Annotated in this window: 101 protein-coding genes, 5 tRNA genes, 3 rRNA genes and 6 pseudogenes (1 of these 115 running past the window's edge); 80 read left to right on the top strand and 35 right to left on the bottom strand. The window is 52.0% G+C overall.

All coding sequences use genetic code 11. The features are described from left to right. The 21 genes from rpsB to tilS all read left to right on the top strand — a co-directional run. Positions 1–149: the 3' portion of a 30S ribosomal protein S2 gene (gene rpsB / locus K7B04_RS00580; protein ID WP_064547569.1), read on the top strand. 577 nt of this gene lie to the left of the window's left edge; only the last 149 of its 726 coding nucleotides appear in the window; its start codon lies off the left edge, out of view; its stop codon occupies positions 147–149. Between the two features lie 135 nt (positions 150–284). Further along, the gene (gene tsf / locus K7B04_RS00575) at positions 285–1,136 is read left to right on the top strand and encodes a translation elongation factor Ts (RefSeq protein ID WP_064547572.1); all 852 of its coding nucleotides are present in this window, start codon (positions 285–287) and stop codon (positions 1,134–1,136) included. A 169-nt stretch (positions 1,137–1,305) separates the two neighbouring features. Then, positions 1,306–2,031, top strand: a complete 726-nt coding sequence (gene pyrH, locus K7B04_RS00570) for a UMP kinase (RefSeq protein WP_000224567.1) — start codon at positions 1,306–1,308, stop codon at positions 2,029–2,031. Positions 2,032–2,182: 151 nt separating this feature from the next. Continuing rightward, on the top strand, positions 2,183–2,740 hold the full coding sequence (gene frr, locus K7B04_RS00565; RefSeq protein WP_163447270.1) for a ribosome recycling factor: 558 nt from the start codon (positions 2,183–2,185) through the stop codon (positions 2,738–2,740). Between the two features lie 88 nt (positions 2,741–2,828). Further along, complete coding sequence (gene ispC / locus K7B04_RS00560) at positions 2,829–4,025, top strand: 1-deoxy-D-xylulose-5-phosphate reductoisomerase (protein WP_223803279.1); 1,197 nt, start codon at positions 2,829–2,831, stop codon at positions 4,023–4,025. A gap of 237 nt (positions 4,026–4,262) precedes the next feature. Next, entirely contained in the window at positions 4,263–5,021 is a 759-nt protein-coding gene (gene ispU / locus K7B04_RS00555) for a (2E,6E)-farnesyl-diphosphate-specific ditrans,polycis-undecaprenyl-diphosphate synthase (protein WP_223803278.1), read from the top strand. Positions 5,022–5,033: 12 nt separating this feature from the next. Then, positions 5,034–5,891: a phosphatidate cytidylyltransferase gene (cdsA, locus tag K7B04_RS00550; RefSeq protein WP_163447276.1), complete on the top strand. Its 858-nt coding sequence runs from the start codon at positions 5,034–5,036 to the stop codon at positions 5,889–5,891. An 11-nt stretch (positions 5,892–5,902) separates the two neighbouring features. Beyond that, positions 5,903–7,255, top strand: coding sequence for a sigma E protease regulator RseP (rseP, locus tag K7B04_RS00545; RefSeq protein ID WP_163447278.1), 1,353 nt, complete (start codon positions 5,903–5,905; stop codon positions 7,253–7,255). 31 nt (positions 7,256–7,286) lie between these two features. After that, on the top strand, positions 7,287–9,698 hold the full coding sequence (bamA, locus tag K7B04_RS00540) for an outer membrane protein assembly factor BamA (RefSeq protein WP_065356563.1): 2,412 nt from the start codon (positions 7,287–7,289) through the stop codon (positions 9,696–9,698). A gap of 124 nt (positions 9,699–9,822) precedes the next feature. Further along, positions 9,823–10,308 (top strand): molecular chaperone Skp, encoded by a 486-nt coding sequence (gene skp, locus K7B04_RS00535; protein WP_065356564.1) that lies wholly within the window; start codon positions 9,823–9,825, stop codon positions 10,306–10,308. 3 nt (positions 10,309–10,311) lie between these two features. Continuing rightward, entirely contained in the window at positions 10,312–11,337 is a 1,026-nt protein-coding gene (gene lpxD, locus K7B04_RS00530; RefSeq protein ID WP_064547586.1) for a UDP-3-O-(3-hydroxymyristoyl)glucosamine N-acyltransferase, read from the top strand. Positions 11,338–11,440: 103 nt separating this feature from the next. Further along, positions 11,441–11,896: a 3-hydroxyacyl-ACP dehydratase FabZ gene (fabZ, locus tag K7B04_RS00525; RefSeq protein WP_052285413.1), complete on the top strand. Its 456-nt coding sequence runs from the start codon at positions 11,441–11,443 to the stop codon at positions 11,894–11,896. A 3-nt stretch (positions 11,897–11,899) separates the two neighbouring features. Then, a complete protein-coding gene (lpxA, locus tag K7B04_RS00520; RefSeq protein ID WP_064547588.1) occupies positions 11,900–12,688 on the top strand; it encodes an acyl-ACP--UDP-N-acetylglucosamine O-acyltransferase in 789 nt (262 codons plus the stop codon). Beyond that, positions 12,688–13,836, top strand: coding sequence for a lipid-A-disaccharide synthase (gene lpxB / locus K7B04_RS00515; protein WP_223803277.1), 1,149 nt, complete (start codon positions 12,688–12,690; stop codon positions 13,834–13,836). The genes lpxA and lpxB overlap by 1 nt, the downstream gene beginning before the upstream one ends. Then, positions 13,833–14,429, top strand: coding sequence for a ribonuclease HII (gene rnhB, locus K7B04_RS00510; protein ID WP_163447282.1), 597 nt, complete (start codon positions 13,833–13,835; stop codon positions 14,427–14,429). The genes lpxB and rnhB overlap by 4 nt, the downstream gene beginning before the upstream one ends. A 36-nt stretch (positions 14,430–14,465) precedes the next feature. Next, positions 14,466–17,948, top strand: coding sequence for a DNA polymerase III subunit alpha (gene dnaE, locus K7B04_RS00505; protein WP_163447284.1), 3,483 nt, complete (start codon positions 14,466–14,468; stop codon positions 17,946–17,948). Positions 17,949–17,960: 12 nt separating this feature from the next. After that, positions 17,961–18,920: an acetyl-CoA carboxylase carboxyl transferase subunit alpha gene (gene accA / locus K7B04_RS00500; RefSeq protein ID WP_163447286.1), complete on the top strand. Its 960-nt coding sequence runs from the start codon at positions 17,961–17,963 to the stop codon at positions 18,918–18,920. Between the two features lie 180 nt (positions 18,921–19,100). Beyond that, positions 19,101–20,870, top strand: coding sequence for a chitinase (locus K7B04_RS00495; protein WP_223803276.1), 1,770 nt, complete (start codon positions 19,101–19,103; stop codon positions 20,868–20,870). A gap of 77 nt (positions 20,871–20,947) precedes the next feature. Continuing rightward, the gene (gene ldcC / locus K7B04_RS00490; RefSeq protein ID WP_223803275.1) at positions 20,948–23,086 is read left to right on the top strand and encodes a lysine decarboxylase LdcC; all 2,139 of its coding nucleotides are present in this window, start codon (positions 20,948–20,950) and stop codon (positions 23,084–23,086) included. A gap of 62 nt (positions 23,087–23,148) precedes the next feature. Beyond that, positions 23,149–23,538: a VOC family protein gene (locus K7B04_RS00485; protein ID WP_163447292.1), complete on the top strand. Its 390-nt coding sequence runs from the start codon at positions 23,149–23,151 to the stop codon at positions 23,536–23,538. Positions 23,539–23,595: 57 nt separating this feature from the next. Continuing rightward, positions 23,596–24,903: a tRNA lysidine(34) synthetase TilS gene (gene tilS / locus K7B04_RS00480; protein WP_223803274.1), complete on the top strand. Its 1,308-nt coding sequence runs from the start codon at positions 23,596–23,598 to the stop codon at positions 24,901–24,903. A 16-nt stretch (positions 24,904–24,919) separates the two neighbouring features. Here tilS and rof read toward each other — a convergent pair whose 3' ends face one another. Both rof and K7B04_RS00470 read right to left on the bottom strand, forming a co-directional pair. Beyond that, positions 24,920–25,180 (bottom strand): Rho-binding antiterminator, encoded by a 261-nt coding sequence (gene rof / locus K7B04_RS00475; RefSeq protein WP_163447294.1) that lies wholly within the window; start codon positions 25,178–25,180, stop codon positions 24,920–24,922. Continuing rightward, on the bottom strand, positions 25,167–25,367 hold the full coding sequence (locus K7B04_RS00470) for a YaeP family protein (RefSeq protein ID WP_064547602.1): 201 nt from the start codon (positions 25,365–25,367) through the stop codon (positions 25,167–25,169). Before K7B04_RS00470 ends, rof begins: the two co-directional genes overlap by 14 nt. 166 nt (positions 25,368–25,533) lie before the next feature. Here K7B04_RS00470 and K7B04_RS00465 point away from each other — a divergent pair, with 166 nt between their 5' ends. Genes K7B04_RS00465 through nlpE form a run of 3 tightly spaced genes read left to right on the top strand, consistent with a single transcriptional unit; the run spans position 25,534 to position 27,221 of the window. Then, positions 25,534–26,079: a YaeQ family protein gene (locus K7B04_RS00465; protein WP_163447296.1), complete on the top strand. Its 546-nt coding sequence runs from the start codon at positions 25,534–25,536 to the stop codon at positions 26,077–26,079. Further along, positions 26,076–26,489 carry an alternative ribosome rescue aminoacyl-tRNA hydrolase ArfB gene (arfB, locus tag K7B04_RS00460; protein ID WP_223803273.1) on the top strand — a complete coding sequence of 138 codons (414 nt, stop codon included), beginning with the start codon at positions 26,076–26,078 and terminating at the stop codon, positions 26,487–26,489. The genes K7B04_RS00465 and arfB overlap by 4 nt, the downstream gene beginning before the upstream one ends. 36 nt (positions 26,490–26,525) lie before the next feature. Next, positions 26,526–27,221, top strand: a complete 696-nt coding sequence (gene nlpE, locus K7B04_RS00455) for an envelope stress response activation lipoprotein NlpE (RefSeq protein ID WP_167576697.1) — start codon at positions 26,526–26,528, stop codon at positions 27,219–27,221. A 104-nt stretch (positions 27,222–27,325) separates the two neighbouring features. Here the strand turns inward: nlpE and proS are convergent, their stop codons facing one another. The 6 genes from proS to metN all read right to left on the bottom strand — a co-directional run bounded on the left by proS (position 27,326) and on the right by metN (position 32,913). Beyond that, positions 27,326–29,044: a proline--tRNA ligase gene (proS, locus tag K7B04_RS00450; RefSeq protein ID WP_167576695.1), complete on the bottom strand. Its 1,719-nt coding sequence runs from the start codon at positions 29,042–29,044 to the stop codon at positions 27,326–27,328. A gap of 113 nt (positions 29,045–29,157) precedes the next feature. Beyond that, positions 29,158–29,865 (bottom strand): tRNA (N6-threonylcarbamoyladenosine(37)-N6)-methyltransferase TrmO, encoded by a 708-nt coding sequence (gene tsaA / locus K7B04_RS00445; RefSeq protein WP_163447302.1) that lies wholly within the window; start codon positions 29,863–29,865, stop codon positions 29,158–29,160. After that, positions 29,865–30,269, bottom strand: coding sequence for an Rcs stress response system protein RcsF (gene rcsF, locus K7B04_RS00440; protein ID WP_064547614.1), 405 nt, complete (start codon positions 30,267–30,269; stop codon positions 29,865–29,867). The genes tsaA and rcsF overlap by 1 nt, the downstream gene beginning before the upstream one ends. Before the next feature lie 110 nt (positions 30,270–30,379). Continuing rightward, entirely contained in the window at positions 30,380–31,195 is an 816-nt protein-coding gene (metQ, locus tag K7B04_RS00435) for a methionine ABC transporter substrate-binding lipoprotein MetQ (RefSeq protein ID WP_163447304.1), read from the bottom strand. A gap of 40 nt (positions 31,196–31,235) precedes the next feature. Next, on the bottom strand, positions 31,236–31,889 hold the full coding sequence (locus K7B04_RS00430) for a methionine ABC transporter permease MetI (RefSeq protein WP_064547618.1): 654 nt from the start codon (positions 31,887–31,889) through the stop codon (positions 31,236–31,238). Beyond that, the gene (metN, locus tag K7B04_RS00425; RefSeq protein ID WP_163447306.1) at positions 31,882–32,913 is read right to left on the bottom strand and encodes a methionine ABC transporter ATP-binding protein MetN; all 1,032 of its coding nucleotides are present in this window, start codon (positions 32,911–32,913) and stop codon (positions 31,882–31,884) included. Before metN ends, K7B04_RS00430 begins: the two co-directional genes overlap by 8 nt. Positions 32,914–33,101: 188 nt before the next feature. On the opposite strand from metN, the gene gmhB reads away from it, so the two are divergent. The 8 genes from gmhB (at position 33,102) to dkgB (ending at position 40,343) form a co-directional block, all read left to right on the top strand. After that, positions 33,102–33,665, top strand: coding sequence for a D-glycero-beta-D-manno-heptose 1,7-bisphosphate 7-phosphatase (gmhB, locus tag K7B04_RS00420; protein WP_163447308.1), 564 nt, complete (start codon positions 33,102–33,104; stop codon positions 33,663–33,665). Between the two features lie 378 nt (positions 33,666–34,043). Further along, positions 34,044–35,583 (top strand): 16S ribosomal RNA (locus K7B04_RS00415). Positions 35,584–35,653: 70 nt separating this feature from the next. After that, positions 35,654–35,730: transfer RNA gene (locus K7B04_RS00410), tRNA-Ile, on the top strand. Positions 35,731–35,840: 110 nt separating this feature from the next. Beyond that, a tRNA-Ala gene (locus K7B04_RS00405) sits at positions 35,841–35,916 on the top strand. A gap of 208 nt (positions 35,917–36,124) precedes the next feature. Further along, positions 36,125–39,032 (top strand): 23S ribosomal RNA (locus K7B04_RS00400). A 93-nt stretch (positions 39,033–39,125) separates the two neighbouring features. Continuing rightward, positions 39,126–39,241: ribosomal RNA gene (gene rrf, locus K7B04_RS00395) — 5S ribosomal RNA — on the top strand. Together the 16S, 23S and 5S rRNA genes with 3 tRNA genes alongside form the textbook arrangement of a ribosomal RNA operon. A 55-nt stretch (positions 39,242–39,296) precedes the next feature. After that, positions 39,297–39,373 (top strand) — tRNA-Asp (locus K7B04_RS00390). Positions 39,374–39,539: 166 nt separating this feature from the next. Next, on the top strand, positions 39,540–40,343 hold the full coding sequence (gene dkgB, locus K7B04_RS00385; protein ID WP_223803272.1) for a 2,5-didehydrogluconate reductase DkgB: 804 nt from the start codon (positions 39,540–39,542) through the stop codon (positions 40,341–40,343). Positions 40,344–40,429: 86 nt separating this feature from the next. Here the strand turns inward: dkgB and yafC are convergent, their stop codons facing one another. Then, positions 40,430–41,323 carry a DNA-binding transcriptional regulator YafC gene (yafC, locus tag K7B04_RS00380; RefSeq protein ID WP_223803271.1) on the bottom strand — a complete coding sequence of 298 codons (894 nt, stop codon included), beginning with the start codon at positions 41,321–41,323 and terminating at the stop codon, positions 40,430–40,432. A 104-nt stretch (positions 41,324–41,427) separates the two neighbouring features. Here yafC and K7B04_RS00375 point away from each other — a divergent pair, with 104 nt between their 5' ends. Both K7B04_RS00375 and K7B04_RS00370 read left to right on the top strand, forming a co-directional pair. Next, positions 41,428–42,603 (top strand): MFS transporter, encoded by a 1,176-nt coding sequence (locus tag K7B04_RS00375; RefSeq protein ID WP_223803270.1) that lies wholly within the window; start codon positions 41,428–41,430, stop codon positions 42,601–42,603. Positions 42,604–42,744: 141 nt separating this feature from the next. Beyond that, a complete protein-coding gene (locus K7B04_RS00370) occupies positions 42,745–43,539 on the top strand; it encodes an endonuclease/exonuclease/phosphatase family protein (RefSeq protein ID WP_167576685.1) in 795 nt (264 codons plus the stop codon). Positions 43,540–43,597: 58 nt separating this feature from the next. On the opposite strand, the gene mltD is transcribed toward K7B04_RS00370, so the two are convergent. Further along, entirely contained in the window at positions 43,598–44,959 is a 1,362-nt protein-coding gene (mltD, locus tag K7B04_RS00365) for a murein transglycosylase D (protein WP_167576683.1), read from the bottom strand. Between the two features lie 71 nt (positions 44,960–45,030). Next, a complete protein-coding gene (gene gloB, locus K7B04_RS00360) occupies positions 45,031–45,786 on the bottom strand; it encodes a hydroxyacylglutathione hydrolase (RefSeq protein ID WP_223803269.1) in 756 nt (251 codons plus the stop codon). 30 nt (positions 45,787–45,816) lie between these two features. Between gloB and K7B04_RS00355 the strand changes: the two genes are divergently transcribed. Beyond that, complete coding sequence (locus K7B04_RS00355) at positions 45,817–46,542, top strand: class I SAM-dependent methyltransferase (protein ID WP_167576680.1); 726 nt, start codon at positions 45,817–45,819, stop codon at positions 46,540–46,542. Here K7B04_RS00355 and rnhA read toward each other — a convergent pair. Beyond that, positions 46,539–47,117: a ribonuclease HI gene (gene rnhA, locus K7B04_RS00350; protein ID WP_167576678.1), complete on the bottom strand. Its 579-nt coding sequence runs from the start codon at positions 47,115–47,117 to the stop codon at positions 46,539–46,541. The two genes, K7B04_RS00355 and rnhA, sit on opposite strands and share 4 nt — an antisense overlap. Here rnhA and dnaQ point away from each other — a divergent pair. Together dnaQ and K7B04_RS00340 are read left to right on the top strand one after the other, a co-directional pair. Next, positions 47,071–47,802 (top strand): DNA polymerase III subunit epsilon, encoded by a 732-nt coding sequence (gene dnaQ / locus K7B04_RS00345; RefSeq protein ID WP_167576676.1) that lies wholly within the window; start codon positions 47,071–47,073, stop codon positions 47,800–47,802. The genes rnhA and dnaQ overlap by 47 nt on opposite strands. Before the next feature lie 129 nt (positions 47,803–47,931). After that, positions 47,932–48,008: transfer RNA gene (locus tag K7B04_RS00340), tRNA-Asp, on the top strand. Positions 48,009–48,084: 76 nt separating this feature from the next. On the opposite strand, the gene K7B04_RS00335 is transcribed toward K7B04_RS00340, so the two are convergent. The 6 genes from K7B04_RS00335 to K7B04_RS00310 are packed head-to-tail and all read right to left on the bottom strand — an operon-like array spanning position 48,085 to position 54,126. Then, the gene (locus K7B04_RS00335; RefSeq protein WP_163449454.1) at positions 48,085–49,095 is read right to left on the bottom strand and encodes a fimbrial protein; all 1,011 of its coding nucleotides are present in this window, start codon (positions 49,093–49,095) and stop codon (positions 48,085–48,087) included. Next, positions 49,095–49,613 (bottom strand): fimbrial protein, encoded by a 519-nt coding sequence (locus tag K7B04_RS00330; RefSeq protein WP_163449455.1) that lies wholly within the window; start codon positions 49,611–49,613, stop codon positions 49,095–49,097. Before K7B04_RS00330 ends, K7B04_RS00335 begins: the two co-directional genes overlap by 1 nt. Continuing rightward, positions 49,604–52,135 (bottom strand): fimbria/pilus outer membrane usher protein, encoded by a 2,532-nt coding sequence (locus K7B04_RS00325; protein WP_163449456.1) that lies wholly within the window; start codon positions 52,133–52,135, stop codon positions 49,604–49,606. The genes K7B04_RS00330 and K7B04_RS00325 overlap by 10 nt, the downstream gene beginning before the upstream one ends. A 19-nt stretch (positions 52,136–52,154) precedes the next feature. Beyond that, positions 52,155–52,835: a fimbria/pilus periplasmic chaperone gene (locus K7B04_RS00320; protein ID WP_163449457.1), complete on the bottom strand. Its 681-nt coding sequence runs from the start codon at positions 52,833–52,835 to the stop codon at positions 52,155–52,157. Between the two features lie 51 nt (positions 52,836–52,886). Further along, positions 52,887–53,471, bottom strand: coding sequence for a fimbrial protein (locus K7B04_RS00315; RefSeq protein ID WP_163449458.1), 585 nt, complete (start codon positions 53,469–53,471; stop codon positions 52,887–52,889). A gap of 52 nt (positions 53,472–53,523) precedes the next feature. Further along, positions 53,524–54,126: a LuxR C-terminal-related transcriptional regulator gene (locus K7B04_RS00310; RefSeq protein WP_163449459.1), complete on the bottom strand. Its 603-nt coding sequence runs from the start codon at positions 54,124–54,126 to the stop codon at positions 53,524–53,526. A gap of 879 nt (positions 54,127–55,005) precedes the next feature. On the opposite strand from K7B04_RS00310, the gene K7B04_RS00305 reads away from it, so the two are divergent. The 3 genes from K7B04_RS00305 to K7B04_RS00295 all read left to right on the top strand — a co-directional run bounded on the left by K7B04_RS00305 (position 55,006) and on the right by K7B04_RS00295 (position 57,426). Then, positions 55,006–55,824 (top strand): winged helix-turn-helix domain-containing protein, encoded by an 819-nt coding sequence (locus K7B04_RS00305; RefSeq protein ID WP_163449460.1) that lies wholly within the window; start codon positions 55,006–55,008, stop codon positions 55,822–55,824. A 1-nt stretch (position 55,825) separates the two neighbouring features. Beyond that, positions 55,826–56,302 (top strand): hypothetical protein, encoded by a 477-nt coding sequence (locus K7B04_RS00300; protein WP_163449461.1) that lies wholly within the window; start codon positions 55,826–55,828, stop codon positions 56,300–56,302. Positions 56,303–56,430: 128 nt separating this feature from the next. Then, positions 56,431–57,426: a helix-turn-helix domain-containing protein gene (locus K7B04_RS00295; RefSeq protein ID WP_163449462.1), complete on the top strand. Its 996-nt coding sequence runs from the start codon at positions 56,431–56,433 to the stop codon at positions 57,424–57,426. Positions 57,427–57,430: 4 nt separating this feature from the next. Here K7B04_RS00295 and K7B04_RS00290 read toward each other — a convergent pair whose 3' ends face one another. Both K7B04_RS00290 and fadE read right to left on the bottom strand, forming a co-directional pair. After that, entirely contained in the window at positions 57,431–58,201 is a 771-nt protein-coding gene (locus K7B04_RS00290) for an amidohydrolase (RefSeq protein WP_163449463.1), read from the bottom strand. Positions 58,202–58,331: 130 nt separating this feature from the next. Then, positions 58,332–60,776 carry an acyl-CoA dehydrogenase FadE gene (gene fadE, locus K7B04_RS00285; RefSeq protein ID WP_167576666.1) on the bottom strand — a complete coding sequence of 815 codons (2,445 nt, stop codon included), beginning with the start codon at positions 60,774–60,776 and terminating at the stop codon, positions 58,332–58,334. A gap of 238 nt (positions 60,777–61,014) precedes the next feature. On the opposite strand from fadE, the gene lpcA reads away from it, so the two are divergent. Both lpcA and K7B04_RS00275 read left to right on the top strand, forming a co-directional pair. Next, positions 61,015–61,596, top strand: a complete 582-nt coding sequence (gene lpcA, locus K7B04_RS00280) for a D-sedoheptulose 7-phosphate isomerase (RefSeq protein WP_065357896.1) — start codon at positions 61,015–61,017, stop codon at positions 61,594–61,596. A 41-nt stretch (positions 61,597–61,637) separates the two neighbouring features. Further along, the gene (locus K7B04_RS00275; protein WP_064547651.1) at positions 61,638–62,405 is read left to right on the top strand and encodes a class II glutamine amidotransferase; all 768 of its coding nucleotides are present in this window, start codon (positions 61,638–61,640) and stop codon (positions 62,403–62,405) included. Here K7B04_RS00275 and dpaA read toward each other — a convergent pair. Beyond that, on the bottom strand, positions 62,376–63,116 hold the full coding sequence (gene dpaA / locus K7B04_RS00270) for a peptidoglycan meso-diaminopimelic acid protein amidase (protein WP_064547653.1): 741 nt from the start codon (positions 63,114–63,116) through the stop codon (positions 62,376–62,378). The genes K7B04_RS00275 and dpaA overlap by 30 nt on opposite strands. Before the next feature lie 561 nt (positions 63,117–63,677). Here dpaA and K7B04_RS00265 point away from each other — a divergent pair. The 9 genes from K7B04_RS00265 (at position 63,678) to K7B04_RS00225 (ending at position 71,335) form a co-directional block, all read left to right on the top strand. Continuing rightward, entirely contained in the window at positions 63,678–65,021 is a 1,344-nt protein-coding gene (locus tag K7B04_RS00265) for a Na(+)-translocating NADH-quinone reductase subunit A (RefSeq protein WP_223803268.1), read from the top strand. Between the two features lie 3 nt (positions 65,022–65,024). Next, entirely contained in the window at positions 65,025–66,263 is a 1,239-nt protein-coding gene (locus K7B04_RS00260) for an NADH:ubiquinone reductase (Na(+)-transporting) subunit B (protein ID WP_223804222.1), read from the top strand. Beyond that, a complete protein-coding gene (locus K7B04_RS00255) occupies positions 66,256–67,050 on the top strand; it encodes a Na(+)-translocating NADH-quinone reductase subunit C (RefSeq protein WP_223803267.1) in 795 nt (264 codons plus the stop codon). Before K7B04_RS00260 ends, K7B04_RS00255 begins: the two co-directional genes overlap by 8 nt. After that, positions 67,043–67,681 carry an NADH:ubiquinone reductase (Na(+)-transporting) subunit D gene (locus K7B04_RS00250; protein ID WP_163449467.1) on the top strand — a complete coding sequence of 213 codons (639 nt, stop codon included), beginning with the start codon at positions 67,043–67,045 and terminating at the stop codon, positions 67,679–67,681. Before K7B04_RS00255 ends, K7B04_RS00250 begins: the two co-directional genes overlap by 8 nt. Before the next feature lie 6 nt (positions 67,682–67,687). Beyond that, positions 67,688–68,284, top strand: a complete 597-nt coding sequence (gene nqrE / locus K7B04_RS00245) for an NADH:ubiquinone reductase (Na(+)-transporting) subunit E (protein ID WP_064547661.1) — start codon at positions 67,688–67,690, stop codon at positions 68,282–68,284. 12 nt (positions 68,285–68,296) lie between these two features. Next, a complete protein-coding gene (gene nqrF, locus K7B04_RS00240) occupies positions 68,297–69,520 on the top strand; it encodes an NADH:ubiquinone reductase (Na(+)-transporting) subunit F (protein WP_064547662.1) in 1,224 nt (407 codons plus the stop codon). A 2-nt stretch (positions 69,521–69,522) separates the two neighbouring features. Next, on the top strand, positions 69,523–69,738 hold the full coding sequence (gene nqrM, locus K7B04_RS00235) for a (Na+)-NQR maturation NqrM (RefSeq protein ID WP_064547684.1): 216 nt from the start codon (positions 69,523–69,525) through the stop codon (positions 69,736–69,738). Positions 69,739–69,833: 95 nt separating this feature from the next. Further along, on the top strand, positions 69,834–70,889 hold the full coding sequence (dinB, locus tag K7B04_RS00230) for a DNA polymerase IV (protein ID WP_163449469.1): 1,056 nt from the start codon (positions 69,834–69,836) through the stop codon (positions 70,887–70,889). Positions 70,890–70,891: 2 nt separating this feature from the next. Then, the gene (locus K7B04_RS00225) at positions 70,892–71,335 is read left to right on the top strand and encodes a GNAT family N-acetyltransferase (protein ID WP_223803266.1); all 444 of its coding nucleotides are present in this window, start codon (positions 70,892–70,894) and stop codon (positions 71,333–71,335) included. A gap of 68 nt (positions 71,336–71,403) precedes the next feature. On the opposite strand, the gene pepD is transcribed toward K7B04_RS00225, so the two are convergent. Then, the gene (pepD, locus tag K7B04_RS00220) at positions 71,404–72,861 is read right to left on the bottom strand and encodes a cytosol nonspecific dipeptidase (protein ID WP_223803265.1); all 1,458 of its coding nucleotides are present in this window, start codon (positions 72,859–72,861) and stop codon (positions 71,404–71,406) included. 256 nt (positions 72,862–73,117) lie between these two features. Here pepD and gpt point away from each other — a divergent pair, with 256 nt between their 5' ends. The 3 genes from gpt (at position 73,118) to crl (ending at position 75,386) form a co-directional block, all read left to right on the top strand. Further along, on the top strand, positions 73,118–73,576 hold the full coding sequence (gpt, locus tag K7B04_RS00215; protein WP_064547670.1) for a xanthine phosphoribosyltransferase: 459 nt from the start codon (positions 73,118–73,120) through the stop codon (positions 73,574–73,576). 106 nt (positions 73,577–73,682) lie between these two features. Next, positions 73,683–74,927: an esterase FrsA gene (frsA, locus tag K7B04_RS00210; RefSeq protein ID WP_167576656.1), complete on the top strand. Its 1,245-nt coding sequence runs from the start codon at positions 73,683–73,685 to the stop codon at positions 74,925–74,927. A 57-nt stretch (positions 74,928–74,984) separates the two neighbouring features. After that, complete coding sequence (crl, locus tag K7B04_RS00205; protein ID WP_065357890.1) at positions 74,985–75,386, top strand: sigma factor-binding protein Crl; 402 nt, start codon at positions 74,985–74,987, stop codon at positions 75,384–75,386. 79 nt (positions 75,387–75,465) lie between these two features. Here the strand turns inward: crl and phoE are convergent, their stop codons facing one another. Continuing rightward, a complete protein-coding gene (gene phoE / locus K7B04_RS00200; protein ID WP_223803264.1) occupies positions 75,466–76,557 on the bottom strand; it encodes a phosphoporin PhoE in 1,092 nt (363 codons plus the stop codon). 287 nt (positions 76,558–76,844) lie between these two features. On the opposite strand from phoE, the gene proB reads away from it, so the two are divergent. The 5 genes and pseudogenes from proB to K7B04_RS00170 form a co-directional block, all read left to right on the top strand. Further along, positions 76,845–77,948: a glutamate 5-kinase gene (proB, locus tag K7B04_RS00195; RefSeq protein WP_163449475.1), complete on the top strand. Its 1,104-nt coding sequence runs from the start codon at positions 76,845–76,847 to the stop codon at positions 77,946–77,948. A 10-nt stretch (positions 77,949–77,958) separates the two neighbouring features. Further along, the gene (proA, locus tag K7B04_RS00190; RefSeq protein ID WP_223803263.1) at positions 77,959–79,209 is read left to right on the top strand and encodes a glutamate-5-semialdehyde dehydrogenase; all 1,251 of its coding nucleotides are present in this window, start codon (positions 77,959–77,961) and stop codon (positions 79,207–79,209) included. 113 nt (positions 79,210–79,322) lie between these two features. Then, positions 79,323–79,398, top strand: a tRNA-Thr gene (locus K7B04_RS00185). A 987-nt stretch (positions 79,399–80,385) separates the two neighbouring features. After that, positions 80,386–80,736: an IS66 family insertion sequence element accessory protein TnpB gene (tnpB, locus tag K7B04_RS00175; protein WP_223803261.1), complete on the top strand. Its 351-nt coding sequence runs from the start codon at positions 80,386–80,388 to the stop codon at positions 80,734–80,736. Positions 80,737–80,766: 30 nt separating this feature from the next. Then, positions 80,767–81,171, top strand: a pseudogene (locus K7B04_RS00170) (transposase); the annotation flags it as partial. A 257-nt stretch (positions 81,172–81,428) separates the two neighbouring features. Here K7B04_RS00170 and K7B04_RS00165 read toward each other — a convergent pair. Then, positions 81,429–82,100 (bottom strand): EAL domain-containing protein, encoded by a 672-nt coding sequence (locus tag K7B04_RS00165; RefSeq protein ID WP_223803260.1) that lies wholly within the window; start codon positions 82,098–82,100, stop codon positions 81,429–81,431. 651 nt (positions 82,101–82,751) lie between these two features. Here K7B04_RS00165 and K7B04_RS00160 point away from each other — a divergent pair. The 4 genes from K7B04_RS00160 to istB all read left to right on the top strand — a co-directional run bounded on the left by K7B04_RS00160 (position 82,752) and on the right by istB (position 86,359). Further along, positions 82,752–83,045 (top strand): hypothetical protein, encoded by a 294-nt coding sequence (locus K7B04_RS00160; protein ID WP_223803259.1) that lies wholly within the window; start codon positions 82,752–82,754, stop codon positions 83,043–83,045. Positions 83,046–83,276: 231 nt separating this feature from the next. Continuing rightward, positions 83,277–83,759 carry a hypothetical protein gene (locus K7B04_RS00155; protein ID WP_223803258.1) on the top strand — a complete coding sequence of 161 codons (483 nt, stop codon included), beginning with the start codon at positions 83,277–83,279 and terminating at the stop codon, positions 83,757–83,759. 348 nt (positions 83,760–84,107) lie between these two features. Further along, positions 84,108–85,607, top strand: coding sequence for an IS21 family transposase (gene istA / locus K7B04_RS00150; RefSeq protein WP_223803257.1), 1,500 nt, complete (start codon positions 84,108–84,110; stop codon positions 85,605–85,607). Next, positions 85,604–86,359: an IS21-like element ISEc10 family helper ATPase IstB gene (istB, locus tag K7B04_RS00145; RefSeq protein WP_223803256.1), complete on the top strand. Its 756-nt coding sequence runs from the start codon at positions 85,604–85,606 to the stop codon at positions 86,357–86,359. Before istA ends, istB begins: the two co-directional genes overlap by 4 nt. Before the next feature lie 386 nt (positions 86,360–86,745). On the opposite strand, the gene K7B04_RS00140 is transcribed toward istB, so the two are convergent. Then, on the bottom strand, positions 86,746–86,970 hold the full coding sequence (locus K7B04_RS00140) for a hypothetical protein (protein WP_223803255.1): 225 nt from the start codon (positions 86,968–86,970) through the stop codon (positions 86,746–86,748). 173 nt (positions 86,971–87,143) lie between these two features. Between K7B04_RS00140 and K7B04_RS00135 the strand changes: the two are divergent. Next, positions 87,144–88,186: pseudogene (locus K7B04_RS00135) on the top strand (IS481 family transposase). A gap of 433 nt (positions 88,187–88,619) precedes the next feature. Here the strand turns inward: K7B04_RS00135 and bioB are convergent. The 3 genes and pseudogenes from bioB to K7B04_RS00120 all read right to left on the bottom strand — a co-directional run. Then, positions 88,620–89,654 carry a biotin synthase BioB gene (gene bioB / locus K7B04_RS00130; RefSeq protein ID WP_196551410.1) on the bottom strand — a complete coding sequence of 345 codons (1,035 nt, stop codon included), beginning with the start codon at positions 89,652–89,654 and terminating at the stop codon, positions 88,620–88,622. Positions 89,655–89,702: 48 nt separating this feature from the next. Continuing rightward, entirely contained in the window at positions 89,703–90,974 is a 1,272-nt protein-coding gene (gene bioA, locus K7B04_RS00125) for an adenosylmethionine--8-amino-7-oxononanoate transaminase (protein ID WP_223803254.1), read from the bottom strand. An 800-nt stretch (positions 90,975–91,774) separates the two neighbouring features. Then, positions 91,775–92,209 (bottom strand): annotated as a pseudogene (locus K7B04_RS00120) (transposase); the annotation flags it as partial. A gap of 316 nt (positions 92,210–92,525) precedes the next feature. On the opposite strand from K7B04_RS00120, the pseudogene K7B04_RS00115 reads away from it, so the two are divergent. The 6 genes and pseudogenes from K7B04_RS00115 to K7B04_RS00090 form a co-directional block, all read left to right on the top strand. Then, positions 92,526–92,781 (top strand): annotated as a pseudogene (locus K7B04_RS00115) (Arm DNA-binding domain-containing protein); the annotation flags it as partial. 522 nt (positions 92,782–93,303) lie between these two features. Next, on the top strand, positions 93,304–95,613 hold the full coding sequence (locus K7B04_RS00110; protein WP_223803253.1) for a TerB N-terminal domain-containing protein: 2,310 nt from the start codon (positions 93,304–93,306) through the stop codon (positions 95,611–95,613). 3 nt (positions 95,614–95,616) lie between these two features. Continuing rightward, the gene (locus tag K7B04_RS00105; RefSeq protein WP_103009577.1) at positions 95,617–96,933 is read left to right on the top strand and encodes an ATP-binding protein; all 1,317 of its coding nucleotides are present in this window, start codon (positions 95,617–95,619) and stop codon (positions 96,931–96,933) included. Next, positions 96,930–99,128 carry a DEAD/DEAH box helicase gene (locus tag K7B04_RS00100; RefSeq protein ID WP_223803252.1) on the top strand — a complete coding sequence of 733 codons (2,199 nt, stop codon included), beginning with the start codon at positions 96,930–96,932 and terminating at the stop codon, positions 99,126–99,128. Before K7B04_RS00105 ends, K7B04_RS00100 begins: the two co-directional genes overlap by 4 nt. A 294-nt stretch (positions 99,129–99,422) precedes the next feature. Continuing rightward, positions 99,423–99,620, top strand: coding sequence for a hypothetical protein (locus K7B04_RS00095; protein WP_014226449.1), 198 nt, complete (start codon positions 99,423–99,425; stop codon positions 99,618–99,620). A gap of 251 nt (positions 99,621–99,871) precedes the next feature. After that, on the top strand, positions 99,872–100,537 hold the full coding sequence (locus K7B04_RS00090; protein ID WP_223803251.1) for a GIY-YIG nuclease family protein: 666 nt from the start codon (positions 99,872–99,874) through the stop codon (positions 100,535–100,537). A 398-nt stretch (positions 100,538–100,935) separates the two neighbouring features. Here K7B04_RS00090 and K7B04_RS00085 read toward each other — a convergent pair whose 3' ends face one another. Continuing rightward, complete coding sequence (locus K7B04_RS00085; RefSeq protein WP_223803250.1) at positions 100,936–101,574, bottom strand: hypothetical protein; 639 nt, start codon at positions 101,572–101,574, stop codon at positions 100,936–100,938. 432 nt (positions 101,575–102,006) lie between these two features. Further along, entirely contained in the window at positions 102,007–105,636 is a 3,630-nt protein-coding gene (locus K7B04_RS00080; protein ID WP_223803249.1) for an AAA domain-containing protein, read from the bottom strand. 97 nt (positions 105,637–105,733) lie between these two features. Between K7B04_RS00080 and K7B04_RS00075 the strand changes: the two are divergent. The 3 genes and pseudogenes from K7B04_RS00075 to K7B04_RS00065 form a co-directional block, all read left to right on the top strand. Next, a pseudogene (locus tag K7B04_RS00075) lies at positions 105,734–105,830 on the top strand (IS3 family transposase); the annotation flags it as partial. Beyond that, a pseudogene (locus K7B04_RS00070) lies at positions 105,829–106,200 on the top strand (tyrosine-type recombinase/integrase); the annotation flags it as partial. The pseudogenes K7B04_RS00075 and K7B04_RS00070, both read left to right, overlap by 2 nt. A 42-nt stretch (positions 106,201–106,242) precedes the next feature. Beyond that, the gene (locus K7B04_RS00065; protein WP_223803248.1) at positions 106,243–107,322 is read left to right on the top strand and encodes a DUF4238 domain-containing protein; all 1,080 of its coding nucleotides are present in this window, start codon (positions 106,243–106,245) and stop codon (positions 107,320–107,322) included. A gap of 220 nt (positions 107,323–107,542) precedes the next feature. On the opposite strand, the gene K7B04_RS00060 is transcribed toward K7B04_RS00065, so the two are convergent. From K7B04_RS00060 to K7B04_RS00045, 4 genes are read right to left on the bottom strand one after another with little or no spacing between them, the layout of a single operon-like run. Next, on the bottom strand, positions 107,543–107,878 hold the full coding sequence (locus K7B04_RS00060) for a hypothetical protein (RefSeq protein WP_160873310.1): 336 nt from the start codon (positions 107,876–107,878) through the stop codon (positions 107,543–107,545). A 30-nt stretch (positions 107,879–107,908) separates the two neighbouring features. Beyond that, entirely contained in the window at positions 107,909–108,268 is a 360-nt protein-coding gene (locus K7B04_RS00055) for an acyl-CoA dehydrogenase (protein ID WP_223803247.1), read from the bottom strand. Between the two features lie 14 nt (positions 108,269–108,282). Continuing rightward, positions 108,283–108,810, bottom strand: coding sequence for a hypothetical protein (locus K7B04_RS00050; protein WP_000246193.1), 528 nt, complete (start codon positions 108,808–108,810; stop codon positions 108,283–108,285). Positions 108,811–108,821: 11 nt separating this feature from the next. Then, complete coding sequence (locus K7B04_RS00045; RefSeq protein WP_223803246.1) at positions 108,822–109,091, bottom strand: helix-turn-helix transcriptional regulator; 270 nt, start codon at positions 109,089–109,091, stop codon at positions 108,822–108,824. Between the two features lie 121 nt (positions 109,092–109,212). On the opposite strand from K7B04_RS00045, the gene K7B04_RS00040 reads away from it, so the two are divergent. From K7B04_RS00040 to K7B04_RS00020, 5 genes are all read left to right on the top strand, one after another. Next, positions 109,213–109,701 carry a hypothetical protein gene (locus K7B04_RS00040; RefSeq protein ID WP_346015175.1) on the top strand — a complete coding sequence of 163 codons (489 nt, stop codon included), beginning with the start codon at positions 109,213–109,215 and terminating at the stop codon, positions 109,699–109,701. Between the two features lie 353 nt (positions 109,702–110,054). Further along, the gene (locus tag K7B04_RS00035) at positions 110,055–110,447 is read left to right on the top strand and encodes a DUF2787 family protein (protein ID WP_223804221.1); all 393 of its coding nucleotides are present in this window, start codon (positions 110,055–110,057) and stop codon (positions 110,445–110,447) included. Positions 110,448–110,566: 119 nt separating this feature from the next. Then, complete coding sequence (locus K7B04_RS00030) at positions 110,567–111,028, top strand: hypothetical protein (protein WP_346015174.1); 462 nt, start codon at positions 110,567–110,569, stop codon at positions 111,026–111,028. Between the two features lies 1 nt (position 111,029). Next, positions 111,030–111,482 (top strand): DNA repair protein RadC, encoded by a 453-nt coding sequence (gene radC / locus K7B04_RS00025; protein WP_021179435.1) that lies wholly within the window; start codon positions 111,030–111,032, stop codon positions 111,480–111,482. 46 nt (positions 111,483–111,528) lie between these two features. Further along, on the top strand, positions 111,529–112,458 hold the full coding sequence (locus K7B04_RS00020; protein ID WP_223803243.1) for a site-specific integrase: 930 nt from the start codon (positions 111,529–111,531) through the stop codon (positions 112,456–112,458). A 46-nt stretch (positions 112,459–112,504) separates the two neighbouring features. On the opposite strand, the gene K7B04_RS00015 is transcribed toward K7B04_RS00020, so the two are convergent. After that, entirely contained in the window at positions 112,505–113,005 is a 501-nt protein-coding gene (locus tag K7B04_RS00015) for a hypothetical protein (RefSeq protein ID WP_149692514.1), read from the bottom strand. Positions 113,006–113,220: 215 nt separating this feature from the next. Here K7B04_RS00015 and K7B04_RS00010 point away from each other — a divergent pair, with 215 nt between their 5' ends. Next, positions 113,221–113,406 carry an AlpA family phage regulatory protein gene (locus tag K7B04_RS00010; protein ID WP_223803242.1) on the top strand — a complete coding sequence of 62 codons (186 nt, stop codon included), beginning with the start codon at positions 113,221–113,223 and terminating at the stop codon, positions 113,404–113,406. 179 nt (positions 113,407–113,585) lie between these two features. After that, complete coding sequence (locus K7B04_RS00005) at positions 113,586–114,809, top strand: hypothetical protein (RefSeq protein WP_223803241.1); 1,224 nt, start codon at positions 113,586–113,588, stop codon at positions 114,807–114,809. The last annotated feature ends 534 nt before the right edge of the window (positions 114,810–115,343 follow it).

Below are 115,343 nucleotides of genomic sequence, written 5' to 3'. Positions count from 1 at the left end.
CAGATGGCGTTGATTTCGTTATCCCGGGTAACGACGATGCAATCCGTGCTGTGACCCTGTACCTGAGCGCTGTAGCTGCTACCGTTCGTGAAGGCCGTTCTTCCGATCTGGCTTCCCAGGCGGAAGAAAGCTTCGTAGAAGCTGAGTAATAAGGCACGCTCGTTAGAGCCCTTATAAACCAGGTAGTAACACGTTTGGTTAGGGGGCCTGTTTATGGCCCCCTTTTTCACTTTTAAATCTGTACGGTTTTGGCCGGGCAGATCAAATCTTCCGAGGATTTTAGAATGGCTGAAATTACCGCTTCCCTGGTAAAAGAGCTGCGTGAACGTACTGGCGCAGGCATGATGGATTGCAAAAAAGCCCTGACTGAAGCTAATGGCGACATCGAGCTGGCAATCGAAAACATGCGTAAATCTGGCGCGATCAAAGCGGCGAAAAAAGCAGGCAACGTTGCTGCTGACGGCGTGATCAAAACCAAAATCAACGGCAACATCGCGTTCATTCTGGAAGTTAACTGCCAGACTGACTTCGTTGCTAAAGATGCTGGTTTCCAGGCTTTCGCTGACAAAGTTCTGGACGCTGCCGTTGCTGGCAACATCACCGACGTTGAAGTTCTGAAAGCACAGTTCGAAGAAGAACGCGTTGCGCTGGTTGCTAAAATCGGTGAGAACATCAACATCCGTCGCGTGGCTTCCCTGGAAGGCGAAGTACTGGGCAACTACCAGCACGGTGCGCGCATCGGTGTTCTGGTTGCTGCTACTGGCGCTGACGAAGAGCTGGTTAAACAGCTGGCAATGCACGTTGCTGCAAGCAAGCCGGAATTCGTTAAGCCGGAAGACGTTTCCGCTGAAGTGGTAGAAAAAGAATACCAGGTACAGCTGGATATCGCGATGCAGTCCGGTAAGCCGAAAGAAATCGCAGAGAAAATGGTTGAAGGCCGCATGAAGAAATTCACCGGCGAAGTTTCTCTGACCGGTCAGCCGTTCGTTATGGATCCGAGCAAGTCTGTTGGCCAGCTGCTGAAAGAGCACAACGCTGACGTGACTGGCTTCATCCGCTTCGAAGTGGGCGAAGGCATCGAGAAAGTTGAGACTGACTTCGCAGCAGAAGTTGCTGCCATGTCCAAGCAGTCTTAATTGCAGTAAAGGAGCCGCCTGAGGGCGGCTCTCTTTTGTGTAGTAAAGCACGTGTAGTAAAGAACATCGTCATGTGGAAATCAGCCAGCTCCTATAGGGTTCAGGTGGCAAGGAACGCATGATGTCACTTGAATTAAACCATCCCATTCGTGACACCTCAGGAAAGAAAATGGCTACCAACGCAAAACCTGTCTACAAACGTATTCTGCTCAAGCTTAGCGGCGAAGCCTTGCAGGGCACTGAAGGCTTCGGTATTGACGCAAGTATTCTTGACCGTATGGCGCAAGAGATTAAAGAACTTGTTGAGCTGGGCATCCAGGTGGGTGTCGTTATTGGTGGTGGCAACCTGTTCCGTGGTGCGGGTCTGGCAAAAGCCGGTATGAACCGTGTTGTGGGCGACCACATGGGTATGCTGGCTACGGTAATGAACGGCCTGGCAATGCGTGACGCACTGCATCGCGCCTATGTGAACGCCCGCCTGATGTCGGCAATTCCGCTGAACGGCGTTTGCGACAACTACAGCTGGGCAGAGGCGATCAGCCTGCTGCGTAATAACCGCGTCGTGATTCTGTCCGCCGGTACCGGCAACCCGTTCTTTACCACCGACTCCGCAGCCTGCCTGCGCGGCATCGAAATCGAAGCCGACGTGGTACTGAAAGCAACCAAAGTTGACGGCGTCTTCACCGCTGACCCGGCGAAAGATCCGTCTGCCACCATGTACGATCAGCTGACCTACAGCGAAGTACTGGATAAAGAACTGAAAGTCATGGATCTGGCGGCCTTTACGCTGGCCCGTGACCACAAACTGCCGATTCGCGTATTCAACATGAACAAACCTGGCGCGCTGCGCCGCGTGGTGATGGGCGAAAAAGAAGGCACTTTGATTACGGAATAATTTCCGTCACGGCCATTTCCGGGTAAGATTCGCCTTTACCCGGCAGAATGACATAATTCTGTGGCATGATTTAAACGAGACTATACTTAGCGCATTCACTGCAATGTGCCATTGTCTGGTCGACTGAGACTAGTTTTCAAGGATTCGTAACGTGATTAGCGATATCAGAAAAGATGCCGAAGTACGCATGGATAAATGCGTAGAAGCATTCAAAAACCAAATCAGCAAAATTCGCACGGGTCGTGCTTCTCCCAGCCTGCTGGATGGCATTATCGTTGAATATTACGGCACCCCGACGCCGCTGCGTCAGCTGGCAAGCGTGACCGTAGAAGATACCCGTACCCTGAAAATCAACGTGTTTGACCGTTCTATGGGCCCGGCCGTTGAAAAAGCGATCATGGCGTCTGACCTCGGTTTGAACCCAAGCTCCGCGGGTACCGATATCCGCGTTCCGCTGCCTCCGCTGACTGAAGAACGTCGTAAAGACCTGACCAAAATCGTTCGTGGCGAAGCAGAACAAGCGCGCGTTTCCGTGCGTAACGTTCGTCGCGATGCGAACGACAAAGTGAAGGCGCTGCTGAAAGACAAAGAGATCAGCGAAGATGACGATCGCCGCTCTCAGGAAGAAGTACAGAAACTGACCGATGCTGCTATCAAGAAAGTGGAAGCGGCGCTGGCAGAGAAAGAAGCGGAACTGATGCAGTTCTAAGACTGTGTAAGTTGTGCTATTAACGCCGTACAGGAAGCGTCGCAGCTTCGCTGGCGGCGTTTTGCATTTTATCAATCCTGGATCTCTCATGAAGCGATTAACTGTTCTGGGCTCAACAGGCTCAATTGGCTGCAACACGCTGGATGTGGTACGCCATAACCCCGAAAGTTTTGCGGTTACAGCGCTGGTTGCGGGCAAAAATGTCGATCGAATGATCGAGCAGTGCCTGGAGTTTTCTCCTCGCTATGCGGTGATGGACGACGCGAAAAGCGCCAATGCGCTGATGCTGGCGTTGCGTGAGCATGGGAGTCGTACCGAAGTGTTGAGCGGGCAACAAGCGGCGTGTGACGTCGCGGCGCTCGACGAGGTGGATCAGGTTATGGCGGCCATCGTCGGCGCGGCAGGTCTGGTACCGACGCTGGCGGCCATCCGCGCGGGGAAAACCATTCTGCTGGCGAACAAAGAGTCGCTGGTGACCTGCGGTCGGCTATTCCTGGAAGCAGTAAAGCAGCACGGCGCGCAGCTTCTCCCGGTCGACAGTGAACATAACGCTATCTTTCAGAGTTTACCGCAAAGTTTTCAGTCCGACTTAGGGTACGCTGAGCTGTCGCAGCATGGAGTCTCCTCCATTCTGCTTACCGGATCAGGTGGCCCGTTCCGGGAGACGCCGATTGCTGAGCTGAGCGCAATGACGCCGGATCAGGCGTGTCGTCACCCGAACTGGTCGATGGGACGCAAAATTTCCGTCGATTCGGCCACTATGATGAATAAAGGTCTGGAATACATCGAAGCCCGCTGGCTGTTCAATGCTTCAGCTAAGCAGATGGAAGTACTGATTCATCCGCAGTCGGTGATTCACTCGATGGTGCGTTATCAGGACGGTAGCGTGCTGGCGCAACTGGGTGAGCCTGATATGCGGACGCCGATTGCCAATACCATGGCCTGGCCGCAACGCGTCGTATCCGGAGCGAAGCCGCTGGATTTCTGCAAGATGGGCGCACTGAGCTTCTCTGAGCCGGATTATGCGCGCTACCCTTGTCTCAAGCTGGCGATGGACGCCTTCGAGCAAGGGCAGGCGGCGACCACCGCGCTGAATGCGGCTAACGAGATCTCCGTGGCGGCATTCCTCGACGGCCAGATCCGCTTTACCGACATTGCGGCGCTCAATCTGGCGGTGCTGGAACATCTCGACCTCAGGGAACCACAGAACGTGGATGAGGTGTTGATTATTGATGCCAGCGCACGCGAAGCGGCAACCTTGCAGACGAAATATTTCGTCAGGTAATGAGAGCAGAATCAGCATACGAGCCGTCATGGCATTTGTTAGCATCTGGCTTCAGTGATATAGTCTGCGCCACCCTATCGCTGTGCGTTTTGGCTGGGCGATAGGGAGAGCCGTGATTTAGCACGGCTTTTTTGCGAGACAAAGACACGTAAAATCAATCGGGTTTGCCTGAGCGATAAAGTGTATAGCTGTATTCCGGGGTACCGCTCATCCCTTTTCATGGATTATAAACGCGTTATGTTGTCTGCTAATCAACCAACCAGCGAGAATTTGCCAGCCCACGGTTGCCGCCATGTGGCAATCATTATGGATGGCAACGGCCGCTGGGCGAAGAAGCAAGGTAAGATTCGCGCCTTTGGGCACAAAGCCGGGGCGAAATCTGTGCGTCGTGCCGTCGCCTATGCCGCGAATAACGGTATTGAAGCATTGACGCTATACGCGTTCAGCAGTGAAAACTGGAATCGCCCTGAGCAAGAGGTGAGTGCTCTGATGGAGCTGTTCGTCTGGGCGCTGGATAGCGAAGTAAAAAGTCTGCACCGGCATAACGTTCGGCTGCGGATTATTGGCGATACCTGTCGGTTTAACTCACGCCTGCAAGAGCGGATCCGTAAAGCGGAAGCGCTGACGGAAAATAACACGGGGTTAACATTGAACATTGCCGCTAACTACGGCGGTCGATGGGATATTGTTCAGGGAGTTCAGCGCTTAGCCGAACAGGTTCAGGAAGGGGAACTCCGCCCCGATCAAATCAATGAAGAACTGCTCAGTCAGCAGGTCTGCATGCATGAACTGGCTCCCGTAGATTTAGTTATTAGGACCGGGGGAGAGCATCGAATCAGTAATTTTCTTATCTGGCAAATCGCCTATGCTGAACTTTACTTTACAGATGTTCTTTGGCCCGATTTCGATGAACAAGACTTTGAGGGTGCACTGCATGCGTTTGCCAATCGTGAACGGCGTTTCGGTGGCACCGAGCCTGGTGGCGACAAGGCCTGATGGGGGTAGCTTTTGCTGAAGTATCGCCTGATTTCTGCATTAATTTTAATACCGGTTGTCATTGCAGCCCTGTTTTTGCTGCCACCTGGCGGCTTCGCGATTGTTACGCTGGTCGTTTGTATGCTGGCGGCGTGGGAATGGGGGCAATTAAGCGGTTTCACCTCGCGCACCCAACGCGTGTGGCTGGCGGTACTGTGTGGCCTGTTGCTGGCACTGATGCTCTTTATGATCCCGGAGTATCACCATAATATTCACCAACCCGTGGTGGAGACATCGCTATGGGCCTCGGTGGTCTGGTGGCTTGTGGCGCTGGTTTTAGTCCTCTTTTATCCAGCTTCCGCCGGGTTCTGGCGTCAGTCAAAGACGTTGCGCTTGATTTTCGGTATCGTGACCATTGTACCGTTTTTCTGGGGCATGCTGGCGCTGCGCGCCTGGCACTATGATGAAAATCACTATAGCGGCGCGCTGTGGCTGCTTTACGTCATGATCCTGGTCTGGGGGGCAGATTCCGGCGCTTATATGTTCGGCAAGCTGTTCGGTAAGCATAAGCTGGCGCCGAAGGTTTCTCCGGGTAAAACCTGGCAAGGGTTTATCGGCGGTCTGGTGACGGCAGCGATTATCTCCTGGGCTTACGGTTTATGGGCAAATCTGGACGTCGCACCATCCGTGCTGCTAACCTGTTCCATCGTGGCAGCGCTGGCTTCCGTTTTGGGCGATCTCACTGAGAGTATGTTCAAGCGTGAAGCGGGTATTAAAGACAGTGGTCATTTGATTCCCGGCCACGGTGGGATCCTTGACCGAATCGACAGCCTGACGGCGGCGGTACCGGTCTTTGCCTGCCTGCTGCTGCTGGTTTTCAGGACGATTTAACGGATGGACTTATGCTGAGCATTCTCTGGAACCTGGCCGCGTTTATTATTGCGCTAGGGGTATTGATCACCGTACACGAATTTGGTCATTTCTGGGTTGCTCGGCGCTGTGGTATCCGTGTAGAGCGCTTTTCTATTGGCTTTGGTAAAGCGCTGTGGCGCCGCGTCGATAAACGCGGCACCGAGTTTGTTGTCGCCCTTATCCCGCTGGGCGGCTACGTCAAAATGCTTGATGAGCGCGTTGACGCAGTGGCGCCAGAGCTGCGCCACATGGCGTTTAACAATAAAACGGTTGGCCAGCGCGCCGCCGTTATCGCTGCGGGCCCCATCGCCAACTTCCTTTTCGCTATCTTCGCCTATTGGCTGGTGTTTATCATTGGTGTCCCTGGTATTCGTCCGGTTGTTGGTGAAATAACCGCCAATTCCATCGCGGCGACAGCACAAATTGCACCAGGCACGGAACTAAAAGCCGTAGATGGTATCGAAACGCCTGACTGGGATGCTGTGCGCATGGCGCTGGTGGCCAAAATTGGTGATGAAAGCACCACTCTCACCGTGGCCCCTTTCGGCAGCGAGCAGCGTCAGGATAAAATCCTCGACCTGCGGCACTGGGCGTTCGAGCCGGATAAAGAAGATCCGGTCACTTCGCTTGGTATACGTCCGCGCGGCGCGCAAATTGAACCGGTGCTGGCAGAAGTGCAATCTGACTCTGCGGCGCGTAAAGCCGGTTTACAAGCAGGGGATCGGATCGTTACAGTCAACGGTCAACCGCTGACGCAATGGATGACGTTTGTTACGCTGGTGCGTGATAACCCAGGCAAAGCGTTACAGCTAGAGATCGAAAGGCAGGGCAGTCTCTTGTCTTTAACTCTGATACCGGATACAAAACACGGTAGCGGAAAGGCGGAAGGGTTTGCAGGGGTAGTACCGAAGATTATCCCGCTGCCTGAGGAATATAAAACAGTGCGCCAGTATGGGCCATTCAGCGCCATCGTCGAAGCCACGGAGAAAACCGGGCAGTTGATGAAGCTGACGGTCAGTATGCTGGGAAAATTGATCACCGGTGACGTCAAACTGAACAACCTCAGTGGGCCGATTTCAATCGCCCAGGGGGCTGGGATGTCTGCGGAGTATGGGCTGATTTACTACCTGATGTTTCTTGCACTCATCAGCGTGAATTTAGGCATAATCAACCTGTTCCCGCTCCCCGTATTAGATGGGGGACATTTGCTGTTTTTGGCGATTGAGAAGCTGAAAGGCGGCCCGGTATCCGAGCGAGTTCAAGACTTTAGTTACCGCATCGGCTCGATTTTGCTGATGATGTTAATGGGGCTTGCACTTTTCAATGATTTCTCTCGGTTGTAAGAGAGTTAGTTAGGAAGAACGCATAATAACGATGGCGATGAAAAAGTTGCTTATAGCGTCGCTGCTGTTTAGCAGCGCGACCGTATACGGTGCTGACGGGTTCGTGGTGAAGGACATTCATTTCGAAGGCTTGCAGCGTGTCGCTGTTGGTGCGGCCCTTCTCAGTATGCCAGTACGTCCTGGCGATACCGTCACTGATGACGACATCAGTAACACCATTCGCGCCCTGTTTGCTACGGGCAACTTTGAGGACGTCCGCGTCCTGAGAGACGGCGATGTGTTGCTGGTGCAGGTCAAAGAGCGTCCAACCATTGCGAGCATCACTTTCTCCGGCAACAAGTCGGTGAAAGATGACATGCTCAAGCAAAACCTGGAAGCCTCTGGCGTTCGCGTCGGTGAATCTCTCGACCGTACCACCCTCTCCGATATCGAGAAAGGGCTGGAAGATTTCTACTACAGCGTCGGTAAGTACAGCGCGAGCGTGAAGGCGGTTGTCACCCCTCTGCCGCGTAACCGTGTCGACCTGAAGCTGGTCTTCCAGGAAGGGGTCTCTGCAAAGATCCAGCAGATCAACATCGTCGGTAACCATGCGTTCAAGACCGAAGATCTGATCTCCACTTTCCAGCTGCGTGATGAAGTGCCGTGGTGGAACGTGGTCGGCGATCGTAAATACCAGAAACAGAAGCTGTCGGGCGACCTTGAAACCCTGCGCAGCTACTATCTGGATCGCGGCTATGCGCGTTTCAACATTGACTCCACTCAGGTGAGCCTGACGCCGGATAAAAAAGGTATCTATATCACCATTAACATCACCGAAGGCGACCAGTACAAACTGTCTGGCGTCCAGGTGACCGGTAACCTGGCGGGTCATTCGGCTGAAATCGAGAGCCTGACCAAAATTGAGCCGGGCGAGCTGTATAACGGCGCGAAAGTGACCAAAATGGAAGATAACATTAAGAAACTTCTTGGTCGCTACGGCTATGCCTACCCGCGCGTACAGTCTCAGCCGGAAATCAACGACACCGATAAAACCGTTAAGCTGCACATCAACGTGGATGCCGGCAACCGTTTCTACGTGCGTAACATCCGCTTTGTCGGTAACGATACGTCAAAAGATTCCGTTCTGCGCCGTGAAATGCGTCAGATGGAAGGGGCATGGCTGGGCGGCGACCTGGTTGACCAGGGTAAAGATCGTCTGAACCGTCTGGGCTTCTTCGAAACGGTCGATACGGAAACGCAGCGCGTACCGGGCAGCCCGGACCAGGTAGACGTAGTCTACAAAGTCAAAGAGCGTAACACCGGCAGCTTCAACTTCGGTATCGGCTACGGTACAGAAAGCGGCGTGAGCTTCCAGGCGGGCGTTCAGCAGGATAACTGGTTAGGTACCGGTTACTCTGTCGGTATCAACGGTACCAAGAACGACTACCAGACCTATACCGAGCTTTCTGTGACCAACCCGTACTTTACGGTGGATGGCGTTAGCCTTGGCGGTCGTGTCTTCTACAATGACTTTAAAGCGGATGATGCTGACCTGTCGTCCTACACCAACAAAAGTTATGGTGTAGACGGTACGCTGGGCTTCCCGATTAACGAATACAACTCACTGCGTGCGGGTCTGGGCTACGTTCACAACGACCTGTCCAATATGGAACCGCAGGTGGCGATGTGGCGTTATCTGGACTCTATCGGCCAGACTGCGGGCACCACCAGTGATGACAACGGCTTCTCGGCTAACGACTTCACCTTCAACTACGGTTGGACATACAACAAACTCGACCGCGGCTACTTCCCGACGGACGGTTCACGTGTCAACCTGAACGGTAAAGTGACGATTCCGGGCTCTGATAACGAGTTCTACAAAATCACGCTGGATACGGCGTCCTACTTCCCGCTCGATGAAGACCATCAGTGGGTGGTGCTGGGTCGTACCAAGTGGGGTTACGGTGACGGCCTGGGCGGTAAAGAGCTGCCGTTCTATGAGAACTTCTATGCCGGTGGTTCCAGCACCGTGCGTGGCTTCCAGTCCAATACCATCGGCCCGAAAGCGGTCTACTATGGTTCATCAGGTCTGGATAACTGCGACCAGGCTGGCGGCTACTGTAAGTCTGACGACGCCGTCGGCGGTAACGCCATGGGCGTGGCCAGCCTTGAGCTGATTGTTCCGACGCCGTTTATCAGCGATAAGTACGCGAACTCGGTCCGTACGTCGTTCTTCTGGGATATGGGTACCGTTTGGGATACCAACTGGGAGAATACGGCGGCAATGAAGGCTGCTGGCGTTCCTGACTACAGCGACCCGAGCAATATCCGTATGTCCGCGGGCATCGCATTACAATGGATGTCACCATTGGGGCCGTTGGTCTTCTCCTACGCCCAACCGTACAAGAAATACGATGGAGACAAGTCCGAGCAGTTCCAGTTTAACATTGGTAAAACCTGGTAATTGCTCTTTGCAAAGGAATGCGGGTTCAGTGTAGTTTGCTGGCATTAGGCGATAGCGTCAGGTGGCTTCGGCCACCAAAAGAACAGTACCTTCGGGTACGTATGGGATGGTAAGGAGTATTATTGTGAAAAAGTGGTTAGTCGCTGCAGGTCTGGGTTTAGCAATGGCGGCGTCTGCTCAGGCAGCAGACAAGATTGCAATTGTTAACATGGGTAGCCTGTTCCAGCAAGTTGCACAGAAAACTGGCGTTTCCAGCACCCTGGAAAACGAATTTAAAGGCCGTGCTAGCGAACTTCAGCGCATGGAAGGTGACCTGCAGTCTAAAATGCAGCGTCTGCAGTCTATGAAAGCAGGTAGCGATCGCACTAAACTGGAAAAAGACATCTCTGCACAGCGTCAGACTTTCTCCCAGAAAGCGCAGTCCTTTGAACAAGACCGTCAGCGTCGCACCAACGAAGAACGTGGCAAACTGGTTACTCGTATCCAGACCGCTGTGAAATCCGTTGCTGCAAGCCAGAGCATCGACCTGGTGGTTGACGCTAACGCCGTTGCATTCAACAGCAGCGATGTTAAAGACATCACCGCTGATGTACTGAAACAGGTTAAATAAGTAATGCCTTCAATTCGACTGGCTGATTTAGCTCAGCAGTTGGATGCGGAATTACACGGTGATGGCGATATCGTCATCACCGCTGTCGCGTCCATGCAATCCGCTAAGGCGGGTCATATCACATTCCTGGTTAACCCCAAGTATCGTGAACACCTGTCCGCTTGCGAAGCGTCAGCGATTGTCCTGACGCAAGATTTACTGCCTTTTGCCAAAGGCGCCGCGCTGGTAGTGAAGAACCCCTACCTTACTTACGCGCGCATGGCACAAATTTTAGATACCACGCCACAGCCGGCGCAGGATATCGCCCCGAGCGCGGTCATTAGCCCGACCGCGACCCTCGGCAACAACGTCTCCATCGGTGCGAACGCGGTGATTGAGTCTGACGTTGTGCTTGGCGATAACGTTGTGATTGGGGCGGGGTGTTTCGTTGGTAAAAAAACGAAAATTGGCGCTGGTTCTCGCCTGTGGGCGAATGTAACCATTTACCACGAAGTCGAGATCGGTGAGAATTGCCTGATCCAGTCCAGCACCGTCATCGGTTCTGACGGCTTTGGTTATGCCAACGATCGCGGCAACTGGGTGAAGATCCCTCAGTTGGGTCGCGTGATTATTGGCGATCGCGTGGAGATCGGCGCCTGTACGACGATCGACCGCGGCGCGCTTGACGATACGCAGATCGGCAACGGTGTTATCATTGATAACCAGTGCCAGATTGCGCACAACGTGGTGATTGGCGACAATACCGCGGTCGCAGGCGGCGTGATTATGGCCGGTAGCCTGAAAATTGGGCGTTACTGCATGATTGGCGGTGCCAGCGTGATTAACGGCCACATGGAAATCTGCGATAAAGTCACCGTAACCGGTATGGGCATGGTTATGCGCCCGATTACCGAACCTGGCGTATACTCGTCCGGTATTCCGCTCCAGCCTAACAAGACCTGGCGCAAAACGGCTGCACTGGTGATGAATATTGATGAAATGAGCAAGCGTCTCAAAGCTGTTGAACGCAAGCTTGATAATCAAGACTAATTTTCATCGGTATCGCATGATACTTTCCGGCCTGTCGGCATTCTTGTAATCCGGCAGGCCGTGTTATTATTGCCCCTTAGTATATTTTGACAGGAAGAGTATTTTGACAACTGACACTCATACTCTGCACATTGAAGAGATTTTAGAACTTCTGCCGCACCGTTACCCGTTCTTACTGGTAGACCGCGTGCTGGATTTTGAAGAAGGTCGTTTTCTGCGCGCAGTGAAAAATGTTTCCGTAAATGAGCCGTTTTTCCAGGGCCACTTCCCTGGCAAGCCGATTTTACCGGGCGTGCTGATTCTGGAAGCGATGGCGCAGGCCACGGGTATTCTGGCGTTTAAAAGCGTCGGTAAACTGGAGCCAGGCGAGCTGTACTATTTTGCAGGCATTGATGAAGCGCGCTTCAAGCGTCCTGTTGTGCCTGGCGATCAGATGATTATGGAAGTTACCTTCGAGAAAACCCGCCGTGGCCTGACTCGCTTTAAAGGCGTTGCGCTGGTCGATGGTAAAGTGGTTTGCGAAGCAACAATGATGTGTGCGCGTAGCCGGGAGTCCTGATCCGTGATTGATAAAACCGCCTTTATCCATCCTACCGCCATTGTGGAAGACGGTGCCGTTATCGGTGCTAACGCCCACATTGGCCCGTTTTGTATTGTGGGACCTAACGTCGAAATTGGCGAAGGTACCGTACTGAAGTCTCACGTTGTGGTTAACGGCCATACTAAAATTGGTCGTGATAACGAGATCTATCAGTTCGCCTCTATCGGGGAAGTTAACCAGGATCTGAAATACGCTGGTGAGCCGACTCGTGTGGAAATTGGCGATCGCAACCGCATTCGCGAAAGCGTCACCATTCACCGTGGCACAGTACAGGGCGGTGGATTGACGAAGGTGGGCAGCGATAACCTGCTGATGATCAACGCCCACGTGGCGCACGATTGTACGGTGGGCGACCGCTGCATCCTTGCCAATAACGCTACCCTTGCCGGACACGTTTCGCTGGATGATTTCGTTATCATCGGCGGCATGACCGCGGTGCACCAGTTCTGCATCATCGGTGCGCACGTGATGGTAGGCGGCTGTTCTGGCGTTGCTCAGGACGTTCCGCCGTACGTTATTGCTCAGGGCAACCACGCGACGCCGTTTGGCGTCAACATCGAAGGTCTGAAGCGCCGTGGCTTTAGCCGCGAAGCGATCACCGCGATTCGCAATGCTTATAAAGCGTTGTACCGCAGCGGCAAAACGCTGGAAGAAGTGAAGCCGGAAATTGCCGAGCTGGCGAAGCAGTATCCGGAAGTTCAGCCCTTTAGCGATTTCTTTGCCCGCTCAACGCGCGGCCTGATTCGTTAATGGCTGAACAGCGTCCCCTGACGATTGCCCTGGTCGCCGGAGAAACCTCCGGCGATATTCTTGGTGCAGGCCTCATTCGCGCTCTCAAGGCGCGAGTCCCTGACGCGCGCTTTGTCGGCGTGGCCGGTCCGCGTATGCAGGCCGAAGGCTGCGAAGCCTGGTACGAGATGGAAGAGCTGGCGGTGATGGGGATCGTGGAAGTGCTGGGGCGTCTGCGTCGCCTGCTGCACATTCGCGCCGATCTCACCCAACGCTTCACTGAACTCAAGCCCGATGTCTTTGTTGGCATTGATGCCCCCGATTTCAACATCACGCTGGAAGGCAACCTCAAGAAGCAGGGGATCAAAACGATCCACTACGTCAGCCCGTCCGTGTGGGCCTGGCGACAAAAACGCGTCTTCAAAATTGGCAGATCCACCAATATGGTGTTGGCTTTCCTGCCTTTTGAAAAAGCGTTTTATGACAAATTTAACGTCCCGTGCCGCTTTATCGGCCACACCATGGCTGATGCCATGCCGTTGGATCCGGATAAAAACGCCGCGCGGGATACGCTGGGTATTGCCCACGATGTCCACTGTCTGGCGATGCTGCCGGGCAGCCGTGGTGCCGAAGTGGAGATGCTCAGCGCCGACTTTTTAAAAACCGCGCAGCTGTTGCGCCAGCAGTACCCCGACCTTGAAGTGGTGGTGCCGCTGGTTAACGCGAAGCGTCGCGAGCAGTTCGAACGTATCAAAGCGGAAGTGGCGCCCGATCTCCACGTGCACATGCTCGACGGCATGGCGCGCGAGGCGATGATCGCCAGCGACGCGGCGCTGCTGGCCTCAGGCACGGCGGCGCTGGAGTGCATGCTGGCCAAATGTCCGATGGTGGTGGGCTATCGCATGAAACCGTTCACCTTCTGGCTGGCGAAGCGGTTGGTGAAGACCGAGTATGTTTCGCTGCCGAACCTGCTGGCTGGCCGCGAGCTGGTCAAAGAGCTGCTGCAGGATGAGTGTGAGCCGCAGCGGCTGGCCGAGGCGCTACAGCCGCTGCTGGCCAACGGTAAAACCAGCCACGCGATGCACGATACCTTCCGTGAGCTGCATCTGCAAATTCGCTGTAATGCGGATGAACAGGCGGCAGACGCGGTGCTGGAGCTAGCACAATGATTGAATTTGAATATCCCCATACCCATCTTGTGGCGGGGGTGGATGAAGTCGGGCGTGGCCCGCTGGTCGGCGCGGTCGTCACGGCGGCGGTGATCCTCGATCCTGCCCGTCCGATTGTCGGGCTCAACGACTCTAAAAAACTGAGCGAAAAGCGCCGCCTGGCGCTGTTTGACGAAATCAAAGAGAAAGCGCTGTGCTGGAGCCTTGGCCGCGCCGAGCCGCATGAAATTGACGAGCTCAATATTCTGCATGCCACCATGCTGGCGATGCAGCGCGCGGTGGCCGGGCTGGCTATCGTACCGGAATACGTGCTGATTGACGGCAATCGCTGTCCCAAGCTGCCGATGCCGTCGATGGCGGTGGTGAAGGGCGATAGCCGGGTGGCAGAAATCAGCGCCGCGTCTATTCTCGCTAAAGTCACGCGCGATGCGGAAATGGCGGAGCTGGACACGGTGTTTCCACAATACGGTTTTGCCCAGCACAAGGGCTACCCAACCGCTTTTCATCTGGAAAAGTTAGCGCAATATGGCGCAACCGAACATCACCGACGCAGCTTTGCTCCCGTCAAACGCGCACTGGGACTGGCGTCCTGATTCTTGTGTCGAGAATAAGTTAACCGGAATCTAAAGATGGCTGAACCACGTTTTGTGCACCTGCGGGTGCATAGCGACTACTCCATGATTGATGGGCTGGCGAAAACCGGGCCGCTGGTGAAAAAGGCGGCCTCTTTGGGCATGCCTGCGCTGGCGATCACCGATTTTACCAACCTTTGCGGTCTGGTGAAGTTCTACGGGGCAGGCCACGGTGCCGGGATTAAACCGATTGTCGGCGCCGATTTCCATGTGCAGAGCGATCTCCTCGGCGAAGAACTCACCCATTTAACGGTGCTGGCAGCGAACAACCAGGGCTACCAGAACCTGACGCTACTGATCTCCAAAGCTTATCAGCGCGGTTATGGCGCTGCGGGCCCCATTATCGACCGCGACTGGCTGATTGAGCTGAAAGAGGGCTTGATCCTGCTCTCCGGCGGACGTATGGGGGATGTGGGCCGTAGCTTGCTGCGCGGGAATATGGCGCTGGTGGATCAGTGCGTTGATTTTTATGAACAACACTTTCCGAACTGCTATTTTCTTGAGCTGATTCGTACCGGCCGTCAGGATGAAGAATCGTACCTACATGCGGCGGTAGAGCTGGCGGAAAGACGTGGTCTTCCTGTGGTCGCGACCAACGACGTGCGTTTCCTCGAACCGGGCGACTTCGACGCCCACGAGATTCGCGTCGCCATTCATGATGGTTTTACCCTCGACGACCCGAAACGCCCGCGCAACTATTCCGCGCAGCAGTACATGCGCAGCGAAGACGAGATGTGCGAGCTGTTTTCCGATATCCCGGAAGCACTGGAAAATACCGTTGAGATCGCCAAGCGCTGTAACGTCACGGTGCGCCTTGGCGAATATTTCCTGCCGCAGTTCCCGACTGGCGATATGACCACCGAGGACTTCCTCGTAGCGAAATCGAAAGAAGGGCTGGAAGAGCGTCTTGAATTCCTGTTCCCGGATCCGGAAGTGCGCGCTAAGCGTCGTCCGGAATATGATGAGCGTCTGGATGTGGAACTTCAGGTTATCAACCAGATGGGCTTCCCCGGCTACTTCCTGATCGTGATGGAGTTTATCCAGTGGTCCAAGGATAACGGCGTGCCGGTAGGGCCGGGCCGTGGTTCCGGTGCAGGTTCGCTGGTGGCGTATGCGCTAAAAATTACCGATCTCGATCCGCTGGAACTTGACCTGCTGTTCGAACGTTTCCTTAACCCGGAACGTGTCTCGATGCCCGACTTCGACGTCGATTTCTGCATGGAGAAACGCGACCAGGTTATCGAGCATGTGGCCGAGATGTATGGCCGCGATGCGGTATCGCAGATTATTACCTTCGGTACCATGGCGGCAAAAGCGGTTATCCGCGACGTAGGCCGCGTACTGGGGCACCCGTACGGCTTCGTGGACCGTATCTCTAAGCTGGTGCCGCCCGATCCGGGCATGACGCTGGCGAAAGCGTTTGAAGCGGAACCGCAGCTGCCGGAAATTTACGAGGCGGATGAAGAGGTGCGCGCGCTAATCGATATGGCGCGCAAACTGGAAGGTGTGACGCGTAACGCCGGTAAACACGCCGGTGGCGTGGTGATCGCGCCAACCAAAATTACTGACTTTGCCCCGCTTTATTGCGATGAGCAGGGGCTGCATCCGGTAACCCAGTTCGATAAGAACGACGTGGAATACGCGGGGCTGGTGAAGTTCGACTTCCTTGGCCTGCGTACGCTCACCATCATCAACTGGGCGCTGGAGATGATCAACGCCCGCCGCGAGCGCAACGGCGAGCCGCCGCTGGATATCGCGGCCATCCCGCTCGACGATAAGAAAAGCTTCGACATGCTGCAGCGTTCGGAGACCACCGCGGTCTTCCAGCTTGAATCCCGCGGCATGAAAGACCTGATTAAACGCCTGCAGCCTGACTGCTTCGAAGATATGATCGCGCTGGTGGCCCTGTTCCGTCCGGGCCCGCTGCAATCGGGGATGGTAGATAACTTTATCGACCGTAAGCACGGACGTGAAGAGATCTCGTATCCTGACGTGCAGTGGCAGCACGAAAGCCTGAAACCCGTACTGGAACCGACCTACGGCATCATCCTGTACCAGGAACAGGTTATGCAGATTGCCCAGGTGCTTTCTGGCTACACCCTCGGCGGCGCGGATATGCTGCGTCGTGCAATGGGTAAGAAAAAGCCGGAAGAGATGGCCAAGCAGCGCGGTGCGTTCGAGGAAGGTGCGAAAAAGAACGGCATCGACGGCGAACTGGCGATGAAAATCTTTGACCTGGTGGAAAAATTCGCCGGTTACGGGTTTAACAAATCGCACTCCGCGGCCTATGCGCTGGTCTCTTACCAGACGCTGTGGCTGAAGGCGCACTATCCGGCAGAGTTTATGGCGGCGGTAATGACCGCTGATATGGACAACACCGAGAAGGTGGTGGGCCTGGTGGATGAATGCTGGCGCATGGGGCTGAAAATATTGCCGCCAGATATCAATTCCGGTTTATATCATTTCCACGTGAATCATGACGGGGAAATCGTGTATGGTATCGGCGCCATTAAGGGCGTCGGCGAAGGCCCGATTGAAGCGATCATCGAAGCGCGTAATAACGGCGGTTATTTCCGTGAACTGTTCGACCTGTGCGCCCGTACCGATACCAAAAAACTGAACCGCCGGGTGCTGGAAAAGCTGATTATGTCCGGGGCGTTCGACCGCCTTGGCCCGCACCGCGCCGCGCTGATGAATTCGCTGGGCGACGCGCTGAAGGCGGCGGATCAGCACGCGAAAGCCGAAGCCATTGGCCAGGCCGATATGTTCGGCGTGCTGGCGGAAGAACCGGAGCAAATAGAACAATCGTATGCCAACTGTCTGCCGTGGCCGGAGCAGGTGGTATTGGATGGGGAGCGCGAAACGTTAGGTCTGTACCTGACGGGGCACCCGATCAACCAGTATATAAAAGAAATTGAGCGCTATGTCGGCGGGTATCGACTCAAAGACATGCATCCGACGGAACGTGGTAAAGTGACCACGGCCGCGGGGCTCGTGATTGCGGCGCGGGTTATGGTCACCAAGCGCGGCAATCGTATCGGCATCTGTACGCTGGATGACCGTTCCGGACGCCTGGAGGTGATGTTGTTCTCCGAGGCGCTGGAAAAATACCAGCATCTGCTGGAAAAAGACCGCATACTTATCGTCAGCGGACAGGTCAGCTTTGATGACTTCAGCGGCGGCCTTAAAATGATGGCCCGCGAAGTGATGGACATTGACGAAGCCCGGGAAAAATATGCTCGCGGGCTTGCTATCTCGCTGACGGACAGGCAAATTGATGACCAGCTTTTAAACCGACTCCGTCAGTCTCTGGAACCCCATCGTTCGGGAACCATTCCAGTACATCTCTACTATCAGAGGGCGGATGCACGTGCGCGGTTGCGTTTCGGTGCAACCTGGCGTGTCTCTCCGAGCGATCGTTTACTTAACGATCTGCGTGGCCTCATCGGTTCGGAGCAGGTGGAACTGGAGTTTGACTAATACAGGAATACTATGAGTCTGAATTTCCTTGATTTTGAACAGCCGATCGCAGAGCTGGAAGCGAAAATCGATTCTCTGACTGCGGTTAGCCGTCAGGATGAGAAACTGGATATTAATATCGACGAAGAAGTGCATCGTCTGCGTGAAAAAAGCGTAGAACTGACGCGCAAAATCTTTGCCGATCTCGGCGCATGGCAGGTAGCCCAACTGGCGCGCCATCCGCAGCGCCCGTACACCCTGGATTATGTCCGTCTGGCGTTTGATGAATTTGACGAACTGGCAGGCGATCGCGCCTATGCCGACGATAAAGCTATCGTCGGCGGTATCGCTCGTCTGGACGGTCGCCCGGTGATGATCATTGGTCACCAGAAAGGTCGCGAAACCAAAGAGAAGATTCGCCGTAACTTCGGCATGCCGGCGCCGGAAGGTTACCGCAAAGCCCTGCGTCTGATGGAGATGGCTGAGCGCTTCAACATGCCGATTATCACCTTCATCGACACCCCGGGCGCATACCCTGGCGTGGGCGCGGAAGAGCGTGGCCAGTCTGAAGCCATCGCGCGTAACCTGCGTGAGATGTCTCGTCTGAACGTACCGGTCATCTGCACCGTTATCGGCGAAGGCGGCTCCGGCGGCGCGCTGGCGATCGGCGTGGGCGATAAAGTGAATATGCTGCAGTACAGCACCTATTCCGTTATCTCTCCGGAAGGCTGTGCCTCTATTCTGTGGAAGAGCGCCGACAAAGCGCCGCTGGCGGCTGAAGCCATGGGCATCATCGCGCCGCGTCTGAAAGAGCTGAAGCTGATTGATTCCATCATTCCAGAACCGCTGGGCGGCGCCCATCGTAATCCGGAAGCCATGGCGGCATCGCTGAAAGCGCAGCTGCTGGCTGACCTGGCCGATCTCGACGTACTGAGCAAAGAAGATCTGCTCAACCGTCGCTATCAGCGCCTGATGAGCTACGGTTACGCCTGATTACAGACCTCACTTTCTTTTCTAAGGGCCGGATTTTCCGGCCCTTTTTTTATGTGTTATTTGATGATGCGCAAAAGAGGGAATGTGATTAGTGGATGAGGCATTCCTGCGGCAAAACTGAGGCCACTGCCAGGCATTAAGCCACTACGGGCAGCCTACAAGGAGAAAAGGAGAACAACTATGGCTTCATCTAAAACTGTTACATTAAGCGCCGTGGCCGCAGGGATCATGTTAAGTCTGGGGGCTGCTCATGCGGCGCCGTTGCTGAGCGCGACAGAAGCGACAACCATCAAGGCGAGCGATCTTGCGGCAAAAGAAAAAGCATTAACCGATTTTCCGCTGATGAACTCGGTAAAATCTTCCATTAAAACGCTCGCTAACAGCGAAGTCGAAAAAATCGCACCGGGCCGGGCGGCAAACCCGGAAAACGTTAAACGAGTCGAGAGCATCCTGACCGAGCAAGATTGGGACTATCTGTTTCCCATGCGTGCGCCGGAATATACCTATTCGAATTTTCTGAAAGCGATTGGTAAATTTCCTGCCGTTTGCGGCACTTATACCGATGGGCGCGACAGCGATGCGATTTGTCGGAAATCGTTGGCTACGATGTTTGCTCACTTTGCCCAGGAGACTGGCGGCCATGAAAGCTGGCGCGATATTCCTGAATGGCGCCAGGCGCTGGTTTATCTGCGTGAAGTGGGCTGGGTTGAAGGCCAGAAGGGCGGCTACAACGGCGAATGTGATCCGAACATCTGGCAGGGGCAAACCTGGCCGTGCGGGAAGGATAAAGATGGTGATTACCTGAGCTATTTCGGTCGCGGGGCCAAGCAGCTTTCCTATAACTACAACTATGGCCCGTTCTCCGATGCGATGTATGACGGCGATGTGCGCCCGCTGCTGGACAAACCGGAGCTGGTGGCCGATACCTGGATGAACCTGGCCAGCGCCGTCTTCTTCTTTGTTTACCCGCAACCGCCGAAACCTTCCATGCTGCATGTTATCGATGGCACATGGCAGCCTAACGACCATGATAAAGCGAACGGCCTCGTTGAAGGGTTTGGCGTAACCATTCAGATTATCAACGGTGGCGTAGAGTGTGGCGGTGCGGATGAAAATGCGCAGTCGCTGAACCGTATTGCTTACTACAAAGAGTTTGCTAACTATCTGAAAGTGCCGATTGCTGACGATGAAGTCCTCGGTTGTAAAAAGATGAAGCAGTTTGATGAAGGTGGCGCTGGGGCTCTGCCGATCTACTGGGAAATGGATTGGGGATGGAGCGCGGAAACCGCCGATGGTAAAACCAACGCCTGTCAGTTAGTGGGCTATCAGACGCCGTACAGCGCCTTTAAAGAAGGTGACTATGCGAAGTGCGTGCAGAAGCACTTTAACGTGAATATCGTTGATGACAGCGGCCAGGCCGATGAACCGTCTGACACCACCGACGATACCACACCGGCTCCTGCCGCTAACGTCGCTCCGGTGGCGCGTATCGCCGGGCCGGTTGGCGCGGTGGATGCAGGCAGCCAGGTTTCGTTAAGCGCGGAAGGCTCCAGCGACGCCAACGGTGATAAGCTCAGCTATACCTGGATGTCGCAGGATGGGCAGACATTAAGCGGTCAGGATAAATCGGTCGTCACCTTTGCCGCACCGGTTAAGGATCAGGATGCGCAGTATGTGGTTAGCCTGACGGTGAGCGACGGTAGCCTGTCCAGCACCACGACCTACACCCTGAACGTGAAGGCGAAAGCTGCGGAAGGGGATGAGGGTAAGACGACTGATTACCCAGCCTGGAGCGCAACCCAGACCTGGAAGGCGGGCGAGATCGTGAATAACCACGGTGCGCTCTATCAATGTAAACCGCTGCCGGAAGGCGCGTGGTGCAACAATGCGCCGACCTACTACGAGCCGGGTGCCGGTTTAGCATGGGGCGATGCGTGGAAAGCGCTGTAAAATGAAGAAATCATGCCAGTGCGGTGCGCTGGCATGATTGCTGTTATGCTTTTACCTGGATTGTCCAGGAGGGAAGCATGAATATCATCGCGATTATGGGCCCGCACGGCGTCTATTACAAAGACGAGCCAATCAAGGAACTGGAGAGTGCGCTACAGGCGCAGGGCTTCAAAATTATCTGGCCGCAAAACAGTGCCGACCTGCTGAAGTTTATCGAGCACAACCCGCGCATCTGCGGGGTTATTTTTGACTGGGACGAATACAGCGTCGATCTCTGCGGAGAGATAAACCAGCTCAATGAATATCTGCCGCTTTACGCTTTTATCAATAACCACTCGACGATGGACGTCAGCGCGCATGACATGCGCATGGCGCTGTGGTTTTTCGAGTATGCGTTGGGGCAGGCCAGCGATATTGCAACTCGCATCCGTCAATACACAGATGAATACCTCGATAACATTACGCCGCCGTTCACCAAAGCGTTATTTACCTATGTGAATGAGGGTAAGTATACCTTTTGTACGCCGGGGCATATGGGCGGTACGGCCTATCAGAAAAGCCCGGTTGGCTGCCTGTTTTATGATTTCTTCGGGGCCAATACGCTAAAGGCCGATGTGTCTATTTCGGTGACTGAACTGGGGTCGTTGCTTGACCATAGCGGCCCGCATCTTGAGGCGGAAGAGTATATCGCCCGCACCTTTGGCGCCGAGCAGAGCTATATGGTGACTAATGGTACCTCTACCTCGAATAAAATTATTGGTATGTATGCGGCGCCTGGCGGCAGCACGTTACTGATTGACCGCAACTGCCATAAGTCGTTGGCGCACCTGCTGATGATGAGCGATGTTGTGCCGCTGTGGCTCAAGCCGACGCGTAACGCGCTGGGTATTCTCGGCGGGATCCCGAAACGGGAGTTTACTCGTGACAGCCTCCAGCGGAAGGTGGATGCCACCGACGGTGCGCAGTGGCCGGTGCATGCGGTGATCACTAACTCTACCTATGACGGCCTGCTGTATAACACCAACTGGATTAAACAGACGCTTGATGTTCCGTCGATTCACTTTGATTCCGCCTGGGTGCCCTATACCCACTTCCACCCCATTTATCAGGGGAAAAGCGGCATGAGCGGCGAGCGCGTGCCGGGGAAAGTGTTCTTTGAAACCCAGTCGACCCACAAGATGCTGGCGGCGCTGTCGCAGGCATCATTAATCCACATTAAGGGCGACTATGATGAAGACACCTTCAACGAAGCCTTTATGATGCACACCTCGACGTCACCGAGCTATCCGATCGTGGCGTCAATCGAGACCGCCGCGGCCATGCTGCGCGGTAATCCCGGACGTCGACTGATCAATCGCTCGGTCGAACGCGCGCTGCACTTCCGTAAAGAGGTACAGCGGCTACGAGAAGAGTCGGACAGCTGGTTCTTTGATATCTGGCAGCCGGAAGAGATTGATGAAGCTGAGTGCTGGCCGGTGTCGCCAGGAGAGGACTGGCACGGTTTCAGCGACGCCGATGCCGATCATATGTTCCTCGATCCGGTGAAGGTAACGATCCTCACGCCAGGCATGGACGAGCAGGGCAATATGAGCGACGAAGGGATCCCGGCGGCGCTGGTGGCAAAATACCTCGACGAGCATGGTGTAGTGGTGGAGAAAACCGGGCCGTATAACCTGTTGTTCTTGTTCAGCATCGGTATTGATAAAACCCGAGCGATGGGGCTGCTGCGTGGGCTCACGGAGTTTAAGCGCGCCTACGATTTGAACCTACGGGTGAAGAACATGCTGCCGGATCTCTATGCTGAGGATCCTGACTTCTACCGCCATATGCGCATTCAGGATCTGGCGCAAGGGATCCACCGCCTGATTCGCCAGCACGATCTTCCGCGGCTGATGCTGCGGGCTTTTGACGTGCTGCCGGAGATGAAGCTGACGCCACATCGCGCATGGCAACAACAAATTAAAGGCGAGGTGGAAACGGTGGCGCTGGAAGAGCTGGTTGGGCGCGTTTCGGCGAACATGATTCTGCCGTATCCACCGGGCGTGCCGCTGCTGATGCCGGGGGAAATGATCACCGAGGAGAGCCGTTCCGTGCTCGATTTCCTGCTGATGCTTTGTTCCATTGGACGACATTATCCGGGCTTTGAAACCGATATCCACGGTGCAAAACGCGATGAAAACGGCGTCTACCGCGTTAGAGTCCTAAAAAACGGCTGAGGGCTTGCATGATAACGTCCTGCGCGGGTAACGTGCTGAGAAACGGTTAACGGAGTAAAACCATGCTGGGATTAAAACAGATTCACCATATTGCTATCATCGCCACCGACTACGCGAAGAGTAAGGCCTTTTACTGCGACATCCTTGGCTTTACGCTGCAAAGCGAAGTCTATCGTGAAGCGCGCGATTCGTGGAAAGGTGACCTGGCGCTGAATGGCCAGTATGTGATTGAACTGTTTTCCTTCCCGTTTCCCCCCGAGCGCCCCAGCCGTCCGGAGGCGTGTGGATTGCGCCACCTGGCGTTCAGCGTAGAGGATATCGATGCCGCTGTGGCGCATCTGGAAGCCCACGGCGTTGCCTGTGAGGCGATTCGCATCGATCCGTACACCGACAAGCGATTCACCTTTTTCAACGATCCTGACGGCCTGCCGCTGGAGCTTTACCAGCAGTAAGGCTTGTCATCAGCCGCCCGGCCCGGTAACGTGCCGGGCGATACTTTTCACGATGATATGACAATGACGCCTTCTTCCCTTGTGCAGCAACTCTCTCCGCATCGCCAGTTTCTGGTCGCGTTCAGCGGCGGTCTCGACTCGACGGTGCTGTTGCATCAACTGGTTTGCTGGCGGCGACAGGAGCCGGGCATTTCCCTACGGGCTATCCACATTCATCATGGCATCAGCCAGAATGCCGACAGCTGGGTTGAGCACTGCCAGCAGCTGTGCGCAGAGTGGCAGGTACCGCTGGTGGTCGAACGCGTCACGCTGAGGCAGAGTGGCGCAGGGCTCGAAGCCGAGGCCCGAGCGGCGCGCTATCAGGCTTTCCGTGAAGCGCTGTTGCCCGGAGAAGTACTGCTGACGGCGCAGCACCTCGATGACCAGAGCGAGACGTTGCTGCTGGCGCTTAAGCGCGGTAGTGGGCCTGCCGGACTATCGGCGATGCCGGTGAGCGCGACGTTTGCCGATACACAGCTGATCCGCCCTTTGTTGCATGAAACTCGCGCCACGCTGCTGCTGTGGGCACAGCGTTACGGACTGCGCTGGATTGAAGATGAGAGCAATCAGGACGACGCCTACGACCGCAACTTCCTGCGTCTACGCGTCTTGCCGCTGCTGAATGCCCGCTGGCCGCACTTTGCCGAAGCGGCAGCGCGTAGCGCGGCGCTGTGCGGGGAGCAGGAACAACTGCTGGATGAGCTGCTGGCCGACGAGCTGTCGCGGCTGCTTGACGAAAACGGCTCGCTGGCGATTGACCCTCTGAGCAGCATGAGTGGGCCGAAACGCGCCGCGCTACTGCGCCGCTGGTTGGCCGGGCTGGGGGCAACGATGCCGTCGCGGGAAATGCTGACTCGGCTGTGGCAGGAGGTGGCACTTGCGCGTGAAGATGCCTCGCCGTGCCTGCATCTCGGCGATTTTGACGTTCGTCGCTTTCAGCAACGTTTGTGGTGGGTTAAAGCGCTGCCAGGGCAAACGGATAACGAAATCGTGTGGCAAAATTTACGCGCGCCGCTGGTATTACCGGACGGTCTTGGGCAGGTCTTTTTGTCGCCGGGCGGCGATATTCGTCCACCGCATGCCGGCGAACCGGTTACGATTCGTTTTAAAGCGCCGGGGATGCTGCATATCGTAGGCCGTCACGGCGGACGCAAGCTGAAGAAAATCTGGCAGGAGCTGGGCGTGCCCCCCTGGCTGCGTGATACCACGCCGCTGCTGTTTTACGGCGATACGCTAATGGCCGCCGCAGGACGATTTGTGACGCGAGAGGGGTTGTGTGAAACGGGAGAAGGCGTACAACTTAGCTGGCAGAAAACGGGCAGCTAAGCTGCCCGTTTCTTAATTATGATTCACTGACCACCACGGTGCCGATTTGCGGGTGGCTGAAGCTGGTTATCCGATCAAGACGCAGCTCGCGCAGATCGCCCGCGCTGTCGACAACCAGATATTCCACGTTCTTGCGTGATAACAGGTCGTGAGCTTTGGCTTGCAGCACTTCGCCATCTTTCAGCTCCAGCGAGAGGACGAGGTGGTGCTGGCAGGCAAGCTCAAGATTGTCATAGTCATCACAGTTGATGGGTTGATAAGTATCATTCATTGACATAATCGCTCACCAGTAAGTTTGCCGCCGCATACGCGGCTTTTTCCCTGACTGACTCAGAAATGGCGTCATCCGCCGCAACTTCGTTCAAAACTTTCAGTACACAGCCTAGCGCATCCGGGATATACCCTAAATCACCGCTCGCGATTTCCGCGTAGCGTTGGCGAATCAACTCACAATAGTTGCCCACATGCCCTCCTGTCAGCGCTTCAATTAAGCCTATGAAGATAATCTCTGTTTAGCAAGGTGACTATATCACACTCATTTAAGCATTATCAGCGGGATGAGCGGCGGCAGACGGGCCTTTTGGCGCTGATTTCGTTACAATGACCACCATTTTTTTCAGGAGTTTAGCCATGGCGCTGAAAGCAACGATTTATAAAGCAGTGGTCAACGTCGCCGATCTCGACCGTAGTCAGTTTCTGGACGCGTCGTTAACCCTCGCGCGCCACCCATCCGAAACCCAGGAGCGCATGATGCTGCGTCTGCTGGCGTGGATTAAGTATGCTGACGAACGTCTGCAGTTTACCCGCGGCCTCTCTTCGGACGACGAGCCGGAGGTGTGGCTGCGCAACGATCATTTGGGTATCGATCTGTGGATTGAGCTGGGGCTGCCGGATGAGCGGCGGATCAAAAAAGCCTGTAGCCTGGCGCAGGAGGTGGCGCTGTTCACCTATAATAGTCGTGCTGCGGAGATTTGGTGGCAGCAGAACCAGAGCAAAATGGCGGGCTTTAAAAACCTGAGTATCTGGTATCTTGACGATGAACAGCTGGCGAAGCTCAGCGCGTTTGCCGAGCGCACGATGACGCTGCAAGCGACGATTCAGGAAGGGGCAATCTGGTTATCGGATGCTCAGAATAATCTGGAAATTCACCTGACGCCGTGGCAGACGCGGGCATGATTACGCTTTCCCGGCAGGTGAGCATCCCGGATGATGAACTGACGATTACCGCCATCCGGGCGCAGGGCGCGGGCGGGCAGCATGTGAATAAGACCTGCACGGCGATTCACCTGCGTTTTGACATTCGCGCCTCCAGCCTGCCGGAGTATTATAAAGAGCGCCTGCTCGCCGCCAGCCACCACTTAATTTCTGCTGACGGTGTGATTATCATTAAGGCGCAGGAATACCGTAGCCAGGAGATGAATCGCGAAGCGGCGATTGCCAGGCTGGTGGCGGTGATCCAGACGTTAACGACAGAACAAAAAAGCCGACGCCCTACGCGCCCAACCCGCGCGTCGAAAGAGCGGCGGCTGAATTCAAAAGCGCAGAAATCTTCAGTGAAGTCCATGCGCGGGAAAGTTCGCTATTAAGCCGGACGTGGATGTAATAAGTATAAGGAATTGAGGGTGAAAAAAGCGATATTGGCCATTGCGGCCACGGGGATGCTGTTTGGGTTATTCGGATGCAACCATTCTGAAGTGACCACCGTCAAGCCGACGCAGCCAGCAGAATTAACCCCTATGCAGCAAAGCTGGCGCGGTGTTCTGCCGTGCGCAGATTGCGAAGGCATTGAGACCTCATTGTTCCTCGAGAAGGACGGTACCTGGGTGATGAACGAGCGCTATCAGGGCGTCAGTCGTGAGCCGTCATCGTTTGGCTCGTACGGTACCTGGGCGCGCACCGCCGATAAGCTGGTGTTGACCGACAGCCAGGGGGAGAAGTCTTACTACCGGGCGAAGGGTGACAAGCTGGAGATGCTTGACCGCGAGGGTAACCCCATCGAATCGACGCTGAACTATACGCTGGAACCGGTTAAAGCAAGCCTGCCAACCACGCCGATGGCAATGCGCGGGATGTATTTCTACATGGCAGACGCGGCCACCTTTACCGACTGTGCTACCGGGCAGCGCGTGGCGGTCGTGAATAACGCCCAACTGGAGCGCGATTATGCGGCTGCAAAAGGCGGCGAGAACAAACCGATTCTGCTGGTGGTCGAAGGGCACTTTACCGTTGAGGCTAATCCGGATACCGGCGCGATGGTGAAGACTTTGGCGACCGATAAAGGCGCGAAGTTTGTGCCAGGTAAGGATTGCGGCAACTAATAAAAAGGCCTCGCATCATGCGAGGCCTTCGTTTTTTTGCCGGATGATCCGGCAAAGGTTATCCGGGAATTCCCGGCGTCGCTTCGCTCAGCCGGGGTTCGCGATTAGCCTTTAATGGCTTTCACCAGGTAATCGACGATGTCGCCGGTTTTAATCAGCTGCTTCTCGCCGTTACGACGGTATTTGTATTCGATATCGTCGTTGTCGAGGTTACGGTCGCCCAGCACGATGGTGTGCGGAATACCAATCAGCTCCATATCGGCGAACATCACGCCCGGACGCTCTTTACGGTCGTCCATCAGCACTTCGATACCCTGCGCACGCAGTTCAGCGTACAGCTTCTCTGCCAGTTCCTGCACGCGGTAGGATTTGTGCATGTTCATCGGCAGAATCGCTACCTGGAACGGCGCGATGGCGTCTGGCCATACGATGCCGCGGTCGTCAAAGTTCTGCTCGATAGCCGCAGCCACGACGCGAGTCACCCCGATACCGTAGCAGCCCATGGTCAGGATCTGGTTACGGCCATCTTCGCCCTGTACGGAGGCTTTCATCGCTTCTGAGTACTTGGTACCCAGCTGGAAGATGTGGCCCACTTCGATACCGCGTTTGATCATCAGCGTGCCTTTGCCATCCGGGCTCGGATCGCCAGCGACCACGTTACGGATGTCCGCCACTTCTGGGGTAGCGACGTCGCGATCCCAGTTGATGCCGAAGTAGTGCTTACCGTCGACGTTTGCGCCAGCGGCGAAGTCGCTCATTGCCGCAACGGTGCGGTCAATAACGGTTGGAATTGGCAGGTTGACCGGGCCGAGAGAGCCTGGACCTGCATTCACCAGCGCACGAATTTCTGCTTCGGTGGCAAAAGTCAGCGGAGCCGCAACCTGTGGCAGTTTTTCCGCTTTCACTTCGTTCAGCTCGTGATCGCCGCGAACCAGCAGCGCAACCAGCGGAGACTTGCTGCCTTCTACCGCTTTAACCAGCAACGTTTTCACGGTTTTCTCGATTGGCAGGTTGAACTGCTCAACCAGCTCGGCGATGGTTTTGGCGTTTGGCGTATCGACCAGCGTCATTTCCTGGGTTGCTGCCGCGCGCGGCTCTTTCGGCGCCAGCGCTTCTGCGAACTCGATGTTTGCCGCGTAGTCGGAAGAGTCAGAGAAGATCACATCATCTTCGCCGCTCTGCGCCAGCACCTGGAATTCATGGGAGGCACTACCGCCGATAGAACCGGTGTCAGCCTGTACAGCACGGAAATCCAGGCCCATGCGGCTGAAGATTTTGCTGTATGCCGCGTACATCGCGTCGTAAGTCTCTTGCAGAGATTCCTGAGAGGTATGGAAAGAGTAGGCGTCTTTCATCAGGAACTCACGGGAGCGCATCACGCCAAAACGTGGACGGACTTCGTCACGGAATTTGGTCTGGATCTGATAGAAGTTCAGCGGCAGCTGTTTGTAAGAGCTCAGCTCGTTACGAATCAGGTCGGTGATCACTTCTTCGTGCGTCGGGCCGAGGACGAACGGACGATCGCCACGGTCAGCAATACGCAGCAGTTCCGGACCATACTGTTCCCAACGGCCACTCTCTTCCCACAGTTCGGAAGGCTGAACTACCGGCATTAACACCTCGATCGCACCGGCGTTGTTCATCTCTTCACGCACGATGTTTTCGACTTTTTTCAGGACGCGCACGCCGGTCGGCAGCCAGGTGTATAACCCAGAGGCCAGCTTGCGGATCATCCCGGCGCGCAGCATCAGCTGATGGCTGATAACCTCGGCGTCGGCAGGTGTCTCCTTCAGAGTGGAGAGCAGGTATTGGCTAGTACGCATGTTGTTACGATTCCAGTTGGACGATTGAACAGGCTCAAGACGAGCCTGGCACAAAACAAAAGTGGTTTAGTTTACCAGCGAGAAAGGGATGTCAAAAGAGTGCGCGGCGCAAATTACCGGGCTTCGAGGGCAAAGACCTCAAATCCTGATGCCGTTACGCGCCAGCGGACGTTAAAGTCCAGCAGCCAGACCGCGTAGGTTTTGCCTTCTTCCTCATTTTTACGGTAGGCAGGACGCGGATCCTGCGCCAGCACTTCGGCAATAAACTGACGAAGGCGCGGGTAACGTTTTTCCAGCCCGAGCAACTGCTGGGCGATTTCCTCGCTGAAGGTGACGTTAATATCGGCCTGTGGCGCGTCCTGCGCATAGCTAGCGCGCGCTTCCGGCAGCGATTCGGCAAAGGGCAGATACGGTTTAATGTCTACCACCGGCGTGCCATCGACGAGGTCAAGCCCGCCAAGTTCAAGAATCACCTGTTCTTTATGGCAGCGGATACCACGCAGTTCGACCAACGACATCCCAATTGGGTTAGGGCGGAAGGTCGAGCGAGTTGCAAACACGCCCATTCTCGCGTTGCCGCCCAGACGAGGAGGGCGAACGGTGGGGCGCCAGCCGCCTTCCATCGTTTGATGGAAGACAAACAACACCCACAAATGGCTGAAAGCCTCCAGACCGCGCACCGCGTCGGCCTGGTTGTAGGGGGCGACCAGATGCAGCTCGCCGCTACAGCTTTTAACCAGCCCCGGCTGGCGAGGTACGGCAAACTTCTCTTTATAAGGAGAGCGAATAACGCCAATTTGCGCGAATGAGAAGGTGCTCATTACTTCGCGGAAACGTTGAGCGCAGACCCGACGCAGACCGCCTGACGGTAGCAGCCCGGCGTGCCGCTCGTCACTTCACAGCTGTGCAGCAGTACTGCGTTCGCTTTCATTTTCGACGCGTTAATTTGCATGCGTTTGCGCGCGGTTGGGATATTCGGCGGTGAATCCTGATTGGTTGCCTGGCAAGATTCGCCCGACACCTCGCCCAGATCGCGGAACGGCTTACCGACCAGATCTTCAGCGTTGGTAATAATTCGTACCGGCGTTGCGCGTGGCGCCTTCGGTTTCGCGGTCTCCGTTTTGACGGGGGTCGCAGTGCTTTGAACGGGTTCAACGGGAGATCTGTTTAGCATGGAGCAGCCGCCTAACAGGAGCGCTAATAAACAGACCGGTAAAGCACGCATAGTAATTCCTCTATAAAGGGTAGACCAGGGGGCTATTGAATCAGGTGCTTGCATAAATGACAAGACGGGCATGTGCCCGTCTTGAAAGATACTGCTTAGCGGTAAGACAATTACCAGCCTTTAACAGCGCCGCCGTTGAAGATTTTGTTCGCCGCTTCGTAAACTTCGTCAGACTGGTACGCCTGAACGAATTTCTTCACGTTTTCCGCGTCTTTGTTGTCTTCGCGAGTGACAATCAGGTTCACATACGGAGACTCTTTACCTTCCACGAAGATACCGTCTTTCGCCGGGGTCAGGTTGATCTGGCTGGCGTAGGTGGTGTTAATGACGGCCAGCGCAATCTGCGCATCGTCCAGGGAGCGCGGCAGCTGCGGAGCTTCCAGTTCAACAATCTTCAGATTTTTTGGGTTCTCTACGATATCCAGAGAGGTCGGCAGCAGACCAACGCCGTCTTTCAGTTTGATAAGCCCCTGTGCCTGCAGCAGCAACAGAGTACGGCCCAGGTTAGTTGGATCGTTAGGCACGGCAATCTGGTCGCCCGCTTTCAGTTCATCCAGAGATTTGATTTTCTTCGAGTAGCCAGCAATCGGGTAAACGAAGGTATTACCCACGGATACCAGTTTGTAACCACGATCTTTGATCTGCTGATCGAGGTACGGTTTGTGCTGGAAGGCGTTGGCGTCAATGTCGCCTTTGCTCAGCGCTTCGTTCGGCAGTACGTAATCGTTGAAGGTAACCAGCTCAACGTCCAGACCGTATTTCTCTTTTGCTACTTTCTGTGCAACTTCAGCAACCTGCTGTTCTGCGCCGACGATCACGCCGACTTTGATGTGGTTTGGATCTTTCTCGTCCTGGCCGCAACCAACAAGTGCCAGAGAACCAATCAGGGCCCCAACTGCCGCAAAGGTTTTAAAATTGAACGCCATGCTTATTTCCTTAAACTTTTAAGTTGTGTTGTGTGTAACGCTATTTATGAGTCACTGCCCGGACGATACGATCGCCAGATAGTTGAATTAAATAAACCAGAACGACCAGCAATACCAGCACTGTATTCATCACGACCGCATTATAACCAATGTAGCCGTACTGATAGCCAATCTGGCCCAGGCCGCCAGCGCCCACGGCACCGCCCATCGCGGAGTAACCAACCAGCGTAATCAGCGTAATGGTTGCCGCATTCACCAGGCCCGGGAGGGCTTCCGGCAGCAGAACTTTACGGATGATTTGCATCGGCGTTGCGCCCATTGCGCGGGAAGCTTCAATCAGCCCGGTCGGGATCTCCAGCAGGGCGTTTTCCACCATACGGGCGATAAACGGCGCGGCACCCACGGTCAACGGAACAATCGCCGCCTGCAGACCAATGGAGGTGCCCACAATCACGCGGGTAAATGGAATCATCCACACCAGCAGGATAATGAACGGAATGGAACGGAAGATATTCACCAGCGCAGAGAGAATGCGGTAAAGCTTGCCGTTCTCAATGATTTGTCCCGGACGTGTCGTATAAAGCAGCACGCCAACCGGCAAACCAATCACGAAACCGAAAAAGCCTGACACAAACGTCATGGCCAGCGTTTCCCAGACGCCGCGCGCCAGTAACCACATCATGGCCTCAGACATAACCCAATACCTCTACTTTTACATGGTGTTGCTGCAGCCAGGCGATGGCCGCTTGCGTATCTTCAGGTGTACCGTGCATTTCGGTCAGCATGATGCCGAACTTCACGCCGCCCGCGTAATCCATCTGCGCGCTAATAATGTTGTTATTCACGTTAAAACGACGCGCGGTTTCTGACAGCAGCGGGGCGTCTACCGAATGACCGGTAAACTCCATGCGCAGCATGGGAACGCTATCAGCGGACTGAGTGTCTTTCAGACGTGCCAGGTAGTCTTCTGGAATATCCAGATGCAGTGTGGACTGAATGAACTGCTGCGCCAGCGGCGTTTTCGGATGAGAGAAGACTTCACTCACCGTATCCTGTTCGATCAGCTCACCGTTGCTGATCACGGCGACGCAGTCACAGATACGCTTAACGACATCCATTTCGTGGGTGATAAGCAGAATAGTCAGGCCCAGACGACGGTTAATGTCTTTCAGCAGTTCGAGAATAGAACGCGTGGTGGCCGGATCCAGCGCGCTGGTGGCTTCATCACACAGCAACACCTTGGGGTTGCTGGCCAGAGCACGGGCAATCGCCACGCGCTGTTTCTGTCCGCCGGACAGGTTTGCCGGATAGCTGTCGTGCTTATCGCCCAGACCGACGAGATCCAGCAGCTCGGTGACCCGGCGCTTGATTTCTTCTTTTGGCGTATTGTCGAGTTCCAGAGGCAGCGCGACGTTGCCAAATACCGTGCGAGATGAGAGCAGGTTAAAGTGCTGGAAGATCATGCCAATCTGGCGGCGTGCTTTGGTCAGTGCCGACTCAGATAATGAAGTCAGTTCCTGGCCGCCGACCTGAACGCTGCCTTCGGTCGGGCGTTCAAGCAGGTTAACGCAACGAATGAGCGTACTTTTACCTGCGCCGGATGCGCCAATGACGCCGTAAATTTGTCCCGCAGGTACGTGCAGGCTAACGTTGTTTAGTGCCTGAATCGTACGGTGGCCCTGCTGGAACACCTTGGTGATATTCGAAAGTTTAATCATTAGATTTTTTATTATCAGTTAGGAGTTATCCGCGGCATTTTCTTCTGCCCTGGACGGGCGATGACCGTCAACAAAACGGATGTTAAGGCATCTAGACGTCTAAATCAATCTGATTTATGCGATCGACACTTTCTTGCCTGGCGAAACATGCGATACTAAGGGCACATGCCTTATTCAGGAGCAACACGGTGGCAAAGTCCGTACCCGCTATTTTTCTCGATCGTGATGGCACGATTAATGTCGATCATGGCTACGTTCATGAAATAGATGAGTTTGAGTTTATCGATGGCGTCATTGACGCGATGCGTGAATTAAAAGAAATGGGCTATGCCCTGGTGTTGGTGACCAACCAATCGGGTATTGCTCGCGGGAAGTTTACTGAAGCGCAGTTTGAAACGCTGACGGAATGGATGGACTGGTCGCTGGCCGACCGTGGTGTCGATCTCGATGGTATCTACTATTGTCCGCACCACCCGCAGGGAACGGTAGAAGAGTATCGTCAGGTATGCGACTGTCGCAAACCGCATCCAGGTATGTTGAAGTCGGCGCAGGAATATCTGCACATTGATATGGCTTCTTCTTATATGGTTGGCGATAAAATTGAAGACATGCTGGCAGCCGCAGCGGCGAATGTCGGCACAAAAGTGCTGGTGCGCACCGGTAAGCCGGTGACGGAAGAAGCGGAGAAAGCGGCGGATTGGGTGATTAATAGCCTGGCAGACCTGCCTGCGGCCATCAAAAAGCAGAAATAATCGACGAAAAGGCGAAAAGGTGAGCGGTTGAAAGAAAAATGCATTTTCCCTCTTGTCAGCCAGAAATAACTCCCTATAATGCGCTCCCACTGACACGGAACAACGGCAAACAAGCCGCCGGGTCAGCGAGATTCTCCTGAGAATCTCGACAGAGAAAAGCGAAATTAAACGCTTGACTCTGAAAGAGGAAAGCGTAATATACGCCACCTCGCGACAGAGCGCTAAAGCGCGTCGCAACTGCTCTTTAACAATTTATCAGACAATCTGTGTGGGCACTCGAAGATACGGATTCTTAACGTCGCAAGACGAAAAATGAATACCAAGTCTCTGAGTGAACACGTAATTCATTACGAAGTTTAATTCACGAGCATCAAACTTAAATTGAAGAGTTTGATCATGGCTCAGATTGAACGCTGGCGGCAGGCCTAACACATGCAAGTCGAACGGTAGCACAGAGAGCTTGCTCTTGGGTGACGAGTGGCGGACGGGTGAGTAATGTCTGGGAAACTGCCCGATGGAGGGGGATAACTACTGGAAACGGTAGCTAATACCGCATAACGTCGCAAGACCAAAGTGGGGGACCTTCGGGCCTCACACCATCGGATGTGCCCAGATGGGATTAGCTAGTAGGTGGGGTAACGGCTCACCTAGGCGACGATCCCTAGCTGGTCTGAGAGGATGACCAGCCACACTGGAACTGAGACACGGTCCAGACTCCTACGGGAGGCAGCAGTGGGGAATATTGCACAATGGGCGCAAGCCTGATGCAGCCATGCCGCGTGTATGAAGAAGGCCTTCGGGTTGTAAAGTACTTTCAGCGAGGAGGAAGGCGTTGTGGTTAATAACCGCAGCGATTGACGTTACTCGCAGAAGAAGCACCGGCTAACTCCGTGCCAGCAGCCGCGGTAATACGGAGGGTGCAAGCGTTAATCGGAATTACTGGGCGTAAAGCGCACGCAGGCGGTTTGTTAAGTCAGATGTGAAATCCCCGGGCTCAACCTGGGAACTGCATTTGAAACTGGCAAGCTTGAGTCTCGTAGAGGGGGGTAGAATTCCAGGTGTAGCGGTGAAATGCGTAGAGATCTGGAGGAATACCGGTGGCGAAGGCGGCCCCCTGGACGAAGACTGACGCTCAGGTGCGAAAGCGTGGGGAGCAAACAGGATTAGATACCCTGGTAGTCCACGCCGTAAACGATGTCTATTTGGAGGTTGTGCCCTTGAGGCGTGGCTTCCGGAGCTAACGCGTTAAATAGACCGCCTGGGGAGTACGGCCGCAAGGTTAAAACTCAAATGAATTGACGGGGGCCCGCACAAGCGGTGGAGCATGTGGTTTAATTCGATGCAACGCGAAGAACCTTACCTACTCTTGACATCCAGAGAACTTAGCAGAGATGCTTTGGTGCCTTCGGGAACTCTGAGACAGGTGCTGCATGGCTGTCGTCAGCTCGTGTTGTGAAATGTTGGGTTAAGTCCCGCAACGAGCGCAACCCTTATCCTTTGTTGCCAGCGGTTCGGCCGGGAACTCAAAGGAGACTGCCAGTGATAAACTGGAGGAAGGTGGGGATGACGTCAAGTCATCATGGCCCTTACGAGTAGGGCTACACACGTGCTACAATGGCATATACAAAGAGAAGCGACCTCGCGAGAGCAAGCGGACCTCATAAAGTATGTCGTAGTCCGGATTGGAGTCTGCAACTCGACTCCATGAAGTCGGAATCGCTAGTAATCGTAGATCAGAATGCTACGGTGAATACGTTCCCGGGCCTTGTACACACCGCCCGTCACACCATGGGAGTGGGTTGCAAAAGAAGTAGGTAGCTTAACCTTCGGGAGGGCGCTTACCACTTTGTGATTCATGACTGGGGTGAAGTCGTAACAAGGTAACCGTAGGGGAACCTGCGGTTGGATCACCTCCTTACCTTAAAGAAACGTTCTTTGAAGTGCTCACACAGATTGTCTGATGAAAAATAGCAGTAAAGAATCTCTGCAGGCTTGTAGCTCAGGTGGTTAGAGCGCACCCCTGATAAGGGTGAGGTCGGTGGTTCAAGTCCACTCAGGCCTACCAAATTCTTCCTGATACCGCGTTGTGAAACGACTCGCATACTTCAGTATGCTTCGCCGTTCCACGCCTTGTCTCAGAAAGAATTACGGTTTTAAGAGATTCTGTCAAACGATGGGGCTATAGCTCAGCTGGGAGAGCGCCTGCTTTGCACGCAGGAGGTCTGCGGTTCGATCCCGCATAGCTCCACCATCTTTACTGCAACAAACCAAGAAAACTTCAGAGTGTACCTGAAAAGGTTCACTGCGAAGTTTTGCTCTTTAAAAATCTGGATCAAGCTGAAAATTGAAACGACACACTGTGTCTGTTCTCCGTAATAAGAACAGATAAATGGTGTGTTCGAGTCTCTCAAATTTTCGCAAGTCGATGATGAATCGAAAGAAACATCTTCGGGTTGTGAGGTTAAGCGACTAAGCGTACACGGTGGATGCCCTGGCAGTCAGAGGCGATGAAGGACGTGCTAATCTGCGATAAGCGTCGGTAAGGTGATATGAACCGTTATAACCGGCGATTTCCGAATGGGGAAACCCAGTGTGATTCGTCACACTATCGTTAACTGAATACATAGGTTAACGAAGCGAACCGGGGGAACTGAAACATCTAAGTACCCCGAGGAAAAGAAATCAACCGAGATTCCCCCAGTAGCGGCGAGCGAACGGGGAGCAGCCCAGAGTCTGAATCAGCTTGTGTGTTAGTGGAACGGTCTGGAAAGTCCGACGGTACAGGGTGATAGTCCCGTACACCAAAATGCACAGGTTGTGAACTCGAAGAGTAGGGCGGGACACGTGGTATCCTGTCTGAATATGGGGGGACCATCCTCCAAGGCTAAATACTCCTGACTGACCGATAGTGAACCAGTACCGTGAGGGAAAGGCGAAAAGAACCCCGGCGAGGGGAGTGAAAAAGAACCTGAAACCGTGTACGTACAAGCAGTGGGAGCACCCTTTGGGGTGTGACTGCGTACCTTTTGTATAATGGGTCAGCGACTTATATTCTGTAGCAAGGTTAACCGTATAGGGGAGCCGAAGGGAAACCGAGTCTTAACTGGGCGTTAAGTTGCAGGGTATAGACCCGAAACCCGGTGATCTAGCCATGGGCAGGTTGAAGGTTGGGTAACACTAACTGGAGGACCGAACCGACTAATGTTGAAAAATTAGCGGATGACTTGTGGCTGGGGGTGAAAGGCCAATCAAACCGGGAGATAGCTGGTTCTCCCCGAAAGCTATTTAGGTAGCGCCTCGTGAACTCATCTTCGGGGGTAGAGCACTGTTTCGGCTAGGGGGTCATCCCGACTTACCAACCCGATGCAAACTGCGAATACCGAAGAATGTTATCACGGGAGACACACGGCGGGTGCTAACGTCCGTCGTGAAGAGGGAAACAACCCAGACCGCCAGCTAAGGTCCCAAAGTCACAGTTAAGTGGGAAACGATGTGGGAAGGCTCAGACAGCCAGGATGTTGGCTTAGAAGCAGCCATCATTTAAAGAAAGCGTAATAGCTCACTGGTCGAGTCGGCCTGCGCGGAAGATGTAACGGGGCTAAACTGTGCACCGAAGCTGCGGCAGCGACACTATGTGTTGTTGGGTAGGGGAGCGTTCTGTAAGCCTGCGAAGGTGTCTCGTGAGGGATGCTGGAGGTATCAGAAGTGCGAATGCTGACATAAGTAACGATAATGCGGGTGAAAAACCCGCACGCCGGAAGACCAAGGGTTCCTGTCCAACGTTAATCGGGGCAGGGTGAGTCGACCCCTAAGGCGAGGCCGAAAGGCGTAGTCGATGGGAAACAGGTTAATATTCCTGTACTTGGTGTTACTGCGAAGGGGGGACGGAGAAGGCTATGTTAGCCGGGCGACGGTTGTCCCGGTTTAAGCATGTAGGCGGAGCGTTTAGGTAAATCCGGACGCTTACTAACGCTGAGGTGTGATGACGAGGCACTACGGTGCTGAAGTAACAAATGCCCTGCTTCCAGGAAAAGCCTCTAAGCATCAGGTAACATCAAATCGTACCCCAAACCGACACAGGTGGTCAGGTAGAGAATACCAAGGCGCTTGAGAGAACTCGGGTGAAGGAACTAGGCAAAATGGTGCCGTAACTTCGGGAGAAGGCACGCTGATATGTAGGTGAAGTGGTTTACCCATGGAGCTGAAATCAGTCGAAGATACCAGCTGGCTGCAACTGTTTATTAAAAACACAGCACTGTGCAAACACGAAAGTGGACGTATACGGTGTGACGCCTGCCCGGTGCCGGAAGGTTAATTGATGGGGTTAGCGGCAACGCGAAGCTCTTGATCGAAGCCCCGGTAAACGGCGGCCGTAACTATAACGGTCCTAAGGTAGCGAAATTCCTTGTCGGGTAAGTTCCGACCTGCACGAATGGCGTAATGATGGCCAGGCTGTCTCCACCCGAGACTCAGTGAAATTGAACTCGCTGTGAAGATGCAGTGTACCCGCGGCAAGACGGAAAGACCCCGTGAACCTTTACTATAGCTTGACACTGAACACTGGTCCTTGATGTGTAGGATAGGTGGGAGGCTTTGAAGCGCGGACGCCAGTTCGTGTGGAGCCATCCTTGAAATACCACCCTTTAATGGCTGGTGTTCTAACGTAGACCCGTGATCCGGGTTGCGGACAGTGTCTGGTGGGTAGTTTGACTGGGGCGGTCTCCTCCTAAAGAGTAACGGAGGAGCACGAAGGTTAGCTAATCCTGGTCGGACATCAGGAGGTTAGTGCAAAGGCATAAGCTAGCTTGACTGCGAGAGTGACGGCTCGAGCAGGTGCGAAAGCAGGTCTTAGTGATCCGGTGGTTCTGAATGGAAGGGCCATCGCTCAACGGATAAAAGGTACTCCGGGGATAACAGGCTGATACCGCCCAAGAGTTCATATCGACGGCGGTGTTTGGCACCTCGATGTCGGCTCATCACATCCTGGGGCTGAAGTAGGTCCCAAGGGTATGGCTGTTCGCCATTTAAAGTGGTACGCGAGCTGGGTTTAGAACGTCGTGAGACAGTTCGGTCCCTATCTGCCGTGGGCGCTGGAGAATTGAGGGGGGCTGCTCCTAGTACGAGAGGACCGGAGTGGACGCATCACTGGTGTTCGGGTTGTCATGCCAATGGCATTGCCCGGTAGCTAAATGCGGAAAAGATAAGTGCTGAAAGCATCTAAGCACGAAACTTGCCCCGAGATGAGTTCTCCCTGACCCTTTAAGGGTCCTGAAGGAACGTTGAAGACGACGACGTTGATAGGTCGGGTGTGTAAGCGTAGCGATACGTTGAGCTAACCGATACTAATGAACCGTGAGGCTTAACCTTACAACGCCGAAGGTGTTTTGGCGAAGAGACGAAGATTCAGCTTGATTACAGATTAAATCAGAACGCATAAAGCGGTCTGATAAACAGAATTTGCCTGGCGGCTGTAGCGCGGTGGTCCCACCTGACCCCATGCCGAACTCAGAAGTGAAACGCCGTAGCGCCGATGGTAGTGTGGGGTCTCCCCATGCGAGAGTAGGGAACTGCCAGGCATCAAATTGCAGTAAACCGGGATGAATAATCCGGGTAGTGACAAAGAAATTCGGTGGAGCGGTAGTTCAGTCGGTTAGAATACCTGCCTGTCACGCAGGGGGTCGCGGGTTCGAGTCCCGTCCGTTCCGCCACTTATTAAGAGCCCTGAGCATATTTGCTCAGGGCTTTTTTCTTTGTGCGCCGGATAATTATTGCTGTTTTAGCAAAAATCCTCTGCATTTCACGATCTTTTTCTCAATCCTCTCCCTCGTCATAATGGTCTCAGTTAACCCATTTTGATAAATAAAGAGGAAAATCATGACAATCCCTGCATTTGGTCTCGGTACCTTCCGCCTGAAAGACGACGTTGTTATTGCATCCGTTAAAACCGCGCTGGAGCTTGGTTACCGTACTATCGATACCGCACAGATCTATGACAACGAAGCGGCCGTCGGCCAGGCAATTGCCGAAAGCGGCATTGCGCGTAATGAGCTGTTCATCACCACCAAGATCTGGATTGAAAACCTGAGCAAAGACAAGCTGATCGCAAGCCTCAAAGAAAGCCTGCAGAAGCTGCGTACCGACTATGTTGACCTGACGCTGATCCACTGGCCGTCGCCGAACGATGCCGTGGCGGTTGAAGAGTTTATGGCTGCGCTGCTGGAAGCGAAAAAACAAGGTCTGACTCGCCAGATCGGGATCTCTAACTTCACGATTCCGCTGATGGAGCGCGCTATTGCTGCCGTAGGCGCAGAGAATATCGCCACTAACCAGATTGAGCTGTCACCGTATCTGCAAAACCGCAAAGTCGTTGATTGGGCTACCGAGCACGGTATCCATATCACTTCTTACATGACGCTGGCATACGGTAAGGCACTGAAAGATGAAGTGATTGCTGCCATCGCGAAGAAACATAATGCGACGCCTGCGCAGGTTATTCTGGCCTGGGCAATGGGTGAAGGCTATGCGGTAATTCCGTCTTCTACTAAACGTGAAAATCTGGCAAGCAACCTGCTGGCGCAGGATCTGAAATTAGATGCTGAAGATAAAAAAGCCATCGCCGCGCTGGACTGCAACGACCGCCTGGTCAGCCCGGAAGGTCTGGCCCCTCAGTGGGACTAATGACCCTTTAACCCTCTGAAACCCTCTGGTAGCCCGGACGAAACGCTCATGTCGACTCCGGGCCTCCCAATCAGCCGTGCGATTCGTTACCGATTCTCCTTCACGTACTCGCTCAGAAAATCAATAAACGCCCTGATACGGGTGCTCACTGCCCGGTCACTGTAGTAAACCGCGCTAAACGGCATTTCGACAGGCAGTCGCTTATCGGCCAACAGCTCAACAAACTCCCCGCTCGCAATCTCTTTATCCACCATATAATCCGACAGGCAGGCAATACCGTTGCCGTTCAAACACAGCTGTTTGAGCGTTTCTCCGCTGTTGGAGGTAATGTCGCAGCTGACTTCCATAAACTGCCCATCGCAGCAGTACACTGGCCACGTGTTCAGCGAAGAAGGTTCGGTGAAACCAAGGCACTGGTGCTCTTTCAAATCTGCAACGTTCTCCGGCTTGCCATGACTGGCAATATACTCTGGCGACGCGATGATCTTGCGATAGCTGTTAAACAGGGGGCGAGCGCGTAGACTGGAGTCGGTTAATGTCCCCGCCCGAATGGCAACGTCCACCTTACGCTCAATCAGGTTGATAAAGGTCTCAGACGACACCAGCGAGAGCGTCATCTCCGGGTAGCGTTCGCGAAACGGCTTAATCAACGGCATCAGGAAGTGCAACATCACCGGCGTGGCTGCGTCGACCCGCAGCAGACCACGCGGCGTATTGCGCGTATCCAGTAGCTCATTTTCCGCCGCGGCCATCTCTTGTAGCACAACCTGCATGCGACGAAAGTAGCGTTCTCCCTCTTCGGTCAGATTAAGCTGACGCGTGGTGCGATTAAGCAGGCTCACTCCGAGCTTAGATTCCAGCTTCTTTACCGCCCGGCTCACCGCCGAGTTAGCCTGGCCAAGTTGCTCCGCTGCCCGGCTAAAACTTCCACTTTCAACTACCGCCACGAAAATGGCGATCTCTTCTGATGTTGCTCTCATTATTGCACCTGACGCAAAATTCTATTGAGATTCTGAATATTTTTGTTATTTAAACACCCCGGCATACTACGTGTCATCTTAATACTGATGATGTGGAGTAAATTATGCCGCTGGCGCTACTAGCCTTAACGATCAGTGCCTTCGCTATTGGCACAACCGAATTTGTGATTGTCGGCCTGGTCCCGACGATTGCTGAACAGCTTGCCATCTCCTTGCCTTCCGCCGGGATGCTGGTTTCCATCTATGCTCTGGGGGTGGCTATTGGCGCGCCGGTGCTCACGGCCCTGACGGGCAAACTGCCGCGCAAACAGCTGCTGCTGGCCTTGATGGTGCTGTTTACCGTCGGTAACCTGCTGGCCTGGCAGGCGCCGGGATACGCCACCTTAGTCGTCGCGCGTCTGCTGACCGGTCTGGCGCACGGCGTGTTCTTTTCCATTGGCTCAACCATTGCCACCAGTCTGGTGCCAAAAGAGAAAGCCGCCTCGGCGATTGCCATTATGTTTGGTGGCCTGACCGTGGCGCTGGTCACCGGTGTGCCGCTGGGTACCTTTATCGGTCAGCACTTTGGCTGGCGTGAAACTTTCCTTGCCGTTTCTTTACTGGGCGTGATTGCGCTGATTGCCAGCGCCATACTGGTACCGGGTAATATCCCTGGTCGTGCACCAGCAAGTTTAACTGAACAGTTGAAAGTGCTGACTCACCCGCGTCTGCTGATGATTTACGCGATTACCGCGCTGGGCTACGGCGGCGTCTTTACCGCCTTCACCTTCCTGGCGCCGATGATGCAAAATCTGGCAGGCTTCACACCGAACGCGGTCAGTTGGATCCTGTTAGGCTACGGTGTGGCGGTTGCAGTAGGGAATATCTGGGGTGGTAAACTGGCCGATAAGCACGGTGCGGTACCGGCGCTGAAATTTATCTTTGCCGCGCTGGCGGCGCTGTTGGTGGTCTTCCAGTTCACGGCGTCAATTCAGTATGCTGCGCTGGCAACGGTGTTGGTGATGGGTGTGTTTGCCTTTGGTAACGTGCCAGGTTTGCAGGTCTATGTGGTTCAGAAAGCCGAAGAGTATACGCCAGCTGCCGTTGATGTGGCATCGGGCCTGAACATCGCCGCTTTTAATGTCGGAATTGCTATCGGCTCCGTAGTGGGGGGACAAACCGTCGAACACTATGGTCTGGCACAAACGCCGTGGATTGGCGCGCTGATTGTGGTGGGAGCGCTGCTGTTGACCGGCCTGAGTGGCCGCCTGGACAAGCCGGGGCGCGCCGTACTTGGTTAGAATTTTTCGGTAAGCACAGGCTTACAGAAGTTCACCCAGCTTTATCACAAATAGCGTTGAAACCGCGGGCAAAAGCCCCTATAACTGAGGAACCTTCCTGGAATCAGGCGGGTTCTTTGCTTATTGAGGTTATAAAAGAAAGTGCGAAAAAATACCTACGCCATGCGCTATATTGCCGGACAGCCCGCAGAGCGGATCCTCCCGCCGCCGGGCGCGTATTCCGGGTTGAGCGAGGCATTATCGGTGGGTAAGCCGTTAAGCACTGAAGAGAATATTCGCATCCTGGTGTGGAATATCTTTAAGCAGCAGCGCGCTGAATGGCTGTCGGTGCTGAATAAGTACGGTAAAGATGCGCACCTGGTGCTATTGCAGGAAGCGCAAACCACGCCAGAACTGGTAAAGTTTGCGACCACTAACTATCTTGCGGCCGATCAGGTGCCCGCGTTCGCGCTGCCGCATCATCCTTCTGGCGTGATGACCCTGTCCGCTGCCCAGCCTGTTTACTGCTGCCCACTACGTGAACGTGAGCCGATTCTGCGTCTGGCGAAATCGGCGTTAGTGACTGTTTACCCACTTCCTGATTCGCGATTGCTGATGGTCGTGAATATTCACGCCGTTAACTTTAGCCTTGGCGTTGATGTCTACAGTAAGCAGCTGATGCCCATCGGCGAACAGATTGCCCAACATAACGGCCCGGTGATCATGGCCGGGGATTTCAACGCCTGGAGTCGTCCGCGTATGAACGCGCTGTACCGTTTTGCGCGCGATATGTCGCTGCGCCCGGTACGTTTTGACGACGATCAGCGCCGCCGGGCGTTTGGTCGTCCGCTGGACTTCGTCTTCTATCGGGGGTTGAACGTGAACGATGCTTCCGTGCTGGTTACTCGGGCATCGGACCACAATCCATTGATCGTCGAATTCAGTCCCGGCAGGTAGGGCAGAAGACATAAAAAAAGGCACCGGGGGAAACGGTGCCTTTTTTACAGGATGCCTGTCAGGAGTCAGGACGGTCGCTGTTCTTAACATACAGCGTGAGCTGATCGCCCGGCTGCAGGTTGCCAGTGTCACTATTCCAGCGCATCACATCTTTGATGTTCACGCCGTGACGCTTTGCAATGCTCGACAGCGAATCACCTTTACGTACGCGGTACGTAATGCTGCTGTTATCGGCAAGACGCGCAGCGCTGCTGCCCGCACCTACCGTTAAGCTCTGGCCCACTTTCAGGTTGCTACCACGCAGGTTGTTCCACTGCTGCAGGTCCTTCGTCGTCACGCCTAAGCGCGATGCAATACCTGACAGCGTGTCGCCTGAGCGAACCTGATAGCTGCGGCTGGACATCGGCGTATTGTCAGCAACCAGCGTTGGCTGGAGGTCGGCAATTTCACCGGAGGCCAGGGATTCACGCAGCTGATCTGCATGCTTCTGTGGCACCATCACGTACTTTGGACCGCTTGCGCCGAGCGTAGAACCTTTAACGCCTGCGTTGAAGGTCTTCAGCTTGTTGACCGGCATACCAGCCATGTCTGCGAGCTGAGAGATCTCAACCGGGCTATCGAGGCGAACACGCGCCAGCGCACGGCTTTCGTCGGTTGTTGGCAGACGAACGCCATAGCGTTTGCTGTTTTTGAGGATGTCGCTCAAAGCCAGCATCTTCGGTACGTAGACCTTTGTTTCCTGAGGCAATGGAAGTGACCAGAAGTCCGTAGGCTTACCACGGGCTTTGTTCGCCTTCATCGCTTTCATTACACGGCCTTCACCGCTGTTATACGCCGCCACGGTTAATAACCAGTCGCCGTCGAACATTTTGTTCAGACGCTGCATCATATCCAGTGCTGCCGTTGTGGAAGCAACGACGTCACGACGTGCGTCATAACTGCGGGTCTGTTTCAGACCATAATTGCGCCCTGTGCTCGGAATGATCTGCCAGATGCCTGCGGCATTGGCGCCAGACGTTGCGTGCGGGTCAAAAGCGCTCTCCACTATGGGTAGTAATACCAGTTCCATAGGCATGTTACGTTTCTTAACTTGCCCGGCTATCCAGTACATATACGGCTCTGCCCGTAAAGTTACATCGTGGAGATAGCTCTTATTTCGTAAGTACTTCTGTTTCTGTTCGCGAACCCGGGCGTTATCCGGGATTCCCATCTTTAGCTCGTCGCCAATATAAGCCCACAAGTCCTGATTCTGCATGTCGAATGTCCCATCGTCCATCCAACGTGCCTGACTTGCGAATTTACTTGCTTCCCCTTGACTAGCCGCAGAAAGGCTCTGTGCGTGCTGTTGGACGTTGCCCTGCTGTGACGCCTGGCACCCCACGAGCAGGACAGAGGCGAGTAATATCGCTTTTGCCTTCATGTGTGTGTCAATAGTTGCTTAAAAGACGACCGATAATAACGACGAACTTTCGAAAACGCAACCCGGAAGTATCAGAAGTTATCTTTCTTTGACCGTAACCATGCAAAACGCTCTTCAGATTGTAGCAACTTTGTTTCTTTGTTTATTTCATTAATTAAATCAATATTATCCGTTCTCAAAAAGAGATTAATTTGACGCTCCTTTTTCAGAGTTGTGGGGAGTGTTATTTGGTTTTTTGCGCGTAACTCCTTCACTTCTCGATAGTATTCGTTAATGAACAAATCATGCGGTAAAACGCTCAGGGCGAACTTCATGTTGGAGAGCGTATACTCATGTGCGCAACAAACTAGCGTCTCTTCTGGCAGGGTGTTAATGCGCTGCAGCGAGCGGTACATCTGGGCTGGCGTGCCTTCGAATAAACGTCCGCAGCCCCCGGAAAACAGGGTGTCGCCGCAAAAAAGCCACGGCGCGCTGTAGAAACAGATATGTCCTAAAGTGTGCCCCGGTGTAGCGAAAACGTGAAATTCCTGGTCGAGTACGCGGATCCGATCGCCATCGGCGACAATTTTTGTTGTTCCTTTGTTGCGTGTCTCTTCCGGACCGTAAACCATCAGATTCGGATAATGCCTATGCAGATCCGACACGCCGCCAACGTGATCGTTGTGGTGATGGGTTAAGAGGATCGCCTCCGGCTGCCAGCCGTTTTCGGCGATCGCTGCCAGTACCGGGGCGGCTTCACCGGGATCGACAATCAGACAACGGCCCGTTTCATCATTAAGAACCCAGATGTAGTTGTCCTGAAATGCCGGAATACTGTTAAGATTCATTAGTTACCTCTTAAGCGTAGGGAAGGTGTGATGAAACCGGCAAGGATACCTCAAACAGTCTCAGCGCCTGTCTCGTGGGCGCAATTGCCCTGGGGTGAATATTATCGCGAGGCTATCGATCGTCAACTGAAACCCTGGCTCGGAAAGTTGTACGGTTTTCACCTGCTCAAGGTCGGTAACCTGAGCGCCGAAATCAATACCGAAGCCTGTGCGATCTCACATCAGGTCAATATCTCGCTGGAAGGCAGCCCGATGCAGGTACTGGCCGATCCGCTGCATCTGCCGTTTGCCGAGAAGTCGGTCGATGCCTGCCTGCTCGCCCATACCTTGCCCTGGTGCAGCGACCCACACCGTATGCTGCGCGAAGCCGACCGTGTGTTAATTGATGACGGCTGGCTGATTATCAGCAGCTTCAACCCGGTGAGCCTGATGGGGCTACGCAAGCTGTTTCCGGTGCTGCGCAAATCCGTCCCTTACAACAGCCGAATGTTTACCATGACCCGCCAGCTCGACTGGCTGGCGCTGCTGAATTTTGAAGTGCTGCACCAGAGCCGTTTTCAGGTGCTGCCCTGGGCGAAGCAGGGGGGCGTCATGTTGAGCACCCATTTGCCTGCGCTGGGTTGTCTGCAACTGATTGTTGCACGTAAACGCACCATTCCGTTGACGCTGAACCCGATGCGGCAAAATAAGGCAAAAAGCCGTATCCCGCAGGCGGTCGGCGCGACCCGACAGTACCGTAAACCGCCGGACGCTTAGGCTTCCGGCTGGTAGCCAACGTCGTCGTGGGTTGGCGCGGAGGCTGCCGCTCGTGCCAGCTCATCACAGCGTTCGTTCTCCGGATGCCCGGCGTGGCCCTTCACCCATTCCCAGCGGATGTCATGCTGGCCGAGGGCCGCATCGAGCCGTTTCCAGAGATCGACATTCTTCACCGGCTTTTTATCCGCCGTCTTCCAGCCACGTTTTTTCCAGTTGTGGATCCACTGAGTGATCCCCTGGCGTACGTACTGGCTGTCGGTGCTCAGCACCACGGTGCACGGTTCTTTCAGCGCTTCCAGCGCGACGATCGCCGCCATCAGCTCCATCCGGTTGTTGGTGGTCAGGCGATAGCCTTCATTAAAGGTTTTTTCCCGCTGACGATAGCGTAAAATAGCGCCATAACCGCCAGGGCCTGGGTTACCAAGGCAAGAGCCATCGGTGAAAATTTCTACCTGTTTAAGCATCTCTGGTAGACTTCCTGTATCTGCAATCGAAAGTAAAACGGCAAGTCTGACATAAATGACTGATATGAGCACTGCAATTACGCGACAGATCGTTCTGGATACCGAAACCACCGGTATGAACCAGATCGGCGCGCACTATGAAGGTCACAAGATCATCGAGATCGGTGCCGTCGAAGTAATCAACCGTCGTTTGACCGGCAACAACTTCCACGTTTATCTCAAGCCCGACCGGCTGGTGGACCCTGAAGCCTTCGGCGTTCACGGTATCGCCGACGAGTTCTTGCTGGATAAACCCACCTTTGCCGACGTTGCCGATGAGTTTCTTGACTACATTCGCGGCGCGGAGCTGGTCATCCATAACGCATCGTTCGATATCGGCTTTATGGACTATGAGTTTAGTAAGCTCAATCGCGGTATTCCAAAAACCGATACCTTTTGTAAAGTCACCGATAGCCTGGCGCTGGCGAGGAAAATGTTCCCCGGCAAGCGTAACAGCCTCGATGCGTTGTGTTCGCGCTATGAAATAGACAACACCAAGCGTACGCTGCACGGCGCGCTTCTCGATGCCCAGATCCTGGCAGACGTCTATCTGACGATGACCGGTGGGCAGACGTCGATTAAATTTGCGATGGAAGGCGAAGGGCAGCAACAGGTGGGGGATACCGGAATTCAGCGTATTGTCCGCGCGGCGAGTAAACTGCGCGTTGTTTATGCGACCGATGAAGAGCTGATGAACCATGAATCGCGGCTTGATCTGGTGCAGAAGAAGGGCGGAAGCTGTCTCTGGCGGGCATAAAACCGCTATTTTGCTGTGAAAATAAGCGTGTGGGCGAATTTTGCAGCAAACGATTCAAAAACAGAGAAAAAGCGTTGACGGTTTCCGAGGGAATCCGTAATATTCGCCTCGTTCCCAAGGGAACACAGCGGAGCGGTAGTTCAGTCGGTTAGAATACCTGCCTGTCACGCAGGGGGTCGCGGGTTCGAGTCCCGTCCGTTCCGCCACTATTCAGGGCCAAGCTAGAAATAGCTTGGCCCTTTTTCATTTCTGCTTCCCACTCTTCCTTGTCAGACATTTTTCCTACTGATACGAAAACGTAATGCTTGCCAGCGCGTTGGCAGACCCCGGCGTCAGATCGCCGGTTCGAATGTACTGCGCCTGAAATGGCAGCGACAGCGTCTGTGCGGCAGAGGTCGTTTGGATAAAGAACTGGTTGGTCGTTCCGGCTGCGGAACTGTCTGGCCCCATCATCAGCGGCCCGCTGCCGTTATAAAAGAACTGTACGCCCACGCCGGAAGCGGTAGAGTCACCGGTAAGCGTGACCACAGACGACGTGTTCGACGGCGTTGTCTGGTCAGTCATCACGGCATTGACGGCAATTGACTGATCGCAGGTGAGGCTAACGTTAAATGTCCCTGACGGCGAAGTACTCCCCACGTTGGGCAGCGTGCGCACATCAAGCGTCCCCAGATTCACGTTGGCGCTTTTGGTGCCAACGGTGCAGCCGCTGGCGGTTACGGTAAAGGTGGTCGGATTGATAATCACCTGCGCGGTTTTGGTTTCATTGTTATAGGCGGTAAGAATGGCAGCGTTAATTGTGGGAGTCTGATAGACCCCCGACTTCAGCGCCGTTCCTGTTTTGATAAACGTTACCTTTGCCGACCAGCCTAAGTCCTGCGCATAGCCATTTGTGCCATCTGCCGGATAGGTCTGCGTTATTGTGGTTTTCATAGGCACATAGGTTGTGCCGTTAAAGTCCTTCAGTCCAAGGATAAAGCCAATACCGGAAACACCCGTTTCAAAAACTGAGTAGTTTGCGCCATCAATCGTGACCGTCATCCCTGTCGAGAGAACGCTGCTACTTGGTTCAAGTGTGCCCTTAGAGCAGGTAAAAATGTAACCGCACCAGAAGACCTGCTGAACGCTGGCAGTGGCGCTCCATGTCGAACCAATGATCTTTCCGGGGACAACGGAATCTGCCGGGCCTGTATAGGTCATGGCGGTGGGGGAAAGGGTAATATCAGATTTCCACTCCAGTGCACAGACGCTGCTGGAGGCCAGCAGCCAACACAAACATAGTAAAAATCGCATTATTGATACTCCGTAGTCCAGGTGGCAATGGCCGACACATTTCCCGCGTTGACCGTCGCTCCGTTGGCCGCCAGTCGCGCATAAAAGGTCATTTGTACGCTATCGTTACCCGCCGCGCCGTAGGTTGATGTTAGGGTGTTGAGTGGAATGATCGCGCCCTCTTTATCGAGGATCTGAACTGCCACACCGGTAGCGCCGCCGTCGGCAATTTTGATCAACTGTGGGTTTTCCGTATCTGGCGTGCCGCTAAAACGAATCTTCACACCAGCAAACGTTGGGCCGCATGATTCCAGCTTCAGCGTGAATGGCGTGGTGATATTACTGACCGCGCCACTACCGCTGAACTGCTTGGCGCTGATATTGCCCAGATAGACGTCCTGTTCTTTAGAGTCTGTTGAGACCTCACAGGTATTGCCAATCAGGTTGCCGGTAACGGAAATCAATACGTCATAGGCCTGCGCTGGTGTGGCAACGGCCAGCAGCAACGCAATGCCGGATGTGCGCGAGATTACTGACATACCACCTCCTGCGAATAGAGGCCGGTGCGGGCGTTATAGCGCTTTTCAGTCAACTGATAGCGTATGACGCAGCGCTGATCGCTGCCGCGTCCCCATACCGCGTTGAGCGTGCCCTGTTGCGGTAGGCCCGAAAGATACAGGCTACCGCCATCGCCGACGATACTGTTGGTCCGGTCGTCGTCCTGCAGTGAAACGACGGTGCCAAAGGGCAGTACGTCACGGCGATAGTGGACGATAAACATCCCTTTTGCTCCCTGACGTGTAGTGATGTTAGCCAGTACCATTGCACCGTCGGTTGGCGTTTTGTTGACGATGGCGTTGTCCAGTTCCACATTGTTGCCGACGGTGGTGACGTCCAGCGCGACCTGATTCACACGATATGGCGTGGCATAAGGGATAACCGCGTAGCCGCGGCTGTCGGTTTTGATGCCTTTATGGTTAAGGACCGCGACATTGCTTGCGCCTGGTGCGCTGATCAGGATGTTGGTGTTGCCTAATGGTTGGCTGAGTGTCAGGCCGCCACTGTGCAGTACCGCGCCGCCGCTGATACCGTAGCTCAGGTTGCGCGAGTGATTGCCGTAGCTATAGCCCAGGTTGTAGTCACCCCACTGGCCTTCATATTGCAGCATGGCGTCGCCGCCGTACTGTTGCTGGCGGCTGTAACGCTGATTGATGCTGTAGAACAAATTGTCCTGCCCCGGTACATAGCCGCTGATACCGGCGCTATTGGTCGTGCCCGTCGAATCGGAATGTGTGGTAGTAAAGCGTGTACGGGTTGCGAGCTGAGGCTGACCGAACGGTACCGAGAGGGACATCGCCAGAATATTATCTCGCTCGTTATCGTACAGGCTGGTGCTGCGCTGGAAGCTCACGCCGACGGAGACGCCTTTTAAGGTTGTATTCCAGGCAAACTGAATCCCCTGCGTTTTTTTCGACGTATTCCAGTAGCTTTGCTGATCCCATGATAACGACAGCGAGCCCCATTCACCCAACGATTGCGACAGCAGAAGCTGGTTTTTGGCTTTGCGCGACATATGCAGGTTATAGACGTTCTCATAGCTGGTGGTCATCGTGCCGTCATCTGCCACGACCTGTTTTGCCGTTCCGCCGCGCATCTCCTTATAGGTGGTGTCGCTGAGGGTATAGAATCCCTCGGTCGAGTAGCGCAGAGAATAGAAATTAAATCGTGTACCGATATTATTCAGCAGCTTGCTATAGCGCAGGCGTAGCGAATCACCGGTATAGCGGTTGTCATCCGCCAGCGTACTTCGCGCGTGGGTGATGTCGAGAGAATAGGCTCCAAGTCGCCCGAGATTTTGCCCCACACCCAGCGCCAGGGCATTGTAGTTCGAGGAAAACTGCGCGCCTCCGTAAAAGGTCAAACCGTACTGCCAGCCAAAGAATAGTTCCCCCTGGGCCAATTCCGGCGAGTCCTGGCTGCCCGTGGGGCGAAATTTACCGGCGCCCAGCGCGTACTTAAACTGTCCTGCGCGCACCAGATTAGGCACGCTGGCAAATGGGACGGTGTATTGCGTTTTGCTGCCATCGCTCTCCTCAATCGTGATGGCAAGATCCCCTCCCGATGACGTTGGATAGAGATCTTTAAGCACAAAGGCCCCCGGAGTGACGTTGGTCTGATAGATAATGTTGCCGCTCTGGCGGATGGTCACCGTGGCGTTGCTGCGCGCAATACCGCGGACTTCCGGTGCGTAGCCATTCAAGCTGGCGGGTAGCATGTTATCGTCGGTTTTCAGGGCAATACCGCGCAGCCCGACGGAATCAAATACCTGAGGGGAGGTGTAGGTTTCTCCCGCGTAGATCTGTGCGTGCAGAGCGGGAATATCCCTCTGTAGCCAGGTTTGTACGTGGGTCAGCTCGTTGGTATCTTTGGTCCAGGTTGTGAAATCGCGTAACCGCCACGGCCCCAGGTTGGCACCGCTGTTCAGGCTCACGAACAGTTGCTGGTCGCGAGTCCGCGTGGTGTCCTGATATTCATTGTTGGCACCGTTCACTACATAGTTCAGCCAGGCGGACGTGACTCCACGCTCCCAACTTTCCGGGCTAACAAAACCGCGTGGCAGGTTACGCATGTTGCTCTGTGGCAGCGTGAAGTTAAGCGTCAGCGTTTTCTGGTCAAAATCAAAGTTTGCGCCGGGAAAGAGGTGATTCAGGAAATAGCAGCGTTTCGTCAACGGCAAGGTGCCCTCCGTGGTCTGGTGGGTATCAACCCCTAGCGCATCCAACTGCGTCGCGGTCAGGCAGGGCAGCGATAGACCCTGAGTTTCCCGGTTGTCTGTGCTGAAATTCACGGTCCCTGTGAACGCGTAATGGCTGTTGATATAAACGTTAATACTGTAATCGCCCGGAGGCAGCGCGCTACCGGCGTTAACCCACGAGAGATCGGCCGTCGCTGCATTCTCGCCGTTAAGGAATGCGGGGTTGAATTGCAAATCATCCGCTGCCGCCGCGGCATGACGCATGGCGGAGAAAATCACCAGAGCACAAACGATTTTTACTTTCACGCTTATATGCCTTATGTGACTAGTTCCGGATTAAGGCGATGTTGTTTGCCGGCGTCCATGCGCCATAGTCGTTGATGGTTTGGTAGCTTATGGCACTGGCCTGTGTGAATACGCCGTCCAGTTTCGTACTGGCTTTGGGCGGAATCATCACCGGCGCTACCGGCTTACCGTCAATTTTTAGATTGATGGTGGTCAGGTAATAGGGCGTTGGGTTTATCAGGATCACTTTGCCCCCCTGTACCTTACCGCTGATTTTTTTCCACGCTTCGCTGGCGTCATTACCAATACCTTCCGGGCGATAAAAGACTTTAATGCGATTTGCGGAGGCGAACTGCAGCGAGTTTTCCGCACTGCTTTTATTCTGTTGCGGAATGGCTTTGACCGTTATCCAGTACAGGGTTTCGCGATCCTGCGGCAGCGCTTTACCGGTGAACATCACCTTCACCACGCTCTCCGTCGACGGCTTCAGCACATATAGCGGGGGTGTGATGACAAAGTCGTTAGAGCGTTTACCGGACGCATCTTCTACCCAGGATTGGATCAGGAATGTCGATGTGTCGTGCGTGTTTCTGACCTGCAATGTCGATTGTGACACCGCACCGGAGTAAACCATTCGTGTGGCACCCAGCCCCACGCCGCCCGCATAGGCAACGGAGGTACACAGTGAACCGGCCAGGCAGATCCAGGTTAATGAGCGCATGGTGTTTCTCCTGATGAATGAGTGGCCCGGCGGCATCACCGGGCTGTGGTATTACGAGTAGGTTACGGTGTAGGTGGCGACCGCGCTGGCATCACCCGCGGTTGCTCCACCTTCTGGTGAATAGTATTTCGCGCTAAAGTTGAGGATATTGGAGCCGTTACGCAGCGGAATAGCTGCGGCAGGTTCACCCAATTTCACGATGTTGCCTTGCTCGTCATACAGGCGGATTGCCACATGCTGCGCGGAAGAACTGCTGCCGTTTGACCCGGCGGCCAGGCTGTCGGTATCGGTAGCGTCTGGTGTACCGCTGAAGGTGACCGCTACCGTTGTCGCGGAAATCGGATCCTGCTCGGTTGATGCAGAGGTATCGGCGATTTCACAATCTTCCAGGATGATAGAGAATGCTTTTGCGGTGCTTGCTTCACTGCCAGCGGCTGCCAGCGTTGCGGTACGGACCTGTCCCATATCGACGTCAATGTTGGCGCTATTGGCGCTGATCGCGCAGGCGGTGGTCACCACACTCCCGTTAAAATTCACGGTACCGCCGCTGGTGGTGGCCGCCATAACTGATCCCATAGGTAACAGTGCTGCGATGCTTAAGGCCAACAGAGTTTTGTTATTGATGCTTGCTTTCATTTGTTTTTTCCATTGTTTTGTTAGTTCGGGATGTGATCTGAACACGGCAGGTCTAGCTGGTTAAGAAGACCAGCAAATCTGTCTTATTTCTGAGCCCAAGTTTTCTGATCGCCGAATTTTTTAACGCGCTAACCCGGCGGTAAGAAAGCTTCTCTCTTTCGGCAATGTAGCGAATATCCAGTCCGTTCTTTAATTCCTTCAGTACTCTCCATTCACCAGGTGTCAGCGATAACACCACCGGCTTGTCTTCTCGCTGGTAGCGAGTGCCAATCATCTTTTGCAGACGCGAACGCCACTGATAAATTGGCAGCTGCAAGGAAATATAAGCATCAATATCTCCTCGAACCCACAGTAGTGAGCCCGATGACACGGAATACATACAAATCATCATCTGCGGATAATTGATACGGATCTTTTTTATATATTCCAGACAATCAAATCCCGGCCGGTTATTTTCCACGCCGGATAGCAAAAGAATATCTACAGTGCATTTCTTTAGCGCGTTATCAAGCTGGATATAATCTCCGGCGGATATCACAATATGTGTTTCAGGGGCTATGTTGTGCAATAAAGCCGTAATGCCATGGCGCGCATAGCTATCGCCTCCCATTAATGCCACATTAAGAAACTGAGCGCGTTCGAGTTTTTTCTCCATGTTATTCCTCAATTTATAATTGTAATGAGGAGAGCCAAAGCGGCTGCTTACAACCGGTACTCTCGAAGCAATTAAACATTACATGAATCCACTATACACCGGAGAATGAATAGGTGGACTGAATTAATCTTAACTAATCTCACGTTATATCAAATGCCGGTTTGCAGAGTGCATATGCGCGAAGCATCCATGAATTTTTGTAACGTTTATTGCTCATTACTGAGCATAGCGACAATTGTTCATGAAAGTCTGGCTTTGATAAATGTTTCGTAAGGCCATTGTCGAGTTGTGTGATGATGGCAAAGCTGGTGCTTACGCTGATTCACTTTTCCCGAGTGATTATCTCGATTTTTGCTGATGGTTTCATTTCTCAATGATAAATGAAACCATCCTGTAGCCCGCACTATATCTGCATTTAAGATGGTTTCTCGATATGTGGGGCTGAATAAAGAAGACATCTATGTCTGCTGCATTCAATTTTTTATTAAGTCTATTTTTGTCAATGTCAAGTAGGCGAGGATGAATGGCTGAGAAACACGCGAAGAAGATTGGTGATTTCATGAGTAATAAATTAATTCTTTATTAATCAATGTGTTTATCATGATGTTGATTCACTTCAGAAAAGATGAGAAAAGCAAAAGAGGTGCTGTGAAACGGTCTGTATACCGCATTCTACCTGGCATTGACGCGATTGATGGGGTTAAGTGAAGTGAAAGGAATGAAAGAAAAAATAAGACTTTTCGCCAACGGGCAACATATACAGCCTTACATTTATCAGTCACATTAATCTTCAGCGCGGTGCGGCAATGACCTTGATACCTCACGAGATTAATACGGGTTGGGTTAGATAAATGGAAATGGAGAACTTTAACCGACACTATGCATAAGCATTATATCATTAACGGCCTTATTGAATTTCATCCTGCAACGGGCACGCTGCGCAGAGTCAGCCAGCCAGACCATGTTGTTGTATTAAATTCACCTGCAGGTCGCTGCTTATTGTTATTAATTGAAAGAGCGGGGACCATTGTCACTCAGCAGGAGTTTCTGGAGAACGTATGGCTGCGACGGGGAATGTTGGTTTCACCCAATACGTATTACCAGAATATTTCTATTCTCCGCAAAGGGTTGAAGAAGATTGGCTTTGAGGTTGATCCGATAGTGACCATTCCCCGTATTGGTTTAACGCTTGCCAGCGATACGGAAATCGTCATTCGTGAGGCGCTCCCACAGCCTCAATCTCTCGAGGCTGAACTGTCGATACCCTCTTCGGCGATTGTCGAACCATTACCACAGGAAGCACCCGCTGCCGATTTTAGCAGGCGGGAAGGGACGGTACGACTTGCAGTGCGCCCATTCTGGATAATGATCGCCCTGTTTAGCGTATTGACGCTTTCTGGAGCAGTCATGATTGGTATTGGCCATAGCAACGCCGGGGAGGCGCTCTTTGCGGATGGCTATCGGTTTGCCGCTTCGTCGGGAAGTTGTCGCATCTATATGGCGAACGATATACAAACGCAAGCCGAGCGCGAGAAGGCGCTGTCCTACGTGGTGCAGTTTGCCGAGAGCTGTGTGAATTACCCGTGGATCTACGTTGCCTGGTACGCCATGCTGCCGCGCGCCTCTGTCATCCGCTGCGACCGGCCAATGAAAGAACGTAATCGTTGCCTGTCAGATTACTTTATTGAGGATCGCTGATATGGCGCGTTATCGCCAACTGTTTTCTGCATTTTGCTTTTGCCTTGCCGCTGCGCTGATTCTGGGAGGCTATTATCTGTGGCTGCGCTATTATCCGCCGTCCTTTAACTGTCAGGCCAATCTAATTCAACATCATCCGGGGGAAAAATTGGCTATCTGGCTTAACTATGCCTTTGATGGGCGAACCGGCACGCTGAGCATGAACGGCAGTGTACACAGCGATGAGGATAAAATCTTTAACCGGAAAATATTCTTCCGCGTTGAACGTAACGATAACCTCTATTATTTAACCTCTGAGCGGAATTTGAAATTCCCTGACGATAACGTTGATGATGAATGGCTGGTAAAATATGAGCCCCTATTCTTTGTCTATCCCGAAAAAAGTATCTACATGCGTATCAACGAACAACGAAATGGCAACTATATTTTTACATTAGGTACGTTGCCGACCTATGTGTGTCGAAGTTCAAAGAAATAAAAATAGGAAAATAAAAGATTTTAAAATGATGCAGGTGTCATTTATGCTTGGTTTATACAATCGCAGATATCGTATGAAATATAAAAATAGCGTACTACAACAAATGATTAATTATTTATGGCAAGTAAATGAACACTCTATTCCAATCACCGGATGGCGATGCCCCGTCTGATTCGTCTATACACATGGGGTTGCTACTGTGGCCCGGATTTTCCCTTCTGGCACTTTCCGGGCTAATGGAAGCGTTGCGTTATGCTGGCAGCGTGAAAAAGCGCCGTCGGCAAAGTGCCATTACGTTCTCGTTGCTGAACGAGTGTTCCGAGAGCCCAATTGCCAGCGGTGCTGGTATCAGCGTGAGGGCGGGTTCACCTTATCTTTCCCCTGAACTCTTTAGCCATATTGCAATCATTGGCGGCAGCCTTCGCTGTCTGAATGAAGGTTCCCGTGCTGCCTGTGAATATCTGAGCCATGCACATCACGCTCATGTTCCGCTGGTGGGGATTGGCTCGGGGAGTTTCGTGCTGGCAGAGGAAGGGATACTCAATGAGCGGAGAGCGTCTATCCATCCGAATATGCTTGAGGCATTCCACCAGCGGTTTCCTCAGGTTTACGCTGAGCAAGGGTATGATTTTATTGATGAGGGTGATGTAGTCACCTGTCCTGGCGGCGTCTCGACAATCAGTTTTGCCACCGAACTTATCCGACGTTATGCGGGGGATGAAGTGGCGGCAGCCGTTTGTCAGCACCTGTCGTTGGTTTCGCATGACGCGGCCACGCTGCAGCCGCCAAATGTGAAGCGAATCCCTGATTCCAGGTTACGACGGGCGGTACTGAATATTGAACAGTATCTGACCCGTCCACTCACTACCGCCTGGCTGGCACATGACGTGCAGTTAAGCGAGCGGCAGCTTAATCGGCTATTTCACGCTGAGTTTGGTAAAAATGCCCGTGACTTTATCCGTAGCGCCCGCTTGCGCTACGCCTGCTGGTTGCTGAAAAACTCGCAGCAGAGCGTGACGCATATCGCCAGGCGTATGGGGTTTAGCGACTGTGCCCACTTTATCCGCCACTTTCAGCTGGAATATGGCTGCTCGCCGGGCGTGTGGCGTTCATCCACACGCTGAGGAATCAACCTAACGCAAACGGATCGGCATCCTGCCAGGCAGGGAAATTCTCGCGATACTCCTGGAGTTGCGTCAGAGAAAGTTCTCCGTCAATGCGGGTCGCCAGATGGGGTTCGGCGGTAGCCAGAATCTCGCCCTGTGGGGTGATGATGCGGCTATCTCCGCGGTAGTGATGGCCGTTGCCGTCGGTACCAACGCGGTTGCACCCAGCGACGTAAGCCTGATTCTCAATAGCACGTGCCGTCAGCAGTGCCTGCCAGTGCAGTGAACGCGGCGCGGGCCAGTTGGCAACGTACAGCGCCAGGTCGTAGTCATTGCGGTTGCGCGACCACACCGGGAAACGCAGGTCGTAGCACACCAGCGGCAGAATGCGCCAGCCGCGCCACGTCAACACCACGCGCTGGTTACCCGCAATATAGTGGTGATGCTCATCGGCCATACGGAACAGATGGCGTTTGTCGTAGAGGTGGACCTGACCTTCCGGCTCCACGAGCAGGAAACGATTAACCGCACCCAGCGGCGTTTGCAGCGCGGCGCTGCCGGCAACCAGCGCGTTGGTGCGCAGTGCCTGCTCTCGCATCCAGGCGACAACCTCTTCCTCTGCCATCGACTGTTCGGCGGCTTCCATGGCAAATCCGGTCGTAAACATTTCCGGCAGTACAATCACGTCGCGCCCGACAATCTCTTCCATCTGCCGGTCAAAGTGTCGCAGGTTGGCTGGTCCATCCATCCAGACCAGGGGTTGTTGTAAAAGGGTAATCTTCAAGCCAGGCACGTGATGAACTCCTTTATTGCAGGACGTAAATCTAACTGTAACACCTTATCAGGACGCTGCCGCGCTGAGGACAGTCTGGATAAAAAAAAGCGGAGCCAGGCTCCGCTTTGGGGATAACAAATCGAAGAGGTTACGCGGCTTCAACCTTGCGCACGTTGTCCGGCAGCTTTACCGGCTTGGTCGCCAGCTCGTCCGGAGCGAAATCGTCGACGTTGATGCTGCGCAGACGGCTTTCTTCCGCTTTAATCAGAATGGCTGCTTCGGTTTGATCGATAAGCCCTTTTGCCAGCGCGTTACGTGCCAGTTCGTCCAGGCGGGTAAACGGCAGGTTTTTGCCAATTTCTTTACAGATGCGCTGGTGGATAGGGTCCGCTGCCATCACGTCTACCAGCGCTTCTTCCAGCAGGCCCACCGGGTTATGTTCGCTCGGCGTCAGGTACTGGCCACGGCCAATACGGGAGCGAGTGGCGCTCGGCGTTTGCAGAATCTTCGCCACGCTGTGATCCAGCTTATCGGACGGCGCATCGTAATGACGGCCGGTCGGGAAGATGGCGAGGCGCAGGGCACCGGCAACAAAGCGGTTCGGGAAGTTCTTCAACAGATCGTCAATTGCTTGCTCTGCCTGGTGCAGCGCATCCTGCACGCCCCAATGTACCAGCGGTAAATCGGCTTCATGGCGACCTTCATCGTCATAGCGTTTCAGGACGGCAGAAGCGAGATACAGCTGGCTCAGCACATCGCCCAGACGCGCGGAGATACGCTCACGACGCTTCAGGCTACCGCCCAGCACCGCCATGGAAACATCAGACAGCAGGGCCAGGTTGGCGCTCAGACGGTTCAGATGCTGGTAGTAACGCTTCGTCGCATCACGGGTCGGCGTCGAGCTGGTTAAGCCACGAGTGAGACCTAACCAGAAGCTGCGCACTTTGTTGCTACCGACGTGGCCGATGTGTTTAAACAGCAGTTTATCGAAGGCGTTAACGTCTTTATTCTGCGCGGCGGCCATCTCTTCCAGCACGTACGGATGGCAGCGAATGGCGCCCTGGCCGAAGATCATCATGCTACGGGTCAGGATGTTTGCACCTTCCACGGTGATGGCAATTGGCGCGCCCTGGTAAGCACGGGCCAGGAAGTTGCCTTCGCCCAGCATAATGCCTTTGCCCCCGGCGATATCCATGGCGTCAACAATGGACTGCTGGCCGCGATGGGTACAGTGGTACTTGACGATAGCCGACAGGACCGCCGGTTTTTCACCGAGCATAATGCCGTAGGTAATCAGGGTCGCGGCGGCGTCCATCACATAGGCGTTGCCTGCGATACGCGCCAACGGCTCTTCAATGCCTTCCATTTTACCAATGGACACTTTGAACTGACGGCGAATATGCGCGTAGGCACCGGTGGCCAGCGCGACGGATTTCACGCCGCCGGTGGAGTTCGACGGCAAGGTAATGCCGCGGCCTACGGACAGACACTCAACCAGCATACGCCAGCCCTGACCGGCCATTTTTGGCCCGCCGATGATGTAATCGATTGGAACAAAGATGTCCTGACCGCGGGTTGGGCCGTTCTGGAACGGTACGTTCAGCGGGAAGTGACGACGACCAATTTCCACGCCGGGGGTGCTGGTGGGGATCAGCGCACAGGTAATACCTAAGTCTTCCGCGCCGCCCAGCAGTTTATCCGGATCGGAGAGTTTAAACGCCAGCCCCAGTACGGTGGCGATTGGCGCGAGGGTAATGTAGCGTTTGTTCCAGGTCAGGCGCATACCCAGCACCTGTTCACCCTGCCATTCCCCCATGCAGACGACGCCGGTATCCGGAATAGCACCGGCATCAGAACCGGCTTCCGGGCTGGTCAGCGCGAAGCAAGGGATCTCCTGACCACGCGCCAGGCGCGGCAGATAATGATTTTTCTGTTCTTCAGTACCGTAGTGCTGCAACAACTCGCCCGGCCCTAAGGAGTTCGGTACGCCGACGGTAATCGCCAGGATCCCGGAAACACCGGACAGCTTCTGCAATACGCGTGCCTGAGCATAAGCGGAGAATTCCAGGCCGCCGTACTCTTTCTTAATGATCATTGCGAAGAAGCGGTGTTCTTTCAGGTACGCCCACAGCTCCGGCGGCAGATCCGCCATTTCGTGGGTGATCTGGAAATCATTCGCCATGCGGCAGGCTTCTTCCACCGGACCATCGATAAAGGCCTGTTCTTCGGCGGTGAGCTGCGGACGTGGATAGTTGTGCAGCTTTTTCCAGTCCGGATTACCGCGGAACAGATCGCCTTCCCACCAGGTGGTGCCGGCATCGATCGCTTCTTTTTCGGTGCGCGACATCGGCGGCATTACCTTACTGAACATGCGGAATACCGGCGCGGAGATCAGCGCTTTACGCATTGGCGTAAAGTTGAACGGCACCAGAATGATGGCCAGCGGTACCAGCAGCCACAAATTCCACAGGCCAGCAGCGCCGAGCGCCGCGGTCCACGCCAGTAAAATCACGCTACCGAGCGCTAAACTGATGCGGTGATAGAAGAGTGCACCGAGTAAAGCAATGGTTAAAACAATACTCAAAATCATCATAGAGAAATGCCCCTGTCTTGTAGGAGGTCTGACCACTTGTGATGATATGGTTGTAGTTGATGTGATTTTAATTAGCAATGTGTTTACAAAATAATTACAACCTCGCTCACATTGTTGATGCTTTTTAGCGCACCAAAAATTCAAACATCCGCTGAATACATCGGCCCTTGCTTCTCTGTGGTGATGCTATCCGGTACACTAGCGGCGACAATTTTATTAATGCTGAAGGATTATCCTCATGTACCAGGATCTTATTCGTAACGAACTGAATGAAGCGGCCGATACGCTGGCAAACTTTCTGAAAGATGAAGCCAATATCCATGCCATTCAGCGCGCAGCAGTCCTGCTGGCGGATAGCTTTAAGGCCGGTGGTAAAGTGCTTTCCTGCGGTAACGGCGGCTCTCATTGTGATGCGATGCACTTTGCCGAAGAGCTAACCGGTCGCTATCGTGAAAACCGTCCGGGCTACCCGGCGATTGCGATCTCTGACGTCAGCCATCTCTCCTGCGTGAGCAATGATTTCGGCTATGAATATGTTTTCTCTCGTTACGTTGAATCCGTGGGGCGCTCGGGCGACGTGCTGCTGGGTATTTCCACTTCTGGCAACTCAGCTAACGTGATCAAAGCGATTGAAGCGGCACGTGCGCAAGGCATGAAGGTCATCACCCTGACCGGTAAAGACGGCGGTAAAATGGCCGGTTCTGCGGATATTGAAATTCGCGTACCGCACTTTGGTTACGCCGATCGCGTGCAGGAAATTCACATTAAAGTGATTCACATCCTGATCATGCTGATCGAAAAAGAGATGGTTAAGGCATAAGTTTCACGGGGCTTCGGCCCCGTTTGCTGTGGAGGTGTGATATGTGCGAACTGCTCGGGATGAGCGCTAATGTGCCAACCGATATTTGCTTCAGTTTCACCGGGCTGGTACAGCGCGGTGGCGGCACCGGGCCGCATAAAGACGGCTGGGGTATCACCTTTTATGAAGGAAAAGGGTGTCGCACCTTTAAAGATCCACAGCCCAGCTATCAGTCGCCGATTGCCAAACTGGTTCAGGATTATCCTATCAAGTCCTGTTCGGTGATCGCGCATATCCGTCAGGCGAACCGCGGCATGGTGGCGCTGGAAAATACGCATCCATTCACCCGTGAGCTGTGGGGACGCAACTGGACCTACGCCCACAATGGTCAGCTCTCTGGCTATAAAACGCTGGAGACCGGACAATTCCGCCCGGTCGGAGAAACTGACAGCGAAAAGGCATTTTGCTGGCTGCTGCACAAGCTGACCCAACGCTACCCGCGTACGCCCGGAAATATGCAGGCGGTGTTTAAGTATATTGCTTCGCTGGCGGAAGAAATGCGCGCAAAAGGCGTGTTCAATATGCTGCTGTCTGACGGGCGTTACGTCATGGCGTTCTGCTCCACCAACCTGTACTGGATTACCCGTCGGGCGCCGTTTGGCGTGGCGAAGCTGCTGGATCAGGATGTGGAAATTGATTTTCAGCAGGAAACGACCGCCAACGATGTGGTGACTGTGATTGCCACCCAACCGCTGACGGGGAATGAAACCTGGCACAAGATTATGCCAGGCGAATGGCGCTTATTTTGCCTCGGGGAGCGCGTAGTTTGACGCCAGCTGCGGCTGAACCACTTCGTGGCTCAGCGGCTTGCTCACGACATAGCGGCCATCGACGACCGAAACCATCGGCGGTTTGTGCGTCTGCTGGAAGTAGTCGTAGCCCGGCTTAAGCTGCTGCCAGAAATCTTTGTAGTAGGAATATTTATGACGTTCCATGTTGGCATCGGTCATGCGGAACGGATAAATGCTGACCTGGACGCTGGACTGCCCGAAGACCAGCGCGCCGGTCACGAACTGGAAGATTTCATCAATACCCGAGTCGGTCATGGCATAGCAGCCCACCGATACGCAGGCACCGTGAATCATCAGGTATTTTCCTTCATAGCCATGCGCGCGGTCATACGCGTTCGGGAAGCCGATATTAATCGCTTTATAGAAGCGGCTGTCTGGCTTCAACTGGCTGCGTTGTACCGAATAAAACCCTTCCGGGCTTTTGAAATCGCCCTGACGCTGCTTCGGCCCTAAACCGCCGGAGTAGTTACAAATTTTATAGCTATCAAGGAGTTGATAGGTTTCACCCATTTTCACATAGAGGTCGAGCGTGCGCTCTTCCTTGAAAATCTGGATGTAGACTGGGGAGCCCATCAATTGCTGCTTATATTCTTTGCTGACAGGCGTCGTCGGACTGTTGCTGCTCATTAACCCAGCAAACGAAACGCACGGCATTAAAAGCATCGCAATAAATAATGCGATTTTGCGCATACTACTTGTTCCTTGATAAAAAATAACTACACGCCAGGAGAGGCAACAGAGAGAAAAAAGCAGACAAATCTGTTTTTTGTGCGCTCACCTTAGCACCACCGCATTTTTTCGCAAGTGGGGCGTTTGGCGTTTACAATTTCGTGTTGTATTCCCACGATGGGGCGGTGTGTTGTGCTGATCGCCCGCTAAATGGAAGCCTGTAAAAAGAGTGTAGGATAAACCGATGATTCGCCAGATATCTTTGTCCGAATCCGTAGCAGTTTGCGTCTCAGCTCGCAATTTAGTGGCCAGAAAAGCGGAACTACTGCATCAGCGAAGGATAAAATGGTAAACTTTCGTTACGTAATCATTCAGGCTGAAAATGGGTAAAACGGATACTCGCTGGATGATTCAGGTAGTAACTCTCTAAACAGTGTAAGAAAGGATGCTTCAGATTCCCATCATGCCTGGTGATGGAATACGATTGGCCTTCAGGCGAACCTCCTTTCTTTTGTCTCGTTAACCTAAACGCTGGCCTCAGCGCTGAGTTGACGCCGTCGTTAACGGATACCTGCGAACAGTATGATTAAAATAACCAAAGGCCTCGATCTGCCTATAGCTGGATTGCCCGACCAGCAACGTATTGATGACGTTGCCGTGACCCGCGTGGCGGTAAAAGGCGAAGAATATAACGGACTGCGTCCTTCGATGGCGGTAAAAGAGGGCGACAGGGTCGTGAAAGGGCAACTGCTCTTTGAGGACAAGAAGATTCCTGGCGTACGTTTCACTGCCCCCGCTAGCGGTACGGTTAGCGCAATTCACCGTGGCGAACGCCGCGTCCTGCAGTCGGTAGTCATTGACGTCGAAGGTGACGAGTCGTTGAACTTTACGGCCTATCCTGCCGATGAACTGGCAACGCTGCCGCGCGACGTGGTGGTGACGCAGTTAGTGGAATCCGGGCTGTGGACGGCCATGCGCACGCGTCCGTTCAGCAAAACCCCGGCGCCTGGTTCAGTACCGGCGGCGATTTTCGTGACCGCTATGGACACTAACCCGCTGTCCGCCGATCCGCAGCCAATTATTCTCGCCCAGCGCGAGGCGTTTAACGCCGGCCTGACCGTGCTGACGCGTTTGACTGACGGTAAAGTCCACGTCTGTCAGAGCAGCGGCGGCAAACTGGGTGGGCATCCGCAGGGGCAGGTGACGTTCAATCAGTTCACTGGCCCGCATCCGGCAGGGTTAGTCGGTACTCACATTCATTTCCTGGAGCCAGTCAGCTTGCAAAAGCAAGTATGGCATCTGAACTATCAGGACGTGATTGCCTACGGCAAGCTGTTCCTTGACGGTGTCATCTGGACCGAGCGCGTCATCGCCCTTGGCGGCCCGCAGGTTAAGCATCCTCGTCTGTTACGCACCTGCCTGGGGGCCGATCTCAATGCCCTGCTGGCGGGAGAACTGCTTGAGGGTGAAAACCGTATTTTGTCCGGCTCTGTACTTAACGGCAGCCAGGCATCGGGCCCGCATGCGTTTCTTGGCCGCTTCCACCTGCAGGTGAGCGTGCTGAAAGAAGGGCGCGAAAAAGAGCTGCTTGGCTGGGTAACGCCGGGGCGCGACAAGTTTTCGATTACCCGCACCACGCTAGGCCACTTCCTCAAGAAGAAGCTGTTTAATCTCTCGACGGATACCCATGGCGGCGAGCGCGCGATGGTGCCTATCGGCAACTACGAGCGGGTGATGCCGCTGGATATTCTGCCTACTATGTTGCTGCGCGACCTGCTGGCAGGCGATACCGACAGCGCGCAGGCGCTGGGCTGTCTGGAGCTTGATGAAGAAGACCTGGCGCTGTGCACCTACGTCTGCCCGGGCAAATACGAATACGGGCCGGTGTTGCGCCGCGTATTAACGCAAATTGAGCAGGAAGGTTAAGTGATGGGCTTAAAACAGCTACTGGAAAAAGTTGAGCCGCACTTCACGCAGGGCGGCAAGCTGGAAAAATATTACCCGCTGTATGAAGCGACGGCGACGTTGCTCTATACGCCGGGGCATGTCACCAAAGGCGCGGCGCACGTTCGCGACGCCATCGACCTGAAGCGCATGATGATCCTCGTCTGGTTCGCCGTTTTCCCGGCGATGTTCTGGGGGATGTATAACGTCGGGCTGCAAACCATCCCGGCGCTACACAAGCTGTACGGCGCAGAGCAATTGCAGCAGGTGATTGCCAGCAACTGGCACTACAGTGTGGCGCAGGCGCTGGGCGTCAGCTTCGCGCCGGATGCCGGCTGGCTCAGCATGATGATGCTGGGCGCGGTGTTCTTTGTGCCAATTTACGCCACGGTCTTTTTGGTTGGCGGGTTCTGGGAAGTGCTGTTCGCGATTGTGCGCAAGCATGAAGTCAACGAAGGTTTCTTCGTCACCTCAATACTGTTTGCGCTGATTGTTCCGCCGACCATGCCGTTATGGCAGGCGGCGCTCGGCATCTCCTTCGGTGTGGTGATTGCGAAAGAGATCTTTGGCGGCACCGGTCGCAACTTCCTCAACCCGGCGCTGGCCGGGCGTGCATTCCTGTTTTTTGCCTATCCGGCGCAAATCTCCGGCGATCTGGTCTGGACCGCCGCCGATGGATTCTCCGGGGCGACGCCGCTCTCCCAATGGGCGAGCCATGGTGGTGAAGCGCTGGTCAACGTCGTCAGCGGGCAGCCGGTCAGTTGGATGGATGCCTTTATCGGCAACATTCCGGGCTCCATCGGTGAAGTCTCCACGTTGATGATCCTGCTTGGCGGGGCGCTGATTATCTTTGGCCGCGTCGCCTCCTGGCGCATCGTGGCCGGCGTGATGGTCGGCATGATCGTCTGCGCCACGCTGTTTAACCTGATTGGTTCCGAAACCAACCTGATGTTCGCCATGCCGTGGTACTGGCATCTGGTGCTCGGTGGTTTTGCCTTCGGCATGATGTTTATGGCCACTGACCCGGTTTCCGCCTCGTTTACCGATAAAGGCAAATGGTGCTATGGCGCGCTGATTGGCGCAATGTGCGTGCTGATTCGCGTCGTTAACCCAGCTTATCCAGAAGGGATGATGTTGGCCATTCTGTTCGCCAACCTCTTTGCACCACTGTTCGATTACCTGGTGGTGCGGGCCAATATTAAGCGGAGGAAGTCGCGTGGCTGAGAAGAAAAGTAACGATAGCATCGGCAAAACGCTGCTGGTGGTGCTGGTGCTTTGTCTGGTCTGCTCTATTGTGGTTGCCGGTTCTGCCGTAGGCCTCAAGCCGCTTCAGCAGGAGCAGCGGGCGCTGGATAAACAGCGCAATATTCTGGCGGTGGCCGGGCTGATGCACGACAAGATGTCTGCTGACGAGGTGGCTGAGGTGTATGCCAGCCGCGTAACGCCACGGCTGCTGGATCTGAAAAGCGGCACGATGCTTGAGGGCGACCCCGGGAAGTTTAACCAGATCCAGGCGCTGAAGGACCCGCAACAGAGTATCGCGCTGTCTTCCAGCGAAGACCCAGCCGGTATTCGTCGTCGCAGCAACATGGTGGAAATCTACCTCATCAAAGACGAAAAGCAGCAGGTACAGGAGATCGTCCTGCCGATTTATGGCAACGGTCTGTGGTCAATGATGTATGCATTTGTGGCGCTGGACACTGACGGGCGCACCATTAAAGGCATCACTTACTACGATCAGGGAGAAACCCCGGGGCTCGGCGGCGAGGTTGAAAACCCGAACTGGCGTGCGCAGTTTGTCGGTAAACGCGTCGTCAACGATGAAGGTCATCCGGCGCTGAAAGTCATGAAGGGCGCGGCACCACAGGGCGATCTGTACGCGGTGGACGGTCTTTCTGGCGCAACGCTCACGGCCAATGGCGTGCAGCACAGCTTTGATTTCTGGATGGGCGAACTGGGCTTTGGCCCGTTCCTGAAACAGGTGCGTGAAGGAGGGCTGAAACATGGCTGAACAGGGTGAAATGAAAGAGATGAAACGCCTGCTGGTGGGGCCGCTTATCGCCAATAACCCGATCGCGCTCCAAGTGCTCGGCGTCTGCTCGGCATTGGCGGTCACCACCAAGCTGGAAACGGCGTTTGTGATGACCATTGCGGTCACGCTGGTGACGGCGTTTTCCAGCATGTTCATCTCGATGATCCGCCACCATATTCCTAACAGCGTACGTATCATCGTACAGATGGCGATTATTGCCTCACTGGTTATTGTGGTCGATCAGTTACTGCGCGCGTTTGCCTATGAGACCTCAAAACAGCTGTCGGTTTTCGTCGGGCTTATCATCACGAACTGTATCGTGATGGGGCGTGCAGAAGCGTTCGCCATGAAGTCGCCACCGCTGGCGAGCTTTATGGACGGCATCGGCAATGGCTTGGGTTATGGCGCTATTCTGCTCATCGTTGGTTTCCTGCGCGAGCTTATTGGCAGCGGCAAGCTGTTTGGCGTCACGGTGCTGGAGACAGTGCAAAACGGTGGCTGGTATCAGCCAAACGGCCTGTTCCTGCTCGCGCCGAGCGCGTTTTTCATTATCGGTCTGCTGATCTGGGCGCTGCGTAGCTGGAAGCCGGAACAGCAGGAAAAGGAGTAACCGATTATGGCTCACTACATTAGCCTGTTTGTCCGCGCCGTGTTCGTTGAAAACATGGCGCTGGCCTTCTTCCTCGGGATGTGTACCTTCCTTGCGGTCTCGAAGAAGGTCTCCACCGCTTTTGGTCTTGGTGTGGCGGTAACGGTGGTTCTCGGGCTCGCCGTACCGATCAACAACCTGGTCTACAACCTGGTGCTGCGTGACGGCGCGCTGGTTGACGGCGTGGATCTCAGCTTCCTCAACTTCATCACCTTTATCGGGGTGATTGCGGCGCTGGTGCAGATCCTCGAGATGATCCTCGATAAATACTTCCCGTCGCTGTACACCGCGTTAGGTATCTTCCTGCCGCTGATTGCGGTGAACTGCGCCATCTTTGGCGGTGTGTCGTTTATGGTACAGCGTGACTATAACTTCAGTGAATCCATCGTTTACGGTTTTGGATCCGGTATCGGCTGGATGCTGGCAATCGTTGCGATGGCGGGAATTCGCGAAAAGATGAAGTATTCAAACGTGCCTGCGGGACTGCGCGGCTTAGGGATCACCTTTATCACCACCGGGCTGATGGCGTTAGGTTTTATGTCATTCTCCGGTGTGCAGCTATAAGGGCCGTTAATCATGGAAATTATACTTGGCGTAGTGATGTTTACGCTGATTGTGCTGGTGCTATCGCTGCTGATCTTATTTGCCAAATCGAAGCTGGTTAACGCTGGCGATGTGGTGATTGAAATTAACAACGAAGCGGATAAGCAGATTAAAACCCCGGCGGGCGACAAGCTGCTGAATACGCTGTCCAGCAACGGTATTTTTATCTCCTCAGCCTGCGGCGGCGGCGGCTCCTGCGGCCAATGCCGGGTCACGGTGAAAGAGGGCGGTGGTGAAATTCTGCCAACCGAGCTGTCGCACATTACCAAGCGCGAAGCCAAAGAAGGCTGCCGCCTGGCCTGTCAGGTCGCCGTGCGTCAGGACATGAAAATTGAGCTGCCGGACGAAGTCTTTGGCGTGAAAAAGTGGGAATGCGAAGTTATCTCTAACGATAACAAAGCCACCTTTATCAAAGAGCTGAAGCTGGCGATTCCTGCGGGTGAAAGCGTGCCGTTCCGCGCCGGGGGCTATATTCAGATTGAGTGCCCGCCGCATAAAGTCGCGTACGCCGACTTTGACGTGCCGGACGAATACCGTGGCGACTGGGATAAATTCAATCTCTTCCGCTATGTCTCCGACGTGAAAGAACCGACGCTGCGCGCCTATTCAATGGCGAACTACCCGGAAGAAAAGGGCATCATCATGCTCAACGTGCGTATCGCCACGCCGCCGCCGTCCGCGCCGGATGCGCCGCCGGGGATTATGTCCTCGTATATCTGGTCGCTTAAGGCCGGCGACAAGGTGACCATTTCCGGGCCGTTCGGCGAGTTCTTCGCCAAAGACACCGATGCTGAAATGGTGTTTATCGGCGGCGGTGCGGGGATGGCGCCGATGCGTTCGCATATCTTCGATCAGCTTAAGCGCCTGCATAGTCATCGCAAAATCAGCTTCTGGTACGGCGCGCGTTCACTGCGTGAAATGTTCTATGAAGAGGAGTTTGAGCAGCTGGCACGTGATAACCCGAACTTTACCTTCCATATTGCGCTTTCCGACGCGCAGCCGGAAGATAACTGGACGGGCTACACCGGCTTTATTCATAACGTCCTGTATGAGAACTACCTGCGTGACCACCCGGCGCCGGAAGACTGTGAGTTCTATATGTGTGGGCCGCCGATGATGAACGCCGCGGTCATTAAGATGCTCAAAGAGCTAGGCGTGGAGGATGAAAACATCATGCTCGACGACTTTGGAGGCTGATGATGTTAACGGTATTTCTGGCGACGTTCTGCATTTTTGCCCTCGTGATCCTCGGTATGTCGCTGGGGTATCTGGTGAAGCGGAAAAGCCTGCAGGGCAGCTGCGGCGGCATCTCTTCGCTGGGGCTGGAAAAAGTGTGCGACTGCCCGGAACCGTGCGATGCGCGTAAAAAGCGGATGGCCCGCGAGGCGCAGCGCCAACAGAACCGCATCCTGTAGTCCCTTAATCGCCCGGCTCTGCCGGGCGATTTGCAACACTTCTCATTTGCCAAAGTTATGCTGTATACTTATCCAGTGGTAAGTGAGGGCTAACGATGCGCAAAATAATCCATATCGATATGGACTGCTTCTTCGCCGCGGTCGAAATGCGCGACAACCCCGCCCTGCGCGATATTCCTGTCGCCATCGGCGGCAGTCGGGTGCAGCGTGGCGTCATCAGCACGGCGAACTATCCGGCGCGTAAATTTGGCGTACGCAGTGCAATGCCTACCGCTACCGCCCTGAAGCTGTGTCCGCACCTGACGCTTTTGCCGGGGCGCTTTGAAGCCTACCGTGAAGCCTCCCACCACATTCGGGAAATTTTCTCCCGCTACACCTCGCTGATTGAACCGCTCTCGCTGGATGAAGCCTATCTGGACGTCAGCGATAGCGTGCACTGCCACGGCTCGGCCACGCTAATGGCGCAGGAAATTCGCCAGACCATCTTCAACGAGCTGGCGCTGACGGCCTCTGCGGGCGTTGCGCCGGTGAAGTTTCTGGCTAAAATCGCCTCCGATCTTAACAAACCCAACGGCCAGTTCGTTCTTACGCCCGCCGAGGTCCCGGCGTTTCTGCAAACCCTGCCGCTGGCGAAAATTCCCGGCGTGGGCAAAGTCTCAGCGGCTAAGCTGGAAAGTATGGGGCTGCGCACCTGCGAAGATGTGCAGAATAGCGATCTCGCGATGCTGCTCAAGCGCTTTGGTAAATTCGGACGGATCCTCTGGGAGCGTAGTCATGGGATCGACGAACGTGAGATCCACAACGATCGCCAGCGCAAGTCGATCGGCGTGGAGCGTACGCTGGAAGAGGACATTCATGAATGGGTCGACTGCGAAGCCATCGTCGAGCGTCTCTACCCTGAACTCGAACGGCGGTTAGCGAAAGTCCGGCCCGACCTGCGTATTGCCCGTCAGGGAATTAAACTCAAATTCAATGACTTTCAGCAGACCACTCAGGAGCACGTCTGGCCGCAACTCAATAAAGACGATCTGATCGCCACCGCGCACAAAGCCTGGCACGAGCGTAGGTCGGAACGTGGCGTACGGCTGGTTGGTTTACATGTCTCACTGCTGGATCCACAGCTGGAACGCCAGCTTCTGTTAGGGATTTAACGATGCAAATTCGGGCCTATCGCGACGGTGATTTCACAACCTTATGCCAGATTTTTCTGCGTGCGGTACGGGAAACAGCCAGCCAGCACTATGCCCCCGCGCAAATCGACGCCTGGGCTCAGGTGGATGAAGCTCGCTGGCGGCAAAAACTGGCGGCCTCGCGAGTGCTGGTCGCAGAAAAAGAGGGAGAAGTCGTCGGTTTTATTACCGCCGAGGATCGCTATATTGACCTGCTGTTTGTTTCGCCGACGCATTCCCGGCAGGGAGTCGCCAGCGCTTTGTTGGCCGAGTTGTTCGCTTTGATACCAACGGGAACATTAACGGTGGAGGCAAGTATCACTGCCAGGCCGTGTTTTGAGCGTATGGGATTTCAGGTTGTCGCAGAACAGCGGGTAGTGGCGCGTGGGGAGGCGTTTGTGAATTATCGGATGGAGAAACGCCGGTAAAATATCCCGGCGTTGCGTTACATGGCCGGGCTACCTACCAGGTAGACCGGCCAGGCGAAGCGTAGAACTTACTTCACCGGAATCGCTTTCAACAGTTCCGTCAGCAGCTGCCAGTACTGGCCAACGCTTTCGATATGAACCTGTTCATCCGGAGAGTGTGGCCCGGTGATGGTTGGCCCAATGGAGACCATATCCATGTTCGGATACGGTTTCTTGAACAGACCACATTCCAGACCCGCGTGGATAATCTGAATGTTTGGCACCTTGTTGAACAGGCGCTGATAGGTTTCACGCACCAGCTTCATGACCGGAGAGTTCGCGTCCGGCTGCCAGCCTGGGTAGCCGCCTTTCGGTTGGGTTTTGGCACCCGCCAGCGCACCCAGTGATTCCAGCATGCTCACTACGTAATCTTTACCGCTGTCGAGCAGGGAACGGATCAGGCAGTGGATCGTGGCGGTATCTTCCGTCATGGAAACCACGCCCACGTTGAGGGAGGTTTCGACGACACCTTTTGCCACGTCGGAGTTACGAATCACACCGTTCGGCGTTGCGTTCAGCAACTGCGTGAATGCATCGCGAGATGCCGCAGTCAGCGCTTTACCTTCAATGGTCGTGTTTTCCAGTACCAGCGTCAGGTTTTTCTCTTTGGCAGACAGCTCGTTTTGCAGAATGTGCAGATAGGTCTCTACCAGCCCTTTCAGCGCGTCGACTTTGTCTGCCGGAATAGCGATAGCGGCGAAGGCTTCACGTGGGATCGCGTTACGCAGAGTACCGCCGGTGAAGTCAACCAGACGCAGATCCAGTTCCGCCGCGTGGGCTACCAGGAAACGTGCCAGCAGTTTGTTGGCGTTGCCGAGGCCGAGGTGAATATCACCGCCGGAGTGGCCGCCCTTCAGGCCTTTCAGCGTCAGCTTGAAGGTCTGGAAACCAGCCGGAATGGCTTCACGAGTCAGCGGCAGGTTGCTGGTGAAGTCGATACCACCGGCGCAACCCATATAGATTTCACCTTCTTCTTCCGAGTCGGTGTTGATCAGAATGTCGCCCTGCAGCCAGTTCGGTTGCAGACCAAACGCGCCGTCCATACCGGTCTCTTCGGTCATGGTCAGCAGAACTTCCAGCGGGCCGTGTTCAACGGACTCATCAGACAGCACCGCCAGCGCGGAAGCCATACCGATACCGTTATCGGCACCCAGCGTGGTACCACGGGCTTTCACCCATTCACCGTCGATGTACGGTTGAATCGGGTCTTTGGCGAAGTCGTGTACGGTGTCATTGTTTTTCTGCGGCACCATATCGAGGTGAGCCTGCAGCACAACCGGTTTACGGTTTTCCATACCCGGAGTCGCGGCTTTGCGAATCAGAATGTTGCCAACCTGGTCGCGCTCGGCGTGAAGGCCTTTTTCTTTCGCCCAGCCGACGATGTGCGCGGCGAGCTGCTCTTCATGATGAGAAGGGTGCGGAATAGAACAGATTTTGGCAAAAATATCCCATAAAGGTTGCGGGGATAATTGAGACAGTTCAGACACGATGAGTCTCCTTACGGCTTTCTGCAAAAGTCGCTTGCAGGTAAAGGGTTAGCATAGACATATACCACAAGCCTGGCTTGCGCGATGGGGTTGAGAATACCACTTTCTGCCCTTTCCGGTAGAACAAACCACGTAAAAAGAGCCGGGGATTCCGCTTAACACTGGTTTTTAGTGCGTCAGATCTCTATAATCTCGCGCAACCTATTTCCCCCTTGAACACTTTTTAAGCCGTATAACACAGGCTGGGACACTTCACATGAGCGAAAAATACGTCGTCACCTGGGACATGTTGCAGATTCACGCGCGCAAGCTGGCTGCACGCCTGATGCCATCTGAACAGTGGAAAGGCATCATCGCCGTTAGCCGCGGTGGTTTGGTACCGGGCGCACTGCTGGCACGTGAACTGGGCATTCGTCATGTCGACACCGTATGCATCTCCAGCTATGACCACGACAACCAGCGCGAGCTGAAGGTCCTGAAGCGCGCAGAAGGCGATGGCGAAGGCTTTATCGTTATTGACGATCTGGTCGATACCGGCGGTACTGCCGTGGCAATTCGCGAAATGTATCCAAAAGCACATTTCGTCACCATCTTCGCTAAACCGGCTGGCCGCCCGCTGGTTGACGATTATGTTGTAGATATCCCGCAGGATACCTGGATTGAACAGCCGTGGGACATGGGCGTGGTATTTGTACCGCCTATTTCTGGCCGTTAATTCAGTCAATAAATGCGCTTCCAACGCCCGGTCATGCCGGGCGTTGTTTTTTTTAATGTCCCACGCGTTACAATGGATTAAAGATCGTATCCATGGAGGTTTTGTGATGCCAGAAGCTAATCTCAGCGAAACGCTATTTAAGCCGCGTTTTAAACACCCTGAAACGTCCACGCTGGTACGCCGGTTCAGTAGCGGTGAAGCTCCAAGCATGCAGTCTGCGCTGAGCGGCAGCACCGTACCGCACTGGTATCGAATGATTAATCGTCTGATGTGGATCTGGCGTGGCGTCTCGCCGCAGGAAATTCTCGACGTGCAGGCGCGTATCGTCATGAGTACTGCCGAACGCACCGACGATGAGCTGTACGACACCGTGGTGGGCTATCGCGGCGGCAACTGGATTTACGAGTGGTCAACGCAGGCGATGCAGTGGCAGCAGAAGGCCATGCAGGAGCAGGACGAGACCCTCAGCGGCCGTCACTGGCTGCATGCCTCTAATCTTTATAGCATTGCCGCCTATCCGCACCTGAAGGGGGATGACCTCGCCGAACAGGCACAGGCGCTGGCGAACCGTGCTTATGAAGAGGCCGCCAAACGTCTGCCGGGGTCAATGCGGGAACTGGAGTTTGCGATTCCCGGCGGCGCGCCAATCACCGGTTTTCTGCATATGCCTAAAGGTGATGGCCCGTTCCCGACGGTACTGATGTGCGGCGGATTGGATGGCCTGCAAAGCGACTATTACAGCCTGTACGAGCGTTATTTTGCCCCGCTTGGCATTGCGATGTTGACGGTGGACATGCCGTCGATCGGTTTTTCTTCCAAATGGAAGCTAACCCAGGATTCCAGCATGCTGCATCAGCACGTGATTAAGCAGCTGCGCGATGTTCCCTGGGTGGATCATACCCGCCTCGCGGCTTTTGGCTTCCGCTTCGGCGCTAACATCGCCGTACGTCTGGCCTATCTGGAAGCGCAGAATCTGAAGGCCGTGGCCTGCCTTGGTCCGGTGGTCCATAGCCTGCTGAGCGATCCGCTGCGTCAGGGCCGCGTGCCGGAAATGTACCTCGACGTCCTGGCCTCGCGTTTAGGTATGCACGATGCCTCTGATGAAGCATTGCGCGTGGAGCTGAACCGCTATTCGCTGAAAACCCAGGGTTTACTGGGGCGCCGCTGCCCGACACCGATGCTTTCCGGCTACTGGGATAACGATCCTTTCAGCCCGGAGGAAGAGTCACGGCTGATCGTTTCGTCATCGGCGCAGGGCAAGCTGATGCCGATTCCGTTTAACCCGGTGTATCGTAATTTTGATAAGGCGCTGAAGGAAATTGCCGGGTGGATCAACAATAGATTTTGTTAATATATTGATAAATTCTATTGATTTGGTAAAACAGTTGCATCACTAAAGGAGATCGCAATGACGTTACCGAGTGGACACCCGAAGAGTAGATTGATCAAGAAATTCACTGCGCTTGGCCCCTATATCCGCGAAGAACAGTGCCAGGACAACCGCTTTTTTTTCGACTGCCTGGCCGTTTGCGTTAACGTAAAACCCGCGCCAGAGAAGCGTGAGTTCTGGGGCTGGTGGATGGAAATGGAAGCTGAAGAGCATCGTTTCACCTACAGCTACCAGTTCGGCCTGTTCGACAAAGAGGGAACGTGGCAGGCTGTCGCGATCAAAGACCCGGAGGTCGTAGAACGTCTGCAGCAAACGCTGCGTGGTTTCCACGAGCGGGCGAGCGAACTGCTGAAGAGCCTGGATTTAGCGCTGGAACCTGCCGACGGTTTTGCGAATGAAGCGGTGAAGCGCACGGCTTAATAATAAAGGCCCGATATTTTCGGGCCTTGATATTCGGTCATAAAAAAGGCCTCCATCTGGAGGCCTTTTTCGTATTATCTTAGAACTGGTAGGTCATCCCGACAGCAACCACGTCGTCGGTCATAATAGCCAGACGTTTGGTCACCGCATCTTCATCGATCAGGTTGATTTTATAATCGACAAATGCCGACATATTTTTGTTGAAATAGTAGGTCGCGCCGACATCAACATATTTCATCAGATCCTGATCGCCAATCCCGTTATCCAGATCTTTGCCTTTCATCTGCACGTAGCCGAGTGACGGACGCAGACCGAAATCAAACTGATATTGCGCCACCGCTTCAAAGTTTTGCGCTTTGTTCGCAAAGCCCTGGTCGGCGGAAACCAGACCTTTAATTGGGGTCATATTACGGGTTTCGGTATAAATCATCGCGAGGTAAATATTATTGGCGTCATATTTTACGCCGGTGCCCCAGGATTCAGCATTCTTACCGCCTTTCGCCAGCGATTTTGCCTGCTGTATGTCGGTGCGGTCAGAGTTGGTGTACGCCGCGCTGATCGCGAAGTCGCTGCCGCCGAAATCATAAGACAGAGAAGTGCCGAAACCGTCGCCGTTGGCGGTGGCATAGGTGCTACGGTCATTTTTACCCTGATATTGCAGGGTTAAATCCAGACCGTCGACCACACCAAAGAAATCGGTGTTACGGTAGGTGGCCAGGCCGCTTGAGCGCTTGGTCATAAAGTTATCGGTTTTGGCGGTAGAGTCACCACCGAATTCCGGGAACATATCGGTCCACGCTTCAACATCGTACAGCGCGCCGAGGTTACGACCGTAATCAAAAGAACCAAAGTCTTTTAATTTCAGACCGGCAAAAGCCAGACGTGTTTTCTGCGAAGAAGCGCTACCGCCTTCGTCGTTATTACCGGCAAATTCAGATTCCCAGCGGCCATAACCGGTCAACTGATCGTTAATTTTTGTTTCGCCTTTAAAACCAAAACGCACGTAGGTTTTATCGCCATCAGCGCTGGAGTCATCGCTCATATAGTGCATGGCTTTGACTTTGCCGTAGACGTCCAGTTTATTACCATCTTTGTTATAAACTTCTGCGGCCATAGCTGAAGACGACGCAATAATACCCATCATTGTTAATGCCAGAGCTGTTTTTTGCATTTCTCAATCCCGGTTTTTTTATACTTAAAAGAGTGCTGTGAAAGACCACTGTGAAAAAACAGGAACGTTTTTATCCCGCTCGTGTTAAAAATTTATGACAAAGTTCTATTGAATATAAAAAAGTATGATTAATTTTTTCTGTCATAAAATTGTCAACATTTGCCTCCAGGCTGTCTGATCCCGCGCAACAAAACCCCGGCTTTCTGCGCTGCCTGTTGGCAAGCGGGCTGACTCCTGTTACAACGTTTGTTTGGATCGATACTTCTTCTTTTTAACGGCAGAGAATCATGAGTGATAGTCAGACGCTGGTGGTCAAACTGGGCACCAGTGTTTTAACAGGCGGATCGCGCCGCCTGAATCGCGCGCATATTGTTGAACTGGTTCGCCAGTGCGCCCAGCTCCATGCAGCTGGACATCGAATTGTCATTGTAACGTCAGGAGCGATTGCCGCCGGGCGTGAGCATCTGGGTTACCCTGAACTGCCCGCGACTATCGCTTCTAAACAGCTGCTTGCTGCCGTTGGCCAGAGCCGCTTAATTCAGCTGTGGGAACAGCTCTTCTCCATTTATGGCATTCACGTTGGTCAGATGCTGCTGACTCGCGCCGATATGGAAGACCGCGAACGTTTCCTTAACGCGCGCGATACCCTGCGCGCGCTGCTGGACAACAACATTGTTCCGGTAATTAACGAGAACGACGCCGTCGCGACGGCGGAAATTAAAGTGGGCGACAACGATAATCTCTCCGCGCTGGCGGCGATTCTGGCGGGCGCGGATAAACTGCTGTTGCTGACCGATCAGCAGGGGCTGTTCACCGCCGATCCGCGCAGCAATCCTGACGCTGAGCTGATTAAAGATGTTTACGGTGTGGATGACGCGCTGCGCGCCATTGCCGGCGACAGCGTCTCCGGCCTGGGCACGGGCGGCATGGGCACCAAGCTGCAGGCCGCAGATGTCGCCTGCCGCGCGGGTATCGACACCATTATTGCCGCTGGCAGCCTGCCGGGCGTGATTGGCGACGTGATGGCGAATATCTCCGTCGGCACGCGTTTCCACGCCCAGGATACACCGCTTGAGAACCGCAAACGCTGGATCTTTGGCGCACCGCCAGCCGGTGAACTGATTGTGGATGAAGGCGCGACCTCCGCCATTCTGGAGCGTGGAAGTTCATTACTTCCAAAAGGTATTAAAAACGTGACAGGCAACTTCTCTCGTGGTGAAGTGATCCGTATTCGTAGCCTTGCAGGCCGCGACATCGCTCACGGCGTAAGCCGTTACAACAGCGATGCGCTGCGCCTTATCGCCGGGCACCACTCGCAGGAAATTGACGACATTCTCGGCTACGAGTATGGCCCGGTTGCCGTGCATCGCGACGACATGATTACCCGCTAAGGAGTTCGACATGCTGGAACAAATGGGCATTGCCGCCAGGCAGGCCTCCTATACGCTGGCGCAGTTATCCTGCCGTGAGAAAAACCGGGTTCTGGAAACTATTGCCGATCATCTGGAATCTCAAAGTGAAGAGATTCTTGTGGCTAACGCCGAAGATTTAGCCCAGGCGCGCGAAAACGGCCTGAGCGAAGCCATGCTCGATCGCCTGGCGCTGACGCCTGCTCGTCTGACGGCGATTGCCAACGACGTCCGCCAGGTCTGCGTGCTGGCCGACCCGGTAGGGCAGGTGATTGACGGCGGGCTGCTCGACAGCGGCTTACGCATCGAACGCCGCCGCGTACCGCTCGGCGTGATTGGCGTGATTTATGAAGCCCGCCCGAACGTCACCGTTGACGTGGCGGCGCTGTGCCTGAAAACCGGCAACGCCGCGATTCTGCGCGGCGGTAAAGAGACGTATCGCACCAACGCCGCCACCGTTGGCGTTATCCAACGCGCGCTGAAAGAGTGCGGTCTGCCAGAAGCAGCCGTTCAGGCCATCGACAATCCGGATCGCGCGCTGGTGAGCGAGATGCTGCGTATGGATAAGTATATCGATATGCTGATCCCTCGCGGCGGTGCGGGTCTGCACAAGCTGTGCCGTGAGCAGTCGACGATTCCGGTTATTACCGGTGGTATCGGCGTTTGTCATATTTATATTGATGACAGCGCAGAGATTGAAGCGGCGCTGAAGATTATCGTCAATGCGAAAGCCCAGCGCCCGAGCGCCTGTAATAGCGTGGAAACGCTGCTGGTGAATCAATCCATCGCCGATCGCTTCCTGCCAGCGCTGAGCCAGCAGATGGCCGAAAGCGGCATTACGCTGCACGGCGATGAGACGGTGATGCGCGAGCTGAAAGGCCCGGCAACGCTGGTGCCGCTGAAGCCGGAAGAGCTTGATAACGAGTACCTGTCGCTGCATCTCAACGTGGTGCTGGTGCCGGATATTGACAGCGCCATTACACACATCCGCCAACACGGCACCCAGCACTCCGATGCGATCCTGACCCGCACCCTGAGCAACGCCAACCGTTTTATCAACGAAGTGGACTCCTCCGCGGTGTACGTCAACGCCTCCACCCGTTTCACCGATGGTGGCCAGTTCGGCCTGGGTGCAGAAGTGGCGGTGAGCACCCAGAAACTCCACGCGCGCGGCCCAATGGGCCTTGAAGCACTGACCACCTACAAGTGGATCGGCTTCGGCGAAGATACCATTCGTGCGTAATTGAAAACGGGCGATGCAAAAATAGGCGGTTGATTAATCTGACTATTGACGCATCGCCCGGTTAGTTTTAACCTTTTACCCCGTAATTCACGCTCGTGAACACCTCTTGCAGGGCCGATATAGCTCAGTTGGTAGAGCAGCGCATTCGTAATGCGAAGGTCGTAGGTTCGACTCCTATTATCGGCACCATATAAATCAATTGGTTACAGTTTTTTATCTGCATATAATTCTACTGTTTTCTCTCTCCGCGTACTTACTGGCGTACTTATTTAACATGCCATAGCTGAGTGCTATGTGCCCGTTCTAAAACAGATTCTGACCTTACAGACGCTTTTTCATCCCGAAGGCTGGGTGAGGTTCAGTTGCTATTTTAAGCACAACAGATAAATGTGTTACGTTAGATCGACTGTACGCGGGCGTAGCACTTGAGAAAAGCACCAGTCATCTGCGAGAAACCAAGACTTGAGTAGAGCGCTACGTTCAGTTATCCGAGCAGGCTATCGACTTTCTCAAGGTTCTACCCCTTACCTCCTGCGTATTCTGGCGAAGATGAACGGTCTTTCCCCTTGTGTCTAGTTGCCGCTTACTTTTTTGTAGGAGAGTGACTATGCCTGTGGATTGGCCCCTATGTTTCCATACACTTTTTATCACTTAACCCATTACTGGTTCGTCGCCGCAGATATTCCGTAAGCGTCAAGCCACTGCCGCCTGTTGCGATTACTAACGATTGACGATGATAGAGTCCTCTTATTAACGTTAATGGACTCTATCAATGTCAAATACTCTTCAGCCCCGCAGAGCGCGGGCGTCCTACTCAATGGACTTTAAGCTGGATCTCGTCGAAAAGTCATATCTCCCTGGAGCCTGTGTTGCCCGGCTGGCGCGGGATAATGGAATTAATGACAATCTGCTGTTTACCTGGCGCCAGCGTTACAGACACCTTCTGCCCGATGAAATACAACGGTCAATCAGAAAGCAAGACTCTGTTATCCCCGTTGTCCTGCCTGATATGGTCCTGTCACACCATACTGAGCCGCACTATAAATCCGCCGCTCCAGCCTGCCGCGAGGCCATGACATGTGAGGTAACTGTCGGCGGTGCCAGCCTGCGTCTGTCCGGGGACTTATCACCTGCACTCCTGAAAACGCTGATCCGTGAGCTGAGCGGGAGGAGCCGATGATACCCTTACCGTCAGGCACCCGTATCTGGCTGGTTGCCGGGGTCACCGATATGTGTAAGTCCTTCAATGGTCTGGGCGAACTGGTCCAGCATGTTCTTGATGACAATCCGTTCTCCGGCCATCTGTTTATCTTCCGGGGCCGCAAGGGTGATACCGTAAAAATCCTCTGGGCGGATGCTGACGGACTGTGCCTGTTTACCAAACGGCTTGAAGTAGGCCAGTGTATCTGGCCTACTGTACGCGACGGAAAAATCGCCATCACCCGCTCACAACTGGCCATGCTCCTCGATAAGCTGGACTGGCGCCAGCCTAAAACTGCACGCCTTAACTTACTGACGATGTTGTAAAAAGCCCTTGACCGCATTGTAAATGGGGTCATGAGTCAGGACTATCTCGCCTGTATCGCTGCGCTGGAAGACGCGCTTCGCCAGAAAGACAGCCAGCCCAGTCTCGTTGCTGAGACTGAGTCGTTCCTGCGTTCGGCGCTGGCCCGCGCAGAAGAGAAAATAGAGAACGAAGAGCGGGAAATAGAGCATCTGCGGGCTCAGATAGAAAAACTGCGCCGAATGCTGTTCGGTACCCGCTCAGAAAAGCTGCGCCGGCAGGCTGAAGAAGCCGAAGCCCTGCTGAAACAGCAGGAGCAGCAAAGCGATCGTTACAACGGCCGGGATAACGACCCACAGATTCCGCGCCAGCTTCGCCAGTCCCGTCACCGCCGCCCGTTACCGGAACATCTTCCGCGCGAGAACTACCGACTGGAGCCTGCGGAAAGTTGCTGTCCGGCAAATGTTTGGCCGGGCAGGGTTCGAGTTACTGAGGCGACAGGTGATGAGTCCTCTGGCATGAAAATCTCCACCCAAGTTGCGGAAGACCCAGTTTTGCGCCGTTGGTAACACTTGCGGATTATGTCGATTTTACAGCGAGAGCCTCACAAGCCAGGCTTCACACAGTCGTTAATGTTGGCTGTAAACAGCTGTCAAAGTAGTTCAGGCGGGTGATACATCAAAGGGGCGTAAGCCCCTTTTTGATGTTTTCAACACTACAGCAATAAATCCACGTTTTTAAAAGGGACAGATTTAAAAAGATACCCCTGTAATCCCCAAACGCCTACCTCACGCAGTATTCCCATACGTTCTCTGTCCTCAATCCCTTCAATAATAATTTTGTCGCAGTGCTTTTTAATTGATGCAATTAACTGGTTGAAGGTTGGTTTCTGCACCTGCTCATTAAAGAAGCAGCGATCTACCTTTACAACCTCAAAGTATCCTTCCATCAAACTAACTATATTCGCGTTTCCTGCGCCAAGGTCATCGAGCCATAGCCCATTTACACCCTGGCTCAGTGACTTTAACAAGGGGCTTTTCAATCCTTTGTCTAAGCCAGGGAAATGCTCAGAAAGCTCAAGTTTGATGAATGGCATAGCTTCAAACGCTTTTATCAATGTGTGATCGTGTCGTACGAGAAAAGCCATTTGTTGATCAATGTTTAGTGTACAAAACAGATTATTCCGTTCTAACCACTTTTGTTTGCTGGCAATGATAACGCATTGTTCGTACAGAAATAGCCGCTTCTTATCCAAATCCCAGGATGAAATCACATACTCCGGATGATGTGAGCGCCCTTCACTGGAATTGAAACGAGTGAGAAGCTCAACGCCCAATAACTTCTCGTCAATGCTCACTATTGGTTCTGCGATAAATTCAGTCTGCATGAGTCTACTCCGTGAGTGTAACAGACTGATAATGATGTATTTAAAAAAACGATCAATAAAAACGATCAATTAGCAATATATTATCGATAATAACGATTGGTGTAAATATTTGATTAAGCTGGTAAAAAATAAATCAAGACTATTCCTAATCATGGTGTAGGTATGGGTTCTGATGGATTATGCTCTACTCAGTAATATTGGAGGTTGTGACGGTCATGTACCATCCTACGTACCCAGAATGATTTTACGTCATTCAATGAGCAATTTTGGAGTGTGTTACTGGGTACATAGATAGTGAATCATTTTCAGCGTTACAGGTGGAATTTCATCTTCGTTAGACCGAATTGTGAATGTGGGAGCCAGCAAAACCGAGAAAATCCGGAGCCTCGAGAGTTCATACTAATCAGTGGCTACCATCGTAAATCAGCAATACTGTTGCTGAACGGTGCTGTAACCTAAGGTAGCCAACAGCGTCGCTCAGCCCCGGCTCGTTCGGTTTATGGCGCAGCCGTTTAACAGCTTCTGAGTGTCCTCTGAGAAGCTTTTAACCGCTTGTGTGGCTAACGTCTCAGAGCGTTACTGCCCCAGCTTATTCCAGATATCGAGAAACACGGGCATATCAGTCTGAATCCGAGACTGCGCGATCAGCTTATGCAAATCAGTGCGTCCTCCATTGATCGCCTGCTGAAAGAAGCACATACCACTGCGGGCAAAAAGCGTAACCGGGTGGTTAACCGCGTCAGCAAAAGTATCCCGGTCAGGATGTTCACTGAACATGAGCGCCATTCACCGGGGTTTATGGCGATGGATCTCGTGGCACACTGTGTCCGGCATCTCTCTGGTACCTTTTTGTGGATGTTGTCGCTGAGCGATATCGCCAGCGGGGGGACAGAATGTGTGGCGCTGCCAGCCCGTAACGCAGAATTGATCATCCGGGGCTGTTGATAAGGTTCAAAAGAGTCTGCCAATCCCCGCTTCTCGGCCTTGATGTTGATAACGGAGCCGAATTTATCAACGAAGCCTTATTTTGAATACTGTTCTGCCAGATGTATCGCACTAACCCATTCCTGGCCATACCGAAAAAACGATCAGGCCTGGATAGAGCAAAAAAACGACTCAGTGGTCAGAAAGCTGGCGGGATATGGTCGTCTCGACGGTTAGCAATCAGTAATAGCGATGAACCAGATGTACATGGCTAATCGATTGTTTATTAATTTCTTTCAGCCATCGTTCAAGCTTCTGGAGACGCAACGTATTGGCGGGAAAACGGTTCGCAGGCATGACGCTCCCAAAACGCCCTATAACCGCCTGATAGAACTACATACCCTGCGTGCTGAGCTCCGAGGCCATTTTGACGATATCACCCACGCGCCAGCCCCTTTGAAGCTGCTGGAAACCATTCAACTTTATCAGCACCAGTTGGCGCGAATAGCTGTCGGGGATCCTGTCGGAGACAAAAACAGCGATTTAACCGTGTTTTTGCAAGGGCTCTCCGTAATCTGGCAGAAAGGGGCTGTAAATCCTTTATATCATCCAGCACCATCCAAACCTCGCCACTGGCGAACCAGGGCTGATCCCTTTACAGACGTCTGGAACGAAATAGAATGTTGGCTGAAAGATGAAGCCGCACCGAACTACTTCTCAGGCTCGAAGACATAGATCCGGGGAAATTCACCGAAGGCCATCGCAGAACACTGCAACGCAGGTTGCAGGAATGGCGGGGCAACGTTGTCAGAGAACTGGTCTACGGAACTCGTTCTGATAGTAGCATTTTAACTGAAGCAGGAAAGTAACATTAACTGGTGAGGCAACACGCAGGCAAAACTAGTTCACGTTTAATACGCAGGGGATTGGAGTGGCTTCGTGGCATATTATGGGGCTAAATCAAGTACCATACTCTCTCAAGTCAGGGAGTATGAGACGACAATAACTCAGTCCGGTTAGCGCTGATTATTCTGGCCGATTTTGTAATCTGAGCACCATGTTCATGATCCCACAGGAAATGGCGTGACGCTCAATACTCATCAGGTCAGTTATTACATGACTCAGCGTAAAAAAGGTGTAACCCAGCATAACTCGGCTATGAAGGCCGGTATCTCTGTTCGCTCAGGTCGCAGGATCGAAAAAGATCAGTGGTCTAAAACCGGTAATCGTCACTGGCGGACACGTAAAGATCCGCTTGAGGCCGTCTGGGACAGCGAGCTTGTTCCCCTGTTGAAGGAAAGACCTGCTCTGATGCCCACGACCCTGCTGGAAATGCTGCAGGATAAATATCCCGGTCAGTACCCCAGCAGTCTTCGCAGGACGATGCAGCGGCGGGTGCGCGAGTGGAAGCTGCAGTATGGTGCCGAGCAGGAAGTGATGTTCCGGCAACTTCATCAGCCTGGCCTGCGCGGCCTGTCGGACTTTACCGAGCTGAAAGGTGTAGTTGTCACCATCGGTGGCAAGTTATTGACGCATAAGCTGTACCACTTCCGCCTGGAGTGGAGCCACTGGAGCTGGATGCGGGTTGTACTGGGTGGTGAGAGCTTCTCTGCCCTGGCTGAAGGCCTGCAGGAAGCCCTCGGGCAACTGGGTGGCGTACCAACAGAGCATAAAACGGACAGCCTGCGGGCAGCATGGAAACACCAGGGCGAAGACGGGCGCCGCGAGCTGACTGAGCGCTATGCTGCCCTCTGCCAGCACTACGGTATGCAGGGCGTGCACAATAATGCCGGTCGTGGCCACGAAAATGGTTCAGTTGAAAGCGCCCACGGGCATCTGAAAAGACGGATCCGCCAGGCGCTGATGCTGAGGGGCAGTAACGACTTCAGCACTGTGGAAGAATACCAGGCCTTCATCACTCAGCAGGTCATGCGGCACAACCGCAACAACCAGGATCTGGTGAAAGAAGAGCGCCCCCATCTGAAACCACTGCCGCTGCGTCGCAGCGCCGACTACGACGAACTGACGGTGAGGGTCAGTAGCAGCAGTACCATCAACGTCAGGCACGTCGTCTACAGCGTCCCTTCCAGACTTGTCGGTCAGCTGTTACGCATCCGCTTGTGGGATGATCGCCTGAGCTGTTACGTGGGTAGCAGTGAAGTGATGAGCTGCGCCCGCGTCAGGCCAGAAAAAGGGAAAACCCGGGCCAGGCGCATCGACTTCCGGCATGTGATCGACAGTCTGGCGAAAAAGCCCGGTGCGTTCTGCCATGCCACGCTGAGAAATGACATCCTGCCGGACGATGAATGGCGAAAACTGTGGCGTCGCCTGTGCAATCATCTGGAGCCTGAGATGGCCGGTCGCCTGATGGTACACGCCCTGAAACTGGCGGCGGGCTATGACGATATCTCGATCGTGGCACGGGGGATGGAGCAGATGCTGAATACCCCGGGTGAGCTGGATCTGCACCGCCTGATGCGGTTCCTGGGGATAAAGGAAAAGGAGCTGCCGGCAGTCAGTGTGGTTCAGCACAACCTGAGCAGTTATGAACAGCTGTTACGCGGCAAAGGAGGTCTGCAGTGAGCAATATCCACCACCTTGAGCGTAGTCTGCGCAAACTGCGTCTGACCCGCGTCAGCGCTGAATGGCATGCGCTGGAGAAACGCGCTCTGGCAGAGGGCTGGACCCCGTCACGCTATCTGCTGACGCTGTGCAATGAAGAACTCCTGTGGCGCGAGAGCGAAAAACTGCGCCGCTATAAAAAGGAAGCCCGGTTGCCGGTGGCGAAAACGCTGGGTGAGTATGACTTCAGCCAGGTGCCGGAACTGAATAACGCTCAGTTCCGGCAGCTCTGCGAAACGACAGACTGGGTTGATGCCGGAGAAAACGTCCTGTTGTTCGGTGCCAGCGGCCTGGGGAAAAGCCATCTGGCGGCAGCGATCGTGGATGGCGTTGTAGGACTGGGCTACCGGGCCCGGTTCTACAGTGCCGGAGAGCTGCTGCAGGAGCTGCGAAAAGCGCGGACACAACTGAAACTGAACGAGCTTCTGCTGAAACTGGATCGCTACCGGGTGATAGTGATAGACGACCTCGGGTATGTCAAACGCGACAACGCGGAAACGGGTGTGCTGTTCGAGCTGATCGCCCATCGTTATGAGCGCGGCAGTCTGGTCATCACCAGCAATCATCCGTTCAGCACGTGGGGCAGCATCTTCGTGGATGAAACGATGGCGGTGGGAGCAGCGGACAGGCTGATCCATCACGGATATATGTTTGAGCTAAAAGGAGAAAGTTACCGGAAGAAGACAGCGAAGGCAGTAACCAGCGTGGCTTAAAACCTCGCTAAATGGATGCGGCCAGAGTAGTTGGCGCCAGTCGGCAAAACTAGTTGACGTCTAATACAGGGAGGTATTGTCGCCGTTGTGGTTATCTTATAATGAAAATTTATCCGGAGGTCACAATCCCAAGTCGAAACCACATAAAGACGACAGGTTGGATATCAAAATTGAAGAAATAATAGACTGTCAAATAGATATTCATCAAAGTATCACCGTTGGAACGGTAGAGGACTTTATTGAACGAAAGTAATAAGGTTTAAAATATTATCAAGATTGGCTTATCTGGAGTTGACTTATAAAACATCGCGATTTTTTTATTTATGGTAGGACTGCTTAGAGTCATGATTTAATTTTCTATAAGCAGTTCCTGGAGGTCGATGAACTTAATTAACCGAGAATGTTTGTACTTTGCACACTACGTTGGGTAAATTTTTATTGATACCTGCAGAGGTTGTAATGGTGCTGACCTTGCACATGCCTGGTCGATGAGAATTCATAATGAAAGGAGCGTTAGCAGGAAGTTCTTTTTCTGGTACAGTTGCCGGGTGTTTAACTAACCAATATAAAGTGGCTATAGCCATAAAGGTGAATGTGATAATCTTTTTCATGGGTTTTCCTTTTGGAGTAAACTATGAATTATTTCACCCAAAAGGATGCTGTTGTCGGCCATCGGTTGACTTGTATTGGTCGCGACTTGATCTGACACATGGCCTCGAAAGGTTGAGAGTTACCGGTTTTGATATGAGTGTCGAATCCTTATACAAAACACGAGGTAACTCTCATGATTCATACTACCAATCCCGTCATCAAACACAAAGCTGGTTTACTCAATCTGGCTGAAGAACTCAGCAACGTATCAAAAGCTCGTAAAATCATGGGTGTTTCGCGTGATATGTTTTATCGTTATCGCGAGCTGGCCGATAAAGGCGGCGTGGATGCGCTGATAAACCGGAGTCGTCGCGCACCAAATCTTAAGAATCGTACCGACGATGCCACTGAACAAGCTGTTGTTGATTATGCCATTGCATTCCCGGCTCACGGGCAGCACCGGACCAGTAACTAGTTGCGTAAAAAGGGGGGTTTTATCTCCGGTAGTGGTGTCCGTTCCGTCTGGCTGCGTCATGACCTTGAGAACTTTAAAAAAACGCCTGAAAGCGCTGGAAGAAAAAGTGGTCCGTGAAGGTATAGAACTGACCGAAGCTCAGATAGTCGCACTGGAGCGTAAAGCCAGTGATGATGAGGCTTGTGGCGAAATTGAAACCGCTCATCCCGGCTATCTGGGTTCACAGGACACGTTCTATGTGGGCAACCTGAAAGGCGTTGGGTGTATTTATCAGCAGACATTCGTTGATACCTACTCGAAGGTTGCTCACTGCAAGCTCTACGTCACCAAAACGCCGATTACAGCAGCTGATTTACTGAATGATCGTGTACTGCCATTTTATGTGTCTCAGGGCCTGCTGATGCTGAGAATACTGACCGACAGAGGCACAGAGTATTGTGGCAAAGTGGAACATCATGATTATCAGCTTTATCTGGCGAAAAATGACATCGAACACACGAAAACTAAGGCGATGTCACTACAGACTAACGGCATCTGCGAGCGGTTCCATAAAACGATACTGAACGAGTTTTATCAGGTGGTGTTCCGCAAAAATTATATGGTGATCTTGATGCGTCACAATCGGATCTTGATGAATGGCTTGCTAACTATAATAATGAGCTAACCCATCAGGGAAAAATGTGTGTTGTGGGCGAACGCCTATGGAAACGTTACTCGATGGAAAGCGCATCTGGGCTGAGAAAAATCTAAGCCAGATGTAATCTGACAGATACCTGTATAAATAACCGGTAACTGTCAGATCAGGTCTGAGCTAATACATTTGACTCCTTTTAAGATAATTGTCTGATTAACCATTACCTTACCGGATATGCCGATGGTTCTCACCAACCTTCCGAATTTACACCACGTCCTAACACTCCACCAAAAATGGCGGATTGTTGCTATATGTAGATTATTGCTGCGTAAGCAATAAAACTTACTGTAATGCTATAAATGTAAAGTGGATTGGCCCCTATATTTCCAGAAACTTTTTTTGATGTTGGATTGAACATATCAATATCAGGCAATTACACAAATCTATGTGCAGGGTCTCTTAGAGCATCATTATCCGAAATTTTATTAACCTAATTTTTTTCGAAATAAGAAATCTAGCCAACCTTTGTTCAAAACAGAAGAGGAACCAGTTTCCTTTTCCTAACTTGCTGCATTATAAAACAACTCAGAATCCAAAGTGTCATCGATCCGACGTACTATGTCCCTAATGTCATTTTCATCATCAACGCATTCATCCAATTTCTGAGTCCTTAAGCCAAGTTTTTTAAAAAGCTCGGAATCAACATCATGCTCTGGATTTGAGGCGGTAAGAAGCTTACATCCATAAAATATTGAGTTTGCGCCAGCCATAAAGCACATTGCTTGCGTTTGCTCACTCATTTTTTCTCTACCAGCAGCAATTCTGATATATGATCTAGGCATTAATATTCTTGAGATGGCAATTATTCTTACATACTCGAACGGATCAATCGGGTCATTGTTCTCCAAGGGTGTTCCTTTGACTTTAACCAGCATGTTAATCGGTACACTTTCAGGTGATGGGGACAGGTTAGCGAGTTGTAAGAGTAAACTCATTCTGTCATTGGGCTTTTCACCTAAACCCAATATACCGCCAGAGCAGACTTTTATCCCTGTCTCCCTTACTCTGGCAATGGTGTCCAGTCTGTCCTGAAAGCTTCTGGTTGTAATAATACTCCCATAAAACTCAGGTGATGTGTCCAGATTATGGCTGTAATAATCGAGGCCTGCATCGGCTAAGCTTGATACTTGCTCTTTTGTTAACTTACCTAATGTCATGCAGGTTTCCATACCAAGCGCTTTGACTCCTTCTACCATCTTGATCAAAAATGGCATATCACGATCATGGGGGTTACTCCATGCGGCCCCCATGCAAAACCGTGTTGAACCTGACTCTTTGGCTTTCCTAGCCGTCTCCAGCACCTTTTCTACTTCCATAAGCTTTTCACTCTGCAGGCCAGTTTTATACCTTGCACTTTGAGAACAATATTTACAATCCTCTGGACAGCCGCCGGTCTTAACTGAAAGTAAAGTGCTCATCTGGATTTCGCTGGGGTCGAAATGTTTCCGGTGAGTAACTTGTGCGTCAAATATTAGTTCCAGAAGCGGCTTATCGAATAGCTCTTTTATCTCTTCTGGATACCATTTCTTTTCCATTATAAATACACCATTCTGAAAATAGTTAAAGGATGTTAGATTTTTAATTCAAAGCGCTGAAACCACGATATTTATTGCGTGTGTAACTTTTAAAAGTTCCTCTTCTTTTATTATGTAAGGCGGCATAACATAAATTAACTTGCCAAATGGTCTAATCCAGACTCCATCGTTAACAAACATTTCCTGTACTGTTGGTAAGTCTACTGGCTCATGCATTTCCACGACACCTATAGCACCAAGAACTCTGACATCCTTAACAGACGGAAGAAACTTTAAAGGTGATAGTTTTTCGAATAAAATCTTCTCGATATTTTTCACCTGTTCCTTCCATTCACCTTGTTTAAGGATTTTCAGGCTGGCATGCGCAACACTACACGCTAATGGGTTTGCCATGAAAGTTGGGCCGTGCATGAAGCATTTAGCACTTCCATTACTAATACCCTCGGCAACTTTTCTGGTAGATACTGTTGCTGCCAAGGTCATATATCCGCCTGTAAGCGCCTTGCCCAAGCACATGATGTCCGGGGTTATTCCTGCATGTTCACATGCAAACATCTTCCCTGTCCGGCCAAATCCTGTTGCCACTTCATCGGCAATCATTAGAACATTGTATTCATCGCAGAGAGACCTGACTTTTCTCAGGTATTCCGGATGATAAATCCTCATCCCTCCCGCGCCCTGTACAATTGGTTCAAGAATAACTGCTGCAGTTTCATGGCCATGTTCTTTGAACGCTTTCTCTAACGATTCAACATCATTCTCATTCCATGCCTCCCCAAACCGACTCTCTGGCGCTTTGGCAAAGTGATTGAGGGGCAAATACCCCTGATACAGAGAGTGCATGGAATTAACAGGGTCACAAACAGACATTGCACCGAAAGTGTCGCCGTGGTAACCCCGTGCAAGAGTGAGAAACCTCTTACGCTCTGTCCCCTTACCTCTCCAGTACTGTAACGCCATTTTTAAAGCCACTTCGACCGATACAGAACCGGAGTCTGAAAGGAAAACACATTCCAGCGGCGATGGAACCAAATCTAGCAACTCACGGCATAACGAAATTGCCGGTGCATGCGTTATTCCGCCGAACATCACATGAGCCATTTTCTTTAACTGACTTTGAATCGCCTCATTAAGGAGCGGATGATTATATCCATGTACTGCTGCCCACCACGACGACATGCCATCAACTAAAATTCGTCCATCCTTAAGGCGCAACTCGACACCACTTGCCGACTCAACTTCATAACATGGCTGTGGATGTGTCATAGAGGTGTATGGGTGCCATATGTGGGCGCGATCAAAAGCCATATCACTGTTCATTTTATATCCTGATGTAAACCATTTAACATTCAATTTGGTTTACGATATATCATCGTGAATGCATATGGCAATACAGAACATCTAATAATTTCATAACTTATTAATAATAAAGGATTTGATTGACTAAAATCCCATCATATCTGTCTGATATTGAATGCTACTGAGATTGCATATTCTGGTTCAGCGTGAACACCAATTCCAGTCAGGAGGAAACGCGAATTCTGGAGGCGTGAACGTATATTTTGGATACGAATACATCAGCAAATTAGCCTAAAAGTGACACCCTGATTGGATTCCACTGTAGTGTCAGGAGTGTTCGGTGCTCACTACGCTCCGCCTCATTCCTGACGCTACAGCATTGCTGCTTAACATCGTTAAAATGGAAGTGACGCCCACTTGCTTTAGTTCGATTGCTGATTGTTAGCATGCTGTAATCCCGTCACTAGAATCAGTGTTAACGGGCCAGAATGAGTGTTCATTTTCGTCAGAATACGCAGAGATCTATGGCTTTCATTTTTACTTTATTAGTTCATGGTTAGGAGCTATGGTCACACCCGTTTTTGCAACACCGATTTTGACGATATGGTTGGCTTGAATGAATCTATCCGGCGTCTTCACAGGTCTTTAGACCGCGCCACGATGAGTTCCGCACCTATTGAACCTTACAAATTGAGCAACACTCTATCTGCTATTCCTAACCACAGGTTTTTCATCAGGCTGGTTAGCCGTTGGTACCATCAATAATGAGTATTCGCAAAACCAGATAACCCAGTGTTTAAACGTGTAAATATATTAGACAACTACGCCTCAAAGGATTGTTGCCGGGCCGTCAGTGCCCAGGCGATTCTAGCCAGCTTGTTTGCAAGAGCGCAGGTCACTACAAAATTATTTTTTCGCAGCAATAGTCACCTGAACCAGTCGGCAAGCTTGCCAGTCCGGTTCTCCAGCGTCCTCAGGTATACACGGGCGCACTGGACCAGCAATTCCCTCATCCTTTTATTTCCCCACATACTGATGCCCTGCAGGGTAGTTCTTCCTCCGGTGCTGTACTGGCACGTAACCAGACCTGTTGCGGCCGCAAAATCCCGGCTGCTGCCATACTGTTTTCTGTCACCCAGTTGGGTGGAAAGAAGACTTGCAGTCAACGGGCCGACGCAGGGAATGGAAAGCAAGTGCTGGCCAGCTTCGTCTTTGTCAAGTGATCATTCCAGTTGAATATCCAGGTCTTTAATTTGACTAGACGTTGAACCGTGATTTTAATTATATTTTATTGATATTTATGTTTTATTTAAAAATTAGTCTTAAGAGTACTCAGTCTTGTACTCATTTTGGAGTTGGCTTGCTTTCGTAAGGCGAAGGTCGTAGGTTCTGCTCCTATTATCGCACCAATCAAGTATCTCTCAAAGTCTACTCCAGTTCACTGAAAAGCATTATAATCAGCATCTTCCAGCTCTCGCTTGTATTCTGACGTCTAGTGACACCCCCAAAAATATACATGCATATGGGGGGCATTTGGGGTATGTGCTGTTCGGTATTATGGATATACCCCCAATGAAACTTAACGCCCGTCAGGTTGATACCGCAAAGCCAAAAGATGAATCTTACAAACTCTCTGATGGTGGGGGACTTTACCTTTTGATTATTGGCGACTTAAGTACCGTGTTGTAGGCAAGGAGAAGCTGCTTGCTCTTGGGGTTTATCCCGACGTGACTTTGGCTGATGCTCGTAGTAAACGTGAAGAGGCTAAAAGGGGCATTGCTGTTGGGATTGCCCCAATGTAGCGAAGAGAGAAGAGAAACTAGCCCGATGCCCTCATTGCCGAATCAGCCTACCGAGGATTTTTGCAGAGAGATCCGACGCTGCTAACCAATCAGAGACAAAAGGAACAGGAGGAATTCCGTGCTCAAGAAGTTGAACGTCACCAGCGTAGGAATTTTATACAGAAACTTGCTGTGTGGTTTGTTCGTGTCAGTAGAGTATGAAATGCATTCTGCACGGTTCGCCGTCGGTGAGCTCATTTCCCGTTAGCAGAGTCAGTTCTGAGAGCAAATAGATAAGGATAATTGCCGCCAGCTCTGCATCCATGTAACAGCTACTCCTATGTTTATGCTGAACCAATTCAACTTCATTCTGATGCGAATGACTCACAAGCATTCGCATACCTTCAAAATTTCTGCTTGAAAAGCATGCTCAATCAATGAATTAATTTGGATTGCATTTTGGTTTGAACCCAAGCGATTTAGACGTATTATTTTGAGATTAATCCACTTGCCCAACCTTCATTGCTGCTTGTGAGTGTGCGTGAGGAATGATTTTAAGGTTATATATCATGGAGTTATTGAAGTTTCTGGCGGCGGTTTTAGTAATTTACTTGTTGTTTTTTAGAAAGAAAAAACGTAAATCTCCAAAGTCTTATGCTTCAAGCCCCGTGAAAGCACCACCAAAAGAATGGATCGCTGACATCAAGAAAAAAGAGGCGGTTGTGCGAAACGATGATAGTGAAGACGATAACCTTGCAACTTTTACATTGAGCGGTGGCCGGGGTGTTGAACTTCGGGTGACAACCAGTCATTACCGGAACACCTCAAAGTCAGCAGGTGCACTAGCTCGATGGGTACTTCCGGGTGAGATGATAACTGTAGCTGGTGTAGCAATTAGCGGTGGCCACATTTACTTGGGGCAACGTATGAAGCCCTCCGGTCAGGAATCAGGCGGCTATTATGACGATGGAAATGAGGCATCATTAATTGATGACACATGTAAGATAAAACCTACTTCTTATCTTTACGAGGACAGTTCATTAGGATACTGGCCCAGTTTTTCCTCTCTTTCCCCAGAAGCACGCGGTGCGTATGTCAGTTGGCTCGCCAGCGATAGGTCTGATCCATCGTGTCCTATCGGCTATGTTTTTATCTACCTCTACGGCCTGGAAAGAAAAGCGCTTGTAGATTCCACTGACCAAAAATTCCCTGATGCTGAGTTCCGTAATCTGTTCAATGAAGTCGCTCGGTTAAGATCGGTATTCATTGAGAACCGCTCATTCCGTGGATATTCGGCCCAATTACTCGAAGCCATGTCTATTCTGCGCCCGAACATGGGCTTAGCCACTGAGCTCGATAGCGATTCAGGTTTTAGCAACAGCATGCAATTTAAGCTGGTTCTGGCAAAAACTGTACATGAAGGAGTTCCTGTATCAGCTGAACTGGCGTTGAACTGGGTAATAAACCATACCGAGTATTCGCTGCGTACCCCGGCTCGCCGCTGTGCTAAAGAGTTTGCTGCGCTTTTCAAACGGCGTTACACCCTCAAATATGGTGAAGGGATGGTCGTTAAGGCGAATAAAACGCGCTTACGTTTAGATTACACACCTGCAAGTCCTAGTTTACGAGGCGTCCGACTTCCTGTTCCCGACCTGCCTGATCCAAGTGCATTGAAGGGGCCTGTCCAAAAAATTGTGGCCCTTGCTGATATATGTACAGATGAACTTGATGCATATAGTCGCTACCTTGGTAGGAAAGGCACCTCAGTAAATGATACTGCTGCAATTATGTTGCTGCCTTCAGAGATCGTTAATGAAAGCGCAGAAAAAATATTAAGCTCATTCAAACGCTGGACTGATGAGGCGATCCTCAACAAGGAGGGGTTAGTCTCAGTTGCTGATTTTTGGGCCCATATGAATGCCAGCTGTCCAGCGAAGATTAATAAAAAAGAGGCCGACTTGATGCAGGCCTTTGCACAGAAGATGGGTTACTGTCTGGCACCTGATCCGTATTACCACCATGTGAAGGCAGACGTCGATGGCGCTCTTGTTCTATTCCCTGCCGGTGAAGGTGGACGCTTCTCACCTTCTCCTGAATTTATCTCAGCAGTAATGACGCTCAGATTAGGGGCGATGGTCGCCTTGATCGACAATTCTCTTGATCAAGCCGAGCAGAAAGTGCTTGAGAATGCCATCAACAACAATACTGGCTTCACCGATGATGAAAAGCGCTCTCTACATGCGTATTTAACGTGGCAGCTTCATACCCCAGCCAATATGACGGGAATGAAAAGCAGGATTGAGTTGATGGGGGCTGCGGAAAAAGCGGCTGTGGGCAAAGTTATCGTTAGTGTTGCCTGCTCGGATGGAACAATAGCGCCTGCCGAAATCAAACAGCTTGAGAAGATTTATTCAAGTTTGGGGCTGGATCCCTCATCTGTCTCGAGCAATATCCATCAGCATTCCGCAACTGAACATGATCTCGTCTCGTCTGTACCAACTGCTCAGTCAGCAGCAGGGTTCACACTGGATGCTAATGTACTTGCCCGCCACGAATCTGCCACGGATGATGTTCGTAAATTGCTGAACACAATTTTCACCGAAGAAGAACCGGAAGAGCCAGAAAGCGCTCCAGCCTCATTAACGGAGGCGGGGGGGCTTGACTCCGCACATAGCCAGCTTTATCGCAGTTTGCTGGAGAAAGAAAAGTGGTCCCGAAAAGAGGCGACAGAATTGTGCGGAAATTTGAATTTGATGCTGGGCGGTGCGCTTGAGGTGATCAATGACTGGTCCTATGCGGTGGTTGATGCTCCAGTACTGGACGATGCCGATGATGATATCTGGGTTGACCTGGAAATTGCCAAAGAATTAGAGGGATAGTGAATGTCTGTAACACGTATAAGAGTGAAAGAACGTGACGCTATTATTCAGTCACTTAAGTCAGGTGTAACGCCAAGGATAGGCATTCAGCATATCCAGGTTGGCCGCGTGAATGAGATCACCGCTCTCCACCAGGATATTGAGAGGATTGCTGACGGTGGTGCAAGCTTCAGACTTATCATCGGTGAATATGGTTCTGGTAAAACGTTCTTTCTGAGTGTTGTGCGCTCTATTGCGCTAGAGAAGAAGCTGGTATCAGTCAGTGCAGACCTTTCCCCTGATAGACGCATTCACTCATCGGGAGGTCAGGCTCGTAATCTCTATTCTGAGCTTATGAAAAACATGTCCACCAGAAACAAGCCGGATGGTAATGCGTTACTTAGCGTTGTTGAAAGATTCGTTACGGAGGCAAGGAAGGAAGCGGACACGGACGGCTCCGAGGTTTCATCAGTTATTCATAAACGCCTGGCAGCTCTGTCAGATATGGTGGGTGGATATGACTTTGCGAAGGTCATTGATGCATTCTGGCGCGGGCATGAGCAGGATAACGAAACGCTAAAATCCAATGCTATTCGCTGGTTGCGGGGAGAGTACACCACCAAAACTGATGCCCGTAACGATCTCGACGTTCGGACTATTATCTCAGATGCTTCATTCTATGACTCTTTGAAGCTGATGAGCCTTTTTGTCCGCCAGGCAGGCTATGCCGGTCTTTTGGTCAGCCTCGACGAAATGGTGAACCTCTTTAAACTGAATAATACGCAAGCAAGAACAGCGAACTACGAACAGATTTTGCGGATCCTGAATGACTGCCTGCAAGGCTCAGCCGAGAATATTGGTTTTATCCTCGGGGGGACGCCAGAGTTCCTTTTCGATCCTCGCAAAGGTCTTTACAGCTATGAGGCGCTCCAATCACGTCTGGCGGAAAATCGGTTCGCGCAAAAAGCAGGAGTGATTGACTACTCGTCTCCCACTTTGCATCTTGCCAGCCTCACCCCTGAGGAACTGTATATTTTACTGAGAAATCTTCGTCATGTTTATGCAGGCGGAGATCCAGAGAATTATCTGGTTCCAGATGAGGCACTGACTGGATTTCTGCATCACTGTAGTAAAACCATTGGAGACGCTTACTTCCGTACCCCCCGTAATACCATAAAAGGTTTCCTGGACATGCTGGCCGTGCTGGAACAAAACAGAACGATGAACTGGCAAACACTAATCGAGGGTGTGGCGATTGAAGAGGACAGGCCCAGCGAAATGGATGACGCCATTATAGAGGAAAGCGATGACGACGACGGACTGGCGAACTTCAAATTATGAGCAGTGCCTATGATAGTCTCGATCCCCGCGTCCGTAAGTGGGTTTACAAGCAGGGGTGGTCTACATTAAGGCCCTTGCAGGAGAGTTCTATCCCGGCAATTTTAGCCCGTGATCGAGACGTGCTAATCAGTGCAGGCACAGCAGCGGGTAAAACAGAGGCTTTCTTTCTTCCTGCCTGTTCGGCAGTTGCAGATCTCACTAATGGATTTGGCATCGTCTATATCAGTCCGTTGAAGGCATTGGTTAACGATCAGTACCGTCGTCTTGAGAGCCTTGGAGATGCATTGGAAATGCCAGTGACTCCTTGGCACGGGGATGTACCACAAAGCAAAAAGAAGAAGGCTCGGACAAACCCTGCTGGCATTTTACTGATTACACCTGAGTCACTTGAGTCTTTGCTCATAAATTCAATGGGCTGGCTCAAACAGGCGTTTTCGTCAGTCGCATACATCGTTATTGATGAGTTTCATGCTTTCATTGGCTCAGAGCGTGGTGTACAGCTGCTTTCTCTGCTCAATAGAATTGACCATGTGTTAGGACGCCTGGTAAATCCAATTCCCCGCGTTGCGTTGAGTGCCACGCTGGGGGAACTGGAGAAAGTACCCGAACTTTTGCGCCCGGACAAACGACTACCCTGCGTAACTGTTACAGATAGTAAGAGCGAGGCCACTCTTCAGGTACAGGTCAAAGGTTATCTGGAGCGAGTGCTCCAAAAAGAAGAAGAACTTCAGAGTTCAGCTGAACATGACGTTTGCGCTGACATTTTTAGACTTTGCCGTGGCGATTCTCATTTGGTCTTTGCAAACAGTCGAAAGCGGACTGAAAGCATTGCGGCGACCCTGAGCGACATGTGTGAGGAACATATTGTTCCCAATGAATTCTTTCCCCACCATGGTTCCCTTGCCAAGGAATTGCGGGAGGCGCTTGAAACTCGTCTTCAGAAAGGAAATTTGCCCACAACAGCTGTTTGTACAATGACGCTTGAGTTGGGAATTGATATCGGTAAGGTTAAGTCGGTTATCCAGGTTACGCCACCACATTCTGTTTCCAGTTTGCGCCAGCGTATGGGGCGTTCTGGGCGACGCGACTCCCCATCAGTACTCAGAATGCTAATTACAGAAAATGAGCTTACTGTGAGTAGCAGTATCGTTGATCATCTGCGGCTCCAGTTGGTGCAGTCGATGGCAATGATCAGGTTGATGATCTCTAAACAATGGTTTGAGCCTGCCGATTCCCGACAGATGCATTACTCCACGTTGCTACACCAGATTCTTGCAATTACCGCGCAATGGGGCGGAGTTCGTGCCGATCAGCTCTGGTCACAGCTATGTCAAACAGGCCCGTTCCGTAATGTGGATTTGGGCGATTTCAAAAGCCTGCTTAAACATATGGGGGCATGTGGCCTGCTCACTCAACTTGCTAGTGGGGAAATGGTTGTTGGGGCAGAGGGAGAGAAACTGACTAACCATTATACGTTTTATGCCGTGTTCAATACACCAGAAGAGTTCCGCATTGTCACCGGAAACAGAACCCTTGGAACAGTGCCTGTGGACTCACCACTGCTACCAGACCAACATATCATCTTCGGTGGGCGGCGCTGGAAAGTGACAGAGATCGAGACAGAGAAAAAAGTTATCTATGTAGAGGCAACCAAAGGCGGTCAGCCACCACAATTTAGTGGGGGAGGTATGTCTGTTCATGATGCCGTTCGTCAGGAAATGCTCGCTATCTATAGGGAAAGTGATTATCGCATAGCGATAGGTAGCAAGAGAGTAGACTATGCCGATGCTGACGCCAGAAATTTATTTGCGGAGGGGTGTAGTAACTTTCAGCGTTATAACCTGCAAAATGAGTATTTTATTACGAGTGGGCAACACTGCTACGTAATTCCCTGGATGGGGGATAAAGTTGTGAATACGATTACAGCCTTGCTCATACGTTGTGGATTTAAAGCTAATTCATTGGCTGGAGTTATAGAAATTGACGGCTCAAGTATCACTTCTGTTCAGCAGGCCCTTAAAGGCCTGCTGTTGTCAGGCTTGCCCTCAGCGTTTGATCTTGCTGTAAATGTTCCAGAAAAGTACTTAGATAAATATGATGAATATTTACCAGAGTTTCTGCTTGCGAAAGGATTTGGGGAAAAAGCGTATGACATTGAAGGCGCGTTTACCTGGCTGAAAGAACATCTTCAGTAAACTGGTTACATAAAAAGGGGGAGATGTTCCCCTTAAGCTTGAGGCCGATTGATGATATCAAATTTTCCTCTTGGCTCGGATCTGCCAGAAATCGAGGTCATAAGTTCTGCTTTGAGCGAGGAGCGGACATTAGCCTTACAAGCATAACTGAACTGTACGCAGGATCTCTAAAATCGAATGGTTCGGTTAAGTGCAGTGCTTACAAGACAAGCATCGTGTGTAGTCTTGGGTGAGATTGATTAAATTATTTTGTGGGGATATGATTCAAACAAAAGATCCTTAAATGAGGTTGTTATGTCATACATTCGAGTAGAGAAAGATGGCCTGCAGTATGAAGGTGAGTATTTCTGTGAAGAAAATATGGTTACAGTCTTTGGGGTTAGAGGAGGACAGTCCAGCGTGGTTCTTAATGGGATGACAGAAATCGCTGCTGCTCGTACTGCGTTGCGAAATCTTATTAGAGAAAATCAGATTGATCCTCTAACTGATTAAAAATGGTCCATATTTACTGACGGCCTATTTGAGATATTTTAGATCAAATTTATTCTGAAAGTTAGATTGGAGTGAGAAGCGGGCATCAAACCGTTATCACTAGCAATAAGTTGTTTAAATTAAATAATGAAATAATCAGGTGGTAACATAATGGATGAGAACACTGCAATTGGAACAATAAAAATGGATATCACTTAATAAGTGTAGTAAAGTCCATTTTATATATCCCTGTAAATTTATGAGATACTTCCATGAGAACCGACAACTTAAGAATGATTGAGAGTGGGGAATATGTTTTCGATATGTTATTGGATAGTGGTGAATTATACTATACAAGTCACTCTTTTGACACGAAGGAAGATGCAAATAGCTGGATGGAAGAGTGGCAAACTTGGGCAAATAGTGTATCGAGTGGAAAAGTAAGTAGTATTTATTATATTTTACAAGTACCTGATACTTGGGCCGGTTCTTCAGATAAAAATAATCCTTATTCGGGGCTTTATGTGAAAATAGGACGTTCCAATAATGTGCTAAAAAGATTATCTAACTTACAAACAGGTACATTTGGTCAATTAATATTACACGCTTTGGAACCTGGCGGATCAGAAAAAGAAAATTATCTACATGAAAAATTTAGCAACGAAAGACGTCAAGGCGAATGGTTTATATGTACTAAAGAACTTACTAAGCATATATTTACAACATGGTTTAGAAATAAGACGCTCCCACCAGAACATCAAATGAAACTAATGCAACTCGCAGAAAGAATTGATATTTATTCGCACATACATAGTCTAATGGGGGGGAAGCCCGATTTAGTAAACCCATCAATTAGTGAACCTTGGGAATGCGAAAAATATGTTTTCGTTGATTTGGTTTATAGCTCTTTAGCAAAGCAAGTTAATAATAAAAAATAAGTTTTTATCTTTTAACCATACAGTTAATGATTCATTAATGAATGAGGTGATTTAAAGTTATGAAGTTTTAATAAGTTCCAGAATTTTTTTCTCATTCATTGGTTAAAGAATTATATAATAATATCTGCTTCTGGCACACAGCAGACAAGTACCTGCCGATAAAGGTCTGCTGAGAGCGAGGAGCGGACTTTTGTCTATTTATGAAGAGAGAAGGAGATAGTAGATCGTCTGAAAGCAGAGAAATAAGTCCAGAGCGTGGCGGCGAACTAACTCATAGAGTGGTCATGAATACGAGCAGTCGCCTGAAATGTTGGGCTACTTGGACTAATTATCGGATATGGTTAAGTGATATCCCAGCTATCAACCGGGAATTGATTTATGCTTTCGCACCTACATTATCAACGTTCGTAAGTTGTCCCGTCTGGGCGCATGTACATACCATCACTCAGATAAACGTCTTCGCCATCCTCAACACATAGGTCAGAATAAATATCGACCATGCTAGGTTCGACAATATTCGTCGAAATTCCATGAGCATCGTAGAGTTCAAAGAAGCGAGTGACCCATTCCTCGTTGACTTCATCTTGTATAGTTTTGCCTTGATCTATAGTAATGGAAAACATGGAGATGCAATTATTCTGAAAGCGGTCTACTTTTTTCTCAGGTTGAAGATGATTTTCTTGGGCTAACGTCTCAGCGATCGAAAAAAGGAGCTTCTGGTTTACTGGCAGCTTGTATCCGACAGTCAAACCACCCCCAGTGCGAATTCTCTCTTCGGGCCTCGTTGGTGTCTGCACTTCAAAAGAATTACCATCATCATTTTGAGCTAAAAAGCGGACGAAAACCGTGTCTCCACGGACTAACATCCAATCCTTTCCATGTTTTGGTTTCATTGCTTTAACTATCTGAGGTTGTAATGCTGACATGCTCATGGTGTTAGATACCGAAAAGAAAACATGAAAGAGATTATACCGGATAGAGTGTTTTTTTATAGATCCGCTACTCTTGGCGAGCATCATAGAAAAGAGACGCTTCAAGCCAACGTCCGCTCCTGGCACTAAACGGGCTAAAGCAGACTGATTTGATGAGATAAGGGTATAGATGAATTCTCCATACCCTTGAACGATTACTTCCCAGTTGATTTGCTTGGTTTCAGTCCTGGGGTATTGCCGGGTGTATCCTTATTATCACGTCTGCGTTGATCGGGTTTTCCTGTTGATTTTGCGATTGGTTTTGGACCAGGTTTAAGCCCCATAATCATACTCCTTAGCCATGTCAGAGGTTATTCCTCAGTGTGGATATAAGGGGAGCGGTAAGAATTATCAAGCTTGGATGGGCGGTGAAAAGTGACTGCTTGACTATTATGTGAGCAATGTCAGATTTTAACACATAGCTGCCAGCCCATTACTGAAGTTAGCCAAGAATGAGTCGCGATGAGCCCTCAATAATGAGGGCCACCTCGGAGATTGTTAGGCTGATTTCGCCAATTGCCGATGCAGGACCTGAAGGCTAGTTCCCGCCCCTGTCCATGCAGCAGCCGAGCCGACCACATACAGGTTTTGCTTGGCGCGTGAGACGGCTACATTGATTATGTTTGGAGGGCTTGCCGCCCACTGACGTGCCCTTTGCTGACTCGCTTTCGGCGCACCCAGCAACAGGATTACCGTGTCCGCCTCTCGACCCTGGAACGTGTGGATTGTGCCTACACGATCACGGCACCATTCATCCAGCTTTACGCCGAACGTTCGAAGCAGATCAGTTTCACTGTCGAGACGCCGACGCATGTTCTGCTCTACGATCTTGAATGGTGTGATGATAAATACGTCCGGATTTGTAATGCCCGATGCTGCCAGCTCTTTGAGCATTCGCACAACCGCTTCGCCCTCGTCGGGACACCACTTCGTCTCAGCATCGCCATTGATATCCACCCAGTGAGATCTCCCCAAAGCCGAGCCGATAGATCCGGGTTTTTTAGGCCCGACAGCATGGACCATCTGCCCGGCATAGGCGATGGAGTTAGAAACATCAAACATTGGGTTCTGGCAACGCCTGTGAACGAGCAATGGCAGCCCGACTTCTCGATCACCTACGTCCATGACGAAGGTGGATTTGAAGCGCGATGCCTGATCAGCAAGGGTCTGCGTAGATGCTGCGGGGGCAGACCATTGGACTTGGTCAATGTCAAAGAACTTGCAGATTTCGGCGTTCAGCTTTTCAGGAAGTGAAACTACAGGTGGGATTTGCAACGGGTCACCTACCACGATGGAGCGCTTTGCCCGCATGATAGCTCCAACTGCTGCCTGAGGAACGGCTTGGCCCGCTTCATCTACCAGAAGCCAACCAATGCTCTCTGGTGGCAGATCCCCGAACATCGTCCGAACAGAGGCGAATGTCGTGGACACCGTCGGCACAACCACGAAAAGGCTTGACCAAAGGTCGGGGAGAAGTTCACGGTGAGCGGAAGACTGGAAGGCACCAGCTACCATGCCTGACATCAATAACCCAAGATTGTGTTGCAAGCGGCTGGCCGAAGCATCGATGAACGTTTTATGCACAGTCAGGGCAGCGGCGAAAAGATCCTCCCGCAGGCGATGAACCTCATCGGGAAGCCATGGTGCAGTGAGGTGGATAGACTCGTGCTCGCGCTCGAAGAACCTCTCATCAACGACCCTGTCTCCCATACGGTTTCGTGCCTGTGCCTCGGTTGCCTTCAATTTCGAGACAGCCTGACATTTGCTGGAAATTTCCTGGTCGAGTTGCTGTAACTGGGACTCAGTATTGCTCCACTCAGCCCTTGCAAGCTCTAGGGCACCGTCCGTCCCCTGCGCCCGTATGACTGATTGCTGCAAGGTCGCCGAGAGCTTCTGCAGTGTCGATCTCCACGACTTCCAGGCCGCAGTCGCAAACAAACGGGAGAAGAAACCTGGACGGCAAGCAAGATGGCTGTCGAGCATGATCTTGTCCTGCTCGATCTGCGATTTTGCCTTCTCATGCTTTCGTTGGCAGGATTCAGCAGTCTTGTGTGCTTCTTCGACGGCTTCATTCAGACTCGGTCGACGCTGTTCAGCCCTTTGAAGTTCGGTGATCGCTCCCTTGAGCGCCTGGATATCCCGTCGCATCTCTTCGATGCTGGCGATTTCGGCGTCTATCGTCTCCTTAAGTTTAAGAAAGGCGGTTCGCGCTTTCTGCCAGGCCGCCGCAGCATCCGCTTCGTTGGTGCTGGGCCGCTCATTGACAACCACGCTGGGCATCACGCGATCGATGGTTTCGCCAGTTCGCTCGTCCTTGATCTCACGCATGACATTTATGCCGCGAGCTGCTTTCAGGTAGGTAAGGAAACCACCGTCTTCATTCCACCAGAAACCTTGCTGAAACGCGCCTCGGTTGCTGCTCTTGCCGAGAGCTGCGGCGATCAACCCCCAGGTTTCGACAGTGTCGGAGGGGATGCCCCCCTCGGCCTCGGCTTCGAAATAGCCGGCGCGTTTGGGATTCGCAATCAGGTCGCTGATGGACCGGAAGTAGGCGATCTGTTCATGGCGACCATTGGCTTCCTTGAGAGGAAGCTCTTTACTGACGTTTTCGACTGCTTTGTTATTGGAGGAGGCTACGACGATCTCATGGCCCTTCAAGGATGCATGTAACTTGTAGAAGTGCAGGAATGCATTGGAACCGAATGCCAGCTTCTCGCCTGTTGTGGAAAAGGCATCCTGCGGTTTGTTGAAGCCGGACATCGCCGTGGCTCGATCGAGAATGCATCCAACGACGATATCCCGGAGAAGAGTGGTCTTTCCGGTTCCCGGAGGCCCATTGACGCCGATGATACCTGGAGCATCATTCAGCTCAGCACGCGCCGCATTCACGGCAGCCTGTTGAAGCAGCACCAGTGGATGGCCGCCTTTCGAAGGCCAACGAGCCTGCGGCATGAGCGACGGTGCGACGAACGGCTCAACTGCGGAAATGGGCGATAGCACGTCGATTTTCTGGTCAGGTCTGCCAATTCCCATGTAGCGGCGCAAACCGGTTCCGGCTTTGCCCGTCTCGAGCAATTTGGTTGCTTCACCGAGATCTTCAAGATAGAAGGAATTCAGTAACGAAGGTTCAGGCGGCGCCTTAGCCTTGAAATGATGAAACACCTTAATCGCGAATGTGGGTGGCTCAACCAAATGCTCGGGTACACTGAACTGCGATACAAGCCATTTATAAGCGTTATGAACAACATTCAGATCGATCGGTATGGGTTCTCCATCTTTGTTGTGGTGGCGAACCATTCGATCCAGATGCTCGATAATGCGCGGCTCAACATTCGGCCAATTTCCTAAACTCCCAAGCTTCAGATCGAGAGCCGGCTTGAGTGCCCAGGCAAAACTGGACACGGCAACGCCTTTGTCCTCAAGCACATAGCCTTCTTTGTCGATCAGGATCGTGCCGATGGCCGCTTTCTTACCGTCCGGGCGTGAACGCTCCTCATCCTCGCCAAAAACCTTGGCCAGCTCGTCCGTCGCCTTGTCGAGAGCGATGGAGCCGAGGACGACCTCGAAATAAAGCTTATAACTGGGCTTACTGCGGGCATTTGGTCCCCATGGAACACCTCGCTCCAATAGAGCAACCCTGGAGCGGTCGCCGGTTGCCATATCCTCTGGGCGTTTATAACCTTGAGGCGATAGTGCTTCGAGGGCTGTCCATGCTGCCAGTATTGCTCGCGCATCATTTGCTTTATCTGACGGAGAGAAAGACGGCAGTGGACCTAGATCGATTTGGCCTTTGTCGAATTGCTGTCGCATGGCAGCGTCTGGGATAGCCTTCGGTTGCAGTTGCTCTACAGTTGCAGGTGCATTGTGGGGCACTGCTTGAGAAAATTGTATGGACGCCGAATCGAGATTACATGTTGATGGGCTGGAAGCCGACATGGCGACCTCGCTGCGGTCGCTAATTGCAGTTAGAGATTGCTCGATTTTAGACGTCAGAGTCCGCGCCCTGGCAGTGTTGCGAAAAGTCAGCTCGCTCAACAGCTGTTCAAGTTCACTAACATTGTTGCGGGACTGTTCGAAGATTGCTTCCAGATCGAAGATTGATTTTTGCGCATACTGCCGTGTCTTCATTTATTTCTGCGGCTCCATATCCCTTCAGTTAAGAGATATTATGCTAATTAGCTTGATTTCTAAAACTATTAACTTGCGCTCATGACGTAGATCCTGATCCCGGTGAGATGCTTATCTTCGATTACATTGAAGTGCTCTACAATCGGGCCCGGCGCCACAGTCATCTCGGCGGTGTCAGTCCGGAGGCCTTCGATTTTGAAAAAGGCATCATTCATTTACCATCTGCGAGAAGCCAAAACAGGGATAGAGCGCTACGTATAGTTATCTGATCAGGCAATCGACTTTCTCAAACTACTACGGCTTACATCCGACAAATATCTGTTTCCTTCGCAAGCCACTAACAATCCAATCCAGCAGAATTATCTAACTGAAAACTCATGGCGTTTACGTGAAAGCGATCAACTGCTTGATATACCTCATTGGACGCCGCACGATCTGCGTCGTACAGTACGAACGGGGTTGTCTCATTTGTAGTGTCCCAATGAGATTGCTGAGGCCGTATTGGGGCATACACGTGGCAGCGTTGAGGGGATTTATAATTATGATGCTGAGTGCCGAAAGTAGTTGCAGGTGTGGATTGATTATTTGATTTAGGAGATAGAATTCGTGTCAGTGCAAAGACAAAGTAAAAATCATCATTACATTCCAAAATGTTATTTAAGATCTTTCTCTCCGGATAGCTCTGATAGTGTGTTTTATATCGACTTGATTGGTAAGGAGAAAAAGGACCCAAATATTCCAAAATATATTCCGCCCAAAGCATGTGCCTTAAGAAATGTTGAGAAATTTGGCTTTGAGGCGCATAGAAATACTGTTTTAGACTTGGAGACAGAAAGGAACGACACACGACTGATTGAGGATTTATTTGGTAAGGTTGAAGAAATTTACCCTGAAATTATGGAGTGCATTCATAATGTTATAATTGATGATTCATCCATAAATGAAGTTGATGATGATGATTTGATTCGAATGATAAATATCCTCTGCTCAATAATGTTATCTAGATTGCCTACTGTGGATGCTAGATTTATGAATTTAAATAATGAACTACATGAATGCATGGATTATTTAAATGAACATGGTGAAATCCTTTATCATTACATGGGCGATTCGGAGAGTTTCTCTCCCCTTTTAGTTGATGAGAATGTCTTAGAACTGGCAGAATTCCTTTCTGCTGATGCTGATGCTGATGCTGATGCTGATGCTGATGCTGATGCTGATGCTGATGCTGATGCTGATGCTGATGCTGATGCTGATGCTGATGCTGATGCTGATGCTGATGCTGATGCTGATGCTGATGCCATTCGGGATCTTATAAGTAAGTCAGTAGTGAAGCTAGTTAAAAGGGCTGCTAGTTTTATGCCTATATTAAATGAGATGGAAATGGATGGGTTCAAGACGTATATATTAAAGTCAGATTCATCATTGCCATTCATTACCGGTGATTTTCCATTTGTGATTAATGGCGATAAAAATACTTTATCGAATGGTTTTATCTTTGTCTTATCACCTTCATTAGCTTTGTGTCGTTTAATTAATCCCCTTAAAGATTTTAACTCTTTGAGTTTTGCAAGATATGTTAATGATGAGATTAGATCGTCAGCAAAACGGTTTTTGATATCAAATAATAAAGATGTTCTTGATGTAGTTATCATGGAATGGCATTTGGATAATCCATTATCCTAACTGACAAAACAAGCGAGTTCAGGGATGGCGCTCTTATTAAGAGAGCGTCATGAAAAAATCATGTCAACTAAGTTAATATTTTTTGAACTTGGACCTGTAATGATGATATTAGTATTATGTCATGGCAGCCATGAAAGGGGTAGTTAGTTTCTTAGAAAGGATTTCCTTTTGGAATAAAGCATGAGTTACTTTACCCAAAAGGAACCTTCAGCTAAGGTGATTATAAGCCTGATACGTTTATATAGAACTGACCTTTACCTTCATCAGTTTTCTGAATCCGATAGGTGATTGGTAGGGAATTTTGCAGGTCAGGTTTTGCGAACGTTAAATCAGCGGCACACTGATAAACATCAAGCTCTGATTCATGGCTTATTGTTCTGACATTTTCAACAGAAATCAGCACATCCTTATCCAGTGTCATGCGCTTCTCGATTGTTTTTCTGGCAATGTCCACGACCAGATTTTTTGCATCATCACTACTACATTTTGGTGTTTTCTCGCCGCAGCCAGCCAGTAAACCAGCCGCTATTAATACCAGAAACATTGTTCTTTTCATCTAAGATTCCTTCGTAAATTAATGATACTTTTACTTCTTATTAAATAGACCATCCATTGCGCCTGCCGCAGAAGCCCCGCAGTATCCCTCGCAACCACGAGTCATAATGCTGACCTTACCGTTTTTCAGTTCACTAATTACTGCAACACACTGGCTGGTATTGTCATTCCATATCCATCGATGCTTCTGGCTTTCTCCGGCAGCTATTTGCTGTGCTGTACCCTCCATATTGCATACGCCTGAGCCATCTCCTGTTGAGGCATTAATGTTGAATTTAGCATTGCCCTTTCCCGGATTCAGGGTTAGAACCGCTCCGGGTTTTACGTACTGCGCTGCTGCGACAGGTAGCGTTATGGCTGCCATCAATAAGGCCAACAGTTTTCTGTTCATTAATTAATTCCCTGTTAAGTGATACGGATGTTTTTGGTGATTTTCCCCAGTGCCAGCGGTCTGCGTTTTTCCACAAAGAAATAAACGACGTTGAATGCGGACTTGCGATGATTCCCACGCCCCAGGGAGGGCCAGTTGCGGAAAGATTCGATCTGTTCTTCTGAATAAGGCGTGTCAGAGAAGTCAAACAGCACAAGCAAGGCTTTACCATCGTGCTTCATCAATTTCTTTACTTCAGTGCTATTTACAGTTGCGGAGACATTGGAACGTGCCGCAGTTGGTTTACGTACTGCAAACTCAACGGCCACATCGTCAATGACAAAATCAATATAACCGTGCCCGGATACAGTTCCTGGCAGCTTGCTTTTTACTTCCGGTGAGACATTATCTGCAAACCAACCCAGCAAATAGCAACGTACCAGAGGCAGTAATTCCCGCTCGCTACATTCGTTCAGACGCAGTGTTTTGACGAACTCCCTGCGATAAAGAGAACTGAAAAAATACTCAAAGCATTCCGTTATTTCAGTGATGGTGGTTGCCATGGCTGCATCCTTTACCTGCTATTAGGTCCATTTTTAAGGGCATACCTTTCCGGCCATAATGCTTCTGGTGTGGTATCCAGAGCCCCGGCAATAATACGCTCAGCTCTGGGGTAATGACGCTCTAAGGCGTTATTTAATGTACGTGGCGCAAGGCCGTGACTGCGTGACAGTGACGCCAGCGTTAACCCTCGCTTGTGAAGTGCTGCCACAATATCGGCACGATGCCAGTTCCCTGAACTTTCTTTGCTCTGCTTTTTCTGCGATGCTGTTGTGTTACGCACAGTATTAACTCCATGGAATCAGTACATGGATATTAAATGCGAACGGATGATACCTTTCAAGTTCTTTTGGTATCTGTTTGTAGGTTTTTATGTTAACGCATTGATATCTGGTGAAATTTATATGAGCAGCAAGAGATCAGTATCGGCTATATCGACCCATCCTGGGGCTTCTGTTGAAGAGGGAAAAGACTGGCTGACAGCAGAGGAATTTACCCGTATTGAGGGGATGCCGGGCACTGCGCGTGGCGCCAGGATGCGCCTGGAAAAGCTGGCATCCCTGCACCCGGAAATACGTCGTAAAAGGACTGCCGGGAAAGGCGTGGTTTACCATATCAGCGCAGCCACAATGTCGCTTGATGATGAGAGAAACAGGGCTAAGGGTGAAGCGTTTACTCTCACCGACAGCGATCGCCAGCTTAGCCTCTGGATACAGCTGTATCGCAATATGTCACCCGTTTCGCGGGCGCAACTGATGGAGCAGGCCCTCAGGCTGGTAAAGGACGATCTGATGTCTCAGGGGCCTGATGTTTCTGAACTGGCGGTACAAATCATGAAACTGCCTGAAGATGAGCGTAAGCGCCTGTTTGAAAAGCTGAACGGGAAGGTGTGATAGTGTCAGTTTTCCGCCATGCCAGACAGAAGGAACCACCCCGGAATCCTGACCTGTCTGACATGGCAGAATGGGAAGTATGCCATCACTTAATAATGAATAAAAATCTGTTGTCAGTTATTTCATTTCTGGGTTGCTAATTAGTTTCTTGTTGTTATTATTTGCACTGAAAGTATATATTTGATATAATGTCATTGCTGGAAAAGCATATTTCATCCAGTCAGCATGCTTTTATTTACTTATCATTATAAAGTGATTAAAACTCGCTAATGCTGGTACAAACATAACGTCATATCAGAATATATTGAACAGGAAAATCACTGATGAATATTGTCCATCAGGAAGGGCTAGCTATGCCCGTCGATCAGGAATTAATAAATATCATATTAAATGAAGCGGGAAATCCACCGCCGCATAAAGCCAGAATTACCGCTGTTAGTCTGTTATTTAAAGATCTGACTTACAGCGCCGAAAAGGGCGGTTACCATCCTGTCGAAATACGGCTTATTTCTCGCAATGACGAATGGTATTTTGATTACATTACCGACTTCAGTTATATGGGAGTGGTATACCCCGAACTGGAAAAGGAAATTGATTTTAGCTGGAGTCAGCAATATGTCTTTCTTGCCCATGTTGGTGATCTGCCTGTTAACGCCGGAAGAGAGTTATTTGAACTCTGGCAATCCAACTTTATTCAGTATCACGCCATGAACGTCTACACCATTACCGTCCTGTGGGAAAGCTAACCTCACCACACTAACCATCACTAATTTATGAGGAATTATCTGTGACGACTGACAGAGGGATACGTGCGTCTCAACAGGGCGAACTGGACTGTCTTTGCGGGGCTTACTGCGTGGTGAACATGCTGAGCTGGCTGTATGACGGCAGGGTGAAACGACGCCCGTTAATGAACCGGCTTATTCAGGCTTATCAGCAGCGCTGGCCCTTGCATGAATGGCTGACTGAAGGGATTGAAGAAGACCGTTTAGACTGGCTGATAGCTCAGGTGCTGCAGAAAGGGTATTACAGCCGCCAGTTCCCGGTTCAAATTACCAGACCTTTTGCAGGGAAGCGAGGGTTATCGGACGGGCGACTTTTCAGGGAAATGCAGCGGTTTCTGGACGTCACTGACTACTCCCGCCTGATTATGCTCAGCGACCAGTTTCATTGGTCCCTTCTGGTCAAAATAGATGAAGAAACGCTCTGTTTCTTCGACAGCAACGGGCGAACCACTATGCCCCGTAAAGCTTTCTCCCTGCGTACTGGCGTAACCCGCCGCCAGCTGTTTCCCGATGCCATTTACTTCATTGAACGGGAGTTCTGATATGACCATGTTTACCCAGCGTGAAACCCGTATCCTTGACCAGGCTCGTGACATTATCAGCCGGTACTACCAGCGTGGCGTTCAGCTCTGCTCCCCTGATGATGTACGGCGGTGCGTGATGGTTGAGCTGGCACCGCTTGAACATGAAGAGTTTGGCATCATCCTGCTCGATAATCAGAATCAGCTGCTGCACCGCGAAATCCTGTTCAGGGGTACGCTAAACTCGGTCAGCGTTCACCCCCGTGAAGTTATTAAGCGTGTACTGAAGCATAACGCCGCCGCAGTCATCCTTGTCCACAACCACCCCAGCGGCGAGCCTGAACCCAGCCGCTGCGATATCAAGTTGACTAAAAAGCTTCAGGAGCTACTCGAAATGCTGGATGTGCGGTTACTTGATCACTTTATCGTGGCAGGAACTGAAACGGTGTCGATGGCTGAGCGGGGGCTGGTGTGATGCTGAAAGTTACCTGGTTTAATGTACGTTATTGCGGGTTAGGTGCATGAGCCGGGCTGCGTTGCGTCAGGTCGTGCCGGCGGTGCAAACCACCGTGTTTGATGCGTATATTGGCGGTCTTGCACCATCGGGACGGCGGGGCATCACCAGCCTGTTAAACCGCAGCGCCAGCATACTTAAACGCGGTGCGGATGCAGCAGACTATCCTTGGGAACAACTCAACTACGCCGCCGTTGCTAAAGTGCGTGCGGCACTGCTGGATGACGGTTATGCCGTGTCGTCGGTGAACATGGCGCTGTCAGCACTTAGGGGCGTGGCGCAGACGGCTTTTAATCTCAATTGCATGAATGCCGAAACTCTGGCCCGAATCCGGTCAGTGAAGCGCGTGAGCGGCGATATCCAGCGTAAGGGAAGGGCATTAGACAAGCAGGAAATCCGGGCGCTGATTCAGGCCGCAAAACAGCATCCGCAACCGGTACGGCGCTGTCGTGACGTCGCTATTGTGCTGACACTTTGCGGAACGGGCCTGCGGGCCGGGGAACTGGTCAAACTTGAGCGCCGGGACTATGACAACGGCATCCTGACGGTACGCCAGGGGAAGGGGCGTAAATACCGTGAAATTCACGTGGCGGATGCGGTGGACAAGGCTATCTGCGCATGGCTGAAAGTTGGCGCAGATGAAGCTGACAGCGCACTGTTCAGCCGAATTCAGCGCAACGGTAAGGCCGTCAGCCAGCCTCTGACAACAACCGGGTTAACGGGTATCCTGGAGCAGTTACAGCAAACGTCAGGCATAGCGCGGTTTACCCCGCATGACATGCGGCGCACCTTCATCACCCGTTTGCTGGAGCAGGGCGTGGATATCAACACCGTCCGCCAGTTGGCAGGCCACAGCGACATATCCACCACGACACGCTATGACTGTCGTGGTGAGACTATGAAAGTGAACGCCAGCAGACGGCTCAAATGCTGGTGACGGTATCATTTACCTGTGTTGTGAAAGTATGTCGCTAGGAGCAATTTCACCCCTTTTGTTTACTTTCGATTTTCATCAAAAGCTTTAGTACTTTCTCCGGGTTTAGCATCTTTTCTACGTCCTTCTCTGACCATGCTTTAGGGTCCATTTTTGGGTCTGTCAGGACATCTGCAATAGCTCCAGGCCTATCAAATCCTTTGTCGATCATGGACTCCTTGATAGTTTCATTATCCTTGCCCCTCATTTTCAAAAGATGAACATGCTTGAAAGCTTTAATCAACTTCTTGGCTGGATCAGTTTGAGGTTTGAATACATAAGCAATGTAATGAGCATCAATCAGTCTGGCCAGTACATCGCTAAAACGCCGGCCTGTTCCTGATTTCCTTGTGAGCATGTCCTCGTGACCATAGAACACACATAACTCACGCAACCTCGCCTTCACCTGTTTATTCATATTGATCGAGAAAGCACTTCCAATCTCCTCTTCAAGGTTTTCCCTACTGGCAAAAACCCGGATCACGGCATCGCTTGTTTTCTGATTTTTCATTAAGCCCTCAATGTTGTATTCAACCATCACATGAAAAAGCAACAGTTGCTTTATTGAGGATTAAGCCTGAACTAATTCACAAAAGCAACTGTTGCAAATTTGATTTTTCGATTATGCAACAGTTGCTTTTGGCATTTTTGACCAAAATAGGGGTGGAAATGATGGTTGTAAAAGCCTGTTCGCATCAGCCGATGCGTAACTTAAACAGGTGCGTTATGACCACAATTCGTATCATCAAAGTCCCGGAAGTTCTTGAACGTTGTGCCATGAGCAGGGCTTCACTCTACAGAATGCTCCAGCGTAATGAATTCCCCCGGCGCGTTCAAATAAGTATCCGTTCGGTAGGTTTCTACGAACATGAAATTAACCAGTGGCTGGCTGACCGCCAGCGTGTTCAGTAAGTGCATGAACGTCTAACAGCACGTTATTCACGCACGTATAACCATGAACAGAGAACATATCAGCCAATGCTGACGCTGGTTTAACTAAACAATCGATTCACCACAGTTACTACTGATAGCTGATGGGTTGCTGATGCTCTCTGTTCCTCAATCAGGTTAGTCCCTGATACGGAACACCAATGAAAAAGAACAAGTTGCTTAACAAGAAGAATGTTGAATTTAGTCCATCAGATAAGATTTGTGACAGCCTTGAGGGGCATGAGATGAAGATGCGCATCGACTGGCTTTCAATAGTATCCCGCTTCCACAGTGAGGATGAGAAATCTGAGTTTGTTCAGAAGTTGCAGTCTTTACCGGAACGGGAGTGGAAAAACTATGTTGTGCAGAAGAAATCTCCCCGGAACGCGACGGGGACATGTCACCCTTACAAGTATGGTTTGTGCATTTCACGTAATGAACCTGATGCACCAATGCTGGCATATCTCATGTGGGGGCCAAAAGCACCAGGAACTGGCGGGTTCAGTATCCAGTTTCATCCCCAACACATGACGGGTAAACGGATGGATCTACTGCTTAAGTGGTTGAGTGACCGTCTCGGTGAAACTTTTGCTCACCTGCTGGCGCGGGCATGGGTCACCCGGCTTGATATCGCTCTGGATATCTATGGATGCAAGTTGAATGACTATCTTTGGGGTTTAAAAAAGTCATCGATTTATAAAGACTACGATAATGATAAAGGGCTGCCGGGGTTATCCCTTGGGGCGTTAGACTCGAAACTGTCAGTGTTAATCTATGGCAAGATTAATGCAGCGCAGTTTGAGCGGATTGCATTCCCTGAGCGCGCAAGATATGTGAATGAAAAAGGGAGGCGTAAACGAGAGTATTTCCTTGAAATTGACAAGGAAGAACATCCGCACTTTCTACGTGTTGAAATGCGTATACAACCTGAGTCTACTGGCCCCGGTAAACGAGGATGCAAGCAAAAAGCGCTGATGTTGTCGGACCTCTCAAAGCTCGAACATCCCTTTGAGCGTCTGTTGGTGTATAAGCGCAAGCTGGAGGGGGAACTAATAAACGCTGTCTTTACCAATGACCGGCCCAAAACTAATGGTATCAAAGCATGGACCAATACGTTGAGTGATGGTGATTCAAAGGGGCGTCTGGCCCGTAAGTTCACCAAACTCCTGTACCTTAATAAGGTAGAGCTGTTTAACAAGCATGACGTCTGGTCTTTTTGGCTGCCTGTTTGCATGGCAAAGCTAGGGCAGGTTATTGGCGGATTAAAGCCAGAGTTTGCTACCAAGGAAGAGATGGCCATCAGCCAGTTTGTTGAGGATACACGCAAGCGGAAGCGCAAAACACGGCGTCAAAAACGTCAGGAGCAGGGGCATCCAAAACGTTAGTTCCAGCATTAGCCAGATTGATGGCGGTTTATGGCCGCCATATCTTTGGCTTTTATACTTGGTGAGGAGGTTTTTCATACCACTTGTGTCGCTGAATTCTTCCCTCAATACCGCCCAACGTTGCTGAGTTTTTGCGTGGTAGACCGGCTAACTACCGCAGCTGTTTAGTGTCACATCTGCACCTCGTACAATGGTAGGGGAAAACCGCCGATGGTTTTTCCTGACTCTGCCAATTGCAAGGATCGTCGGTTTTGAGCAAAGTCGAGGTATCAAAAGAGCAAATTCCAGAATGTGTACATGCGCCTATAACCGCTATTGAATATCACTGGGAGGAAGTTGTACCGCCTAATAACCGGTAACGTTTTGTATATCCGCTAATCCCATTCTGGCTAAGCTGATATTTATTCGCTATTTGCGTCTACAAGGTATATAGACGTATCTATTATACTCTGTATACACTCTATCTCTATATTACTGTATATATGTCATTACATACTATAGCCATTATCCAGTATCAGCTATCATGAGGCTCCA

It is taken from the genome of Kluyvera sp. CRP (assembly GCF_019930565.1).
Taxonomy (GTDB): Bacteria; Pseudomonadota; Gammaproteobacteria; order Enterobacterales; family Enterobacteriaceae; genus Kluyvera; species Kluyvera georgiana_A.
This window is presented reverse-complemented; position numbering and strand designations above follow the sequence as displayed.

Bases quoted from the DNA above. Each gene is read 5' to 3' on its own strand.
- tsf (WP_064547572.1), top strand. From the start codon at position 285: ATGGCTGAAATTACCGCTTCCCTGGTAAAAGAGCTGCGTGAACGTACT.
- pyrH (WP_000224567.1), top strand. From the start codon at position 1,306: ATGGCTACCAACGCAAAACCTGTCTACAAACGTATTCTGCTCAAGCTT.
- ispC (WP_223803279.1), top strand. From the start codon at position 2,829: ATGAAGCGATTAACTGTTCTGGGCTCAACAGGCTCAATTGGCTGCAAC.
- ispU (WP_223803278.1), top strand. From the start codon at position 4,263: ATGTTGTCTGCTAATCAACCAACCAGCGAGAATTTGCCAGCCCACGGT.
- rseP (WP_163447278.1), top strand. From the start codon at position 5,903: ATGCTGAGCATTCTCTGGAACCTGGCCGCGTTTATTATTGCGCTAGGG.
- bamA (WP_065356563.1), top strand. From the start codon at position 7,287: ATGGCGATGAAAAAGTTGCTTATAGCGTCGCTGCTGTTTAGCAGCGCG.
- lpxD (WP_064547586.1), top strand. From the start codon at position 10,312: ATGCCTTCAATTCGACTGGCTGATTTAGCTCAGCAGTTGGATGCGGAA.
- lpxB (WP_223803277.1), top strand. From the start codon at position 12,688: ATGGCTGAACAGCGTCCCCTGACGATTGCCCTGGTCGCCGGAGAAACC.
- rnhB (WP_163447282.1), top strand. From the start codon at position 13,833: ATGATTGAATTTGAATATCCCCATACCCATCTTGTGGCGGGGGTGGAT.
- dnaE (WP_163447284.1), top strand. From the start codon at position 14,466: ATGGCTGAACCACGTTTTGTGCACCTGCGGGTGCATAGCGACTACTCC.
- accA (WP_163447286.1), top strand. From the start codon at position 17,961: ATGAGTCTGAATTTCCTTGATTTTGAACAGCCGATCGCAGAGCTGGAA.
- K7B04_RS00495 (WP_223803276.1), top strand. From the start codon at position 19,101: ATGGCTTCATCTAAAACTGTTACATTAAGCGCCGTGGCCGCAGGGATC.
- ldcC (WP_223803275.1), top strand. From the start codon at position 20,948: ATGAATATCATCGCGATTATGGGCCCGCACGGCGTCTATTACAAAGAC.
- K7B04_RS00485 (WP_163447292.1), top strand. From the start codon at position 23,149: ATGCTGGGATTAAAACAGATTCACCATATTGCTATCATCGCCACCGAC.
- tilS (WP_223803274.1), top strand. From the start codon at position 23,596: ATGACAATGACGCCTTCTTCCCTTGTGCAGCAACTCTCTCCGCATCGC.
- rof (WP_163447294.1), bottom strand. From the start codon at position 25,180: ATGTCAATGAATGATACTTATCAACCCATCAACTGTGATGACTATGAC.
- K7B04_RS00465 (WP_163447296.1), top strand. From the start codon at position 25,534: ATGGCGCTGAAAGCAACGATTTATAAAGCAGTGGTCAACGTCGCCGAT.
- arfB (WP_223803273.1), top strand. From the start codon at position 26,076: ATGATTACGCTTTCCCGGCAGGTGAGCATCCCGGATGATGAACTGACG.
- proS (WP_167576695.1), bottom strand. From the start codon at position 29,044: ATGCGTACTAGCCAATACCTGCTCTCCACTCTGAAGGAGACACCTGCC.
- tsaA (WP_163447302.1), bottom strand. From the start codon at position 29,865: ATGAGCACCTTCTCATTCGCGCAAATTGGCGTTATTCGCTCTCCTTAT.
- rcsF (WP_064547614.1), bottom strand. From the start codon at position 30,269: ATGCGTGCTTTACCGGTCTGTTTATTAGCGCTCCTGTTAGGCGGCTGC.
- metQ (WP_163447304.1), bottom strand. From the start codon at position 31,195: ATGGCGTTCAATTTTAAAACCTTTGCGGCAGTTGGGGCCCTGATTGGT.
- K7B04_RS00430 (WP_064547618.1), bottom strand. From the start codon at position 31,889: ATGTCTGAGGCCATGATGTGGTTACTGGCGCGCGGCGTCTGGGAAACG.
- metN (WP_163447306.1), bottom strand. From the start codon at position 32,913: ATGATTAAACTTTCGAATATCACCAAGGTGTTCCAGCAGGGCCACCGT.
- dkgB (WP_223803272.1), top strand. From the start codon at position 39,540: ATGACAATCCCTGCATTTGGTCTCGGTACCTTCCGCCTGAAAGACGAC.
- yafC (WP_223803271.1), bottom strand. From the start codon at position 41,323: ATGAGAGCAACATCAGAAGAGATCGCCATTTTCGTGGCGGTAGTTGAA.
- K7B04_RS00375 (WP_223803270.1), top strand. From the start codon at position 41,428: ATGCCGCTGGCGCTACTAGCCTTAACGATCAGTGCCTTCGCTATTGGC.
- mltD (WP_167576683.1), bottom strand. From the start codon at position 44,959: ATGAAGGCAAAAGCGATATTACTCGCCTCTGTCCTGCTCGTGGGGTGC.
- gloB (WP_223803269.1), bottom strand. From the start codon at position 45,786: ATGAATCTTAACAGTATTCCGGCATTTCAGGACAACTACATCTGGGTT.
- K7B04_RS00355 (WP_167576680.1), top strand. From the start codon at position 45,817: ATGAAACCGGCAAGGATACCTCAAACAGTCTCAGCGCCTGTCTCGTGG.
- dnaQ (WP_167576676.1), top strand. From the start codon at position 47,071: ATGAGCACTGCAATTACGCGACAGATCGTTCTGGATACCGAAACCACC.
- K7B04_RS00335 (WP_163449454.1), bottom strand. From the start codon at position 49,095: ATGCGATTTTTACTATGTTTGTGTTGGCTGCTGGCCTCCAGCAGCGTC.
- K7B04_RS00330 (WP_163449455.1), bottom strand. From the start codon at position 49,613: ATGTCAGTAATCTCGCGCACATCCGGCATTGCGTTGCTGCTGGCCGTT.
- K7B04_RS00320 (WP_163449457.1), bottom strand. From the start codon at position 52,835: ATGCGCTCATTAACCTGGATCTGCCTGGCCGGTTCACTGTGTACCTCC.
- K7B04_RS00315 (WP_163449458.1), bottom strand. From the start codon at position 53,471: ATGAAAGCAAGCATCAATAACAAAACTCTGTTGGCCTTAAGCATCGCA.
- K7B04_RS00310 (WP_163449459.1), bottom strand. From the start codon at position 54,126: ATGGAGAAAAAACTCGAACGCGCTCAGTTTCTTAATGTGGCATTAATG.
- K7B04_RS00305 (WP_163449460.1), top strand. From the start codon at position 55,006: ATGCATAAGCATTATATCATTAACGGCCTTATTGAATTTCATCCTGCA.
- K7B04_RS00300 (WP_163449461.1), top strand. From the start codon at position 55,826: ATGGCGCGTTATCGCCAACTGTTTTCTGCATTTTGCTTTTGCCTTGCC.
- K7B04_RS00295 (WP_163449462.1), top strand. From the start codon at position 56,431: ATGAACACTCTATTCCAATCACCGGATGGCGATGCCCCGTCTGATTCG.
- fadE (WP_167576666.1), bottom strand. From the start codon at position 60,776: ATGATGATTTTGAGTATTGTTTTAACCATTGCTTTACTCGGTGCACTC.
- lpcA (WP_065357896.1), top strand. From the start codon at position 61,015: ATGTACCAGGATCTTATTCGTAACGAACTGAATGAAGCGGCCGATACG.
- K7B04_RS00275 (WP_064547651.1), top strand. From the start codon at position 61,638: ATGTGCGAACTGCTCGGGATGAGCGCTAATGTGCCAACCGATATTTGC.
- dpaA (WP_064547653.1), bottom strand. From the start codon at position 63,116: ATGCGCAAAATCGCATTATTTATTGCGATGCTTTTAATGCCGTGCGTT.
- K7B04_RS00265 (WP_223803268.1), top strand. From the start codon at position 63,678: ATGATTAAAATAACCAAAGGCCTCGATCTGCCTATAGCTGGATTGCCC.
- K7B04_RS00260 (WP_223804222.1), top strand. From the start codon at position 65,025: ATGGGCTTAAAACAGCTACTGGAAAAAGTTGAGCCGCACTTCACGCAG.
- K7B04_RS00250 (WP_163449467.1), top strand. From the start codon at position 67,043: ATGGCTGAACAGGGTGAAATGAAAGAGATGAAACGCCTGCTGGTGGGG.
- nqrE (WP_064547661.1), top strand. From the start codon at position 67,688: ATGGCTCACTACATTAGCCTGTTTGTCCGCGCCGTGTTCGTTGAAAAC.
- nqrF (WP_064547662.1), top strand. From the start codon at position 68,297: ATGGAAATTATACTTGGCGTAGTGATGTTTACGCTGATTGTGCTGGTG.
- nqrM (WP_064547684.1), top strand. From the start codon at position 69,523: ATGTTAACGGTATTTCTGGCGACGTTCTGCATTTTTGCCCTCGTGATC.
- dinB (WP_163449469.1), top strand. From the start codon at position 69,834: ATGCGCAAAATAATCCATATCGATATGGACTGCTTCTTCGCCGCGGTC.
- K7B04_RS00225 (WP_223803266.1), top strand. From the start codon at position 70,892: ATGCAAATTCGGGCCTATCGCGACGGTGATTTCACAACCTTATGCCAG.
- gpt (WP_064547670.1), top strand. From the start codon at position 73,118: ATGAGCGAAAAATACGTCGTCACCTGGGACATGTTGCAGATTCACGCG.
- frsA (WP_167576656.1), top strand. From the start codon at position 73,683: ATGCCAGAAGCTAATCTCAGCGAAACGCTATTTAAGCCGCGTTTTAAA.
- crl (WP_065357890.1), top strand. From the start codon at position 74,985: ATGACGTTACCGAGTGGACACCCGAAGAGTAGATTGATCAAGAAATTC.
- phoE (WP_223803264.1), bottom strand. From the start codon at position 76,557: ATGCAAAAAACAGCTCTGGCATTAACAATGATGGGTATTATTGCGTCG.
- proB (WP_163449475.1), top strand. From the start codon at position 76,845: ATGAGTGATAGTCAGACGCTGGTGGTCAAACTGGGCACCAGTGTTTTA.
- proA (WP_223803263.1), top strand. From the start codon at position 77,959: ATGCTGGAACAAATGGGCATTGCCGCCAGGCAGGCCTCCTATACGCTG.
- tnpB (WP_223803261.1), top strand. From the start codon at position 80,386: ATGATACCCTTACCGTCAGGCACCCGTATCTGGCTGGTTGCCGGGGTC.
- K7B04_RS00165 (WP_223803260.1), bottom strand. From the start codon at position 82,100: ATGCAGACTGAATTTATCGCAGAACCAATAGTGAGCATTGACGAGAAG.
- K7B04_RS00160 (WP_223803259.1), top strand. From the start codon at position 82,752: ATGCAAATCAGTGCGTCCTCCATTGATCGCCTGCTGAAAGAAGCACAT.
- K7B04_RS00155 (WP_223803258.1), top strand. From the start codon at position 83,277: ATGAACCAGATGTACATGGCTAATCGATTGTTTATTAATTTCTTTCAG.
- K7B04_RS00140 (WP_223803255.1), bottom strand. From the start codon at position 86,970: ATGAAAAAGATTATCACATTCACCTTTATGGCTATAGCCACTTTATAT.
- bioB (WP_196551410.1), bottom strand. From the start codon at position 89,654: ATGGAAAAGAAATGGTATCCAGAAGAGATAAAAGAGCTATTCGATAAG.
- bioA (WP_223803254.1), bottom strand. From the start codon at position 90,974: ATGAACAGTGATATGGCTTTTGATCGCGCCCACATATGGCACCCATAC.
- K7B04_RS00110 (WP_223803253.1), top strand. From the start codon at position 93,304: ATGGAGTTATTGAAGTTTCTGGCGGCGGTTTTAGTAATTTACTTGTTG.
- K7B04_RS00105 (WP_103009577.1), top strand. From the start codon at position 95,617: ATGTCTGTAACACGTATAAGAGTGAAAGAACGTGACGCTATTATTCAG.
- K7B04_RS00100 (WP_223803252.1), top strand. From the start codon at position 96,930: ATGAGCAGTGCCTATGATAGTCTCGATCCCCGCGTCCGTAAGTGGGTT.
- K7B04_RS00095 (WP_014226449.1), top strand. From the start codon at position 99,423: ATGTCATACATTCGAGTAGAGAAAGATGGCCTGCAGTATGAAGGTGAG.
- K7B04_RS00090 (WP_223803251.1), top strand. From the start codon at position 99,872: ATGAGAACCGACAACTTAAGAATGATTGAGAGTGGGGAATATGTTTTC.
- K7B04_RS00080 (WP_223803249.1), bottom strand. From the start codon at position 105,636: ATGAAGACACGGCAGTATGCGCAAAAATCAATCTTCGATCTGGAAGCA.
- K7B04_RS00060 (WP_160873310.1), bottom strand. From the start codon at position 107,878: ATGAAAAGAACAATGTTTCTGGTATTAATAGCGGCTGGTTTACTGGCT.
- K7B04_RS00055 (WP_223803247.1), bottom strand. From the start codon at position 108,268: ATGAACAGAAAACTGTTGGCCTTATTGATGGCAGCCATAACGCTACCT.
- K7B04_RS00050 (WP_000246193.1), bottom strand. From the start codon at position 108,810: ATGGCAACCACCATCACTGAAATAACGGAATGCTTTGAGTATTTTTTC.
- K7B04_RS00040 (WP_346015175.1), top strand. From the start codon at position 109,213: ATGAGCAGCAAGAGATCAGTATCGGCTATATCGACCCATCCTGGGGCT.
- K7B04_RS00035 (WP_223804221.1), top strand. From the start codon at position 110,055: ATGCCCGTCGATCAGGAATTAATAAATATCATATTAAATGAAGCGGGA.
- K7B04_RS00030 (WP_346015174.1), top strand. From the start codon at position 110,567: ATGCTGAGCTGGCTGTATGACGGCAGGGTGAAACGACGCCCGTTAATG.
- radC (WP_021179435.1), top strand. From the start codon at position 111,030: ATGACCATGTTTACCCAGCGTGAAACCCGTATCCTTGACCAGGCTCGT.
- K7B04_RS00020 (WP_223803243.1), top strand. From the start codon at position 111,529: ATGAGCCGGGCTGCGTTGCGTCAGGTCGTGCCGGCGGTGCAAACCACC.
- K7B04_RS00015 (WP_149692514.1), bottom strand. From the start codon at position 113,005: ATGAAAAATCAGAAAACAAGCGATGCCGTGATCCGGGTTTTTGCCAGT.
- K7B04_RS00010 (WP_223803242.1), top strand. From the start codon at position 113,221: ATGACCACAATTCGTATCATCAAAGTCCCGGAAGTTCTTGAACGTTGT.
- K7B04_RS00005 (WP_223803241.1), top strand. From the start codon at position 113,586: ATGAAAAAGAACAAGTTGCTTAACAAGAAGAATGTTGAATTTAGTCCA.